The sequence below is a fragment of the Streptomyces sp. NPDC054786 genome (genome assembly GCF_053611685.1).
The window spans coordinates 1-102,857 of the sequence record NZ_JBSHAW010000033.1; the positions used below are offsets into that span (position 1 = coordinate 1).

Consider the following 102,857-nt stretch of genomic DNA (forward strand, 5'->3'; position numbering starts at 1 on the left):
CTGCCGGCTCTGTCACTGGCCTGGGGCCTGTGGGACACCAGCTCCGGCATGGCCGGTGACCTCGCCGACGCCGACCGCCGACGCCTGGACCGCTCGGGTGCACGCGCACTCGCCGAGGACGAGGCACTCGCTCTGTTCGACGCCGCCGCCGCGCTGGACCGGCCCGCGGTGGTCCCCATCGGCCTCGTACCGAAGGCGCTGGAAGCTCTCGGCGTCGGTGAAGTACCTGCTCTCCTCCGCGGAATAGTCCGCACAAGGAGCCGACGGGCAGCGGGTTCCGGACCGGCCGGGGAGGCCGGACTGCGGGCGAAGATCGCCGGCCGCTCCGCAGCGGACCGCGCCGCAACATTGCTGGACACGGTGCGCGCGCAGGCGGCGGTGATCCTGGGCCATTCGTCGGCCGCAGAGATCGACCCCGACCGCTCATTCAAGGAGCTCGGATTCGACTCGCTGGGCGCGGTGGAGTTCCGTAACACCCTCAACGCACTGACCGGCCTGCGTCTTCCGTCCACACTCGTCTTCGAGTTTCCGGATGCGCGCGCACTCGCCGAGTACCTGGCTGCCGAATTGGCTCCCGCTACGGATGCCCGGGACAGGGCCGAGGAGGCGCGGGTGCGGGAGATCCTGCGCTCCGTGCCCTTCGAGCGGCTGCGTGCCGCCGGACTGATGGACACCCTGCTGGCCTTGTCCGCAGACAAACAGGCCCCGGCCGCCCCACCGTTGGAAGCTGCAGCAGGCCCGGCCATCGACGACCTGGACACCGACGCCCTGATCAGCATGGCACTGGGCGACGACGCCTAAGGGCTTGCAGATCATTAACACATCATCTTGATCACGCTGTTGAGGTTGTTGCTCTGGGTTCGAACCCGAGCCTGGAGGGCTGTGAGGGCGGTGGGCGGGGTTGGGCCGGCGCGATGACGATGACGTGTGCCTTGAATAGCCTCCTGATCTTCAGCAGGGTGCGGTGCACGGCGGTTCGACTGCTGTCGAACAGCACGGCGAGGGGTTCTGCGGCCAGGACGACCCGTAGGAGGAGCACGGTGGCCAAGACCTGGTCGGGGAAGGCCAGCCGGGGCGGGCGGCCGCGCTGGGTATCGCCGCCCGCAGTCAAAGTCTCTGCGAGGCGGGCCAGTTGCTGTGGGGACATTCCGGTCAGTGTGCGGTTGGAGAGCAGGGCCTGGTCCCATTCTGGGTTCAGCGTCTGCGGGGCCCTGGCCGCCGGGATAGCCAGGCAGGGCTGCGGGTGCAGGGCGTAGTTCCAGTCGTCGTGGAAGGCGTGCCGGGTCAGTGGCAGGGCGGCCAGGTCCGCGTCGCCGATGTGGACTCCAACCGGGTAGGTGTTGGTGTCGAGCCCTGCCCTCACCCGCAGGCCGGTGCGGGTGGTGGTCGCGGCCATGGACTGGACGATGACTTCGTGGCTGGTCAGCGGGCTGCCGCGCCAGTTCATGGTGATGTGGGAGAAGAGCCGGTGCTCGATCTTGTTTCACTTCGAGTCCCCGGCGGCAGATGACACACGGTGATGGTCAGCCCCGTTTCCGCGGCGAGCGTGGCCAGTTCGAGTTTCCAGGCCCGGATGCGGTAGCCGTTGGAGCCGCCCGCGTCCACGGTGATCAGTAGTCGTGTCGCGTTTGGGTAGGTGCTCCGGCCCTGGTCGTGCCACCAGCGGCGGATCGATTCCACCGTGAACGCGGCAGTGTCGTGGTCGATGCCGATGATGATCCAGCCGGTGTTCGCCGCGAGATCGTAGATCCCGTAGGGGACGGCTTTGCCCAGCTGCAGGTCGGCGAAGTCATGGACGTTCACCCGTACCGGATCGGCCGCAGGCCGCCACTGCCGTCCACTGTTCTTAGAGCTCCTAACGCAACACGGTTCGCAGGCGTCGCCAGCAGATCAGCGAGCAGGCGAGCTTGAGGAACGCCTCGTGGATGTCGTCGCGGGTCTCCCAGCGGATGCGCAAGCGGCCGAACCAGTGCAGTAGCGCGATCGTCTGTTCCACGACCCATCGCTTGGCTCCGAGCCCGAAGCCGTGGGCGGTGCCGCGGCGGGCGATGACGGGCTTGATACCTCTCGCCCAGACCTGGCGGCGGTAGCAATCGTGGTCGTAGCCGCGGTCGGCATGGACCTCCTTCGGCCGCTGCCGGGGGCGGCCGCGTTTGCCGCGGATGGGTGGGACCGCTGCCAGCAGGGGCATCAGCTGGGTGACGTCGTTGCGGTTGCCGCCGGTCAGGGCCACGGCCAGTGGGATGCCGGTAGCGTCGCAGATCACGTGGTGCTTGGAGCCCGGCCGGCCCCCATCGACCGGGCTCCGTCCGGTTTTGGGCCGCCCTTGAGTGCCCTCACGTGGGAGCTGTCGATCACCGCCCGCGACAGATCCAGGCGGTCGGCGGCCCGCAGCTCGTCCAGCAGCACCTCGTGCAGCCGCTGCCAGACTCCCGCGTTGTTCCAGTCCCGCAGCCTGCGCCAACAGGTCATCCCCGAGCCGAACCCGAGCTCCTGGGGCAGCCATTCCCACTGGATGCCGGTGTAGAGAACGAACAGGATGCCGCACAGCACCTTGCGGTCCTCCAGCACCCTCTTCCGGCCCGGCCGCTGGCCGCCACCTGATGGCCTCGGCAGCAATGGCTCGATCCTCGACCACAACTCATCGTCAACCACCCACGGTTGGGGATTTCGCTCGCCCACACCCAAGCAACCGACACACCCCTACGCAGGACACGGCTACCCACGTTGCGTTAGGAGCTCTTTAAACTCGCCGACGAGTTCCTTCTTCTTGGTGTCCACGCTGGTCACTGGCTGACCGGTGTCCCGGTGCTCGCGGGCCTGCTCGTTGAGACCAACGACCGCCGGAACGGGAAGCAACACCTTGATTCCCTGCAAGCCCTAAGGGCTGTCCCGGAGCCCATGTCTCAGTATCGGCAGATGCGGTCGATGATCTGGGCTGCGGTCGTGGTCCATCGGGACCGGACGTTCGCGGCTATCACCGCCCTTACCGGCGGACTGCCTCTGGCCGCCGCCGGCACGGCCGCGGCCGCCGCGGCCGTGGCTGTCACCTGTCCACCGGTCTGACGGTGGCCAGACGAGCTGATCCGGCGAGAAGCGACGGCCCGGCCTGCATACGCGGGCCAGGCCGTTTCGTCGTCCTCGAAGTCGTTACCTCGACGACCGGCCCGAGTCCTCGACCTCCGTCCGCAGCACCTCGGTGACCTCGTCGGTGAGTCGCCGAACGGTCTCGGCCTCGAACACCCGGGTGCGGTAGCCGACGTGCGCGCGCACCTCGGCGCCGTCCTCGATCATGTGCACCTCGACGTCCCAGTGGGTGAACCGCCTGCTGCCATGGAAGACCTCCACGTCGGCGTTGGCGATATCGATCACGCCACCCTGGAACATCTTGATTTCGCCGTGTCCGGTTTCGCTGCCCCGCGGCGGGGTGTTGATCAGCTGGATGGCCACCCGCAGCGGCCAATTGGTGAACAAGTCCTGGCCTGGCTCTAACTGTTCGAACAGGAACGGGACCAGCCTGCCGAACGGCAAGTCCTGATGGGTCTGCGCGCCGAGCGTGGTTTCCTTCACCCTGCCCAGCAGTTCGCGGAAAACCAGTTCGCCGGAGACATCGGTTCGCAGCAATTGAAGATTCGCGAACGGTCCGATCAAATTCTCGATTTCGGTCCTTGTGCGCCCCGCGATCGGCGTGGCGATCGCGACATCCTTGCGCTCCGAGTACTTCGAGAACACGGCGAAGAACGCCGTGAGAAGCGTCTGGTACAGGGTCGCGCCTTCCTCGACAGCGAGCGCACGCACCCCCTGCATCAGCTCGCCAGGCAACCGCCAGACCAGCGCACCGCTTTCGTTCGACGGCGGAACCTCGGGTTCCCGGTCGTACGGTAGCCGCAGGTCCCCGACGAATCCACGTACCTTGTCCTGCCAGTACCGCCACTGCACGTCGAGGCCGGTCAGACGTTCTCGCTGCCACACCGCGTAATCGCCGTACTGCACCGGCAGCCTCGGCCAATCCGGTTCGCGACCCTCTGCGATCGAAGCGTAGGCGGTGGACAATTCGTCCCCAAGCACCCCGAGGGACCACACGTCGGTCGCCATCCGGTGTGTGGTCACCAACACCACATGGTCGTTGGCACCGAGCCTCAGCACGGTGGCACGCAAAAGTGGACCCGCGCCGAGATCGAACGGCTGCCCGGCGTCATCGGACGCCAACTGCCGTGCGGTTTCCATGCTGTCCACTTTAGACACGCTGACCTCGCCCTGCCAGGTCGGCAGGATTTCGTGCACCACGACCGCGCCATCCTGTCGGTATACCGTGCGCAGCGATTCGTGCCGCTGGACAACGGCGCGCACCGCGGCCCGCCAGGTGACCAAGTCGAACCTGCCACGCACCCGAACCGCCAGTTGGGCGTTCATCGCCGGGTTGCCCGGATCCTGCTGTTCGATCTCCCAAACTGCTTGCTGGCCAAGGGAAAGCGGCAACGCCCTATCCCGCGGCACAGGGACGATCGCACTGACGTCGGTCGCTGTTCCGCTGCGCAGCGCCTCGGTGATGGCGGCGCCGAGCCGGCGCGCAGTGCGTTGTTCGAACAAGTCCCGGTATCCAGCCACGGTGGCGCCGAAGGCGGCTTCGATCCGGGAGATCGCCATGGTCGCGCTCAGCGAATGCCCGCCAAGCGCGAAGAAGTCGTCGTCGATCCCGACCAAGTCGACATCGAGCACATCGGCGAACACCCCACACAACAGAGCTTCCTCGGTGGTCCTCGGTGGCTCGTACACCGAGGTGAGCATCGACCGCGCCCCCGGCGCTGGCAACACCTTCCGGTCGACTTTTCCGTTGTGCAGCAACGGAAGTTCCGGTAGCAGGACCACTGCGGTCGGGATCATGTAGTCGGGTAGCCGGTCGAGGGTGAACTCCCGGATGGAGATCGCCAACTCCTCGTTGTCGGCCTGTCGCGCTGTCGCCACTACATAGCCGATCAGCCGTTTCTCCCCCGGTTGGTCCTCGCGAACCACCACGACTGCTTGCGCCACCGCCGGATGTTCCGCGAGCACCACCTCGATCTCGGCCGGTTCGATCCGAAACCCACGCAGTTTGACCTGTTCGTCCGCGCGGCCGAGGAACTCCAGTTGCCGCTCGGCCGACCAGCGGGCGATATCCCCGGTCCGGTACATCCGTTCCCCCGGCACGAACGGGTCGTCCAGGAACCGCTCGCCAACGTGATCCGGCCGGCCGAGGTAGCCAAGGGCCACCCCGGCACCCGCGATACACACCTCACCGGGCTCGCCCGCCGGCACCTCGGTCATATCGTCGTCGAGCAGGTAGACCCTGGTGTTGTCCATCGGCCGACCGATCGGAATCACATCGGGAACCGCCCCCGCGTCCCGCATCTGGTAGCAGGTCGCGAACGTGGTGGTCTCCGTCGGCCCGTACCCGTCGACCACGGCCAGGCCGGGGCACGCGGTGAGGACCCGGCGCACGGCAGCGGCCGGGACCACATCGCCACCGGTCCACACTTCCCGTGCGCCGGCGAAACTCTCCGGCGCCTCGTGCGCGATCAGCCGGAACAACCCTGCGGTCAACCACAGAGCAGTGACCCCGTGTTCGGCGATCGCGGTGCGCACCATCGCTGCGTCCGGCTGGCTCGGCGGGGCGATGACCACCTGGCCGCCGCGCGCCAGCGGCACCCACAGCTCATAGGTGGACGCATCGAACGCGTGCGAAGAGTGGAACAACACCCGGTCGTGGTTTCCGGTGTCCCACCGGTGATCCAGTACCAGTGCGACCACATTGCGGTGGCTGACCGCGACGCCTTTCGGCATGCCGGTCGAGCCTGAGGTGCACATCACGTAGGCCAACCAATCAGGCGACACAGTGATGTCCGGGGCGTGGACCGGTTCATCGGCGCAGTCCGGGTTCGCGTCGAACCCGAGGATTCCCGTGTCGGCAAGCACTTTCGCGCGCAAGTCCGGATCGTCGGCGAGCACCACGCGTGCATCGGCGCTCCGGACCATTTCCCGGTTGCGTGCGACTGGATTGCCCGGATCGAGCGGGAGGTAAGCGGCCCCCGCCTTGAGCGTGGCCAGTATCGCGACGACCAAGCGCACCGAACGTTGCATGACCAGCGCGACCACTCGGCCATCGAGCGGACCGCAGCGCCTGAGCAAGAACCACGCCAGTTGGTTTGCGCGCGCGTCGAGTTCGGCGTAGGTGAGCGGGCCTTCCTCACCGCAGATCGCGATCGCCTCTGGATCGTCGGCGACCCGTTTCGCGAACAGGCCTACGAGGCCGATATCCGGCAGCTCGATCACCGTCTCGTCCGGTACCACGATACTGCGTCCGGCATTAATCCCCTGCATGGATCGTCTCCTTGGAGTCGAGCACATCCGAAATTTCCGGGAATTGCGCGATTGCCTCCGCCGCCGAAAGCGGTGCGCGGAAAGGCCCGCGGAGCACGGAAAGCAGCACACCGGGGCGCAACAGCCGGTGTTCCGGTGCGGTGAGGGTATGCACATCGAACAGCACCCGGGACAGCGCCGGATTCACCGCAGCGGTCCTGGCGAACCGGATTGCGAATCGGCGCGCCAACTTACTACCGGCGCCGACAGTGGTCCGGACCTCAGGAAACCACAGGTCGGTGCCGACCGCGGCATTCCACGAACCGGTCACTTCCTTGGCCGCGTCCGCCTGCACCAGCTTGCCGATTCCGTCGACGATTCCCTTGCGCGCCAACTGATTTCGCAATGACAGCACTTGCCTCGCGGCGACCGACATCCCCGCGCCGTAATTCGGGTTCAACGCAGCGACCGCATCGCCGATGGCGACGAACCCCTCCGGCATACGCGCGCGTTCGAAGTACCGCCGACGGTTCAACGTGCCCCGATAAGGCACGATCGGGCTGGCTGGATGCGCTGCGGCGAGCAGGTCCACGATCACGGAATGCCCTACGCTCGCGGCGAATTCGGCGTACCCGTGCGCATCGGACGGTGGGACGCTGCCACGGGTGCCGATCATGGTGACGATCCACTGCCCGTCCTCGATCGGGAAAATCGCTGCGCCCATTCCCGGTTGACCGGTGCCCGGGCGCGGTTGGATCATCACTGCGGGCAGTTGCGCGCTCGGCGCATGATAGCGCCTAGTGACGTAGACGAGCCCGGGGTCAACTATGGCTTCGCGCACCGGCGGCACACCGAGTTCAGCAAGCCACTTCGGGGCGCGAGAACCGCGGCCGGTCGCATCGACCACAAAATCGGCACTCAGCACCCCGTGCTGGGTCCGCACCCCCGTCACCCGTCCCGCGTCCCCGACCAGCCCGACCACCCTGGCGCCCGCTCGGACTCGGATCGGTTGGCGGGCCAGGAGTTGCTCATGCACCGCGTAGTCGATCAAGGGGCGGCTACAGGCCAGCACATAGGCGGCGCCGGGATGGCGTTGGTACCAGCCCTCGGCCGAGCGGGTCAGCACACCGGCTGGCAGATCGAGCCGGCGAGCGCCGAGCTTGGTGAGCAGGTCCATGGTTCCCGGCAACAGCCGCTCGATCGCCAGTGCCCCACCGCACATCAGCGTGTGGCTGTGCTTGCCCTGCGGGATTCCTCTGCGCGGCAACGGGCTACTGCTCATACGGTCACCTTCGACGAGGGTGACCTCGTCTGCATATGGAGCAATTGCCGCAGCGGCGAGCATGCCGGCGAGCCCGCCACCGAGGATCACAGCATTGGTCATTGTTCGACTCCCCCGAACATGAGTATCGCTATCGGGATTTTCCATTTCTCAGCGATCGAGAAAGTCGGCAGATCCTCGCCGGTCTCCATATCTGTCCCATACCCGAGTTCGGCCATCCTCGGCACCACCGTCGGTCGTTGTCAAATTCGGTGAAACCCAACGTAAATGGCGTCGGAGCGTGCGCCACACCCCTACGAACCCCTGTTCTCCGAGCTGGCGTCCCCTGTAGTGCCCGGATCTGTGCACCAAACCTGTGGGGTTGACAGCATTGCGCTCTTCGGGTGCTCCGCGACCATATAGGGGCCGCACCCGAACGATCACCTTCGAAGGAGAGCCGCCGATCCCTTCAGGTGATTGACGCGACGGGTGGGTGGCCCCCTTGGAACTACCCCCTCCACACGTGATCGACTCGAGCCTTCGCGAGATTGATCGGTTCTTGCACGGGACAAAGCTTGCCGAGACCACCGTGGCGCCCATCGGACATGCCCTGATGCCACTCCTGTATCCCCAGCCCGACCGGGCAGCAGCCTGGCGTATCAGCTTCCTCGAAGAGTCGGACCGCTGTGAGGCTCCCGGCTGGAGCGCGCTGTTCGCCACCCTGCACGCCGATGCACTTCTCCGCGTCGGAGCCCCGTCCACCTTCTATGCGTTCGACACCAGCCCTGCATCGGCCCGTTCGGTGCGTGACGCGGCGCTGACCGGACTGATCAGGGAGGTCCACGCGGAAAACTATGGCGTCTACGGGGTCCGCAATGGCGCGACGTTCCGGTGCCGGAATTCTTCACTGCCTTCGCCGACCGGTTCCCCATCCCCAACCAGCAGGGTGGGATGACATACCCCGGACTCGTCCGTGCCTCTTGGGACCGGGCCATCAAGCGGCTGGGGCTTCGCAAATACACACCTCATGACCTGAGGCATAAACGGGCGACCGTGACCTTGACGAACGGAGTGTCCATTCACGAGGTGTCCCGGTGGCTGGGGCACCGGTCCATCAAAGTCACGGTCGACCGCTACGGGCACCTCACCCAGGACGGGCGTGAGCGCTGCCGTCAGGTGGTGGCGACAACCTTCGAGGGCTACCTGCCGGAGGAGTTGTCGGTCGGGCTGGCGGCGTGAGCCGCTACCGGATTCCCAGCTCCGCGAGTACCCGGTGCTGAGTTGGTGCTGGCTTAGCCGGGAAGTAGAGGTAGCAGACGCCTCCCGTAGCGCTCTTGACCTGGCCATTTGCGTCGTGGCGCTTCGTCCGCAGCCACACGTTCTCGAACTGGCGGCGCTTGTAGACGCGCCGGACCGCGGCGTTGTCGGGCGAGGCCGGGTCATTGGCGATGACGTCGCCGGTCTTGGTGAAGCCGACGATGGTCATCAGGTGGCCGGCGGTGCCGTAGCCCGCGCCGTCGAGTTCGGTCTTCAGGAAGGACTGGGACGTGATGACCGGGATGCCTGCGTGGACGAGGCGTTCGGCGTCCGTGAGGGAGGACAGGCGGGTGACGACGCTCTGCAGGTCCTGGTAGGTGGCGGCATAGGCAGCGTTGAAAGGCCAGTTGCCGCAGCCGTCGTACTGGTAGTCGAAGGTGTAGCGGGCGGCGTGGCAGACCTGGGGGTCGGCGTAGTCGGGGTTGACCCAGGACAGCTGCTGCTGGGAGGGCTTGCGGCCCCAGTATTCGACGATCATCTGGGAGGAGGTGGGGCTGCACCAGGCCTCGCCCCCGTTGTCGTACTCCGGGTACTGACCCTTGTGGATCTCCTGCGAGTAGCGGGGGACGACCAGCTCACGGCCGACCGTTCCGGGCACGGACGCCGGCACCTCGAAGCGGTCGGGGATGTCCGAGCCCATGGCGCCCAGCCGCCGGACGGTGGGGGTGAGGGTGCCACCGGGCTTGCGGTAGAGGGTGACGCGGAGCTCGTAGGAGGTCAGGCGGAGGCCGCTCGCCGGGGTGTCGATGGCGAAGGTGTCGGTCGAGATGCTGCTCTTGCCGTCCTTCTGGTCGTCGACGGAGGTCCGCCGGATGTCGGCGTCGCTGTCGCCGGCGGTCCAGCGGCCCATGACGTACCAGGGGGTGCGGCCGCCGTCGCTGTAGGTGCCGCGCAGTTCGACGGCGATCCACGTGCCGGACGGGGTGTGCGCGTTCCAGGAGGCGACCACTTCGGTGGCCGGGGCCTTGAGGCGGTGGACCGGAGACGTCCAGGTGGCGTACTCCCAGGTGGCGGTCCTGCCGGTGTGCGGATCCCGGTAGTCGAAAGTGCCGGCCGGGTGCGCCAGGCGGATGCCGGGCCGGGCGCCGTGCGCGAGGGCGGTGCCCTTGGCGTGGCCCTTGGTCCAGTCGGCTGTGGTGGTCCAGGCGTGATAGTCCACGAGGCTCTTCGATCGGCGCGCGGGGGCGTCCGGGGTGGTGGCGGTGGCCGGGGCCGCGGTGCCGGCGGGTCTGCGGGTGGCGTCGGCGGCCTGCGCCGAAGGGGTGGCGACACCCGCCGCGGCGGCAAGAGCGGCGGCCAGGACGGTGCGCCGGGGCGCGGAGCTGGTCATGGTGGAGGTCCCCCAGTCGGATGCGTACGAGCGGGTGCGAAAGGTCGGGCCGGGGCCGCGGGCGGGCACGGGCGGATCAGCAGTGGCTCAACTATTCCCGTTCCGGGCCTGCTTCGGAAGGCGCTACGACGCGCGTCGCCGCACGAATATTGGTGTGGACCACTGGCACGAAGAGGGGCATGGTCCCCGCGCGTACGCTGGCGCAATGGACCGTGATCTGGCTTCGCTCGCCGCTCGGCTGCGCGCCGCGCCGCCGTCCTGCGGGCCGGTGCGGCTGATCGCGGTGGACGGGCACGCGGGGTCGGGCAAGAGCACGTTCGCCGGGCGGCTGGCCGATGCGCTGGGTGGTGCGCCGGTGGTGCACACGGACGATCTCGCCACCCATGAGGAGCTGTTCGCCTGGAGCGAGCGGTTCGGTGCCCAGGTCCTGGGGCCGCTGTCCCGGGGGGAGACGGCGCGGTACGGCGTCTATGACTGGGTACGCGGCGGGTTCACCGAGGAGCGTGAGCTGGCGCCCGCGCCGCTGGTGCTGGTCGAAGGCGTGGGGACGGGCCGGCGGGCGCTGCGCCCGTATCTGGCGAGCCTGCTGTGGATGGAACTGGCGAGCGAGGACTCATGGGAAAGGGGACGACTCCGGGACGGACCGGGGCTCTCCGCATTCTGGAGTGGCTGGATACCAGCGGAGCGCGCGCACTTCGCAGCGGATCCTTCGCGTCCGTATGCCGACTTCCTGGTGCACCAGAAGCAGATGGGGTACGAGGTGCTCATGGGACCTTCCACGACGCTCTGAACGGCCCCGCATCTCACGCTCTGTAGCGAACCGCGGCCGGCGGCCCGAGCGGCGCCGACAGGGTCCCGCCGAGTGCCCCAACTCGGCTTGACCTGGGGGGCGTACAGGACTTACGTTCTTAATGTGCGGTTCTATGGACCGCCCGCAGATGCGAAGCCCCCGGTTGTTCCCCCGTGATCGGGGGCTTCGTTCTGTGCAAAACCCTCTCTTATCGCCGCTCGGCGCCGCCCCTCCCTCACCCTGGGTCACCGCATTCTTCGCGCCGCCGCGCCGCGCCCCGTCGTCCGCTCTTGCCCCGTACCGCCCTCTACGACCTGCACCGATCCCGCAGGTACGATGCCAGTCCGTGCCACCGCAGGCCGGGACCGATGTGCGCGCGGAGAAGGTCAACTCCCGCCCGCCGTACGCCGGTTCGGGAGGCCGCGGCCCGGCACTCGCCCGGCGGCACTCGGGGGGACGTTTTGTGGGGGGACGGGATGGATGTCGGCACTCAGGGTTCGCCCGCCCCGGCCGAGCTCGCGTGGCTGCGCGCGGTCGACGCCTACACCGTGGGCGCCTATCCGCAGGCGGAGGAGGAGTTCCGGGCGGCGGTACGCCTCGACCCGTCGATGGCCGACGCCTGGCTCGGCCTGCACGCACTGCGCGCCGACACCTCCATCGCGCTGCTGCGGATGCACCGGCACCGCGACCGCTTCGGTGAGATGCGCGCCCGCCACCGACGCACCCTCAACTCCTGGTACTGGCTGGGCTGGTGGGTGCAGCCGGTGCTGGAGACCGGCCGCGATCTGCTGCTCGCCCACGCCTCCCACTGGCTCGACGGCCGCCATGTCGCCGAGCTGGACCAGGCACTGGCCGGCTGCCCGCCGGTCGACACCGACCCCCAGGTGCGCTTTCTGCACGCCTGCCGCGCCTATCTCGTCAAGGACTGGGACCAGCTCGTACGGCACACCGAACCGCTGCTCGGCGATCCGGTGCTGGGCATCGAGGCGGGGCTGTTCGGCGGGATGGCGCGGGTGCGGCTGGAGATGTTCGGGCAGGCCGAGCCGCTGCTGTCGGCCGCGTTGATGCGCTGCCGCAGCGAGCAGCCGCAGCGTAAGGAGCTGCGCTACTGGCTCGCTCGCGCCCATGAGGGCACCGGCCGCAGCGCCGCGGCACTCCCCCTCTACCGCGCGGTGCACCGCGTCGACCCGGCGTTCATGGACACCGCGGCGCGGCTCGCCGCCATCGCGGAGGGGGACGGCCTGGACGAGGGCGTCGATCTCGCGACGGTCTCCGCATCCGGCCTCGGCCAGGAGGCCGGCGGCGGCGATCTGGCCCCGCTCGATCCGCTCGACGGCCGTGAGCTGCTGGTGACCGGCGAGGCGGACGGGCCGGAGGGGGAGTTGGGCGGCGTGCCGGCCGGGAGCGATGCCGCGGCCCGGGTCAAGGCGACGGCGCCGATGCCGCGCGGCGCCGAGCGGCTGCCCGCCGCGCCCGCCGATCCGGTGCTGTTGGAGAAGGCCCTGGCGGAACTGGAGCGGATGGTCGGCATGGAGCCGGTCAAACGGCAGGTGCGCGCGCTGTCGGCCCAGCTGCGGATGGCTCGGCTGCGCGCGAGCCAGGGGCTGCCGGTGCAGCCGCCGAAACGACACTTCGTCTTCTCCGGTCCCTCCGGCACCGGCAAGACGACCGTGGCCCGGATACTGGGGCGGGTCTTCTACGCCCTGGGACTCCTGGGCGGTGACCATCTCGTGGAGGCCCAACGGTCCGATCTGGTCGGCGAGTTCCTCGGCCAGACCGCCGTCAAGGCCAATGAGCTGATCGACTCGGCGCTGGGCGGCGTGCTGTTCGTCGACGAGGCGTACAGCCTGTCCAACTCCGGCTACAGCAAGGGCGACGCCTACGGCGACGAAGCGCTGCAGGTGCTGCTCAAGCGCGCCGAGGACAACCGCGACCGGCTCGTGGTCATCCTGGCGGGCTACCCGGAGGGCATGGACCGGCTGCTGGCCGCCAACCCCGGCCTGTCCTCCCGCTTCACCAGCCGCGTCGACTTCCCCAGCTACCGGCCGCTGGAGCTCACCGCGATCGGCGAGGTGCTGGCCGCCGAGAACGGCGACCACTGGGACGAGGAGTCCCGCGACGAGCTGTGCAGCATCAGCGGCCATGTCGTCGAACAGGGCTGGATCGACGAACTGGGCAACGGCCGCTTTCTGCGCACCCTCTACGAGAAGAGCTGCGCCTACCGCGATCTGCGGCTCTCCACCTGGCGCGGCACCCCCACCCGCGACGATCTCGCCACCCTCCGGCTGCCCGACCTGATGCAGGCCTACGGCGAGGTCCTCTCGGGCCGCGGCCCGGACATCCAGGGGCCGCCGCCGAAGGGGCTGGATCTCTAGGCACCGGGACCGCACCTCCGGCCCGGCCCATCCGCCGCGGAGGCGGACAGACCGGCTCGGACGCGCTCCGGCCGGCTCAGCGGGCCATGGCACGGTCCTCGGCCGGCAGCGGTGCCTCCTCGCGGGGTTCGCTGACCCGGTCGCCCGCTCTCCGGTGGACGCGGGCGGCGGGGGCCCGGCGGTGGGCCGGGTCGCGGACCTCGCCGACCAGCGTCTCCAGGACGTCCTCCAGCGCGACCAGGCCGAGCACCCGGCCGGTCGCATCGGCGACCGACGCCAGATGGGAGGCGGCCCGGCGCATCGCCGTGAGGGCGTCGTCCAGGGGCAGCTCGGCGCGGAGCGTCGTCATCGGGTGCCAGATGCGCTGAGGCACCGCGCGGTCGCGTTCCTCCAGGTCGAGAACGTCCTTGACGTGCAGATAGCCCATGTACGCGCCGCCGGGCGCACACACCGGGAAGCGGGAGTAGCCGGTCCGTACGGTCAGCTCCTCCACCTGGCGGGGCGTCACGGTCGGTTCGACGGTGACCAGGCCCGCCCGGTCGAGGAGGACGTCCGTGACGGGCCGGCTGCCCAGTTCCAGCACATCGGAGAGCTGTTCCTGCTCGGCGGGTTCGAGCAGGCCCGCCTGGCCCGAGTCCTCGACGAGATGGGTCAGCTGTTCACTGGTGAAGACCGCCTCGACCTCGTCCTTCGGCTCCACCCCGAAGATCCGCAGCACCCCGCGGGCGCAGGCACCGAGCAGCGCGGTGACCGGGCGGCACAGCCGTGCGAAGGCGACGAGGCCCGGGCTGAACCACAGGGCGGTCTTCTCGGGTGCCGCCATGGCCAGGTTCTTGGGGACCATCTCGCCGATGACGAGGTGGAGGAAGACCACCAGCGCCAGGGCGATGACATAGCCGAGCGGGTGGACGAGCGCCTCGGGGAGACGGACGGTCTCGAAGACCGGCTCCAGGAGGTGGGCGACGGTCGGCTCGGCGACGGCGCCGAGCGTCAGGGAGCAGACGGTGATGCCGAACTGGGCGGCCGCCATCATCTGCGGGAGGTTCTCCAGACCGTGCAGCACCTGCCGTGCCCGTGTGGAGCCTTCGGTCGCCAGGGGTTCGATCTGGCTGCGGCGTACGGAGACCAGGGCGAACTCGGCGCCGACGAAGAAGCCGTTGGCGAGTACGAGCAGCACCGCGAAGAGCAGCTGGGCCAGCGTCATCGGGCCACCTCCGCGCCCACCACGACGGGCTCACGGGGTGCCTGGGCGGCGGCGGGCACCGTGACGGTGGCGGTCCGTACGATCCTTATCCGCTCGGCGCGGTGGTGCGACACCAGCCGCACCCGCAGCCGCCAGCCGTCGAGTTCCGCGATATCGCCGGGGGCCGGGATCCGGCCGAGTATGTGTGCCACCAATCCTGCCACCGTCTCGTACGGTCCTTCCGGGGCGTCCAGGCCGATCCGCCGCAGGGTGTCCACCCGGCAGCCGCCGTCGGCGTCCCAAGCGGGGCGGCCCTCCTCGGGCGGGGCCTGGCCCAGTTCGGGCAGATCCACCCCGTCGTGCTCGTCGCGGACCTCGCCGACGAGCTCCTCGATGATGTCCTCCAGGGTGACCACACCGGCCGTGCCGCCGTACTCGTCGACGACCACCGCTATCGGCTGTTCGCTGCGCAGCCGCTCCAGCAGCGCCTGCACCGGCAGGGTCTCGGGCACCAGCAGCGGCGGCACCGCGATCCGTCCCGCCGGGATGCGCAGCCGGTCGTGCGCCGGGACGGCCAGCGCGTCCTTGAGGTGCACCATGCCGACGACCTCGTCGAGACGGGTGTGGTAGACGGGGAAGCGGGAGAGTCCGGTGGCACGGGTCAGGTTCACCACGTCCTCGGCGGTCGCGGACGCCTGCAGGGCGCTCACCCGTACCCGCGGCGTCATGACGTTCTCCGCGGTCAGATCGCCCAGCGAGAGGGTGCGGACGAACAGGTCAGCGGTGTCCTGCTCCAGGGCGCCCGCGAGGGCGGAGTGCCGGGCGAGCGAGACCAGTTCGCCGGGCGTGCGGGCGGAGGCCAGCTCATCGGTCGGCTCCACCCCCAGGCTGCGCACCAGACGGTTGGCGACGGTGTTCAGCAGGGTGATCACCGGGCGGAAGAAGCGGGAGAAGGCCCGCTGGGGGCCCGCCACGACACGGGCGACGGGCAGTGGCTTGGAGACCGCCCAGTTCTTCGGCACCAGCTCACCGACGACCATCTGGACCGCGGAGGCCAGCAGCATGCCCATCACGACGGCGGTGCCGGACACCGCTCCCGTGGGCAGGCCGGTGGCGGCCAGTGGTCCGGACAGCAGCTCGGCCAGCGCGGGTTCGGCGAGCATGCCGACCACCAAGGAGGTGATCGTGATGCCCAGTTGGGTGCCGGACAGCTGGAAGGAGAGTTCCCGCAGGGCGGAGACGACGGTGTGGGCGCGGCGGTCGCCGTCGGCCGCGGCCCGTTCGGCGTCCGCCTTCTCGACGGTGACGAGTCCGAACTCGGCAGCGACGAAGAAACCGTTGGCCAGGATCAGGACGAGAGCTGCGGCGAGCAGCAACAAGGGGCCGGTCATGCCGCCGCCTCCGTGGTATGCGGGGGTTGGGGAGGGGCGGCGCAGGTACTACAGGACGATCCGTCCATTGCCGGAGGGAGTCACTCCTCGGGTCGGTGTTGGCCCACTGAGGGGCAGGGCGCAGGGTGCGCCCCGGAGAACAGAGTAAACAGCGGGACGGTGATTAGGGCAGGCTCAACCGGCCGTGTGGTCGACAGCACCGTGCTTCTCGGTGAGGTCGCGCAGCGCGCGGGCATCCCGGATGGCCTGGACCTTGGCGATGCCGGGCTGGATGCCCATGGCGGGCAGGCTGGTGCCGTCGGCGAGGTCGAGATGGACCCAGGGGTCGCCTTCCCGGAGGTTGACGCGCAGGACCTGGGCCCAGGCCAGCTCGCGCCGGGTGGTGAGGTTGACCACCGTGACGCCCTCCTGCCGCGCCACCACCTTGGGGCGGCCGAGCAGCAGGAGGACGGCGAGCACCAGCAGTCCGGTGACCACGAAGCTGAGCCGTTCGCCGCCGGTCAGCTTCGGCAGCAGCAGCGCGATCGCGGTGAGGGCGGCGAGCTGGGCGATGCCGACGGCGTACAGGACGACCCGGGTACGGGTCGGCCGGAACGTCACCGGGAGGCTGGGCAGGGGCGCGGACACGTCGTCGGTCTTCCGTCGTGAGGTGCAGCGGTGGATACGGGGTCAGTGGGTGCGGGTCACAGCCGGCAGGCGTGGATCCCGGTGGTCAGGATCGCGCGGGCGCCGAGGTCGTAGAGCTCGTCCATGATGCGCTGGGCGTCGTTGGACGGGACCATCGAGCGGACCGCGACCCAGCCCTCGTGGTGCAGCGGGGAGACGGTCGGCGACTCCAGGCCCGGGGTGAGGCCGACGGCCTTCTCCACGTGCTCGACCCGGATGTCGTAATCCATCATCACGTACCGGCGGGCCACCAGGACGCCCTGCATGCGGCGCAGGAACTGGCGCACCTTCGGGTCGTCGTCCGGGGCGCCGGTGCCGCGGATGACCACGGCCTCGGACTTCAGGATCGGCTCGCCGATGATCTCCAGCCCGGCGTTGCGCAGGGTGGTGCCGGTCTCCACGACGTCCGCGATGATCTCGGCGACGCCGAGCTGGATGGCGGTCTCCACGGCGCCGTCGAGGTGGACGACGGAGGCGTCCACGCCGTTGTCGGCGAGGTGCTGCCGGACCAGGCCGGAGAACGAGGTGGCGATCGTCATGCCGCCGAACTCGGTGACGTCCTTGGCGGTACCCGGACGGGTGGCGTAGCGGAACGTCGAGCCGGCGAAGCCGAGCTGGAGGATCTCCTCGGCGGGCGAGCCGGAGTCCAGCAGCAGATCACGGCCCGTGATGCCGATGTCGAGCTTGCCGGAGCCGACGTAGACCGCGATGTCGCGCGGCCGCAGGAAGAAGAACTCGACCTCGTTCTCGGCGTCGACCAGGACCAGTTCCCTGCGGTCCTTGCGCTGGCGGTAGCCGGCCTCATGGAGCATCGCCGACGCAGGCTCGGACAGTGAACCCTTGTTGGGGACAGCGATGCGCAGCATGAGAACGAGTTCCTTTGCACTGAGGGGTGTTGCGGCGGGTGCGGGGGGTGTGGATCAGAGGTGGGCGTAGACGTCGTCGAGGGAGATGCCCTTGGCGACCATCATGACCTGGAGGTGGTAGAGGAGCTGGGAGATCTCCTCGGCGGCGGCCTCGTCGGACTCGTACTCGGCGGCCATCCACACCTCGGCGGCCTCCTCGACGACCTTCTTGCCGATCGTATGGACACCGGCCTGCACCAGCTCGGCGGTACGGGAGGTGGCGGGGTCGCCCGTGGCGGCCTTCTGCTGGAGCTCGGAGAAGAGCTCCTCGAACGTCTTCTTGGACATGATGGTGACTACCCTACGCGGTCGACCCGTGCGATCAGCGCCAGGGCTCGGACACGGTCCGCAGGGTCGCTGCGGTGGCGACCGCGGCGGTGACCGCTTCATGGCCCTTGTCCTCGGTGGATCCTTCGAGGCCGGCACGGTCGAGCGCCTGCTGCTCGGTGTCGCAGGTCAGCACGCCGAAGCCGATGGGTACGCCGGTGTCCACCGACGCCTGGGTCAGACCCTGGGTGACGCCCTGGCAGACGTAGTCGAAGTGCGGGGTGCCGCCCTTGATGACCACGCCGAGGGCGACGACCGCGTCATAGCCGCGGCCGGCCAGCACCTTGGCGACGACCGGCAGCTCGAAGGCGCCGGGTACCCGCAGCAGCGTGGGCTCGTCGATGCCGAGCTCGGTCAGGGCGCGCAGCGCGCCGTCCACGAGTCCGTCCATGACCTGTTCGTGCCATTGCGCCGCGATGACGGCCACCCGCAGGTCGCCACAGTTCTTCACGGTCAGTTCGGGTGCGCCCTTGCCGCTCACGGTTCTCCTCTTACGGGTGATGGTGCTGGTCTTACGGGTGATGGTGAAATCTTGCCGGGTGGCTACTGGTTGTCGCAGGTGGTGGCGCCAACAGGGGGCACGGCGTCGGCCGCTCCGGTGAGGGGGGCCGCCCCCGGCCGCGCGGATTCGGGAGGCAGGGGAACGGTGCCGGCACCGGGGTCCAGCCAGGGCAGGTCGTGCCCCATCCGGTCCCGCTTGGTCCGCAGATACCGCAGATTGTGCTCACCGGCCTTGACGGGCATCGGCTCCCGGCCGGTGACCTGCAGGCCGTAGCGCACCAGGGCGGCGGACTTCTCGGGGTTGTTGGTCATCAGGCGCAGCGAGCGCACCCCGAGGTCCTGGAGCATCTGCGCGCCCGCGGCGTAGTCGCGGGAATCGGCGGGCAGCCCCAGTTCCAGGTTGGCGTCGAGGGTGTCGCGGCCGCGCTCCTGGAGTTCGTAGGCGCGCAGCTTGGACAGCAGCCCGATGCCGCGCCCCTCGTGACCACGGAGGTAGATCACCACGCCGCGGCCGGCCTCGGTGATCCGCTGCAGCGAGGCCTCCAGCTGAGGGCCGCAGTCGCAGCGCAGCGAGTGGAAGATATCCCCGGTCAGGCACTCGGAGTGCACCCTGACCAGGACGTCCTCGCCCTCGCCGAGCTCGCCCGCGACCAGCGCGATGTGCTCGACGCCGTCGACGGTGGAGCGGTAGCCGTACGCGGTGAACTCGCCGTGTGCGGTGGGCAGCCGGGTCTCGGCCTCGCGGCGGACGGTGGGCTCGGACGACTGCCGGTAGGCGATCAGATCCTCGATGGAGATGATCGACAGTCCGTGCTTACGGGCGAACGGCACCAGCTCCGGCAGCCGCAGCATCGTGCCGTCCTCGCCCGCGATCTCCACGATGGCGGCGGCCGGGCGCAGTCCGGCGAGCCGGGCGAGGTCGACACCGGCCTCGGTGTGGCCGTTGCGGACCAGCACCCCGCCGGGCCGGGCGCGCAGCGGGAAGATGTGGCCGGGCCGGACGAAGTCGCCGGCGACGGACTCGCCGGAGGCCAGCAGCCGCAGGGTGGTGGCGCGGTCGGCGGCGGAGATGCCGGTGGAGACGCCGTGTGCGGCGGTGGCGTCGACGGAGACGGTGAAGGCGGTCCGCATCGACTCGGTGTTGTGCTCGACCATCTGCGGGAGTTCCAGCCGGTCCAGCTCCGGGCCCTCCATGGGGGCGCAGATCAGTCCGCGGCACTCGCTCATCATGAAGGCGATGATCTCGGGGGAGGCCTTCTCCGCGGCGATCACGAGGTCACCCTCGTTCTCGCGGTTCTCGTCGTCCACGACGACCACGGGGCGGCCGGCGGCGATATCGGCGATCGCCTGCTCGACGGGGTCGAGGGCGAGCGCCTCGGCGTCCTCGGTGTCGTACCAGCTCTGCAGTGCGGTCATGCCGCTGCTCCTTCCAGGACGGTGCGATCGGCGACGCGGGTGCGCAGCCACCAGTCGCGCATGCCCCACACGACGAGGGCGAGATAGACGACGTAGACGAGGCCGGAGAAGGCGAGCCCGCTGCTGAACGCGAGCGGGACGCCGACGACGTCGACCAGCAGCCAGGCGAACCAGAACTCGACCAGCCCGCGGGCCTGGGCGACCATCGCGGCGAGCGTGCCGACGAAGATGTAGGCGTCCGGCCAGGGGTTCCAGGACAGCTGCGGGATCAGGGTGAACAGGGTGCCGACGGCCGCGGTGCCCACGGCGGTGCCGCCCAGCAGCAGGCCGCGCTCGCGCCAGCCGGCGAAGCGTACGGCGATGGAACCGTCCTGCGCCTGCTGCCGGCCGCGCTGCCACTGCCGCCAGCCCCACAACGCCACGACGATGACGAGGAGTTGCTTGCCGACGCCGCCGCTGAGGTGGGCGGAGGCATAGGCGGCGACGAGGATCACGCCGGAGAGGAACTGCGCGGGCCAGGTCCAGATGGAGCGCCGCCAGCCGAGTGCCAGGGCGGCCAGACCGATGGTGTTGCCGATCATGTCCGACCAGATGACGTGCTGCCCGAAGGCCGTGAAGGCCTGGCCGTTCAGCGTATCGAGGACGCTCATCGGTCCATCTCCTTGATTTCCTCGAGGTCCTCGGTCAGGGCGGAACCCCGCCCGAGCAGCCGCTCGACATACTTGGCGAGGACGTCGACCTCGAGGTTGACGGGGTCGCCGGCCTTCTTGATGCCCAGCGTGGTCAGGGCGAGGGTGGTGGGGATGAGGCTGATGGTGAAGTAGTCGTCGGCGGCGTCGACGACGGTGAGGCTGACGCCGTCGACGGTGATGGAGCCCTTCTCGACGACATAGCGGGACTGCGCGGCCGGCAGCGCGATCTTGACGATCTCCCAGTGCTCACCGGGGGTGCGCTCGACGATGGTGCCGGTGCCGTCGACATGGCCCTGGACGAGGTGTCCGCCCAGCCGCCCGCCGAGCGCCATCGGGCGCTCCAGGTTGACGCGTGAGCCGGCGGCCAGCGCGCCGAGGCTGGAGCGGTGAAGCGTTTCGGCCATCACATCGGCGGTGAACTCACCGTCGGCGGTGTCCACGACGGTCAGACAGACGCCGTTGACGGCGATCGAGTCGCCGTGCTTGGCGTCCTCGGTGACGACGGGGCCGCGCAGTCGGAAGCGGGAGGCGTCACCGAGGTCCTCGACGGCGACGACCTCACCCAGTTCTTCGACGATTCCGGTGAACACTTCAGTTCTCCTCGTGGAGGGCGTGGCGGATGGGGGTGGCGGTGATGCGCAGATCGGGTCCGAGCCGTTCGGTGTCGGTCACGTCGAGCCGCAACGCCTGGGCGATGGTGGTGATTCCGGCGTCGCCGACGGCCGCCGGTCCGGCACCGAGCAGCACCGGGGACAGATAGCCGACGACCTTGTCGACGGCCTGGGCGGCGAGGAAGGCCCCGGCGAGCGTGGGGCCGCCTTCGAGCAGGACGGAGCGCACCTCGCGCTCGTACAGCGCATGGAGCAGTGCGGGGATGGAGAGCCCGCGTCCCTCGGCGGCGCGCGGCAGCCGGACGATCGGGGCGAGGCCTTCGAGGTGGCCGGTGTCAGCGTCCTCGGCGACCGCGATCAGGGTGGGCGCGGACCCGTCCAGCACGCGGGCGCCGGCCTTGACGGCGGTGGCGCCGGAGTCGACGACGACCCGCAGCGGCTGGCTGATCTCGTCGTCGGCGAGTCCGCTGATCCGGGCGCCGAGCTGCGGGTCGTCGGCGCGGGCGGTGCCGGAGCCGACGATGACGGCGTCCGCGGCGGCCCGCAGCCGGTGCACATCGGCGCGCGACCGGGGGGAGGAGATCCAGCGGCTGGTGCCGTCGGCGGCGGCGATCCGGCCGTCGAGGGTGGCGGCGTACTTCCACAGCACGAAGGGGCGGCGGCGCAGGACCGAGGTCAGCCAGGCCTCGTTGCCGGCGGCGGCCTCGTCGGCGAGGAGTCCGCCCTCGACGTCGATCCCGGCGTCGGCCAGGGTGACGGCGCCGCCGGTGGCCGTCGGGTCGGGGTCGGAGACCGCGTAGACGACGCGGGCGATCCCGGCGTCGATCAGCGCCTGGGCGCAGGGGCCGGTGCGGCCGGTGTGGTTGCAGGGTTCGAGGGTGACCAGTGCGGTGCCGCCCCGTGCCCGCTCGCCCGCGGCGCGCAGCGCATGGATCTCGGCGTGCGGTCCGCCGGCCCGCCGGTGCCAGCCCTCGCCCGCCGTGCGGCCCGCGGAGTCCAGGACGACACAGCCGACCACGGGGTTGGGGCTGGTGTGCCCGAGGCCGCGCGTGGCGAGCTCAATGGCTCGGCGCATCGCCGCGGTCTCGACGGGGGCTGCGGTGGCCACCGGGTCCTCCTGCCTCTCAGGGCACGGACTCCGGGGCTGTCTGGACGACAGAAAGCGGAACAACTCCACGGGGACACCGCGCCGGAAAGGAGAACCCGTCCAGAAAAAATCCGGACGCGCCGCCGACGGCGGTGTACCGAAGCTGGCCCGCCGCGCACTGCCTCCCATCCGGACTTTCACCGTCGGTGCAGGAATTTCACCTGCTCAACCGGCCGCTGGCTGCGGACGGGTCGCGGACTGTTACCGCCGGTTCGGAATTACACCGACCCCGGAGTGCGCTGCTGCTGTTATGTCAGTACAGCTTCAGTCTGCCACGCCCGGTAGTCGCCCATGCGGGCGAAGCGCTGTGGGCTGCCTCACAGCGTCCGGCGCGCCGCCTGTCACAGACGGCGCGCGTGACTCGTCATAACGGAGAGGTACGCGTCCCTACTCCCCTCAAGGACTGATCCGCGATGGCGACAATTCTGGTGACCGGCGGCACGGGCACGCTCGGGCGGGTCCTGGTCGACCGGCTGCTCGACGACGGCCATGACGTCCGGTCGCTGAGCCGGCGGCCGCACACCGGCACGGCGCGGCCGCGGCCACGGTCGTACGCGGTCGATCTGCGCGACGGCACGGGCCTGCCCGAGGCGGTGACGGGCGTGGACGCGATCGTGCACTGCGCCTCGACGCCGGCCGGCGGTGACACGGAGGCGGCCGGGCGGCTCGTGGAGGCGGCGAAGGCGGCGGGCGTGGCGCACCTGGTGTACATCTCGATCGTCGGCGTGGACCGGGTCCCGATCGGCTACTACCGCACCAAGCTCGCCGTGGAGCGCCTGATCGAGGACTCCGGAATCGGCTGGACGGTGCTGCGGACGACGCAGTTCCACAATCTGATGCTCGACGTGATCAAGACGGGCGCCCGGTCGCCGGTGCTCCCGGTGCCGACCGGGGTACGGGTGCAGCCGGTCGAGGTGCGCGAAGTCGCCGCCCGGCTGGCCGAGTTGGCGGTCGGCGAGCCGGCCGGACGGGTCACCGACATGGGCGGCCCCGAGGTGCTGGACGCCCGGGATCTCGTACGGGCCACGCTGGAGGCGGGTGGGCGGCGCCGGCTGATGATGCCCCTGTGGCTGCCGGGCAGCGGCGCCGCGGCACTGCGCCGCGGCGGCAACCTCACCCCGGAGCACGCCGAGGGCCGGCGGACCTATGCGGAGTTTCTCGCGGAGCGCGCGGGGGACGGGGCGCGGCGATGACGGACCGCCCGGAGCCGCCCGGAGCCGCCCGCAGTGGCCCGGAGCGGTCGGCAGCGGCGGGGCGCATCCGGCCGGCGCCCCGACCCCGCGGTGCCGGCTCCCCCTGCTCAGGGCACGGCAACTCACGTTGCGGGGCGGGCAGTTGACGCCCACGCAGCCCCCCGTCCGGCTCAACCAGCGGACGTGAACAGCTCGTTCTGAGCGGCGTCGCGCGCGGCGAGGACGGCGCCGCGCAGCACCGCCCGCCCGCCGACCGCCCCCGCGCGTACCTCGGTGCGCAGCGGGGAGAGCCGGGCCAGATGCCCGGTGACCCGGCCGGCGAGCTCCTCGCCGCCGCCACGGCCGATCTCCCCGCCGAGGACGACACACCCGGGGTCGAGCACGGCGCACACCGCCGCCACGCCGAGGGCGATCCGCGCGGCCAGCGCATCGAGGAAGGCCGCACCGGCGTCGCCGGCGGACGCCGCGGCCCGTACGACGGCTTCGGCGGGCGGGGCATCGACGTCGGGCGAGGGCGCGTTCGCCGCCCCGGCCCCGGCGGACAGGCCGTGTTCCGCCGCGAGCGCGCAGATCGCGGCGGAGCCTGCCAGGGAGTGGAAGCCGCCGTCGCAGCCGCTCGCCGAGGGCAGCGCGGCGGTGCCGGGGACCGGCAGAAAGCCGATCTCGCCGGTGCCGCCCGAGGCGCCGCGCCGCAGCGTGCCGTCCAGGACCACCGCGGCACCGGTGCCATGGCCGAGCCAGAGCAGGACGAAGGTCTCGCGGTCGCGGGCCGCGCCGTCGCGCTGCTCGGCGATGGCGGCAAGATTGACCTCGTTCTCCAGCAGGACGGGTACGGCGCGCCGCGCGCGCAGCTCGCCGACCAGCGTGGCATGCCAGGAAGGGATCCAGTCGGTGCCGCCGAGCCGCCCGGTGGCGGGGTCGACCAGGCCGGGGGCGCCGACGGCGATGGTGTGCGGAGGGTGTGCGCCCGCAGCGGCGAGGGCCTTGTCCACGACGGCGAGGGCGGTCGCGACGGCCGCGTCGGGCGCGTCGTCCGGGCCGATGGGGACGGTGCGCTCGTCGCGTACCTCGCCGAGGAGGTCCGCCACCGCGACGGTGACGCTGTGCGTCCGCAGATCGAGGCCGACGAGATGGGCCCGGTCGGCGACGATCCCGTAGAGCCGGGCATTGGGCCCGCGCCGCTGTGCACCGCTCTCGCCGACCACCGCGATCAGCCCGGCCTCCTGGAGGCGTTCGACGAGGTCCGCCACGGTCGGCCGGGACAGGCCGGTCAGCGATTTGAGCTGACCGGCCGTCAAGGAGCCCTCGGACTGCAGGAGTTGCAGTGCGAGGCGATCGTTGATGAGCCGTGCGGTGGCCGGGGAGGCGGTGCGGCCGGCCGCTGCCGCGCGCGGTGCATGCATGGCGGGATTCTTTCATCCTGTCGGGCCGACGCCCTTATTATCAGGCAGGGTTCCTGATAGTTTACGCCTCATGGTCGGCACCGGTGTCCCCCACGACGTCACCCCACTCCCCCGCGACGAGCTGCGCCGCGCGCGCCGGTCCGTCGCCCTGGTGTTCCTCATTCATGGCTCGGTCACCGGCAACTTCGCCACCCGTATCCCGTGGATCCAGGACCACACCGGCATCTCACCGGGCCAACTCGGCCTGGCCCTCGCCTTCCCCGCGATCGGCGCGTCGCTGGCGATGCCGCTGGCCGGCCGGATCAGCCACCGCTTCGGCGCCCGCACCGCACTGCGCGGTCTGCTCGCACTGTGGACCCTGTCGCTGGTCCTGCCCGCCCTCTCCCCCGGGCTGTACGTACTGTGCCCGGCGCTGCTGCTCTACGGCGCGGCCTCCGGGATGTCGGACGTCGCGATGAATGCCCTGGGCGTGGAGACCGAGGACCGGCTCGGCAAGCCGATCATGTCGGGGCTGCACGGCATGTGGAGTACGGGCGCCCTGCTCGGCTCGGCGGCCGGCACCGTCGCCGCGCACGCCGAGTGGGACGCCCGGCTCCATCTGGCCGGTGCGGCGCTCGTGCTGACGCTGCTCGGCGCGCTCGCCTGCCAGGGCGTACTGGATCTGCGCAGCGCCCCCGAGGAGCATCCGCCGCCGCGCTTCGCGCTGCCGCCGAGGTCGGCGCTGGTCATCGGGGCGATAGGTTTCTGCGCGGTCTTCGCGGAGGGCGCCGGTCTGGACTGGTCGGCGGTCTACCTCCGCGACGCACTGGGCACCGATGCGGGCCTGGCCGCCGCGTCGACCACCGCCTTCGCCTGCACGATGGCCGCCGCACGGCTGGCCGGGGACAAGGTGGTGGCCCGCTTCGGCGCGGTGCACACGGTGCGGGCCGGCGGGGTACTGGCCGCGGCCGGCGGCCTGTTGATCATCGCGGCGCGGCATCCGGCCCTGGCGATGGCCGGCTTCGGCCTGATGGGCCTCGGGATCGCGGTCGTGGTCCCGCTGGCCTTCGCGGCCGCCGGGCGCAGCGGTCCGGCGCCCAGCCAGGCGATCGCGGGTGTCGCCACGATCACCTACACCTCCGGGCTGATCGCCCCGTCCGCGATCGGCGGGATCGCCCAGGCGACGTCGCTGACGGTGTCGTTCGCGCTGGTGACGACCCTGGCGTGCGGGCTGGTGGTGGGTGCGCGGGTGCTGCGGGTGCCGAGCCGTACGGCGTCCGGCAGCACCCCCGCGGTGACCGGCGATCTGGAACGGTCCTGAGCCCGGCCGCGCCGGATCGCCGACGGCTCAGGCCGCGTTCGCCTCGGCGCCCGCGTCCGACGCCGCCGGCCGGAGCAGCTGCGCGGCGATGCTCCGGGCGCGGTCGGACCACGGAGTGGGGCGCAGCGTCTGCGCATCGACGCGGACCAGCACCCGGTGGCCGTGGGCGTAGATCTCGGTGGCATCCGCCGAGCAGAGCCGGAAGCCGTAGGTGAGGCCGGTGCGGCCGAGGCGTTCGACCCACACGTGCGCCGCGTAGCGGCCGGGCCGGGTGACCGGACGCGCGTAGGAGACGCGCATCTCCTTGATGACGTTGCACATGTCGCCCGCGGCGGCCCAGTCGCCGTCGAAGCCGAAGCCGTGACCGTGCCAGTACTCCGCCCAGGCGCGCTCGACCAGCAGCGGGTAGCGGGAGTTGTGGAGCATGCCGAGCGCGTCGAGGTCGTCGAAGTGGACGGTGACGGGGACCAGTTCGCCGTACGGGACGGTGGTGGCCGGCAGGGTTTCGACGCTCACGGGTGGTGCTCCTGGGGTCTGGGTGCGCCGGTCGGCGCTGTTGATGCGGATATTGCTGGTGGTGCGGGTGGTGCTCATGTGATGAGCCGGAGCCATCGTAAGCGGCTGCTTAGGATGCTTGGTCCGCCGGGATGCGGGGCGTGGTGGTCATGGGCCGGACCGTGGAGCAGTGGCCACGGATCAGTGACGCAGGACATAGCGACCACGAACCGGGATGCACCGGGACGGAGCGGATTTACCCCGCACTAACATTGCCCGGTCATCACCGTGTGAAGAAGTGGAGCAGTCATGGGCCTCGGCGTGCGCTGGACCGTGCATGGCGACGGGCGCAACCCGGCCCCTGGGGCAGTGGTCAGACCGGATGAGCGGCTGTCGTGGCCGCGCACCGTGGGCCTGGGCGCGCAGCATGTCGTCGCGATGTTCGGCGCGAGTTTCGTCGCTCCGGTGCTGATGGGCCTGGACCCCAACCTCGCGATCATGATGTCCGGCGTGGCGACGGTCATCTTCCTGCTGGCGACCCGCGGCCGGATCCCCTCGTACCTGGGCTGCTCACTCTCGTTCGTCGGAGTGGCCGCCGTGATCCGGGCGCAGGGCGGCACCAGCGCGACCGTCACCGGCGCGGTCCTGGTCGTCGGTATCGCGCTGTTCCTCGTCGGCGTCGCGGTCCAGCGGTTCGGTGCGCGGATCATCCACGCGGCGATGCCGCCGGTGGTCACCGGAGCGGTGGTGATGCTGATCGGCTTCAACCTGGCGCCGGTGACGGCGCGTACGTACTGGCCGCAGGACCAGTGGGCGGCGCTGCTGACCATGCTGTTCACCGGGTTCGCCGTGGTATGTCTGCGCGGCTTCTGGTCACGCATCGCGATCTTCCTCGGGCTGGTCTTCGGCTATGCCGTCTCCTGGGTCTTCGACCGTAGCTTCGGGATGATCCACTCGGTGAACGGCGCGGGGAAGGTCACCGATCACTGGCGGCTGGACTTCTCCGCGGTCGGCAAGGCCGACTGGATCGGTCTGCCGCACTTCCACGGGCCCAGTTTCCAGTGGTCGGCGATCCTGGTCGCGCTGCCCGTCGTGATCGCACTGGTCGCGGAGAACGCCGGACACGTCAAGGCGGTCGGCGAGATGACCGGCGACCCGCTGGACGACAAGCTCGGCACCGCGATCTCCGCCGACGGCGCGGCCTCGGTGCTCTCCACCGCGCTCGGCGGTCCGCCCAACACCACCTACTCCGAGAACATCGGCGTGATGGCGGCCACCCGCGTCTACTCGACCGCCGCGTACTGGGCGGCGGCCGGTTTCGCCCTGCTCTTCGGCCTGTGCCCGAAGTTCGGCGCCGTGGTTGCCGCGATCCCCGGCGGGGTGCTGGGCGGAATCACCGTCATCCTGTACGGCATGATCGGCCTGCTCGGCGCCCAGATCTGGGTGCACAACAAGGTGGATCTGCGTAATCCGCTGAATCTCGTGCCGGTCGCCGCGGGCGTCATCATCGGCGTCGGCGGAGTGAGCCTGCAGGTCAGCGATCACTTCGAACTGAGCGGTATCGCCCTGGGCACGATCGTGGTGCTTACCGGCTACCACGCACTGCGCGCCCTTGCCCCCGCACACCTCAAACCGCAGCCGCCGCTGCTGGACGAGGGCACCTCGTCGTACGACAAGGACTGACCGGGCGGCGTCGGGCAGGTGTCCGGGGCGGAGCGGGGAACGCGCCACAACCAGGCGCGCCGTTCGTTCCCCCGTTCCGGTCAAGGACCGCGAGCACACCTCTCTGTCCGTGACCGAGATGTCACGCTGAGTGGATGACGACGACTCAGCGCTATGACGTCCGTGGCCGCCCGGACCCGTCCGTGGGAACCGGCGCCCGGCCCCCGGCCGGCCCGGGATCCACGGCCGCCCCGCAGGTGACGGAGGTACTGACCCGGATGCGGGCGCTGGCCGCGGCGCTGCCCGCCGAGGACGGGGTGGCCGTCTTCAACGGGGTCTATCTGGCCGTCACCGAAGCCGTGGCGCTGCGGATCGGGGACGGCGCGTTCCAGGACCCGGCGGCAGCGGGCGAGCTGGACATCCGTTTCGCGCGGCGGTACTTCGACGCGGTGGATGCCACGGCCGCCGGGCTGCGGCCTCCGGCCTGCTGGCGGCCGCTCTTCCAGCTCCGCCGCCACCCGGGAGTGCATCCGCTGCAGTTCGCTCTGGCCGGGATCAACGCACACATCGGCCACGATCTGGCACTGGCCGTGCTGGACACCTGCCGGGCGCTGGAGTGCGAACCGGCCGCGCTGGAGACCGACTTCGACCGGGTCGGCGGGGTGCTGACGAGCCTGGAGGAGCGGATCCGCGAGCAGTTGATGCCCGGCCCCGATGTGCTGGACGTCGCCGATCCGCTGACGCATCTGATCGGCTCGTGGAGCCTGGACAAGGCCAGGGACGGCGCCTGGGTGGCGGCCAGGGCGCTGTGGAGCGTACGCCGGCTGCCGGAGGTGACCGAGGAGTTCGCCGAGCGGCTGGATGCCGGGGTGGGCCTGGTCGGGCGGATGCTGCTGACTCCGCTGCCCGGCTGATCCTGCCCACCGCCCGGCCGCCGCGTCGCGGCGATTCCCCGGAACTCCCATACGCCGGCGGTACGTTGACCGAGGGGTCTGATACGAAGGAGTGCGGCTACGGCCATTCGGCTCGGTCTGGGCCTTCCGCAGATGCGGCAGTACGCCATCGGACGCGACGTTCCCGGCGGGGCACGGGCCGCGGAGGAGACCGGTTACGAGAGCCTCTGGGCAGCGGTGCCCTCGTCCGCGCCTTCGCGCACCGCGGCCGGTGCCGTACCCGCCGCCCGTACCAGTGGTTCCATGCGCTCCCCCGCCACCGCTCTCCGGGCCCACAGAGTAGACCTCTGGGGCGCCCATGGCGGTGACGTACCGTCAATTACCCGTCTCGGGCCGTGCCGTGGGGGGTTCGCCGGCCGAGTCCTCGTAATAGGCGACGGTGTCCCCGGGGCTCCCTGTCCTGGCCGCCAGTCTGGCCAGGACCTCCCTGAGCACGGGATGTGCCGTGCCGGCCGCCAGGTCCTGGAGGGCGACGCGAGAGTAGTCACGCAGTGGAACCTGCGTGCCGTGCGGACCCGGGGGTTCGTCGTGCGACATCCGGTCCGCTCCGGGGAACGCCTGCTGATCCATCGGCGCTACATCCTCTCGCGACACCCGCTTGGTCACGCTCGGCCTGTGCACGGCGGAACACGAAGACCTCCGAGTGTGGGCTGTTCCTGGACAGCCCCACCACATCGGAGGTCTTCGCCGTTGAGCAAGACCCACGCATCAACCACGTTGCGGGTCAGGACACGACAGCTCGGCCTAGTCCTCGGGGAGTTCGACCGGCGCGATCTCGTCGTAGACGTCGCCCGGGCCCGGGTTCGTGGCATCCGTCGTCCCGCCGAAGTGGTGCATCACGCCCCACACCGCGTTGAGTGCGGTCTGCACGGCGCCCTCGGCCCAGCCCGCGGTCCAGGAGATGTCGTCGCCCGCGAGGAAGAGTCCCCGCTTGTCCTCGGGGAGCCGGTCCTGCATGAAGTGCGTGAACAGGCGCCGCTGGTAGCGGTAGTGGCCGGGCAGGTTCGCCTTGAAGGCGCCCATGAAGTAGGGCTCGTTCTCCCAGGACACGGTGACCGGGTTGCCGATGATGTGCTTGCGGATGTCGACCTTCGGATAGATCTCCGACAGCGACTTCAGCATGACCTCCATCCGCTCGTTCGCGTCCAGCGGCAGCCACTTGAGGCTGTCGTCGCACCAGGTGTAGGAGAGGCAGATGACGGCGGGCTCGTCCGGTCCGTTGTCGAGCAGATAGGTACCGCGGGTCATCCGGTCCGTCAGCGTCATCGACATGACGTCCCGGCCCGTGTCCTCGTCCTTGTCGAGCCAGAACGGCCGGTCGACGGGCACGAAGAGCTTGCTGGACTCCATGTAGTGGGTGCGCTCCATCGCCGTCCAGTGGTCGATGGGGAACAGCGAATCGTCACACGCGATCTTGCTCAGCAGCATCCAGGACTGCGCGGTGAAGACGGCGGCCTCGTAGGTGCGGATGTCGCCGTCGGCGTCGGTCACCGTGATGCGGTTGCCTGCGGTGCGGTGGAGACGGGTCACCGCGGGCCGGGGCGTGCCCTCGTGCAGCGACGACAGCGAGGTGCCCGGCGCCCAGTGCACGATCTTGGCGGGCTCCCGCTCCCACAGCCGCAGCGGCAGCTGCTGGCTGCCGCCGACGATGCCGCGGTGGTGGTCGTCGGCCTCGGTGTAGACGACCCGCAGGATCTCCAGGATGGAGTTGGGGAAGTCGGTGTCCCAGCCGCCGGTGCCGAAGCCGACCTGGCCGAAGATCTCGCGGTGGCGGAAGGACTTGAAGGCCGTCGAGTCGCAGAGGTAGCCGTAGAAGGTCTGGTTGTCGAGCTTCTCGACGAGCCGGGACCAGATCTCGCGGATGCGCGGGACATCGCGCTCGCGGATCGCCTGGTTCATGTCGGAGAAGTCCGCGCCCTCTTCCAGGCAGGCGTTCCAGGCGTCCATGACCTGGTGGTAGACCTCGGGGAGATCGTCGACCGTCCGGGCGTAGTGCGACTCGCCCTTGAGGTCGACGACGGTCGACGGAGTGTCCGGTGCCAGCGGGTTGGGGAACGGCTCGGTCCGCAGACCCACCAGGTCGATGTAGTGCTGGAGCGCCGTCGAGGACGGCGGGAAGCGCATCGCGCCCATTTCGGCGGTCAGGCCCGCGGCGTCGGACGAGGTGCCCTCGAAGCCGACGGTGCGCAGCCGGCCGCCTATTCGGTCCGCCTCGTAGACGACGGGCTTGAGGCCCATCTTCATCAGCTCATAGGCGGTGATGATGCCGGACAGGCCGCCGCCGATGACAGCGACCTCCTTGCCGTGCTCGATCGCGGGGATCTGGCCGAGGCCCGCCGGGTGGGCGAGGAAGTCGTCGTAGGCGTACGGGAAGTCCGGGCCGAACATGGTGATCGGCGGCTGGGCATCCGCGTGGTGGGCGGCGGTGGGCACCGTGGACGTCATCGGGGGCGGACTCCTTGCAGACAGGGCACAGCAGGCAGGGCAGCGCGGGCCGGGGTGGGCCGGCCTGCGGCGGATCAGAGGGGGTCGGGCGGGGTCGGTTCAGGTCAGCGGGCCGTACAGCTCCGGCCGGCGATCGTGCAGATAGGGGTTGTCGGCCCGGGATTCCTTCAGGAAGGCGGGGTCGACCTCGGCCCGCACCAGCTGCTCGGTGCGGCCGGCGCGGGTACGGACGACACCGTCCGGGCCGGCCACGCAGCTGAGGCCGACGAACTCGAACTCGCCCTCCGCGCCGACCCGGTTGACGTACGCCACGTACATCTGGTTCTCGAAGGCGCGGACCGGGATGACGGACTCGGCGACGAACTGGAAGGGGTGCATCTGCGCGGTGGGCACCAGCAGCAGATCGGTGCCGGCCAGCGCATGGGCCCGGACGTTCTCCGGGAACTCCACGTCGTAGCAGATCAGCAGGCCGATCCGGAGGCCGGCCAGCTCGGCCTGGACGACGGCCTGCTCCCCCGGGGTGAAGAATTCGTGCTCGAAGCAGCCGAAGAGATGCGTCTTGCGGTAGTTCGCGAGGCGCTCGCCCTCCGGGCCGATGAGCTGCGCCGAGTTGTACACCGCGGCGCTGTCGGGCTCGTCCCGCGCGGCGCGCTCCGGGTAGCCGTAGAGCAGCGCGATGCCGTGCTCGGCGGCGATCTTCCCGATGGCCTGTGCGCTGTCGCCGTCGGCGGTCTCGGCGAGGCGGTGGACCGCGTCGCCGATGGCGTAGCCGGTGAGGAACAGCTCGGGGCAGGCGAGCAGTCCGGCGCCGGTCGCCGCGGCCGAACGGGCCGCGTCGTCGAGGACCCGCAGATTGTGCGCGACATCGCCGGGCCGGCCCGAACTCTGGAGCAGGGCGGTGTGCAGCGACGTCATGGAACCCCTCGGCGAGGACGGTGCGGGCGGACGCATTGACGGTACGGTCCGCCGAGGATGCCGGACAAGCCGCCACCGTTGCGCGCCGAGGGACGATTCGTTGCGCGTTCAAGGGATGGTGCGGTGATTCGTTGCGCCCACGCCGGGAGGACCCCGTGCCGATGCGGATCCCGGCTCCTCGTGCACGTTCCGGGAGCCGGGATCGCGCACCCTCGACGAGGTCACCCGCACCCTGGCCGCCCGAGGCCGGCTCGTCACCGACGGCGACACCCTCGCGCTCACCGCGGCCGGCGGGGGCGAGGAGCCGGGCCAGCGCCGGCTGGGCGAGCGGGCCCTGGAGCGCCAGGCTGTTGAGCACCTGCCAGTCGCGCCGGGTCAGCCCGTGTGCGGACAGGACGTGGGCGAAGTCCTCATTGATCAGGGTGTCGAGCGCCTTGAGGTAGTAGCCGATGGGCTTGAGCGGTGTGGTGGTCATGAGGGCCGCCTCTCCGGCAGATGGATGCAGAATGACAAGTACCTGTCCCTGAGTATGCTTCTCCCGGGACGACGGGGGCAACGGGTTATCCGGAGCGGCGAGCGCGAGGAGAGTGCGGATGCACGACGCGGAGCGGGACGGGGCGGCCGGCGATGCCGCTGCGGAGGTTGCGGCGATCGAGCGCGCCATGGTGGCCCTGCGCCGCAGCGCCGCCCGCCGGACGCTGGCACGGCGGGCGGAGCGGCAGGCCGGGGCGCCGGTGCCGGGGGGTGCCGCGTTCGATGTGCTGGATGTCGTCGAGGCCGCCGAGGAGCGCGGGGAGGCGGCCGGGGTGCGCGAGGTGGCGGACGCGCTCCAGGTGGACCAGCCGCGGGCGAGCAAGCTGGTGGCGGCTGCCGTGCAGGCCGGCCACCTCCGCCGGGAGGCCGACCAGACGGACGGCCGGCGCACCCTACTGGCCGTCACCCCGGACGGCCGGGAGCTGCTGGAGTCCGTGCACACCTTCCGGCGCTCCGTGGTGGCGCGGGTGACCCGGGACTGGCCGGGCGCCGAACGGACCGCGTTCGCCCGGCTGTTCACCCGCTTCATGGACGATTTCGGCGCGGCGGGCGGGCCGCCCGGGGACCGCTGACCGGCCGTCAGCACCGCCGCGGCCGCGGCGTTCAGCCCTCGTCGGGCGGCAGGTCCCGCAGGAGCTCTTGCACCGTCTTCCGTACCGTCGAGCGCAGCCAGAGGTGCCCGGTGTCGGCCTCGTGGCGCGGGTGCCACGCCATCTCCATGGTCACCTGCGGCAGCGCGAACGGAATCGGCAGGGTGCGCAGCCCCAGCCCGCGGACCGTCGAGGCCCCGGCCCGTGCGTTGGCCAGGCCGACCGCATCGCTGTCCCGGACCATCATCAGCGAGGCGGCGAAGGTCGGGACGGTGGCGATCACCGTCCGCCGCAGCCCGCGTTCGGCGAGCGCCGCATCGAGGGGGCCGGTCAGCCGGCCGCGCCGGGAGAAGTTGAGATGCGGTGCGCCGGCGAACCGGCGCGCGGTGAGTTTCCCGGTCGTCAGCGGGTGCCCCTCGCGTACCACCGCAACCATGTCGTCGACGAACAGCTCCTCCCTGCGGATCTCCGGCTCGCGGCTGTCGATGACGCCGAGCTCCAGGTCCGCCGCGCCGTCCCGCAGCAGCGGCACATCGAGATGGCTCTCGCCCAGGAAGCGGAGCACGACCTGCGGGGCTTCCCGGGCGACGCGGGCGACCAGCCGCGGTCCGAGGGCGGTGACGAAGAGGTCATTGGCGTAGAGGGTGAACACCCGGGCCAGTTCGGCCGGGTCGGCCGGCGCGGACGGGGCCAGCACACCGTGCGCCGCCTCCACCAGCCGGCGCACCTCGGCCCTGATCTCCAGGGCGCGCGGGGTGGGCACCATATGACGGCCGGCCCGCACCAGGACGGGGTCGCCGATGGTGCGGCGGATGCGGCCGAGCGCGCGGCTCATGGCCGGTCCGGAGAGCCCGAGCCGGTCGGCAGCCGCGGTCACGCTCTCCTCTTCCAGCAGGGCATCCAGCGCCGTCAGCAGGTTGAGGTCGATGCTTGCGTTTCGCGCAATCATGGAGTGCATACCTTGCATTTGAGGTCAACTCACCAGGACTCTAGCGTCCCTGCCATGACCTCGACCGTTTCTCCTCCGGACTCCCCTCCCACGCCCGTTGACGCCCCGGCCCGGCGGCGCTCGGTGACGGCCGCGATGTGTGCCTGTGTACTGGTGGCGCAGTCGCTGGTGGCCGCGATGAACCTCGCGATACCCAAGATCGCCGCGAGCGGGCTGCACCCCTCCCCCGCCCAGTTGCTGTGGATCGTCGACACCTATGTGCTGGTCTTCGCGGGGCTGCTGATCCCGGCCGGTGCGCTCGGCGACCGGGTGGGCCGCAAGGGCGTACTGCTCACCGGGCTCGGCGTGTTCGCCGCGGGCGCGCTGCTGAGCGCGCTGGCGACCGCGCTGCCGGTGCTGCTGGCGGGCCGCGCCCTCTCCGGCGCCGGGGCCGCGCTCCTGGTGCCGGCGACCATGTCCGTACTGCTGCACTCCGCCCCGGCCGACCGCAAGGCCGGGGCGGTGGCCGCCTGGAGCACGGCGGTCGGCATCGGCGGGATGGCGGGCAACGCGGGCGGCGCGCTGATCCTGCAATACCTGCCCTGGCAGGGGCTGTTCTGGGGGTATGTACCCGTCGCCCTGGCCCTGCTGATCTGGGTCGCGACGGGCGCGCCCCGGGTTCCCCGGCAGACCGCGGCGCTCGATCTGCCGGGCTCGGCGCTGCTGGTCCTCGGCGCCGCCGCGCTGCTCTTCGGCATCATCGAAGGACCGGGCCTGGGCTGGGTCTCCGTCCCGGTGACCGGCGCCTTCGCCTTGGCGGTGGTGGTGTTCGCGGTGTTCGTACGGCACGGGCTGCGGGCCGCGCACCCGGTGCTGGACCCCCGGCTGTTCCGGCTGCCGCGGCTGCGCGCCGGCAGCATCGGTATCGCCGTCACCTTCTTCGGGATGTTCGCGCTCTTCTACGTCAATGCGCAGTTCCTGCAGTACGTGAAGGGGTACTCACCGCTGCAGACGGGCTGCGCCATCGTGCCGCTGGCCTTCGGGATGATGGCGGTGACGAAGTACGGCATGCGCGGGGCGCAACGGGCCGGCGAGGCCAGGACGGTCGGCGCCGGTCTGGCGCTGATCGCGGCCGGCCTGCTGCTGCTCTCCACCACGGACGCCCACACTCCGTACGTCCGCTACCTGGTGTTTCTCCTGGTGATGTCGGTCGGTGCGGGGCTGGCGATGCCGACGCTGTCGCATGCGATCGTGGCGTCCGTACCGGCCCGGCGCTCCGGAATGGGCTCCGGACTCCAGGGCGCGGCACGGGAGTTGGGCGCGGCGCTGGGGATCGCCGTGGTGGGCACCGTACTGTCCGTGCGCTTCGCCTCGGGTACCGGACACGGCGCCGCGGTGGCCGCCGCGTTCACCGATGCCATGGCGCTGGGCTACCGGATCGCGGCGGGCGTGGTGCTGGCGGTGGGCCTCGTCGTGGTGCGCGGTCTGCACACCGGCACACGGGCCGAGCGGGATCAGGGGCTTGACCTGAAGCGCGCTTGAGGTAGCAGCGTGGTCGCCATGGACACCGACACGATGCAGCGCCAACTGCGAGAACTGACCGACCGCGCGGAGCTCACCGACCTGCTGGACCGCTATCTCCGCTCACTGGACGAGGGGAGGTTCGACGAGGCCTGGGCCCGCGCCTTCCACACCGAGGACGTCACCGCCGAGCTGCCCATCGGCAGCGTCCACGGCCGCGACGCACTGTCGGCACAGGTCGGCGCCGCGATGGCCCTGTTCGACCGCACTGTGCACCTGGGCACCAACGCCGTCATCGAGATCGACGGCGACCGGGCCACCGCCCGCGGCGCGCAGCTGAGCACGCATGTTCTCGCGGACGGCTCCGAGGGGGTCTTCATCTCCGCGGGCCACGCCGACCACGAGCTGGTCCGGACCGCGGACGGCTGGCGGATCGCCCACTCGACGCTGCGCATCGTCTGGACACAGGGAAAGCCGCCGCGGGTGCCGACGGACGTCGGGGCGGGCGCCTGAGACACCCGCCCCGACGTGGACCGGGAAGAAGCAGGCCTCAGCCCGGCGCCCCCGAGCTGTACCGCCGCAGCAGCGGCGAGAGCACCAGGACGGACTTCGTCCGCTCCACGAACGGTTCGCCCGCGATCCGCTCCAGCACCCGCTCGAAGTGCCGCATGTCGGAGGCGAAGACCTGGACGACGGCGTCCGCCTCACCGGTGACGGTGGAGGCGGACGCCACTTCCGGGTAGCGCGACAGGCCGCGGTGGATCGCCTCGGGCGAGGTGTTGCGGCGGCAGTAGATCTCGACGAACCCCTCGGTCTCCCAGCCGAGCGCGGCCGGATCGACCCGTACGGTGAAGCCGGTGATCGCGCCGTCGGCCCGCAGCCGGTCCACCCGCCGTTTGACGGCCGGTGCGGACAGCCCGACCTCCTGGCCGATATCGGCATAGCTGCGGCGGGCGTCCTCGGCGAGGGCGTGGACGATGCGTTCGTCGAGATCGTTCAGTCGCACTGCGGGTGGATCACTTCTCTGCGGTGGCCAATCGGGAACGGCGCATGCCGTAACCGAAGTAGACCACAAGGCCCACGGCCATCCAGACACCGAAGACCACCCAGGTCACGGCGCCGAGGCTGCCCATCATGTAGAGGCACAGCAGAAAGCCGATCGCCGGGAAGAGCGGCGAGAGCGGGGTACGGAAGCTGCGCGGCATATCGGGCCGGGTGCGGCGCAGCACGATCACCGCGATATTGACCAGCGCGAAGGCGAACAGCGTGCCGATGCTGGTGGCGTCGGCCAGCTGGCCCAGCGGCACCGCGGCGGCGAGCACCCCGCAGAACAGCGAAACGATCACGGTGTTGGCGCGCGGCGCACCGCTCTTCGGGTGCACCTTGGCGAACACCTTCGGCACCAGCCCGTCCCGGGACATCGCGAAGAGGATGCGGGTCTGGCCGTAGAGCACGGTGAGCACGACGCTGGCGATGGCGATGACCGCACCGAAGGCGAGCAGTACGGCCCAGAAGCTCTGGCCGGTGACATCCTTCATGATCCCGGCCAGCGCGGCCTCCGAGCCCTTGAACTTCTGCCAGGGCATCGCGCCCACGGCGATGGCCGCGACCAGGCAGTACAGCGCGGTGACGATCACCAGCGAGAGCATGATCGCGCGCGGCATGTCGCGCTGCGGGTTCTTGGCTTCCTCACCCGCGGTGGAGGCGGCGTCGAAGCCGATGTACGAGAAGAAGAGGGTGGCGCCGGCGGCGCTGACACCCGCCATGCCCATCGGCATGAAGTTCGCGTAGTTGCCGGACCGCACACCCTGCACGGCAACGCCGCAGAACAGCAGCAGCGCAACGATCTTGACGACGACCATGATCGTGTTGGCCCGGGCGCTCTCCTTGGCCCCGCCCAGCAGGAACACCATCGCCAGCAGCACGACCAGCAGGGCCGGCAGGTTGAAGATGCCGCCGTCACCGGGCGGCTGGGACAGCGCGTCCGGGATGGTGAATCCCAGCGTGCCGTCGAGCAGTTCGTTCAGATACTGGCCCCAGCCCACGGCGACGGCCGCGACCGAGACGCCGTACTCCAGGATCAGACACCAGCCGCAGACCCAGGCGACCAGCTCACCGAGGGTGGCGTAGGCGTAGGAGTACGACGAGCCGGAGACCGGGATGGTGCCGGCCAGCTCCGCATAGGACAGCGCGGAGAACAGGGCGGTGATACCGGCGATGACGAACGAGATGATGACCGCGGGTCCGGCGTCCGGGACGGCCTCGCCGAGGACCACGAAGATGCCGGTGCCGAGGGTGGCACCGATGCTGATCATGGTCAGCTGCCACATGCCCATCGAGCGACGGAGCGATCCCCCCTCGCCCTTACCGCCCTCGGCGACCAGCCGCTCGACGGGCTTGCGCCGCATCAACCGGGTGCCGAGGCCTCCGGAGGAGGGGGGCCGGGGGTCGCTGGCCCCTGAGGGTGGGGCTGCGCCGTGCTCCAACACTGGGGTGGCTCCTTTATCGCTGCCGATCGGATGACGATACGGATGACGGCGACCGGCAGCGGTCGGTACAAGGGCATGCCGAAGCACCCCGCAGCAGGAGACCGCCGAGCAGACGGACTCCGTCACTCCACGTATAGCGCTTGACCTTACGGCCCGCCGCTGACCTGCCGTAATGCAGGTTCCTTGCGCAACTGCGAATGATCGTTGCGCACCCGCGCGGCGGGCGGTGGTTCATTGCGCGCTTCGGTCCGATCGTACGGGTTCGGGCACGGTGGCCGAGAACCGGGCCGGGGGCCGCGATCATGCGACCGGCCCCGCACCGAGTCGGTGCGGGGCCGGTGAGCGGCGGTGCCGGGGCGGTGGTACGTCCCGTGGGAGGTCAGTTCCAGCTGTCGTGCAGCGGCTTGCCCTCGGCGTAGCCGGCGGCGCTCTGCACACCGACCACGGCCTTGTCGGCGAACTCCGCCAGGGAGGCGGCACCCGCGTAGGTGCAGGAGCTGCGGACCCCCGCGATGATCGTGTCGATCAGGTCCTCGACACCGGGGCGCGCCTGGTCGACGAACATCCGCGAGGTGGAGATGCCCTCCTCGAAGAGGCCCTTGCGGGCCCGGTCGTAGGCCGACTCATCGCTCGTACGGTTGCGCACCGCACGCGCGGAGGCCATGCCGAAGCTCTCCTTGTACGGCCGGCCGTCGGCGGTGTGCTGGAGGTCGCCGGGCGATTCCAGGGTGCCGGCGAACCAGGAGCCGATCATGACGTTGGAGGCACCCGCGGCCAGCGCCATCGCGACATCGCGGGGGTGGCGCACCCCGCCGTCCGCCCAGACGTGCTTGCCGAACTTCTTTGCCTCGGCGGCGCACTCCAGGACCGCGGAGAACTGCGGCCGGCCGACGCCCGTCATCATGCGAGTGGTGCACATCGCGCCCGGCCCGACGCCGACCTTGATGATGTCCGCACCGGCCTCGATCAGATCGCGGACGCCCTCGGCGGCGACGATATTGCCCGCCACGATCGGGACCTGCGGGTCCAGCCCACGCACGGCCTTGACCGCGGCGATCATCGACTCCTGGTGACCGTGCGCGGTGTCCACGACGAGGGTGTCCACGCCGGCGTCCAGCAGCGCCTTGGCCCGGCCGGCCACATCGCCGTTGATGCCGACGGCCGCCGCGATCCGCAGCTTGCCGTTGGCGTCGGTGGCGGGGGTGTACAGGGTGGCGCGGAGCGCGCCCTTGCGGGTGAGGATGCCGACCAGCATGCCGTCCGCGTCGACCGCGGGCGCGAGCTTGCGGTTGGCGGCGTCGAGGCGGTTGAAGGCCTCCCGCGGGTCGATGTCCGCGTCCAGGACGAGCAGGTCCCTGGACATGACCTCGGCCACCTGGGTGAAGCGGTCCACGCCGGCCAGGTCGTGCTCGGTGACGACGCCGACCGGGCGGCCGCCCTCGACGACGATGCCCGCGCCGTGCGCCCGCTTGGGCAGCAGCGCCAGGGCGTCGGCGACGGTCGCGACCGGGGACAGCACGATCGGGGTGTCCAGGGCCAGATGGCGGCGCTTGACCCAGGTCACGACGTCGGTGACGACATCGAGCGGAATGTCCTGCGGAATGACGACCAGGCCACCACGGCGGGCAACGGTCTCGGCCATCCGGCGGCCGGCGATCGCCGTCATGTTGGCGACCACGAGGGGGATGGTGGTACCGGTCCCGTCGTGGGAGGACAGATCCACTCCCTGGCGGGATCCCACGGCGGAGCGGCCGGGCACCATGAACACATCGTCGTAGGTCAGGTCGTAGGGCACCGAAGAACTCTCTTCGAGCGCGCCGTTCTTCGGATTGAGGAATCGCATACAGCCAGGATACGGGCCCTGACCAGGGCTCATATGATGATCCGAGCCATCCCTCGGCCGTGTGTGCGATCCCCCAAAGGGCGCTGTGCGGGGTGAGATGTCCACGCCAGGACGGGGGTGATCGGACCCCCGGCGGGCCGCCCGGCATCGTCGCCGGTCAGGCCCGGTACGGCACCGCTACACGCCCTGCCGGTCCCGCCCCCTGGCCATGATCACGGCCAGGCCGGTGTCCGTGTCGCGCCAGTAGCCCACCGCATCCGCCAGTACGCCCTCGACGATGCTCCACTCCTCCGGCGCCGCGGCCGCATAGCCCTGCCAGCCCGTCACGACGAGCAGCCTGCCACGGTCGGCGGGGCACCAGGACAGATCGGTGAGGCAGTCGGCGAGCGCGTCCCAGTTGCGGCCGAACCACTCCGGCAGCCGCAGTGCGCGGGCGCACCGGTCCATGAAGTCGGCCTTGTCCACGACCCCCTCCAGATCCAGCGACGTGCCGGTCCAGCCGGCGTCCCGCGCGGCGGCCAGCGCCTCCGCCACGGAGCGCTCCGCGGGCCAGGGCAGCACCCCGGGTGGCGTACTGCCGTCGAGCACCGCCGCGAGCGGCCGGGGCACAGAACCCGTCATCGAAGCACCGCCTTGAAGGTCCGGTAGTGGTCGTCGGTGTAGTACGTCTCATGGGTCTGTCCGGTGACGAGCCGGCGGGCTCCGCGGTCCGGGGAGCCGGGGGTGGGGACCGTGTACTCGTGGTAGTAACCGCGGGGCTGACGGGGCAGCAGCCGCTCACGGTTGCCGAACACGGTGCCGTCCTGCGGGTAGCGGAAGGGCCCGCCGGTGTCGATGAGCCGGAGGGTGTCCCGCGCCTGGGAGGGCAGCGCGCCGACCGGGACGACGGGCCTGCCCTGCGCCCATTGCGGAACGCCGGAGGGGCTCGGGGCATCCGCGACGGCCGTGGCGGTGGACCGCGGCGGTCCGGGCGAACTCCCCTTGGTGCCACCGCCCGTGGCACACCCGGCCAGCACGAGGAGCAGCCCGGCGAGCAGCGCGCCGAGGACCGCGGCGGCTCGGCGCGGAGCGGAGCGGATCACCATGCGCCGATGCTGTCACAGGGCCGCGCAGGCTGCTCGTCGATGACCGCCCCCGGTGTGCACGGGGCGGGGCGGCGGGATGGGCACGCACGGCCGTCCGCGCCGTGTCCCGCTCCGGCGGAGGTCACGCCCCGTCAGGATCCGCCCGGTCGAGTGCGGGGCGCGGGCCGGGGCCGGTCTCCAGGAGCAGATGGTCGGCGGCGGCGGTGTCCGTGACCAGGCTCGTCACCAGCCCGGAGCGCAGCACCGCGCCGATCGCCTCGGCCTTGCGTCGGCCGCCGGCGATGGCGACGACCTCCGGGATACGGCGGAGCCGGTCCGCTTCGACGGTGATGCACCGCTCGCCGAGGTCCCGGCCGATGCGCCGCCCCTCGGCGTCGAAGAGGTGCGCCGACATCTCGGCGGCCGCACCCAGCGAGGCGTAGTGCTCCCGCTCCTGCTCCGACAGCATGTCGTAGACGGTCGAGACGCCCGGCTCCCAGGAACCGATGGAGACACAGGCGACGGTGACCTTGTCGAAGTACTCGAAGGCGCGGGCGATCCCGGTCTGGCGGCGCAGCGCCTCGGCGGTCGCCGAGTCGGGCAGCAGCATCGGCGCATAGATCGGATGCGCCTCGCCTCCGGAGACATCGGCCGCACGGCGCACCGCCTCGACCGAGCCGCGGTCGGCGGTGCCCGCGTCGTACACACCGGTCAACTGCACGACGGTGCACGGCGGGAGGCGGTGCAGCGCGGCCGCCATATGGATGGTCGACCGGCCCCAGGCCAGCCCCAGCACATCGCCCTCGGCGACCAGCTCGCCGAGGAGATCGGCCGCGACCTCGCCGAGGTTCTCCGGGTCGGCGGCATCCTCGGGCGGCGTCTGGCCGCCGAAGGCGGGGGGAGCGTCCGCGGGCGACTCGACGACCACCGCGTGCCGCAGGCCGTAGCGGGCCCGCAGGGCGTCGGAGCGTTCGGCGTCCAGCTCGGAGGGCACCCGGATCTCGATCCGTACAAGATCACGTTCCAGGGCGGTCTCCAGCACCCGGGCGACCTTGAACCGGCTGACGCCGAACTCCTCCGCGATCTGGATCTTCGACTTGTTCTCAAGATAGAAACGGCGGGCCATGGCCGCGGCCTGCACCAGCTCGGCAGGGCCCATTCCGGACTGTGGGCGGCTGGCTACCACGAATTTCTCCCCTTTTGCGCATCTGATCGAGTCTTTGCTCATCCTTTCAGAAACCCGGCGGCAACGGGGACCATCACTCCCCCGACCCTCGTGAACGCTCGGTTGCGCCCCGCACAACCGGCGGCGCGGCCCCGCCCCCACGCGGATTCCCGTGGCGTGAAACAGCCGGGCCGCCGGGCCCGCCCACCGCACTCAGTGCGCGCAGCCCCAGCCCGCCGCGGCGGTCGCCGACTCGGCCTTCTCGCGCAGGTCCCGGACGGCCTTGGCCGGGTCGTCCGCGCCGTACACCGCGGAGCCCGCCACGAACACATCGGCGCCCGCCTCCGCGCACCGCTCGATGGTGGCCGCCGAGACCCCGCCGTCCACCTGGAGCCACAGCTCCAGACCGTGCCGGGAGATCAGCTCACGGGTGCGGCGGATCTTGGGAAGCATGATGTCCAGGAACGGCTGGCCGCCGAAGCCCGGCTCCACGGTCATGATCAGCAGCATGTCGAGCTCGGGGAGCAGATCCTCGTACGGCTCGATCGGCGTGGCCGGCTTCAGCGCCATCGACGCCCGCGCACCCTTGGCCCGGATCTCCCGCGCCAGCCGCACCGGCGCGGCCGCCGCCTCCACGTGGAAGGTCACGGACCCGGCCCCGGCCTCGATGTACTGCGGCGCCCAGCGGTCCGGGTCCTCGATCATCAGATGCAGATCGAGCGGGGTGTCCGTCGCCTTGCTCAGCGACTCGACAACCGGCGCACCGAGGGTGAGATTCGGGACGAAGTGGTTGTCCATGACGTCGACGTGCAACCAGTCGGCGCCCTCGACGGCCCGCGCCTCCTCGGCGAGGCGGGCGAAGTCTGCGGACAGGATGCTGGGGTTGATCAAGGCCATGCCCCCAGTATGGCGTGCGGGCCGGGAATGGTCGGAGGCGGGACGGAACGGGGCCGGACGGGGAGCCGGAGCGGGCCGAGCGGGGCGCCGAAGAGGGCCGAGCGGGTTCGGTCGCCGGCCGTCGCGGCTCCGCTTCCCGAGGAGAGCGCGAGGCGAGCGGGTACGGCCGGAGGCAGCGGACGCCCCCTCCGCTCACCTTGTTCGTGCCCGCGCAGGTGCCCGGAAACGGGCAGACCTCGTGGGCGTCGCGGTCCGCTCGATGCTGTTCCCGTTCGCCCTGGGCACCGGGCCGGGCATCCGGTGGACCCCGCCAAATCCCAGGCGAATCCGCTGAGTTCGGAGCGGTTCACGGGGCTCGCGCCATCCGTGACGGCGTGCCCCGTACTCACGTGGATCATCGAGAGCCGCGGCATCTCCCGGACACCGCTCGGCCGGACAGCCCTGGCGGCCGGAGCACAGCACGCCGATGCCTCTCCCCCGGCGCCCCGGCGACCCGAGCTGACGGCGAGCTGACGCCGGGCCGGCCGACGGGCCGCACCGGCCGGCTTCGGCCCGGTACGGCGGCGGCCGACGGAACCCGTCAGCCCTGCGACGACGCTTCCGGCTCCGCCTGCCGCCCCGTCCCGTACCGCCCTCAGCCGGTCCGTCGCAGCAGCGCCAGGTACATCGCGTCCGTGCCGTGCAGATGCGGCCACAGCTGGACGTCCGGGCCGTCACCGAGTGCCGGTACGCCGGGCATCAGCGGCCGGGCGTCGATCCACTCCACCTGCACCGGCTCGCCGCCCCGCCCCTTGAGGACGTCGTCCACCACGGCCCGGGTCTCGGCGGGATGCGGCGAGCAGGTCGCATAGCCGACGACACCGCCGACCCGCACGGCCGCGAGCGCCTGTCGGAGCAGCTCGCGCTGCAGCGGGGCGAACCCGTCCAGATCCTCGGGGCGACGCCGCCAGCGCGCCTCCGGCCGCCGGCGCAGCGCCCCCAGACCGGTGCACGGCACATCCACCAGCACCCGGTCGAAGACGCCGGGCCGCCAGGCCGGGCGGGTGCCGTCGGCGGCGATGACCGCGTACGGACCGGGGTTGCCGTCGAGCGCCCGCGCCACCAGGCGTGCGCGGTGCGGCTGCTTCTCCGAGGCCAGCAGGGCGGCACCGCGCTGCGCCGCGAGCGCCGCCAGCAGCGCCGCCTTGCCGCCGGGGCCCGCGCAGCCGTCGAGCCAGGCGCGGTCGGGGCCCTCGACGGGCGCGTTCGCCAGCGCGAGGGCGACGAGCTGGCTGCCCTCGTCCTGCACCCCGGCACGCCCTTCGCGGACCGGCTCCAGGGCGCCCGGCTCACCGCCCTCCGCCAGCCGCACCGCATACGGGGACCAGCGCCCGGGGAGCGCGCTCTCCTCGCCCACCGCCGCCACGAGCTCCTCGGCGGTGGACCGGCCGGGCCGGGCCACCAGCGTCACCTCGGGGCGTTCGTTGTCCGCCTCCAACAGGTCCTCGATACCGGCCCGGCCGCCGCCGAGCGCGTCCCACAGCGCCGAGACGACCCAGCGGGGGTGCGCATGCACGATGCCGAGGTGGTCCTCGGGGTCCGCGTCGTACTCCGGGGCGACCCGCTCCAGCCAGCCGTCCAGGTCATGGGCCGCGATCTTGCGCAGCACCGCATTGACGAACTTCGCCCGCCCGTCACCCAGCACCACCCGCGCCAGCTCGACGCTGGCGCTCACCGCGGCATGCGTCGGAATGCGGGTGCCGAGCAACTGGTGCGCCCCGAGGGTCAGCACGTCCAGGACCGGCGGGTCCACCTCCCGCAGCGGCCGGTCGACGCACTGCGCGACGATCGCGTCATACGTCCCCTGCCACCGCAGTGACCCGTAGACCAACTCCGTCGCCAGCGCCGCGTCCCTGGCGTCGAAGTCACCGCCCTCACGCGCCTTGCGCAGCAACGGCGGCAACACGAGATTCGCGTACGCGTCCCGCTCGTCGACGGCCCGCAACGCCTCGAACGCGAGGATCCTGACCGGGTCCTTCTGCGGGCGGCGATAGGGCTTGCTGGGGCGACGACGCGGCTGCTGACTCACAGAAAAGGTGCTCCGGATACGAGATGAGGGTTCCGTCCCAAGCCTACGCGGGCGCGCGGCCCGCACGCGCGGGGAGGCCGGACGGTGAACCGGGGCCGCCATCCGCCGGCCGTCGGCCCCAGGACGGGGACGGGCCCGGACGGCCGGGGCTCAGTCCCCCAGCCGCTCCCCGCTCTCGATTCGCACCCCGCGCGCCCAGTCCGCCGCCTGCATCGGCTTCTTGCCCTGCGGCTGGACCCAGATGAGTTCTACGGGGTGGCTGCCGGTGCCGACGTACACCGCCTTCTTCGTGACGGCGAGTTCGCCGGGCGCCAGGACGGGCTCGGTGTGGCCCGCGGCGGAGGCCGCGGACATCAGCTTGAGGCGCTCGCCACGGAAGACCGTCCAGGCCCCGGGCGCGGGCGCACAGCCGCGGATCACCCGGTCGACCCGCAGCGCGGGCGCCGTCCAGTCCACCTTGGCGTCCTCGACCTCGATCTTCGGCGCGAGCGTGACACCCTCGGCCGGCTGCGGCACCGCCTGCAGCGTGCCGTCCTCGATGCCGTCCATCGTCGCCACGAGCAGCCCGGAACCGGCGAACGCCAGCCGGGTGAGCAGGTCGCCGCTGGTGTCCGTCGGCCGGACCTCCTCGGTCAACACCCCGAAGACCGGGCCGGAGTCCAGGCCGGTCTCGATCTGGAACGTCGAGGCGCCGGTCACCTCGTCCCCCGCCAGCACCGCATGCTGCACGGGCGCCGCGCCCCGCCACGCGGGCAGCAGCGAGAAGTGCAGATTGACCCACCCCATGGCGGGAATGTCGAGCGCGGACTTCGGCAGCAGCGCGCCGTAGGCGACCACCGGGCAGCAGTCCGGCGCGATCTCCCGCAGCCGGGCCAGAAAGTCCTCGTCGCGCGGCTTGAGAGGCTTGAGCACCTCGATGCCCGCCTCCTCCGCCCGCTCCGCGACGGGGCTGGCGACCAGCTTCCGGCCGCGTCCCGCGGGCGCGTCGGGCCGGGTGACGACGGCCACGACCTCGTGCCGGTCCGAGGCGATCAGGGCATCGAGGGCGGGTACGGCGACCTCGGGGGTGCCGGCGAAGACAAGCCTCATGGGTGGCGATCTACCTCTCACACGCAGCGGAACGACTCACCAGTCTATGGGCCCCGTCCCAGGCCATGGGCGGTGGATCCAGGGGGCGTACAAGATTTCCCGCGCCTCGTACGGAAGCTCGTGCGCCCCCATACCGTGACCAGAGCCGCTGCTGTCGCGTTGGTCAAACAGCATTGACCCGGACCGGGCCGCTTTGACGGCCCGCTCGCTTTCATCCTTCCTTTTCCACGCCGGTTCGAGAGGCTTGCTCATGGCCGACCACGCAACCCACGACGCCCAGGCGCGCGCCAGCCTGCATCTCCTGGTGCGGGACATCGAGCGGGTGCGCCGGCAGGTGGACGCACTGCGCACGCTGACCGCTCAGCTCGGCAACGTCTACCGGCCGCGGCGCACGGGCCCCTCCGCGGGCTTCGTCGTCTACGGACGCGCGCCCGCCCCGACGGTGCGCCTCGCCCAGGAGTTGCGGGACAGCGTCGAAACACTCGTCACGGCCGCGGTCGACTTCGACCGTTCGCTGGGATTCTCCTGGGACGCGGTGGGCTCGGCGCTGGGCGTCACCAAACAGGCGGTGCACCGCCGTTACGGTGCCCGCAGAGCCGCCGCCCAGCCCACCGCTGAGAACAACGGCGGTGAGCCGACGGTGCGTTCACCCGATTCCGCCGCGACCCGTGCGGTCACCATGGCCGCGGGCCTTTCCGGCTCCCCGTCCGTCCCTGCCGCCCGTTCCCTGCATGCCCAGCCCTCCGCGGTCTCCCGCGACGAGCCGGCCCGCCCGGGCGCCTTCCCCGGTCCCCGCAACGGCTGAACCACCCCGGCACCGAGCGCCCTCCGCTCCTTCGTCGCTCGCCAACGCCCCGGGACCACCCGCCACTTCGGGGTCCCGGGGCGGCGCCATGTCCGGGAGCGCCGGGACGCAGGGCGTCGGATGACACCGGGTCAGGGCGTCGTGGACCCGCGGCGTCACGGCACTACGGCGTCACGGCATCACGGCTCCATGGCAGGCCGCGTCGGGGGCACAGCCTGGGCAGGCACGCTTCCTCACCACGGTGCGGCGAACTCCGCCCGAACCGGACGAACGTCCCTCCCCTTCCGCGGCTTCGCCCACCCGTCGAGCCTCACCCCAGATCGGGCGGATCGATCCGTACCCGCACCGCCTCCCCCTCCCGCTTGACCAGCCGGGCCGCGCGGGCGGCCTTGAGCGCCGCGGCGAGGGCGGCGCCCTGGCCCGGGCGAACGCGGACCAGCGCGCGTTCCCACTGCTCGCCCGGCGGAGGGTCACCCGGCCGCCGCGGACGCGCGGGGTCCGGTACGGGCAGTGGTACGGGCCCCAACACCTCGGCCCCTTCGGGGAGTTCGGCATCCCTCAGCAGCTCGACGACATCCTCGGCACGGCCGGCCACCGACGCCATCCGCGACACCGGAGGGAATCCCAGCTCGGCCCGCTCGGCCAGCTCGCGGACCGCATGGCCCACCGGATCCCAGCGCACCAGCGCCTGCACCGGCCGCAGCGTCGGCTCCGCGATCACCGCGACAGTGCCGCCCTCGGCCTGGCCGCGGACCAGCGCGGCGGCGCCCAGCCAGCGGCGCAGCGCCTCCTCCCCCGCCCGCAGGTCCGGCCGCCCCAGCAGCGCCCAGCCGTCCAGCAGCAGCGCCGCCGCATATCCGCCGTCCTCGGCAACCGGCTCCGCGCCCGGTGTACTGACCACGAGTGCGGGAGCCCCCGGAACCGCTGCCAGCACATGATCACGCCCCGAGGTGCGCACCGGGACCGACGGGAACACCCGGCCCAGCTCCTCCGCCGTCCGCCGCGCCCCCACGATCTGGGCCCGCAGCCGCGCGCCGCCGCACTCGGCGCAGTGCCAGTCCGGCTCCGGCCGGCCGCACCACGCACAGACCAGCTCGCCGGCGTCCTGCGACTCCAGCGGGCCCGCGCAGGCCCGGCAGCGCGCGGGGGTACGGCACCGTTCACAGGCCAGCCGGGGCGCATAGCCCCGGCGCGGGACCTGGACGAGCACCGGTCCGTGCTTGAGGCCCTCGCGCACCACCTGCCACGCCATCGTCGGCAGCCGGGCGGCGCGCGCGGCGGCGTCCCGCGCCTCGTCACCGTCGCCGACCGTACGCACCAGGGGCGCCGCGGTCCGCACCTGCTCGCGCTCGGCGGTCAGCGGACGCGCCCAGCCCGTCTCGACCAGCTGGGCCGCCTCGACCGTGCAGCTCAGCCCGCCCAGCAGGAATCCGGCGTGCTCATTGACCGACCGCTGGATGAGGACCTCACGGGCATGCGGCTGGGGTGCATGCGGATCGCTGTGGCTGGCGTCCCCGTCGTCCCACAGGGCGACCAGGCCCAGATCGGCGACCGGCGCGAACATCGCCGCGCGGGTCCCCACCACGGCGCGCACCGCGCCACGGCTGACCGCCAGCCAGCGGCGGTAGCGCTCCTCGGGCCCGGCATCGGCGGTCAGCAGCACATGCCGGCCCTCCCCGATCAGCTCGCCGAGGGCCGCGTCCACCCGCGCCGCTGCGCGTCCGTCCGGCACCACCACCAGGGCGCCGCGCCCGCCCGCCAGCGCCGCGGCCGCCGCCCGCGCCAGCTCCTGCGGCCAGGTCGCCCCGGGCAGCGCCGTCCACACCGCCCGCGGCGCATCCCCCCGCGTCAGCGCCGCCAGAAACCCGGGGCCCGCCCCGTAGCGCTCCCAACTGCCCGGCTCCGGCGGTGCGTTGGGTGGCAGCGGCGCGGGCGACGGCTTGGCCTCCGCCCGCGCCCGGCGCGGTGGGACGGCCAGCTGCACCACATCCGCGAGCGTCCCGGCATAACGGTCCGCCACCGCCCGGCACAGCCCCAGCAGCTCGGGCGTCAGCACCCGCTCGGGCGACAGCACCTGCGCGATCGGGGCGAGCACCCCGCGATAGTCGCTCTCCGCGACGCGCTCCACGATGAACCCGCTGACCAGCTTGCCGCCCTCACGGCGGCCGCCCTTCTCCCCCGCCCCGAACCGCACCCGCACCCGCACCCCGGGCTGCGCCTCGGCATCCATCGCCGCGGGCACCGCGTAGTCGAAATACCGGTCGAGGTGCACCAGCCCCTTGTCGACCAGCACCCGCGCCACCGGGAGCTCGGCGGCCAGCTCGGCTCCCCGCCACGTCCGTGGCTTCGCCCGCTCCGCCTTCGTCTCCCGCACGGCCTCCCGGATGAGGGCCAACTGCTCGCCCGCACCCGACGCCCCCGCCTCCGGTCGCCCGTTCTCCCTGCTCACAGCATCAGTCTTAGCAGATGGCACCGACAGCGAGGGGCCCTGTGGACAGCCGACGGCCCCGGACCGCCAAGCGGTCCGGGGCCGTGGGTCACTTCACGGGCCGTGGGGGACTTACAGCCCCGCAGCCTTCTTCAGCGCCTCCACCCGGTCCGTGCGCTCCCAGGTGAAGTCCTCCAGCTCACGGCCGAAGTGGCCGTAGGCGGCGGTCTCCGCGTAGATGGGACGGAGCAGATCGAGGTCGCGGATGATGGCCGCCGGGCGGAGGTCGAAGACCTCGCCGATGGCCTGCTCGATCTTGTCGGTGTCGACGGTCGCGGTGCCGAAGGTCTCGACGAAGAGACCGACCGGCTCGGCCTTGCCGATGGCGTAGGCGACCTGGACCTCGCAGCGGGCCGCGAGGCCGGCGGCGACGACGTTCTTGGCGACCCAGCGCATCGCGTAGGCGGCCGAGCGGTCGACCTTGGACGGGTCCTTGCCGGAGAAGGCGCCGCCACCGTGGCGGGCCATGCCGCCGTAGGTGTCGATGATGATCTTGCGGCCGGTGAGGCCGGCGTCACCCATGGGGCCGCCGATCTCGAAGCGGCCGGTCGGGTTGACCAGCAGCCGGTAGCCGTCGGTGTCCAGCTTGATGCCGTCCTCGACGAGCTGGTTGAGGACGTGCTCGACGACGAACTCGCGGATGTCGGGCGCCAGGAGCGAGTCGAGGTCGATGTCGCTGGCGTGCTGCGAGGAGACCACGACGGTGTCGAGGCGGACGGCCTTGTGGCCGTCGTACTCGATGGTGACCTGGGTCTTGCCGTCGGGGCGGAGGTAGGGGATGGTCCCGTTCTTGCGGACCTCGGAGAGACGGCGGGAGAGCCGGTGCGCGAGGTTGATCGGGAGCGGCATCAGCTCCGGGGTCTCGTCGCAGGCATAGCCGAACATGAGGCCCTGGTCGCCGGCGCCCTGCTTGTCCAGCTCGTCGTCATCGCCCTCGACACGGTTCTCGTACGCGGTGTCGACACCCTGGGCGATGTCCGGGGACTGCGCACCGATGGACACCGAGACGCCACAGGAAGCGCCGTCGAAGCCCTTCTTGGACGAGTCGTAACCGATGTCCAGGATCTTGTTGCGGACGAGGTTGGGGATGTCGGCGTACGCCTTCGTCGTCACCTCGCCGGCCACATGCACCAGGCCGGTGGTGATCAACGTCTCCACGGCGACCCGTGATGTCGGGTCTTCCTTGAGGAGAGCGTCGAGGATGGTGTCGCTGATCTGGTCAGCGATCTTGTCGGGGTGGCCCTCGGTGACGGACTCCGAGGTGAACAGGCGGCGGGACACATCGCTCCCTGGGGTTGCAGCGGCTGCTGGCTGATCATTGGCGGAAGGGCCGAGAGCTGCGCTCGGCCCGATCCACTCGCCAGTTTATCGGTCGTGTGCGGCGTTCGGGCACGCGGTCTCGATTTATGGACCCCCAGTGACCTGGGACACCACGGCCCACGGTAGGACGATCACCTTGAGCATGGGCCGGGTCAAGGGGATCGGCCGGATTTTAGGGGGCCGGAGGGGTGATGCCGCGGTCCGTACGGGCACGTCAGGGGCGGATCTCGGCCAGACGGGGCGCGACCAGGTCCCAGACCGTTTCGGCCAGGGCTTCCTTGGGGCCGTACGGGACCGGGGTCTCGGTTCCGTCGGCCGCCAGGATCACCGCCTCGTTCTCGGCCGAACCGAACGCCTTGTGCTCCCCGACCTCGTTGACGACCAGCAGGTCACAGCCCTTGCGGGTGAGCTTGGCGCGACCGTTGGCGAGCACGTCGTCGGTCTCCGCCGCGAAGCCGACCACGAGCTGGCCGGGGCGGGCCCGCTCGGCGGAGAGCTCGGCAAGGATGTCCGGATTTCGGACCAGAGTGACCGGTTCCGGCTCCTGGCCCTCGACCTTCTTGATCTTGCCGGTGGTGTAGACGGCGGGCCGGAAATCGGCGACCGCGGCGGCCATGACCACGGCATCGGCGTCGGCGGCGGCCTTCAGTACGGCTTCCTGGAGCTGACGGGCCGTGCCGATGCGGATCACCTCCACCCCGGCCGGATCGGGCAGCTCGGTGTTGCCGGCGACCAGCGTGACCCGGGCGCCGCGGGCCGCCGCCGTACGGGCGAGCGCATAGCCCTGCTTGCCGGAGGAGCGGTTGCCCAGGTAGCGGACGGGGTCCAGCGGCTCGCGGGTGCCGCCCGCGCTGACCACGACATGGCGGCCGGCGAGATCCAGCTCCGTCGCCCGTGCGCCGCGGGCCAGCACCCGGCGGCAGAACTCGAAGATCTCGACCGGGTCGGGGAAGCGGCCCTTACCGGTGTCGACGCCGGTCAGCCGGCCGACCGCCGGGTCGATGACGAGGGCGCCGCGGCGGCGCAGCGTGGCGACATTCTCCTGAGTGGCGGGGTTCTCCCACATCTCGGTGTGCATCGCCGGGGCGAAGACCACCGGGCAGCGCGCGGTGAGCAGGGTATTGGTCAGCAGATCGTCGGCGAGGCCGTGGGCGGCCTTGGCGAGCAGATCGGCCGTGGCGGGGGCGACCACGACGAGATCGGCGGCCTGGCCGATCCGGACGTGCGGGACCTCGTGGACGGATTCCCAGACCTCGGTACCGGCCGGGTTGCCGGACAGCGCCGACCAGGTGGCCTCGCCGACGAAGTGCAGCGCCGAGGCGGTCGGCACCACCCGTACGTCGTGTCCGGACTCGGTCAGCCGCCGCAGCAGCTCGCACGCCTTGTACGCGGCGATCCCGCCGCTCACCCCCAGGACGACCCTGGGCCGCTCCCGCTCCCGCTCACGCCTGTCCATCGCTTCGCCGCTCCCCGGGCCTAGGTCCGTACGTATGCCCCTATGACACACCAAGGGCCCGGCGGTCGCGCCGCCGGGCCCTTGGGTGAAATGTTCCGCTGCTTACTGGGCCGGGCCCTCGATGGCCTCGGAGGTCAGCAGACCCGCGTTGATCTCGCGGAGCGCGATCGACAGGGGCTTCTCGTGGACGTGGGTGTCCACGAGCGGGCCGACGTACTCGAGCAGGCCCTCGCCGAGCTGCGAGTAGTACGCGTTGATCTGACGCGCGCGCTTGGCGGCGTAGATCACCAGGCTGTACTTCGAATCGGTGGCCTCGAGAAGCTCATCAATGGGCGGGTTGATGATGCCCTCGGGTGCAGTGATGGAAGAGGACACTCTCTACCTTCCGAAGGGGGATGAAGCGGGGGTGTAACGCAAAGTCTTGGACGGTCCGGGGGAGCTGCGCGGTCAGGCGCTGGTGTTCTCGTCTCCGGATCGATTCAGCATCAAGGCTAGCAGCTCACGGCTGACGTCCTCGACGGAGGTGTTGACAAGCGTCACATCGAACTCTTTCTCCGCTGCCAGTTCGATCCTGGCGGCGGCCAGCCGACGCTCGATGACCTCCGGCGCCTCCGTGCCCCGGCCGGTGAGCCGGCGGACCAGCTCGTCCCAGCTCGGCGGGGCCAGGAAGAGCAGATTCGCCTCCGGCATGGACTCGCGGACCTGGCGGGCGCCCTGCAGATCGATCTCCAGCAGGACCGGCTCCCCGGCCTCCAGGCGGTCCAGCACCGCCTTGCGGGGGGTGCCGTACCGGTTGCCCGCGAATTCGGCCCATTCGAGCAGCTCACCGTTGGCGATGAGCTTGTCGAACTCCTCGCCGTCGACGAAGAAGTAATGGACGCCGTGCCGCTCCCCGGGGCGCGGCTTGCGGGTGGTGGCCGAAACCGAGAGCCACACCTCGGGGTGGACCTTGCGCATATGCGCGACGACCGTGCTCTTGCCGACCCCGGAGGGGCCGGAGAGCACGGTCAGTCGCGGTTGTCTGGCCGGGGGCGCGGGGGTCGTCCCCCCGGAGACTGCAGAACTCATGCAGCGATTATTCCAGCTTCCCGGTGATGCCGGAAAATTCAGGAAGCAGTGCTGCCGAACTCGCGCTCCAGCGACGCGATCTGGTTGGAGCCAAGACCCCGGACACGGCGGCTCTCGGAGATCCCGAGTCGCTCCATGATCTGCTTGGCGCGGACCTTGCCGACGCCCGGCAGGGACTCCAGAAGGGCGGAGACCTTCATCTTGCCGATGACGTCGTTCTCCTGGCCCTGCTTGATGACCTCATGGAGGGAAGCACCGGAGTGCTTGAGCCGATTCTTGACCTCGGCGCGCTCCCGGCGAGCCGCGGCGGCCTTCTCGAGCGCGGCTGCGCGCTGTTCAGGGGTAAGGGGCGGAAGAGCCACGCCTACGTCACCTCGGATGTCGAACTGTCGGATACGGACCGGTGTGGAACCTAGTCGCCCCGCACCTGCGGAGCAACGAGCAACGCGCTTACGTGCAGTGCTCTCGTCGGAGACTAGCGCCAGAGGGCGCCGGAGTCAGCGAGAACAAGCGAAAAGTCCTGGTCAGACTCTGCTGACCAGGACAATTCGGGACCAAAGTCCCCGTCGGAAGGCTCTTAACCGAGCGCGATGCGCACTTCGTCGGCGAATCGGTCCGCCGCGGCGCGCAGCGCCGCGGCGTCCGGGCCGTGCCGCAGCACCCCCCGGCTGACGCTCGGCACGACATTGCGTACGGCGTCCCCGAAGACCTTCGGGAGGTCGGCGGGGGTGGCGCCCTGGGCGCCGATGCCGGGTGCGAGCAACGGGCCGTTGATCGCCAGATCGAACGAGGAGAGATCGCCGAGCGTGGCGCCGACGACCGCGCCGAAGGAGCCCAGCGGCTCGGCACCGGCATTCTCGGCGGCGAGGTGGCCGAGCATGGTCGCGGCGAGCGTGCGGCCGTCCTCGCGCACCGCCCGCTGGACCTCGGCACCCTCCGGGTTGGAGGTGAGGGCGAGGACGAAGAGCCCGGCACCGTTCTCGCGCGCCATGTCGGAGGCCGGCTTCAGCGAGCCGTAGCCGAGGTACGGGGAGACGGTCAGCGCGTCGGAGAACAGCGGCGAGTCCTTGCGCAGGTAGGTCTCCGCGTAGGCGGTCATGGTCGAGCCGATGTCGCCGCGCTTGGCGTCCATCAGGACCAGGGCGCCGCGCTCGCGCGCCTCCTCGACGGCGGTCTCCAGTACGGCGAGGCCGCGCGAGCCGAAGCGCTCGAAGAACGCGGACTGTGGCTTGAAGAGCGCGACCGTCTCGCCGAGGGCCTCCACCACGGTCCGGGTGAACCGCGCCAGACCCGCCACATCGTCGTTCAGGCCCCAGTCGGCCAGCAGCGAGGCGTGCGGGTCGATGCCGACGCAGAGCGGACCGCGCTCGTCCATGGCGCGGCGCAGGCGGGAACCGAAAGGCTCGGTCATGCGGACACCTTCTTGTGCTCGGCGCCGACCGCGTCGGCGAGGGTGGCGTACGGACTGTTGCGCAGACGCGCGGCGAGGCCCTTGTGGATCGCGCGGCACCAGAACGGGCCCTGGTAGATGAAGGCGCTGTAGCCCTGGACGAGGGTGGCGCCGGCGAGGATGCGCTGCCAGGCGTCCTCGGCGTTCTCGATGCCGCCCACCCCGATGAGGGTGATCGTGTCGCCGACGCGGGCGTAGAGGCGGCGCAGCACCTCCAGCGAGCGCTCCTTGACGGGCGCGCCGGACAGCCCGCCGGTCTCCGCGGCCAGCCGGGGGTCGGAGGTCAGGCCGAGGCCCTCGCGGGCGATGGTGGTGTTGGTGGCGATGATCCCGTCCAGGCCCAGCTCCACGGCCAGGTCGGCGACCGCGTCCACATCCGCGTCGGCGAGGTCGGGGGCGATCTTGACCAGCAGCGGGACCCGGCGGGCGGTCACCGTACGGTCGGCGGCCTCGCGTACGGCCGTCAGCAGGGGGCGGAGGTGGTCGACGGCCTGGAGGTTGCGCAGCCCCGGGGTGTTCGGGGAGGAGACATTGACGACCAGGTAGTCGGCGTGCCGGGCGAGCCGCTCGGTGGAGGTGACGTAGTCGGCGTTGGCCTCGGCCTCCGGTACGACCTTGGTCTTGCCGATGTTGACGCCGACGGTGGTGGGGAAGACCGGGTGGCGGGCCGCGAGGCGGGCCGCGACGGACGCGGACCCCTCGTTGTTGAAGCCCATCCGGTTGATCAGCGCGCGGTCCGGTACGAGCCGGAACAGGCGCTTCTTGGGGTTGCCCGGCTGCGGCTGGGCGGTGACCGTACCGATCTCGACATGGTCGAAGCCGAGCATGGTCATCCCGTCGATCGCGACGGCGTTCTTGTCGAAGCCGGCGGCCAGGCCGAAGGGGCCGTGCATCCGCCGGCCCAGGGCCTCGGTGCGCAGCTCCTTGTAGCGGGGCGCGAGGGCGGCCGCCACGAAGGTGCGCAGCACGGGGATGCGCACGGCCAGCTGGATCCAGCGAAAGGCCAGGTGGTGGGCCTGCTCGGGGTCCATGCGCTTGAAGATCAGGTGGAAGAAGAGGCGGTACATCGTCGGGTGTGCCTTCCGCGGTGAGGAGTGAGGGGCTCACGAAGAGGGGGACACCGCGTCGGTGTCCCCCTCCTCGCCGCTACTCCTCGCGGGCCGCGGTGAGATGTTCGGCGTGTTCCTGGAGGGAACGTACGCCGACGTCTCCGCGGGACATGGCCTCGATGCCCTGTACGGCCGCGGCCAGCGCCTGGACCGTGGTCAGGCAGGGGATGCCGCGGGCGACGGAGGCGGTACGGATGTCGTAGCCGTCCAGCCGGCCGCCGGTGCCGTAGGGGGTGTTGACGATCAGGTCGACCTGGCCGTCGTGGATCAGCTGGACGATGGTCTTCTCGCCGTCCGGGCCCTCGCCCTCGGACTGCTTGCGGACCACCGTGGCGTTGATGCCGTTGCGGCGCAGCACCTCGGCGGTGCCGGAGGTGGCGAGCAGCTCGAAGCCGTGCGCGACCAGTTCCCGCGCAGGGAAGATCATCGAGCGCTTGTCCCGGTTGGCGACCGAGACGAAGGCACGGCCCTTGGTGGGCAGTGCGCCGTACGCGCCGGTCTGCGACTTGGCGTAGGCGGTGCCGAAGACCGAGTCGATGCCCATGACCTCGCCGGTGGAGCGCATCTCCGGGCCGAGGATGGTGTCCACCCCGCGGCCGTGGATGTCGCGGAACCGCGACCAGGGCATCACCGCTTCCTTGACGGAGATCGGCGCGTCCAGCGGCAGCGTGCCGCCGTCGCCGGACCTGGGCAGCATGCCCTCGGCGCGCAGTTCGGCGATGGTCGAGCCCAGCGAGATACGGGCGGCGGCCTTGGCCAGCGGCACCGCGGTGGCCTTCGAGGTGAAGGGGACCGTACGGGAGGCGCGCGGATTGGCCTCCAGGACGTACAGGATGTCCCCGGCCATCGCGAACTGGATGTTGATCAGGCCGCGGACGCCGACGCCCTTGGCGATGGCCTCCGTGGAGGCGCGCAGCCGCTTGATGTCGAAGCCGCCCAGCGTGATGGGGGGCAGCGCACAGGCGGAGTCGCCGGAGTGGATGCCGGCCTCCTCGATGTGCTCCATGACGCCGCCGAGGTAGAGCTCGGTGCCGTCGTAGAGCGCGTCGACATCGATCTCGATGGCGTCGTCGAGGAACCGGTCGATGAGGACCGGGTGCCGGTCGATCAGGCCGGCGTGGCGGGTGAGGTACTCGCCCAGCGACGGCTCGTCGTAGACGATCTCCATACCGCGGCCGCCGAGCACGTAGGACGGGCGGACCATGACCGGGTAGCCGATCTCGGTGGCGATCCGCTTGGCCTCGTCGAAGGAGAAGGCGGTGCCGTACTTGGGGGCGGGCAGCCCGGCCTCGGTGAGCACCCGGCCGAAGGCGCCGCGCTCCTCGGCGAGGTCGATCGCCTCGGGCGAGGTGCCGACGATCGGCACACCGTTGTCCTTGAGCGCCTGCGCCAGACCGAGCGGGGTCTGCCCGCCGAGCTGGACGATGACGCCGGCGACCGGACCGGCCTGGGTCTCGGCGTGCACGATCTCCAGGACGTCCTCGAGCGTCAGCGGCTCGAAGTACAGACGGTCGGAGGTGTCGTAGTCCGTCGAGACGGTCTCCGGGTTGCAGTTGACCATCACGGTCTCGTAGCCCGCGTCGCTGAGCGCGAACGAGGCGTGGACGCAGGAGTAGTCGAACTCGATGCCCTGGCCGATGCGGTTGGGGCCGGAGCCGAGGATGATCACGGCCGGCTTCTCGCGGGGCGCGACCTCGCTCTCCTCGTCGTACGAGGAGTAGAAGTACGGGGTCTTCGCGGCGAATTCGGCGGCGCAGGTGTCGACCGTCTTGTAGACCGGGCGGACACCCAGGGCGTGCCGGACCTCGCGGACGACGTCCTCGCGCAGCCCGCGGATCGCGGCGATCTGGGCGTCGGAGAAGCCATAGCGCTTTGCGTCCGCAAGGATCTCCGGGTGGAGCTTCTCGGCGGCCGCGATCTCGTCCGCGATCTCCTTGATGAGGAAGAGCTGGTCGACGAACCAGGGGTCGATCTTCGTGGCGTCGAAGACCTCCTGGGGCGTGGCACCGGCCCGGATCGCCTCCATGACGGTGTTGATCCGGCCGTCGGTGGGGACCTGGGCGACCTTCAGCAGCTCCGCCTTCGCACCCGGGGCGGTCACGAAGTCGAACTGGCTGCCCTTCTTCTCCAGGGAGCGCAGGGCCTTGTTGAGCGCCTCGGGGAAGTTGCGGCCGATGGCCATGGCCTCGCCGACCGACTTCATCGTCGTCGTGAGCGTGGCGTCGGCGGCCGGGAACTTCTCGAAGGCGAACCGCGGCACCTTGACGACGACATAGTCGAGGGTCGGCTCGAAGGAGGCCGGGGTCTTCTCGGTGATGTCGTTGGGGATCTCGTCGAGGGTGTAGCCGACGGCGAGCCGGGCGGCGATCTTCGCGATCGGGAAGCCGGTGGCCTTGGAGGCCAGCGCCGACGAGCGCGAGACGCGCGGGTTCATCTCGATGACGATGACCCGGCCGTCCTCGGGGTTGACCGCGAACTGGATGTTGCAGCCGCCGGTGTCCACCCCGACCTCGCGGATCACCGCGATGCCGATGTCCCGCAGGAGCTGGTACTCGCGGTCGGTGAGCGTCATCGACGGGGCGACGGTGATCGAGTCGCCGGTGTGCACGCCCATCGGGTCGAAGTTCTCGATGGAGCAGACGACCACGACGTTGTCGTTCTTGTCGCGCATCAGCTCCAGCTCGTACTCCTTCCAGCCGAGGATGGACTCCTCCAGGAGCACCTCGGTGGTCGGCGAGAGCGTCAGCCCCTGGCCGGCGATCCGGCGCAGCTCGTCCTCGTCGTGGGCGAAGCCGGAGCCGGCGCCGCCCATGGTGAAGGAGGGGCGGACGACGACGGGGTAGCCGCCGAGCTCGTCGACGCCCGCCAGGACGTCGTCCATGGAGTGGCAGATGACCGAGCGGGCGGACTCGCCGTGGCCGATCTTGGCATGGACGGCCTTGACGACCTCCTTGAACAGGTCGCGGTCCTCGCCCTTGTTGATCGCCTCGACATTGGCGCCGATCAGCTCGACGCCGTACTTGTCGAGGGTGCCGGACTCGTGCAGCGAGATCGCGGTGTTCAGCGCCGTCTGGCCACCCAGGGTGGGCAGCAGCGCGTCGGGGCGCTCCTTGGCGATGATCTTCTCGACGAAGTCCGGGGTGATCGGCTCGACGTAGGTCGCGTCGGCGATCTCGGGGTCGGTCATGATCGTCGCCGGGTTGGAGTTCACCAGGATGACGCGCAGGCCCTCGGACTTGAGGACCCGGCAGGCCTGGGTGCCGGAGTAGTCGAACTCGGCGGCCTGGCCGATGACGATCGGGCCGGAGCCGATGACCAGGACGGACTGGATATCGGTGCGCTTAGGCACGCTGGCCCTCCATCAGGGAAACGAAGCGGTCGAAGAGGTACGCGGCGTCGTGCGGACCCGCGGCGGCTTCGGGGTGGTACTGGACGCTGAAGGCCGGCTGGTCGAGGAGGTGCAGGCCCTCCACCACGTTGTCGTTGAGACAGACGTGGGAGACCTCGGCACGGCCGAAGGGGGTGTCGGAGACCGCGTCGAGCGGGGCGTCGACGGCGAACCCGTGGTTGTGCGCGGTGACCTCGACCTTGCCGGTCGTACGGTCCTGCACCGGCTGGTTGATGCCGCGGTGCCCGTACTTGAGCTTGTAGGTACCGAAGCCCAGCGCGCGGCCCAGGATCTGGTTGCCGAAGCAGATGCCGAACAGCGGTGTCCTGCGCTCCAGGACGCCCTGCATGACGGAGACCGGGTGGTCGGCGGTGGCCGGGTCGCCGGGGCCGTTGGAGAAGAACACGCCGTCCGGCGCCACCGCGTAGATGTCGTCGACGGTGGCGGTGGCCGGCAGGACGTGCACCTCGATGCCGCGCTCGGCCATCCGGTGCGGGGTCATGCCCTTGATGCCCAGGTCGATGGCGGCGACGGTGAACTTCTTGGTGCCGATCGCCGGGACGACGTAGGACTCCTCGGTGGCGACCTGCGTGGACAGGTCCGCGCCCTGCATCTCCGGGGCCTGGCGCACCTTGGCCAGCATCGTGCCCGCGTCGGGCAGCGCCTCGCCGGAGAAGATGCCGACCCGCATGGCACCGCGCTCGCGCAGATGGCGGGTCAGGGCGCGGGTGTCGATGCCGCTGATGCCGACGACGCCCTGGGCGACCAGCTCGTCGTCCAGCGAACGCACCGAGCGCCAGTTGGACGGGGTACGGGCGGGGTCGCGCACGACGTAGCCGGAGACCCAGATCCGCTGCGACTCGGGGTCCTCGTCGTTCACGCCGGTGTTGCCGATGTGCGGGGCGGTCATGACGACGACCTGGCGGTGGTACGAGGGGTCGGTCAGCGTCTCCTGGTAGCCGGTCATGCCGGTGGAGAACACCGCTTCGCCGAAGGTCTCCCCCACGGCCCCGTAGGCGCGGCCGCGGAAGGAGCGGCCGTCCTCCAGGACGAGTACGGCGGGGAGCCCCCTTGTTCCGTGGGCGGTACCCCTGGTGGAGGTCGTCATCGTGCGCCTTCCGTTTCGGTGTGCTCGGTGGTGCTGTTGGTGTGCTCGGTGGTGCTGAGCCGGTTGACGGCCTCGACCCAGGCCGGGTGCTCTTCCGCCCGGTCGGAGCGGAAGCCGGAGTCGATCTGCCGGTCGCCGTGCTCCCAGGTGACGATCAGCAGGCCGCCCTCGGTCAGGACCTTGCCGGCGATGCCCTTGTCGAGGCGGGCGCCGCGCAGTGCGGCGGCCGGCACGAAGAAGTCCGCCGCGCCCGGCCGTACGACGTCCAGCCCCTGGTCGGTGAGGGTCAGCTCGGCGCGGCTACGGGTCCCCAGACCGCGCGCCACGATCCGGTCGAGCCACTGCCCGGCGGTGGTGGAGCCGTGGTAGCGGCCGCTGAGCGTCAGGTGTGGCTCACCGGGGGCGTCGGGAGTGGCGGGTAGCTCGGGCAGATCGCCCTGGAGCGTGCCGCGCCACTTCCAGCCCTGGCGCATCAGCCAGTAGACGAAGGCGATGAAGACCAGCAGGCCGGCGACCCAGCCGATCCGTGCGGCCCAGTCGGTGACCGGCGCGGAATGCTGCGCTGCGGCCAGTTGGATCAGTGGAGGAGTCACGCCAGCTTCCCGTCGACGACCGTTGCCCGGCCCCGCAGGAAGGTGTGCGTGACACGTCCCGGCAGCTCACGGCCCTCGTAGGGGGTGTTGCGGCTGCGGGAGGCGAAGCCCGCGGGGTCCACCTCTCCACGGTAAGCGGAATCGAGCAGCGTGAGGTTGGCGGGCTCACCGGCTGAGATGGGGCGGCCGTGGCCCGTGGCCCCGCCGATCCGCGCGGGCTTGACGGACATCCGGTCCGCCACGCCCTCCCAGGTCAGCAGACCGGTCTCGACCATCGTCCGCTGCACGACCGACAGCGCGGTTTCCAGGCCCACCATGCCCATGGCGGCCGCGGCCCACTCGCAGTCCTTGTCCTCGTGCGGGTGCGGGGCGTGGTCGGTGGCGACGATGTCGATCGTGCCGTCGGCGAGTGCCTCGCGCAGGGCCATCACGTCGCGCTCGGTGCGCAGCGGCGGGTTGACCTTGTAGACGGGGTTGTACGTGCGCACCATCTCGTCCGTCAGGAGCAGGTGGTGCGGGGTGACCTCGGCCGTCACATCGATCCCGCGGGACTTGGCCCAGCGCACGATCTCGACGGATCCGGCGGTCGACAGATGGCAGATGTGCACCCGCGAGCCCACGTGCTCGGCGAGCAGCACGTCACGGGCGATGACCGACTCCTCGGCGACGGCGGGCCAGCCACCGAGTCCCAGCTCCGCCGAGACGATGCCCTCGTTCATCTGGGCGCCCTCGGTCAGGCGCGGTTCCTGGGCGTGCTGCGCGATGACGCCGCCGAAGGCCTTCACGTACTCCAGGGCGCGGCGCATGATCACGGCGTCGTCGACGCACTTGCCGTCGTCGGAGAAGACGGTGACCCCGGCGGCGGACTCGTGCATGGCGCCCAGCTCGGCGAGCTTCTTGCCCTCCAGGCCGACGGTCACGGCACCGATGGGCTGCACATCGCAGTAGCCGGACTCCTTGCCGAGCCGGTAGACCTGCTCGACGACACCGGCGGTGTCGGCGACGGGAAAGGTGTTGGCCATGGCGAACACCGCGGTGAAGCCGCCGCCGGCCGCGGCCCGCGTGCCGGTGAGGACGGTCTCGGAGTCCTCGCGGCCGGGCTCGCGCAGATGGGTGTGCAGGTCGACGAGCCCCGGCAGCAGCACCTTCCCACCGGCCTCGACGACCTCGGCGCCCTCGTCCGGAAGCCCCGTGCCGACCGCCTCGATGAGCTCGCCGTCGATCAGGACGTCCTGCGGCTCCCCGCCGAGCACCTTCGCACCACGGATCAGGATCTTGCTCATGGTTCTTACTTCTCCTCGGTACGGGGGTGGGTGACGGCGGGTTCGTTGCCGCCGAGCAGCAGGTAGAGGACGGCCATACGGACGGACACCCCGTTGGCCACCTGCTCGATGACCGTGCAGCGGTCGGAGTCGGCGACCTCGGCGGTGATCTCCATGCCGCGGACCATCGGGCCGGGGTGCATCACGAGGGCGTGCCCGGGCATCCGTGCCATCCGCTCGCCGTCCAGGCCGTAGCGGCGCGAGTACTCGCGCTCGGTCGGGAAGAAAGCGGCGTTCATCCGCTCGCGCTGCACCCGCAGCATCATCACGGCGTCGGACTTCGGCAGCACGCTGTCGAGGTCGTACGACACCTCGCACGGCCAGGTCTCGACACCGACCGGCACCAGGGTGGGCGGGGCGACGAGGGTGACCTCGGCGCCGAGGGTGTGCAGCAGGTCGACGTTCGAGCGCGCGACCCGGCTGTGGAGCACGTCTCCGACGACGGTGATGTGCCGTCCCCCGAGGTCCTGGCCGAGCCCGGCGTCGGGGCCGATGAGCCGGCGCCGCATGGTGAAGGCGTCGAGCAGGGCCTGGGTGGGGTGCTGGTGGGTGCCGTCGCCGGCGTTGATGACGGGGGCGTCGATCCAGCCGGAGTTGGCGAGGCGGTAGGGGGCGCCGGAGGCGCCGTGCCGGATGACGACGGCGTCGACGCCCATCGCCTCCAGGGTCTGGGCGGTGTCCTTGAGGGACTCGCCCTTGGAGACGCTGGACCCCTTGGCGGCGAAGTTGATGACGTCGGCGGAGAGCCGCTTCTCGGCGGCCTCGAAGGAGATCCGCGTCCGGGTCGAGTCCTCGAAGAAGAGGTTGCAGACCGTGCGTCCGCGCAGGGTGGGGAGCTTCTTGATCGGCCGGTCGGCGACCCGGGCCATCTCCTCGGCGGTGTCGAGGATCAGGACGGCGTCGTCGCGCGTGAGGTCGGCGGCCGAGATGAGGTGACGCTTCATCCGGTTTTCTCCGTGAGTGAAGGAGGTGTACGGGAATGTCCGTTGAGCAGGCATGCCTGCGGGCCCGGGGTCACCGGGTCCGTACGCGGTGCGCTATCGCTCGCCGGCCGGGGCGGTGTGCTTCACGCCGAGCAGCACGGCGTCCCGGCCGTCCTCCTCGGTGAGCTGGACCTTGACCGTCTCCCGCAGCGACGTGGGGAGGTTCTTGCCCACGTAGTCGGCGCGGATCGGCAGTTCGCGGTGGCCGCGGTCGACGAGGACCGCCAGCTGTACGGCGCGCGGCCGGCCGATGTCGCCCAGCGCGTCCAGCGCGGCGCGGATGGTGCGTCCGGAGAAGAGGACGTCGTCGACGAGCAGGACGACCCGGCCCTCGATGCCGTCGGCGGGGATGTCCGTGCGGGCGAGCGTGCGGGCCGGGCCCAGGCGCAGGTCGTCGCGGTACATCGTGATGTCGAGCGAGCCGACCGGGATCGTCCGGCCAGTGATCTCTTCGAGCTTGGCAGCCAGCCGACGGGCGAGGAAGACGCCGCGGGTCGGGATCCCCAGGAGCACCACATCGTCCGCGCCCTTGGCGCGCTCGACGATCTCGTGGGCAATACGGGTGAGCATCCGCGCGATGTCCGGGCCTTCGAGCACCGGCCGCGCGGGGAGCTGAGCTGTCGTGTCGGAACTGCTTGCGTCCATATGAAACGGACCTCCTTCTCCGCCTCACGGGACGGACCTTAAAGGACGTCGGAATTACGCAGCCCAGGCTATCAGGAGCCCTCCCAGGAGCCGTCCGCACCCCTGACGGGTGAGGGTCTGGCCCGTTCCGCTTGACGAAGTCAGATTACGCTGCGTAACCTCACAGTGAGTTACCAGTCTTCGTCCGGGGAGCCTTATGTCCAGCGAATACGCTAAACAGCTCGGGGCCAAGCTCCGCGCCATCCGCACCCAGCAGGGCCTCTCTCTCCACGGCGTCGAGGAGAAGTCCCAGGGCCGTTGGAAGGCCGTCGTGGTGGGTTCGTACGAGCGCGGCGACCGTGCCGTGACCGTGCAGCGCCTTGCCGAGCTGGCGGACTTCTACGGCGTTCCGGTGCAGGAACTGCTGCCGGGCACGACACCGGGCGGAGCGGCCGAGCCGCCGCCGAAGCTGGTGCTCGACCTGGAGCGCCTCGCCCATGTCCCGCAGGAGAAGGCCGGCCCGCTGCAGCGCTACGCCGCCACGATCCAGAGCCAGCGCGGCGACTACAACGGCAAGGTCCTTTCGATCCGCCAGGACGACCTGCGCACCCTCGCGGTCATCTACGACCAGTCGCCCTCGGTGCTGACCGAGCAGCTGATCAGCTGGGGCGTGCTCGACGCCGAAGCACGCCGCGCCGTGCAGCACGACGAGATCTGACCCGCTTCACCACCTGCAGAAACGTGCCGCCGCTCCGGGTTCCGGGGCGGCGGTTTTTCTGTACCGGCGCACTGAGGGCGCACGCCGGCAGCGCACGGTGCGCCAGGAGAGCCCCCATACGGCGTTCTGCGGGCATGCGAAGGGCCCGGAGCATTGCCCCTCGCTCCGGGCCCGTTCACACGCTCTGCCGACCGCCTACTGCGCCTCGCGCCGCAGGCTCGGCTTCAGCTCCTTGAACCGGCCGAGGAGGCCGTTGACGAAGGCCGGGGAGTCGTCCGTGGAGAACTCCCCGGCGAGCTGTACGGCCTCGTCGATCGCCACCGCGTCCGGGGTGTCGTCCACCCAGAGCAGCTCATAGGCGCCGAGCCGCAGGATGCTGCGGTCGGCCGCCGGCATCCGGTCCAGGTCCCAGTCGACCGCGTAGGTGGAGATCAGCTCATCGATCCGGGCGGCATGGTCCGCGTACCCCTCGACCAACTGCAGGGTGTATTCGTTCACCGGCGGCTGACGGGAGTCGGTCCGGGCGTGCCGCATCCAGTCCGCGAGCACGGACTGCACATCGGCACCGCGCTGGTCGGCCTCGAAGAGTATCTGGAAGGCGCGCTTACGGGCCTTGGTGCGGGCAGCCACGGTTAGCTGTTCACCCGGCCGAGGTAGTCGCCCGTGCGGGTGTCGACCTTGATCTTCTCGCCGGTCGTGATGAAGAGCGGCACCTGGATGGAGTGGCCGGTCTCCAGCTCGGCGGGCTTGGAGCCACCGGTGGAGCGGTCGCCCTGCACGCCGGGCTCGGTGTGCTTGATGTTCAGCTCGACCGCGGCAGGCAGCTCGACGTAGAGCACCTCGCCCTCGTGCTGCGCCACGACCGCCTCGAAGCCCTCGATGAGGTAGTTCGCGGCGTCGCCGACGGACTTACGGTCGACGTGCAGCTGGTCGTAGGTGTCCATGTCCATGAAGACGAAGTAGTCGCCGTCCATGTACGAGAACTGCATCCCGCGCTTGTCGACGGTGGCCGTCTCGACCTTCACGCCGGCGTTGAAGGTCTTGTCCACCACCTTGCCGGACAGCACGTTCTTGAGCTTGGTGCGGACGAAGGCCGGGCCCTTGCCGGGCTTGACGTGCTGGAACTCGACGACGGACCAGAGCTGGCCGCCGTCGAGCTTGAGCACCATGCCGTTCTTGAGGTCGTTCGTGGATGCCACGGTTGCGGAATCTCCTGGACTGCAGGTGGTGGGACCCCGGAGCACGCGCACGCCGAACCCCTACGGCTCAGAGTGCGAGCAGCTCCTTGGTCGTGATCGTGAGTAGCTCGGGCCCGCCGTCCGCCTCGGGGCGGACGACGAGTGTGTCGTCGATCCGGACACCCCCACGGCCCGGGATGTGAACCCCCGGCTCGACGGTGACCGGCACGCAAGCGTCCAGTTTACCCATGGCGGCAGGCGACAATTGAGGGTCCTCGTCGATTTCGAGTCCCACGCCGTGCCCGGTCCACGGCCCGAGCCCCTCGCCGTACCCCGCGGCGTCCAGCACATGACGGGTCACCCGGTCCACCTCACGGCACTCCACACCCGGCGCAAGTGCCTCCCGCCCGGCCCGCTGGGCTGCGAAAACGAGATCGTACAGCTCGATCTGCCAGTCCGAGGGCGTGGTGCCGATGACGAAGGTCCGGCCGATCTCGCAGCGGTAGCCGCGGTAATTGGCGCCCAGGCAGACGCTGAGGAAGTCGCCCTCCTCGACCCGCCGATCGGTGGGCAGATGCCCGGGGCGGCCGGCGTTGGGGCCGGTCGCGACGGACGTGGGGAAGGCCGGGCCGTCCGCACCGTGGTCCACCAGCCGGCGCTCCAGTTCCAGGGCGAGATGCCGCTCGGTGCGGCCGACCAGGATCGATTCGAGGAGCTCTCCCAGCGCCTGGTCGGCGATCTCGGCGGCGATCCGCAGACAGGCGATCTCGTCGTCGTCCTTCACCAGCCGCTGCGCCTCGACCGCGCAGGCCAGATCGGTCAGCCGCAGCCGGGGCGCGACCTGGGAGAGCGCACGGTGCCGGGTGACGGTGAGGTGGTGCTCCTCGACGGCCAGGGCGTCCGCGCCGGCCGTCGCGGCCAGATCGGCGCCGGCCACGACCGGGTCGCCGCCACGGGTCGGCAGCACCGACACCTGTACGTCGTCGGCCGGCCGCCCCTCGGCGGGATCACCGCTCAACGGTCTGCCGCACAGCAGCACATCGTCGACCGGGCCCAGCAGCAGCGCGGCGCCGGGCGGCGCGCAACCGGTGAGGTAGCGGACGTTCGCGGGGCGCGAGATCAGTGCGGCGGCACTTCCGGTTGCGGCGCAGCGGTCGCGCAGCCGCGTGCGTCGGGCCGCGTACAACTCGGACATATCACGAGCGTACGGCGGCTCCCCCGAGGCGGCCGGTCGAGCGGGGCCGCCCGGGGTACGGGGCTGCTGCCGGGCGCTACCAGCTCGGCGGGCTGGCGATGCTGCGGGCGACGACGTCGTCCAACATCCGCACCGTCGTGGCGACGTCGTGCTGGGAATTGTCGATGATCGGCAGGCCGGAGCCGTACCAGCCGGCCATCCGCCCGTGGATCCTGGCCACCTCTTCGTCGGACAGCCGGCGGTTGCCGCTGCGCCGGGCGTTGCGCTCCAGGACGATCTCCAGGCCGGGCAGCAGCACGATCGGCAGCAGGCCGGGTCCTACATGGCGCTTCCAGCCGCCGAGGCCGACGACCGGCCGGTCGGGGAAGACCGCGTCGTCGAGGATGCAGGAGATGCCGTTGGCGAGGAAGTTACGGGCCGCGAAGCCGCAGGTGCGGCGGGCGAGGCGGTACTGCGCCTCGGAGTGGTCGTTCCAGCCGGACTGCGGATCGGCGAAGCCGGACCGGACCCATTCGCGGACATCGTCGAGGCTGATGTGCGCGGTCGGCACCCGGCGGGTGTCGGCCCAGTGGCGCGCCACGCTGGTCTTGCCGGCCCCGGCCGGGCCGATGAGCAGCACCGCGACGGCCGCATGCGCGGCGTCCGGCGCCGCGGCGTCGGTGGGCGGGCTGGGCAGCGGCACCGGGGCGCCCGGGGGCAGCGGCACATGGCCGGTGATGTCCGTGCTGTGCGGGGTGGGCGGGGGCGGGGCCTGCTGGGGCGCGGGGCCGTGCCAGCCCTGACCGGGGGTGGGCTGCTGCGCGGGCGGAGGAGGGGCGGAAGGGGCCGGTGGGGACGGCGGGGTGTGCTGTCCCGGGTTGGGCGTCCAGTTCATGGCGGCCCCAAGTGGTACCTGCCCGCGGGGCGGTGGCAGCGGAGCCCCCACTGCGTACTGCATCCGGTGGCTCTCCGTCTCGTGCGGTCGATGTGGTGCTCCCCCGGCTCACGCCGGCGGTAGCTGGGGGGGACTGCCCCCAGGCGCCGGGACTGGCTGCCCGGTGCGTCGTGCGGTAACCCACCGGCCCGGAGGGGCCGTTGTGCCCTACACCCGTCGGCGTGGATGGTACTGCTGGGAACCGTACCCTCCCGCACACGGCAGGAGGGCTCCCTACCCCCGGCGCTCCATGGTTGAACGGCCGAGGGCGGGATCAGGTGCCCGAGAGGGCGTCAGCCGTCCAGTTCCTCGGCCAGCGCGCGGAGCGCGAGACGGTACGAGCCGATGCCGAAGCCGGCGACCGTACCGCTGGCGACGGCCGCAATGACCGAATTGTGGCGGAACTCCTCGCGCGCGTACGGGTTCGAGATGTGCACCTCGATCAGCGGGGCGGTGCGCTGGGCGGCCGCGTCCCGCATGCCGTACGAGTAGTGCGTGAAGGCACCGGGGTTGATGACGACCGGAATCGATCCGTCGGCGGCCTCGTGCAGCCAGCGGATCATCTCCCCCTCGTCGTTGGTCTCCCGGACCTCGGCCTCGAAGCCCAGCTCCTTGCCCAGCCTGGTGCACTCCTCGACCAGTCCGGTGTAGGAGGTGGCGCCGTAGACCTCGGGCTCACGAGAACCCAGCCGGCCCAGGTTGGGGCCGTTGAGGACGAGTACCCGCCGGGTCATGAGGCGATCTCCGCGTGTGCGGCGAGCAGCATGGCCGGGTCCGGGCCCTCCAGGACGGTCGGCTTGGCGAGGCCATCCAGGACGATGAAGCGCAGCCGGTTGCCGCGGGACTTCTTGTCGACCTTCATCGTTTCCAGCAGCTTGGGCCACTGGTCGCCCCGGTAGGTCAGCGGCAGCCCGACGGACTCCAGGACGGAGCGGTGCCGGTCGGCGGTGGCGTCGTCCAGACGGCCGGCGATCCGGCCGAGTTCGGCGGCGAAGACCATGCCGACCGAGACGGCAGCGCCGTGCCGCCAGTTGTAGCGCTCGTTCTTCTCGATGGCGTGCGCGAGGGTGTGGCCGTAGTTGAGGATCTCGCGCAGGCCGGACTCCTTCAGGTCCGCGGAGACCACCTCGGCCTTGACCCGGATCGCCCGCTCGATCAGCTCGGCGGTGTGCGCCCCGTCCGGGCGCTTGGCGGCCTCCGGGTCCGACTCGATCAGTTCGAGGATCGCCGGGTCGGCGATGAAGCCGGCCTTGATCACCTCGGCCAGACCGGACACGTAGTCGTGGACCGGCAGCGAGTCGAGCGCGGCCAGATCGCAGAGCACTCCGGCCGGCGGGTGGAAGGCGCCGACGAGGTTCTTGCCCTCGGCGGTGTTGATGCCGGTCTTGCCGCCGACCGCCGCGTCCACCATGCCCAGGACCGTCGTCGGCACCGCGATCCAGCGCACCCCGCGCAGCCAGGTCGCGGCGACGAAGCCGGCCAGGTCGGTGGTGGCGCCGCCGCCGACCCCGACGATCACATCGCTGCGGGTGAAGCCCGACTGACCGAGGGCCTTCCAGCAGTACGCCGCGACCTCGACGGTCTTGGACTCCTCGGCGTTCGGCAACTGGACGGCGATCGCCTCGTAGCCCTGGGAGGCGAGGTCCTCGCGCAGCGCCTCGCCGGTGGCGGCCAGCGCCTCCGGGTGCAGCACCGCGACCCGCCCGCCCGTCGCCCGTCGCCGCCCCGAGTCGAGGCGCTCCGCGCCGCTGTGACACCCGCCGCCGATCAGGCCCGGGAGTTCGCCGAGCAGCTGCCGCCCGACGAGCACCTCGTACGGGTCGGTGCCCGCCGTACCGCCGACCTGGATACGGGTGGCCTGCTCCGTCATGCCTGTTCCTCCCTGTGGGCGGCCTGCGGGGTCTGCCCCGGGGCCTGCCGTAGCTCCAAAGCGTCCAGGATCGCCTCGGCGACCTGCTCGGGGGTGCGCTGCCCCGTTTCGATCACGGCGCGCGCGACCCCGGTGTACAGCGGGCGGCGGTGTTCCATCAGTTCACGCCACTGCTTGCGCGGGTTGACGGCCAGCAGCGGGCGCGGCGCATCGAGGCCCACCCGCTTGACGGCATCGGCGAGTTGCACGTCCAGGAAGACCACCGGCAGCCCGGTCAGCAGCTTGCGGGTGCCGTCGTCCAGGATCGCGCCGCCGCCGAGCGAGAGCACACCGGGGTGGCTCTCCAGCGCGTCACGTACCGCCGTGCGCTCCAGCTCGCGGAAGTACGGCTCGCCCTCGTCGATGAAGATCTCGGCGATCGGCCGGCCGGCCGTGGCGACGATATCGGCGTCGGTGTCCCGGTAGCCGACGCCCAGCCGCTCGGCCAGCTGCGCGCCCACCGTCGACTTGCCGGCCCCGGGCGGGCCGACCAGCACGACGACCGGCGACGTCATCGGATCGCCAGGTTGTCGAGGAAGGTCTGCACATTGCGGCGGGTCTCCGGCACGCTGTCGCCGCCGAACTTCTCCAGGACCGCGTCCGCCAGGACGAGGGCGACCATCGCCTCGGCGACGATGCCCGCGGCCGGCACGGCGCAGACGTCCGAGCGCTGGTGGTGCGCCTTGGCGGCCTCACCGGTGCTCACGTCGATCGTCGCCAGCGCCCGCGGCACCGTGGCGATCGGCTTCATCGCGGCACGCACCCGCAGCAGCTCGCCGGTCGTCAGCCCGCCCTCGGTGCCGCCGGAGTGGCCCGAGCTGCGCTTGATCCCGTCGTCGGTCGAAAGGATCTCGTCATGGGCCTTCGAGCCGGGTACCCGCGCCAGGTCGAAGCCGTCACCGACCTCGACGCCCTTGATCGCCTGGATGCCCATGAGGGCGGCGGCCAGCCGGGCGTCCAGCCGCCGGTCCCAGTGGACGTGCGAGCCGAGGCCCACCGGCACGCCGTATGCCAGCACCTCGACCACACCGCCGAGGGTGTCGCCGTCCTTGTGGGCCTGGTCGATCTCGGCGATCATCGCCTTGCTCGCGTCCGCGTCCAGGCAGCGCACCGGATCGGCGTCCAGCTTCTCCACGTCGGAGGGCTTCGGGTAGACCCCGTACGGGGCCTTCGCCGCGGCCAGCTCGACGACATGGGAGACGATCTCGATGCCGGCCGTCTCCTTGAGGAAGGAGCGGGCGACCGCGCCCAGGGCGACCCGGGCGGCGGTCTCACGGGCGGAGGCACGTTCCAGGATCGGGCGGGCCTCGTCGAAGCCGTACTTCTGCATACCGGCGAGGTCGGCGTGGCCGGGGCGGGGACGGGTCAGCGGCGCGTTACGGGCCAGCGCGGCCAGCTCCTCCGGGTCCACCGGATCGGCCGCCATCACCTGCTCCCACTTGGGCCACTCGGTGTTGCCGATCATCACGGCCACCGGCGAGCCCAGCGACAGACCGTGCCGCACGCCGCCCAGGAACGTGACCTGGTCCTGCTCGAACTTCATCCGGGCACCGCGGCCATAGCCGAGCCGGCGCCGGGCCAGGGCGTCCGCCACCAGCTCCGTGGTGATCGGAACTCCGGCCGGAAGGCCCTCCAGCGTCGCCACGAGTGCGGGGCCGTGCGACTCCCCCGCCGTCAGCCAGCGCAACCTGCTCAACGGTGCTCCTCATGTACTGCTCATCCGCATACGGTCTCCCCCCGATCCTCCCACGTCGCGCGCGGCGGGCGGCGCCCAGTCCAGGGGCCGGACCGGGCACACGCGGACAGCGGGGGCGGACCGGGACGGACCGGACGGGTCAGCGGGCGGCGAGCGCCGCCTCGCCGGCCTTGCGCATCGCGGCCAGTGGCGCCGGGGAGCGCCCCGTCATCTGCTCCACCTGCAGTACGGCCTGGTGGACCAGCAGGTCCAGGCCGCCCACCACGGCGCCGCCGCGGTCGGCCCAGGCGGTGGCCAGCGCCGTCGGCCAGGGCTCGTAGAGGACGTCGAAGAGCGTGCCGGGCCGCTCGGGGACGGCGGCGGCGAGCGGGTCGGTGGTGCCCGCCGGGGTGGTGGCAACGGTCAGTGGTGCCTCGAAGGCCGCGGCGGCGTCCTCCCAGGCGGCAGTGCGGACCGTGACTCCCAGCCGCTCGCCCCAGCCGCGCATCTCGTCGGCGCGCGCCCGGCTGCGGACATAGGCGGTGACCTCGCCGGTGCAGATACGGGAGAGCGCGGCGAGCGCCGAGGAGGCGGTGGCGCCGGCGCCCAGCACCGACGCCCGCTCGACCTGCCGCACCCCGCGCTCGCGCAGCGCGGCGAGCATGCCGGGGATGTCGGTGTTGTCGCCGAGGCGGCGCCCGTCGGCGGTGCGGACGACGGTGTTCACCGCCTCGACCGAGGCTGCCGTGGGGCTGATCTCGTCGAGCAACGGGATCACCGCCCGCTTGAGCGGCATGGTCAGCGAGAGTCCCGCCCAGGTGGCGTCCAGGCGCTCCATGAAGGCGGGCAGCCCCGCTTCGTCGACCTCGTGGCGGTCATACGTCCAGTCGCTCAGCCCCAGCTCCCGGTAGGCGGCGCGGTGCAGCACCGGAGAGAGGGAATGGGCGATCGGGGAGCCGAGTACCGCGGCTCGACGTGTGGCGCTCATTGCTTGGCTTTCTCGTGTTCCTTCGCGTAGATGCGCCGGTTTCGCTCGTGCTCTTCGTTCGTCTCGGCGAACAGCGTCTTTTCCGGGTTGATCGAGACGAAGTAGTACCAGTTGCCCTTGGCCGGGTCGATGGCCGACTTGAGCGCCACCTCACCCGGGTTGCCGATCGGGCCCGGCGGCAGTCCCTTGAACTTGTAGGTGTTGTAGGGGTCGTTGAAGTTCCGCAGATTGTCGACGGACCCGGTGTCCAGGGTGCTCTGGGACCTGGCGTAGTTCACCGTCGAGTCGAAGTCCAGCAGGCCGTACGTCTCGGTGTTGTTCGGCTTGAGGCGGTTGTAGACGACGCGCGCGACCTTGACGAAGTCATGCTTGTACTTGCCTTCGGCCTGCGTGAGGCTGGCGACGGTCAGCAGCTGCATCGGCGAGTCCAGCTTGAGCTTGCGGGCCTTCGCTTCCAGGTCGTATTTCGCGTAGACCTGGTTCGCCCTCGCCACCATCTGCTTCAGGACCTCGGCCGGCTTCACCTTTCCACCGACGCTGTAGGTCGAGGGATAGAGGAAGCCCTCCAGCGGGTCCTTTATCTTCGAGGAGTCGTTCGCCCACGACGGCAGCCCGAGGTTCTTGGCATCGCTCTTCGCGACACCCTTGGTCGTGCCCGCCTTGAGGTGCAGCTTCTTGTCGATGAGTTTGTAGACCTCGCCCGCCCGCAGCCCTTCACGGATCGTGAGGCCGTTGCGGCTCTTGGGGTCCAGCATCAGCTCGATGGCCGCGGCGCCCGACATCTGCTTGCGCAGCGTGTACGTCCCGGCCTGCAGGCTCTGCGCCTTCTTGTTCTCGCCGGCCGCCTCGGTGAAGGCGCCGGCGCTCTTGATGACGCCCTCGCGCTGGAGGATCTGGCCCATTTCCGAGAGCGGCGAACCGTCCGGAATGTCGACCTGGATCTCCCCGGAGCCCTCCCCGTTGTAGTCGGGGGCCGATCCGAAGTGGGCCATGAAGAAGTCGTAGCCGAAGTAGCCCACCGCACCGACCGCGCCGGCGAAGACCAGCGCGACGACCAGGCAGGCGGTACCGCTGCGCCGTTTGTTCTTCTTGCCACGGCGCTCGCGGCCGGCCCGGCGCGTTTCGCGCGGGTCGTTGTCGTCGTGGTCGTCGCCCCCGCCGTCGCCCGCGAAGAACGCATGCTCCGGCTCCGGCTCGTGCGGCTCCGGCTCGGCCCGCCAGTCGTCGCCGGGGCCGTCGTACTCGTCGTAGTGCGGCTCCGCGTGCTGCGGATACGGGCTCTGCTGCTGCGGGTGCGGCGACTGCTGGTACTGCTGTTGCTGCTGCATCTGCTGCATCTGCTGCTGTTGTGCCTGCTGCTGCAGATGCTGGGGCTGTGGTGGCGGATAGGCGTCGGGCGTGGCGTAGTAGTCGGGGCTCGTCCCGCCGTACGGGTCGACCGGCGGCTGCTGCCCGTAGGGGTCGTACGGGTCATACGACAGCTGCCCGCCCTGCGAACCGTCCCAGCCACCGTTGTAGTGCTGCTGGGCATACGGGTCGGCCTGCTGCTGGGGGTACCGGGGGGCCTGCTGTCCATCCCACTGAGGCTGCTGCGCCTGGCCTCTGGAGGAACCCTGCTCTCCGTAGAGCGGGTCCTCGGGATGCCACGGTTCGGAGCCGTAGCCCCGGCCATACTCGGTCATCGATCCCCTAGAGCCGAGAGGCGGTGCGCTCCGGACCGGCAGCGCGCTTGCTGTACCCGACCCGCCTCTACTTGCACGCGCGGCTGTTCGAACGCCGCACATCGCGCGGAACGTTACCGTACCGCGATCAGATGACCACTTCGACGCTCTCGCCCGGGGGTTCCCCGGAGACGCGTTCGGTCTCCAGCGCGCTCTGCAGGATGACCACAGCGGCCGCCTGGTCGACCACCGAGCGGCCCTTCTTGCTCCGCACGCCCGAGGCCCGCAGGCCCTGGGTCGCGGTGACCGTCGACATCCGCTCATCGACCAGCCGGACCCCTACGGGTGCGATGTTCCGGGCCATCTCCTGGGCGAAGGCCCGGACCTTGACCGCGGCCGGCCCCTCTCCCCCGTTCAGGGAGCGGGGCAGGCCGACCACGACTTCGAGGGGCTCGTACTCCTCGACGATCGCCTTGAGCCGACGGTGCGCTGCCGGGACGTCACGTCCCGGCACCGTCTCGACGGGAGTGGCGAGGACCCCGTCGGGGTCGCACGAGGCGACCCCGATACGGGCGTCCCCGACATCCACGGCGATGCGCCGGCCGCGTCGCATCTCACTCACGTGCGTCAGGCCGCTTCGGCGACGAGGCGCTCGACGGCCTCGATGGCCTCGGGCACCGCGGCGGCGTTCTGGCCCCCGCCCTGGGCGACGTCCGGCTTGCCGCCGCCACCGCCGCCGAGCGTCTTGGCGGCCGTACGGACCAGGTCACCGGCCTTGATGCCGCGCTCGCGGGCGGCCTCGTTGGTGGCGATGACCGTCACCGGGCGGCCGTTGGCCACCGTGAAGAGCGCCACCACGGCGGCACGGTCGCCCGGGATCCGGCCGCGTACGTCGAGCACCAGCTTGCGCAGATCGTCGGCGGAGGTGCCGTCCGGGACCTGGCCGGCGGCCAGCGCCACACCGCGGACGTCCTTGGCGCCCTCGGCCAGCCCGGCGGCGGCCTGCAGCACCTTCTCCGCGCGGAACTTCTCGATCTCCTTCTCGGCGTCCTTCAGCTTGGCCAGGACGCCGGAGATCTTCTCGGGCAGCTCCTCCGGACGTCCCTTGACCAGCTCGGTGAGCTGGGAGACGACGGTGTGCTCGCGGGCCAGGAACTTGTAGGCGTCCACCCCGACCAGCGCCTCGACCCGGCGTACGCCGGAGCCGATGGAGGACTCGCCGAGCAGTTTCACCAGGCCCAGCTGAGCGGTGTTGTGGACGTGCGTGCCGCCGCACAGCTCCTTGGAGAAGTCACCGATGGTGACCACGCGGACGCGGTCGCCGTACTTCTCGCCGAATTCGGCGATGGCGCCCTGCTTCTTGGCGTCCTCCATGCTCATGACCTCGGCGTGCACATCGAGCTCACGGCCCAGCACCTCGTTGATCTTCTGCTCGACGTCCGTGAGGACCCCGCCGGGCACGGCGGCAGGCGAGCCGAAGTCGAAGCGGAAGCGACCCGGGGAGTTCTCCGAGCCGGCCTGCGCGGCCGTCGGGCCGAGGGCGTCGCGCAGCGCCTGGTGCGTGAGGTGGGTGGCGCTGTGGGCGCGGGCGATGGCACGCCGGCGGGTGACGTCGATGGTGGCGTACGCGGTGGAGCCGAGCACGACCTCGCCGACCTGGACGACACCCTTGTGGACCGTGACGCCGGGCACCGGCTGCTGGACGTCGCGGACCTCGACGACGGCGCCGGAGTCCAGCTTGATCCGGCCGGCGTCGGCGAGCTGGCCGCCGCCCTCGGCGTAGAAGGGGGTGCGGTCCAGGACGACCTCGACCTCGTCGCCCTCGTGGGCGGCGGGCGCGGAGACGCCGTTGACCAGCAGGCCGACGACGGTGGACTCGCCCTCGGTGGCGCTGTAGCCGGTGAACTCCGTGGCGCCGGACTTGTCGGCGACCTCGCGGTAGGCGGACAGGTCGGCGTGACCGCTCTTCTTGGCCTGGGCGTCGGCCTTGGCGCGGTCCCGCTGCTCCTTCATCAGGCGGCGGAAGCCGTTCTCGTCCACCGAAAGGCCCTGCTCAGCGGCCATTTCGAGGGTGAGGTCGATCGGGAAGCCCCAGGTGTCGTGGAGCAGGAAGGCCTTGTCGCCGGGCAGGACCGTGCCGCCGGAGGCCTTGGTGTCGGTGACGGCGGTGTCGAGGATGTTGGTGCCGGCCTTCAGCGTCTTGACGAAGGCGGCCTCCTCGGCGAGGGCGACCGTCTCGATGCGGCGGCGGTCCTCCAGCAGCTCCGGGTACTGCTGGCCCATGGTCTTGATGACCACGTCCATCAGCTCGCCGACCACCAGCCCGCCGGCCCCGAGCAGGCGCATGTTCCGGATGGCGCGGCGCATGATGCGGCGCAGGACGTAGCCGCGGCCCTCGTTGCCGGGGGTGACGCCGTCGCCGATGAGCATCGTGGACGTACGGATGTGGTCGGCGACGACGCGCAGCGAGACGTCGGAGTCGTGCGAGGCGCCGTAGTGGACACCGGAGAGCTCGGTGGCCTTGTCGATGACGACACGGAGGGTGTCCGTCTCGTACATGTTCGGGACGTCCTGCAGGATCATCGCCAGGCGCTCGAGGCCGAGGCCGGTGTCGATGTTCTTGCTGGGCAGGTCGCCGAGGATCTCGAAGTCCTCCTTGCCGGTGCCCAGGCCCCGCTCGTACTGCATGAAGACGAGGTTCCAGATCTCCACGTACCGCTCGTCGTTGACGGCCGGGCCGCCCTCGACACCGAATTCCGGACCGCGGTCATAGTTGATCTCGGAGCACGGGCCGCAGGGGCCCGGGACGCCCATGGACCAGTAGTTCTCCTTCTTGCCCAGGCGCTGGATGCGCTCCTTGGGCACGCCGATGACCTCGTGCCAGATGCGCTCGGCCTCGTCGTCCTCCAGGTAGACGGTGATCCAGAGGCGCTCCGGGTCGAGGCCGTAGCCACCGTCGGCCTGGGAGCCGGTCAGCAGCTCCCAGGCGTACTTGATGGCGCCTTCCTTGAAGTAGTCGCCGAAGGAGAAATTGCCGCACATCTGGAAGAACGTGCCGTGCCGGGTGGTCTTGCCGACCTCTTCGATGTCCGGCGTACGGACGCACTTCTGGACGCTGGTGGCGCGCGGAGCGGGCGGCTTGACCTCACCGAGGAAGTACGGCTTGAAGGGGACCATGCCCGCGTTGACGAGCAGCAGCGTCGGGTCGTCCGCGATGAGCGACGCCGACGGCACGACGGTGTGCCCGCGCTCCTCGAAGAAGCGCAGCCAGCGGCGGCGGATTTCAGCCGACTCCATCAGTGGTCCTCTTTTCCATTCGGCCCGGTCAGACCGGTAGGTCCGGTTGTTCTCGTGGTTCGGTACTGCGGTTCGAGCTCCGCACGGCGCGGTGCGGGCAGCTCACGCACCTCGCTCGGCTCCCCGAGCCCCAGGGCTTCGTGCAACTGCTCTTCACGGTCCGCCATTCCCGTCCGTACGTCCAATGCAAATTGGCGCAGCCGGTGTCCGGTCTCGACGGCCTTGTCCGCGGCCTGTGCGGCGAGGCTGTCGGGCTGCAGTTTGCGCAGCTTGCGGTGGACCTTGTTGGTGGCCCACACCCCGGCGGCGGCGCCGGTGGTGAACCAGAATGCGCGGCGGAACATCGCTGTGATCAGTCCTTGGAGCGACGGTTACGGCGCCCACCACGGCGGGCGCCGGGCAGGGTACGGCCGAGGACGACGGTGCGCTCTGCGCGCCCGGCAGCAGGGGCTTCCTCGCCCTTCTTGCCGATCGCGCGGCGCACGCCGTAGCCGAACGCCGCCACCTTGACCAGCGGACCGCCGAAGGCGGAGGAGACGGTCGAGGAGAGCGCGGAGGCGTTGGCGGTGACCTCTTGGACGTCGGCGGCAATGGCATCGACGCGGGCCAGCTGGGTGTGCGCGGAGCGGACGGTCGCGGAGGCGTCGGCAAGGAGCGGGACGGCCTGTTCGGACACCTCGGCCACCATCTTGGTCGTCGCCTTGAGGGTCTGTGCGAGCCTCACCAGCACGAGGGCGAGGAACGACACAAGGATGGCCCAGAAGACGGCCACGAGGATCCCGGCCACCTCTCCACCGGACACGTTGGCACCACACTCCGACTGATTTGGTCTGGGCTCATTCCCGCTCAGCTGTCCCGCTCGAACGGCAACCTTGACCTTATCGCGCCGTGACTGTCCGTCCGTACCCCGTTCCCCATGGCGCTGAGCGGACGCCCGGGGAAACCGGAGGCATGATTGTACGGTCCGCATCCTGCCGAGTACGCTCCGTGTGCCATGCGACGCCTCACGCGCCCCGGCCCCGCCTTCCGCTCCTCCCCAGCGCGTCTGCGGGCGCCGGGAAGGCCCGGGAATCTTCCCGCGGAGCTCAACGGCTTCATCGGCCGTCACGAGGAACTGGCCGCGCTGGCACGACAGCTGGAGTGCGCCCGGCTGGTGACGCTCACCGGCCTCGGCGGCGTCGGCACCTCGCGGCTTGCCCGCCACGGCGCAGCAATCTTGCAGGATCGCTTCTGCGATGGGGTGTGGCTGGTCGAACTGGCCGCCCTGCGCGAGCCGCACCTCCTGGACCACGTCGTCGCCGAGGCGCTGGGAGTGAACGACCACACCGGCCGCCCGGTGCGCGCCACGCTGTGCGACCACCTCGCCGACCGTGAACTGCTGCTGGTCCTGGACGGCTATGAGCACCTGGTCGACTCCTGTGCCGAGCTGACCGGGCAGCTGCTGCGCCGCGCTCCCGGGCTGCGGGTGCTGGCCGCGGGCCGGCGGCCGCTCGGACTCGACGGCGAGCGGAATGTGCCGCTGTCGCCGATGAACACCGCAGATGCCACCGCCCTGTTCACCGACCGCGCCGCTTCCGTCGTCGCCGGGTTCACCGTCGGGCCGTCCGACGAGGCAGCGGTCACCGCGCTCTGCGACCGTCTCGACGGCATCCCGCTCGCGCTGGAGCTGGCCGCCGGACGGCTGCGCGCGCTGTCCGTGGACCAGGTGCTGCACCGGCTCGACGACCGATTCCGGCTGCTGACCGGCAACGCCCGCGGCGCACTGCCCCGCCACCGGACGTTGCGCACCGCGATCGGCTGGAGCCATGAGCAGTGCACGTCCGAGGAACGGCTGCTGTGGGCGCGGCTGTCGGTCTTCGCCGGGCAGTTCGATCTGGACGCGGCCGAATACGTCTGCTCGGGCCCGGAGCTGCCGTCCGGTGAACTCCTCGACGTCATCACGGAGTTGGTCGCCCAGTCGGTGCTCGCACGCGAGGAGACCGCGACCGGGGTGCGCTACCGGATGCTGGACACCGTACGGGCCTACGGTGCGGGCTGGCTGGCGGCGACCCCCGACGGCGAGCGGCTGCGGCGCCGGCACCGCGACTGGTATCTGGGGCTGGCCACCTGGTGCGAACTGGACTGGTTCGGTCCCCGGCAGGCCGAGATCGCGGCCCGGATCGAGGCCGAGCTGCCCAATCTGCGGGTGGCGCTGGAACAGAGCCTGGAGAGCCCCGCCGATACGCACCTGGGCCAGTATCTGGCGGGCACCCTGTGGTTCTACTGGGTGGGCTGCGGGCGGCTCGCGGAGGGCCGGCACTGGCTGGACCGGGCTCTGGAACTGGAGAGCAACCACGACGAGGCGCGGCTGAAGGCGCTGTGGGTGGCCGGCTATGTCGCGGTGGTCCAGGGGGACACCGTCGGCGCGCTGGGGGCCCTGCAGGAGTGCCGCGACGAGGCCGAGCGGACCGGCAACGCCACCGCGGCCGCATATGCGCTGCACCGCACCGGCTGTCTGGCGCTGGTCTGTGACGACATGCCGCGCGCCGAGAAGCTGCTGCGCGCGGCGCTGCTGCGCTACCGGGAGATCGGCGAGCTCAACAGCAATGTGCTGTTGGGGCAGGTCGAGCTGGCGATGGCGGTGGCCTTCCAGGGCGAGCTGGCGGACGCGGAGCGGCTGTGCGAGGAGGTCCTGGAGGTCTGCGAGGAGCACGGCGAGCGCTGGACGCTGGCGTACGCCCAGTACGTACTGGCCTTCGCGGCATGGACCCGTGGCGACGGCGAGCGGGCCCGCGGGCTGCTGGAGGAGTGTCTGGCCATCGATCACACCTTCCACGACCTGCTGGGTGCGGTGCTGGCGATCGAGCTGCTGGCCCTGGTGACGCTCGGCGAGGGCGATGCGGAGGAGGCGGCGGTGCTGCAGGGCGCCGCGGGACGGATCTGGCCGTCGGTGGGGCTGCCGCTGTTCGGCTCGCGCCACTTCCACCAGCCGCATGCGCGGTGCGAGGAGGAGGCGCGTGAGCGGCTGGGAGCCGAGCGCTACGAGCACTGCCGGCGCGCGGGCGAGCGGCTCGACCTGGATGCGACGGTGACCCGGGTCCTCAGGCCCGCCGGCCTGTTGTCCGCACAGCTGCGCACGGTGCGGATCACGGCGCCGGGCACGAACGAGCCCGCCGCCTCCCCCTCCGCGAGCGGCGGGGAGACGGCGGGCTGAGCGTGGCGCTGCGCCTGCTGTGGTGCTTAGCGGGCGTAGTACTCGACGACGAGCTGCTCGTCGCAGATCACCGGGATCTCCTTGCGGTTCGGGTCCCGGTCGAGACGGAACGCCAGAGCCGGCAGGTTGACCTCGAGGTAGCGCGGGGTCTCACCATCGGTGTCGTAGCCACCCTCGCGGGCGACCTGGAAGGGGTGCTTCTCGCGGCTGCGCTCGCGGACCATCACGACGTCGCCGGGGCGGACGCGGAAGGACGGCTTGTCGACCTTGCGGTCGTTCACCGAGATGTGACCGTGCACGACCATCTGGCGAGCCTGGTAGATGGTGCGGGCGATGCCCGACCGCAGGACGAGCGCGTCCAGACGGCGCTCAAGCTCGATGATCAGCGCTTCGCCGGTCTTGCCTTCGACCTTCCGAGCGCGGTCGTAGGCACGCGCCATCTGGCGCTCGCTGATGTCGTACTGCGCACGCAGACGCTGCTTCTCGAGCAGCCGGACCTTGTAGTCACTGCTCTGCTTGCGGCCACGGCCGTGCTCGCCGGGCGGGTAGGGACGGGCCTCGAAGTACTTGACGGCCTTCGGCGTCAGCGCGATGCCGAGCGCGCGGGACTTCTTGACCTTGGGACGCGACTGGTTCACGTGGAACGGACCTCCGTGTAAGTTAGGTGAGGCTTACCTTAGCGCGAGGAGAACGCATGTTTCGACCTGGGATCCCCCTGCCCAGTGCACACCGCACCGAGGCGGGTCAGCCGCGTCCCGTGGAAGACACCCAGCAGCCCACTGCCGCCGAGCGCGTACGAACCCTCGTCGAGTCCAATGGTATGGCGTCTTTGAGTATCCCCGGCGTCGAGGACCCCGACGAGTCCGGTCTCTCTGCTCCCGTCTGCCGCACCGTGACACCCGCCGGAGACCTGCTGTTGCTGGTTCCAGGGGACTCTGCGGCGGCTCGGGCGGCCGCATACGCACAGGACGACGACCTGACAGCCGTGATGGAGATCACGGACGTCGCACCGGTTTCGGTGCCTCATCGCATCCGCGGACGGGCCTGGGTGGCCGGCTGGCTGACCCCCGTACGCAATGATCAGCGTGCCGAGGCCGCGATGCTGCTCGCGGAGCGGCACCCGGTCGGCGAGCTGCTCGGCATCGGTGAGGCGCTGCAGCCGGAACCGGCACCGGGCCTGTACGGGCGGACCGCCTGGATGATGCTGCACCTGGAGGTCGGCGAGGGTGCGGTGGACGATCTGTGGGGCGCCGAGCCCGTGGAGCCCGACGCATTCGCCGCCGCGGCCCCCGATCCGCTGGCCGCCCACGAGGCGGAGCTGCTGCAGCATCTGCACACGGCGCACAGCGAGCAGGTGCGCGGGCTGTGCGCCCTGCTGGGCGACCGCGGCGAGGTCTGCGGACTGCGCGACCGCGCCGTGCCGGTGGGCCTGGACCGCTTCGGGCTGCGGGTCCGCTTCACGGACGCCGAGCAGCGGTCCTTCGACGCACGTTTCGACTTCCCCGAGCCCGTGCGGGACGTGACGGAGCTGCGGCGGGCGATGCACCGGCTCTTCGAGGCGGCGGCCGAGTAGTCCGGACCGCCGGTCAGCCGGCACTCCGCGGGCGACGCCCGGTCCGGGGCCACCCGGCCGGTCGGCGGCCCCCGGGGCCCGGTGCGGCCGCGCCCCGCCTGACCGGCAGGGGCTCATCGGCGGCAGCCGCCTCGCCGGAGGCCGAGGGGAGCGTCGCGGGGCTCCCGCTGAGCCGAATGACACGGCCTAATCGGCGGCAGCCTCGCCCGAGGCCGAGCGCAGGCGGACACGGACGCGCTCGACCACATCGGCGTAGCGCGCCTCCGCGCCGTGGCGGGTGGGCTCGTAGTACCGCTTGCCGTGCACCTCGTCCGGCGCGTACTGCTGGGCCGCGATACCGCCCGGGAGGTCGTGCGGGTACTGGTAGCCCTGACCGTGGCCGAGCTTCTGGGCGCCCTGGTAATGGCTGTCGCGCAGATGGGGCGGCACCGCACCCGCCTGACCGGCCCGGACGTCCGCCAGGGCGGCGTCGATCGCCGTGTACGCGGCGTTCGACTTCGGGGCCAGGGCGAGCGCGATGGTGGCCTGGCTCAGCGTGATCCGCGCCTCCGGGAAGCCGATCATCGCCACGGCCTGGGCGGCGGCCACCGCGGTCTGCAGGGCCGTCGGATCGGCCAGGCCGATGTCCTCGCTCGCCGAGATCATCAGTCGGCGGGCGATGAAGCGCGGGTCCTCCCCCGCCTCGATCATGCGCGCGAGGTAGTGCAGCGCGGCATCCACGTCCGAGCCCCGGATGGACTTGATCAGCGCGCTGGCGACGTCGTAATGCTGGTCGCCGTCCCGGTCGTACTTCACCGCCGCCCGGTTGACGGACTCCTCCAGCGTCTGGAGGGTGATCTCCTTCTCCCCCTTGGCCAGCGCGGAGCCGGCACCGGCCTCCAGGGCCGTCAGCGCCCGCCGGGCATCGCCGCCCGCGATGCGCAGCAGATGGGCCTCGGTGTCCTCGGGGAGGGTGACCGAGCCCTCCAGCCCGCGCGCATCGGTCAGCGCACGCCCCAGCAGCCCGCGCAGATCGTCGTCCGTGAGGGGTTCGAGGGTCAGCAGCAGCGAGCGGGACAGCAGCGGCGAGATCACCGAGAAGTACGGATTCTCGGTCGTCGCGGCGATCAGGGTCACCCAGCGGTTCTCCACGGCCGGCAGCAGGGAATCCTGCTGGGCCTTGCTGAAGCGGTGGATCTCGTCCAGGAAGAGAACGGTCTCCTTGCCGAAGCCGCCCGAGGCACGCCGGGCGCCGTCGATGACCGCGCGGACCTCCTTGACACCGGCCGTGATGGCGGAGAGCTCCACGAAGCGCTTGTTCGTCGCCTGACTGACGACATACGCGAGGGTCGTCTTGCCGATGCCCGGCGGCCCCCACAGGAACACCGAGGACGGCCCGGCGGGACCGCCGCTGCCCTCGCCGACCAGCCGGCGCAGCGGCGAGCCCGGTTTGAGCAGATGCTGCTGGCCCACGACTTCGTCGAGGGTGCGCGGACGCATCCGCACGGCGAGCGGGGACCCCGCGGGGTCCTTCTCCTGACGGTCTTCGGCGGCGGCGGTGAACAGGTCGGGCTCCACGTCCACGAGCCTATGTCACCCCACTGACAACGCCCCGGGCGCCGTCATGGACGGGCCGGGGCGCCAGGGCCGTACGAGCGGGCTCAGGGGCGTCTCAGAGCAGGGTGCTCCAGTACGACGACCACCACTTGGTGAGGATCAGCAGCGCGATCACGCCGTACCAGAGGACGGGCACGACCCAGTGGAACTCCACCACCGTCCGGCGCAGCCCCGCGGGGGCCGGGATGATGCCGTGCTTGAGGTTGTGCGCGGTGGTGTACCAGAACATCAAGATCGTCACGCACCAGGTCAGCGTGCACCACAGGCACAGCGAATTGATGCTGTACAGCGACTGGGCCATCAGCCACATACAGAAGACCGCGCCGAGCAGGGTGCCGATGTTCAGCCCGATCCAGTACCAGCGGCGGAAGCGGGCGCCCGCCAGCAGGGCCATGCCGATCGCGATGACCACACCGAAGCCGACCAGCCCGGCCATCGGGTTCGGGAAGCCGAAGACTTCCGCCTGCTTGCTCTGCATGATGTTGGTGCAGGAGATGATCGGGTTGAGACTGCAGGCCGGCTTGAACGTCGGGTCCTTCAGCAGCTCGAACTTGTCCAGCGTGATGATCCAGGCCGCCAGGGTTCCGAGCGCGCCGGTGATCACCAGGAGCAGCGCGAAACCGCGGCCGGAACCGATGGTGCCCGCGCCGCTCGCGTGTTCGTCGTCGGTGGACACGTCGTCAAGCGCTGTCGTCGTCATATCGCCGTTCCGTCGATCCCTTGGGACATGGGCTGAGCAAGCGGGCCCACGAGCGCGGCACCGCCGTTCATTCTGCCCCAACTCCACCATGACCCACTGTGCGATGAACATAAAGACGAAGCGTCCGCACACAGCGTTCTCTCAGCTACCGCTCCGCCCCGGCCCGCCCTGCCGCCCCCACCGGAACGCGCCGCCTCCCGGGCGCCGGCACCGGAATCCCCCCTCCGGGATGAATGCGCGGCCGGCGTTGACACCGGGCGCCCGGCAGCACGAGGGGCCCGGACGGCCGCTCGCCGGCCGGGCCCCACGGGGGGTGGCGGCCCCGGGGGCGCAGCCCCCCCAGCGCCCGACCCCCACGGCCCCCCCCGCCACCCCGACCGCGGTCTGCTCGCCGCTCTCCAGGTCCTTGAGCTGGACGACGCCCTCGGCCAGGTCCCGCTCCCCCGCGACGAGCGCCAGCCGCGCGCCGGAGCGGTTGGCGGACTTCATGGCGTTCTTCAGGCCCTTGCCGCCGAACGCGAAGTCGGTGGCGACCCCGGCCCGGCGCAGCTCGGTGACCAAGCCGAACAGCACCCGGCGGGCCTCCTCGCCGAGCGGTACCGCGTACACGGCGGTCGTGGCGGGGATGTCGAGCGTGATGCCCTCCGCCTCCAGCGCCAGCACCGTACGGTCGACGCCCAGCGCCCAGCCGACGGACGGCAGTGCGGGGCCGCCGATCATCTCGGAGAGGCCGTCGTAACGGCCGCCGCCGCCCACCGCGGACTGCGAGCCGAGGCCGTCGTGGACGAACTCGAAGGTGGTGCGGGTGTAGTAGTCCAGGCCGCGCACCAGCTTCTCGTCGTCCTCGAAGGCCACGCCCGCCGCGGTCAGCAGCTCGCGCACCTGCTCGTGGTACGCCTTGCAGGCTTCGCAGAGGTAGTCGCGGAGCTTGGGCGCCCCGTCGAGCTGCTTCTGCACGGACTCGCGCTTGTCGTCCAGGACCCGCAGCGGGTTGATGTCGACCCGGCGCCGGGTGTCCTCGTCCAGGTCGAGCCCGCCCAGGAAGTCCTGCAGCGCGGCGCGGTAGACGGGACGGCACTCCTTGTCGCCCAGGGAGTTGAGCAGGATGCGGAAGTTCCGCAGGCCCAGCGCGCGGTAGGCCTGGTCGGCCAGGATGATCAACTCGGCGTCCAGCGCCGGGTCTTCGGCACCGATGGCCTCGGCGCCGACCTGGGAGAAGTGGCGGTAACGGCCCTTCTGCGGACGCTCGTAGCGGTAGTACGAACCGGAGTACCAGAGCTTGACGGGGAGGTTTCCCGCCTTGTGGAGGCTGGCCTCCAGCGCGGCGCGCAGCACGGACGCGGTGCCCTCGGGGCGCAGCGCCAACTGGTCGCCGCCCTTGGTCTCGAAGGCGTACATCTCCTTGGTCACGATGTCGGTGGACTCACCGACCCCGCGCGCGAACAGCTCGACGTTCTCGAAGCCGGGCGTCTCGATGTAGCCGTACCCGGAGTTCTTCAGCGGCGCGGCGATCGCCTCGCGCACCGCGAGATAGGTGGCGGACTGCGGCGGAATCAGGTCGTACGTGCCCTTGGGGGCCTTGAAGGTGCTCACGGAAGCTCTCGTCACATTCCTCGTCGTGGAGCGGCGCTGAAGCCGTCTCCGAGGCCGGCGGCCACTTCCCGCAGGAAGGGGTTGGCGGCGCGCTCGCGGCCGATGGTGGTCTGGGGGCCGTGGCCGGACAGGACGACGGTCGAGTCCTCCAGCGGCAGGCACACACGCGCCAGCGACTGCAGGATCTCGGCGTGGTCGCCGCCCGGCAGGTCGGTGCGTCCGATGGAGCCGGCGAACAGCAGGTCGCCCGAGAAGAAGACCGGCGGTACGTCGGCCTGCTCGGGCATCCTGAACGTCACCGACCCCTTGGTATGGCCCGGGGCGTGCGCGACGGAGAATTCCATCCCGGCGAGTTCCAGGGCGGCACCGTCGCTCAGCTCCTTGACGTCGTCCGGCTCCCCCACGGTGAGTTCGCCCATGAGCTGCTGACCGATGGAGCGGCCGAGGGCTCGCTCGGGGTCGCTCATCATGTAGCGGTCCTCGGGGTGGATCCAGGCCGGGACGTCGTGCGCGCCGCACACCGGGACGACCGAGGCGACGTGGTCGATGTGGCCATGGGTGAGGACGACCGCGACGGGCTTGAGCCGATGCTTTCTGACCGCGTCCTCGACTCCTTGGGCAGCCTGGTGGCCCGGGTCGATGATGACGCACTCCTCGCCTGCGGCGGGGGCGACCAAGTAGCAGTTGGTGCCCCAGGCCCCGGCGGGGAACCCGGCAATCAGCACGTTCGTCCTTACGGTCGGTGTGGAGGTCGGTCCGCGGGCCGCTCCTCCGGACATCTCGGCAGCTCCAGAGCCTACCGGCGGGACTCCCGGCAGGGCGAACCCGTATACCGTACGGCCACGGCGCACGACAGCGACCGACGATCGGACAAGGAGACGACCGGTGGTCAGCAAAGATCAGCGGCGGCGGCAGCTCGCCCGGGAGAAGTACGAGCGTCAGCAGCAACGGCGGTCCACGGCCCAGCAGAAGACCAAACGCCGCAACGTGATCATCGCGTCCGTCGTGGCCGTCACGGTGGCCGCCGGCGCCGCGGTCTACGCCTCCGCCGGGCTCGCGGGCGGCAACGACCAGGAAGCCGGCCGGACCGCAGCGACCCCGACGCCGTCCAGGGCACCGGACCCCTGCAACCGGCCCGCGAAGGGCACACCGTCGAAGAGGACCTGGTCGAAGGAGCCCGCGATGTCGGTCGACACCTCGGCCTCCTACACCGCGAAGCTGACCACGACCTGCGGCACGATCGATCTGAAGCTGGACGCCGGCAAGGCGCAGCACACGGTCAACTCCTTCGCCTTCCTGGCCGGCCAGGGCTACTTCGACCACAACAAGTGCCACCGCCTGGTCGACCAGGGGATCCATGTCCTGCAGTGCGGCGACCCGAAGGGCACCGGCCGGGGCACCCCGGGCTACACCATCCCGGACGAGAACCTCAAGGACCCCCGGCTCAAGGGCGGCGTCTATCCGGCGGGCACGGTCGCGATGGCGAACCGCTACGACGGGGCGAGCGAGAAGACCCGCAACTCCGGTGGCAGCCAGTTCTTCCTCGTCTACCAGGACAGCAAGCTGCCGCCGAACTACACACCGTTCGGCACCATCACGGGCGGTATGGACGTTCTGCAAAAGATCGCCAAGGCCGGTTCGACGACCGACCCGCAGACCCGCAACACCGCGCCCAACGCCACCGTCGTGATCGACAAGGCGTCCGTGAAGAAGTCCTGACCGGCCGGACGACCTGGGGCGGCGCTGTGGCGTCGCCCGGTGCGAACCGCGGAAATTCGTCGCGCTGGATGCGGACAGCTGACCGCCGGTCGCCTAGATTGGCGTTGGGTAGGGTGCCTGCTCCGACGGCTGCCACCCTCACCCGCAATACAGCCCGTCGGACCGGCCAGGGCGCGGCTCTGCCGGACAGAAACTGTGGACGATGCCGGGGGGCCGCACGCCCCCGTCGGCATCATGTGGAGGAGGCGCTGTGAGCAGCGACCCATGGGGCCGCGTCGACGAGACGGGGACCGTGTACGTGCGTACCGCCGAGGGCGAGCAGGTCGTCGGATCGTGGCAGGCGGGAACTCCCGAGGAGGCCCTCGCCTACTTCGAGCGCAAGTATGAGGGCCTGGTCGTCGAGATCGGCCTCCTCGAGCGCCGGGTCAAGACCACCGACCTGTCGGCGAAGGACGCCACGACCGCGATCGAGCATCTGCGCACCCAGGTCGACGAACACCATGCGGTGGGCGATCTGGAGGCGCTGCGCAAGCGGCTGGACAAGCTCGTCGAGGCCGTCGAGTCGCGCCGCGAGGAGCGCAAGGCGCAGAAGGCCCGGCAGAGCGACGAGGCCCGGCACGCCAAGGAGAAGCTGGTCGCCGAGGCGGAGGAGCTGGCGGCCAGCGAGCAGTGGCGGGCGGCCGGCGAGCGGCTGCGCGCGCTGGTCGACACCTGGAAGGGCCTGCCGCGGCTCGACCGCAAGGCGGACGACGAGCTGTGGCACCGCTTCTCGCACGCCCGCTCGGCGTTCTCCAAGCGGCGCAAGGCGCACTTCGCGTCGCTGGACGCGCAGCGCGAGGAGTCCCGTAAGGCGAAGGAGAAGCTGGTCGCCGAGGCCGAGTCGCTGTCGAAGTCGACGGACTGGGGGGCCACCGCGGCCCGCTACCGCGAGCTGATGGCGGACTGGAAGGCCGCGGGCCGCGCCCAGCGCGAGCACGAGGACGACCTGTGGAACCGCTTCCGCGGCGCCCAGGACGTCTTCTTCCAGGCGCGCGGTGAGATCTTCGCCGAGCGTGACGCCGAGCAGCGGGAGAACCTGACCCGCAAGGAGGAGCTGGTCGTCGAGGCCGAGAAGCTGCTCCCCGTCTCGGACCTGAAGGCCGCCCGGTCGGCGTTCCGCGCGATCAACGAGCGGTGGGAGGCCATCGGCCATGTCCCGCGGGACGCCCGCCCCAAGATCGAGGGCCGGATGCACGCCGTGGAGCGCGCCATCCAGGAGGTCGAGGAGACCGAGTGGCGCCGTACGAACCCTGAGGCGCGGGCCCGCGCCGCGGGGCTGACCGGCCAGCTCCAGGACGCGGTCGACAAGCTGCAGAAGCAGATCGACACGGCCCGGGCGGCGGGCAACGACGCCAAGGCCGACAAGCTCGGCCGGGAGCTGGAGGGCCGCAAGGCGCTGCTGGACCAGGCGCTCAAGGGCCTGGAGGAGTTCGGCGGCTGAGAGCGGACCGACGAGAAGGGCCCCGGTACGGAATCCGTACCGGGGCCCTTGTCGTGCGCCGCTTACGGCCGGCGGGCCGAGGTCACGCGGTAGACGTCGTACACGCCCTCCACGCCCCGCACCGCCTTCAGCACATGCCCCAGATGCTTCGGGTCGCCCATCTCGAAGGTGAAGCGCGAGGTGGCCACGCGGTCACGGGAGGTCTGGACGGCCGCCGAGAGGATGTTGACGTGCTGGTCGGACAGGATCCGGGTGACGTCCGAGAGGAGCCGTGAGCGGTCCAGGGCCTCGACCTGGATGGCGACCAGGAAGACCGAGGACTGGGTGGGCGCCCACTCGACCTCCAGGATCCGTTCCGGCTGCCGGGACAGCGAGTCGACGTTGACGCAGTCGGCGCGGTGGACCGAGACGCCGTTGCCGCGGGTGACGAAGCCGATGATGGGGTCGCCGGGAACCGGCGTACAACAGCGGGCGAGCTTGACCCACACATCGTCGACGCCCTTGACGACCACACCGGGGTCGGCGCTGGAGCGGCGCTTGGAGCGCGGCCGGATCGGGGTCGACTCGGCGATGTCCTCGGTGGCCTCGTCCTGGCCGCCGAGCGCCTGCACCAGCTTCTGGACGACGCTCTGTGCGGCAACATGGCCCTCCCCGATGGCGGCGTAGAGCGAGGAGATGTCCGGGTAGCGCATCTCGTGCGCGAGCGTGACCAGGGAGTCGCCGGTCAGGATCCGCTGGATCGGCAGGTTCTGCTTGCGCATGGCGCGCGCGATGGCGTCCTTGCCCTGCTCGATGGCCTCGTCGCGGCGCTCCTTGGAGAACCAGCCGCGGATCTTGTTGCGGGCGCGCGGGGACTTGACGAAGCCGAGCCAGTCGCGGGAGGGCCCGGCGCCCGTTGCCTTGGAGGTGAAGACCTCCACCAAGTCGCCGTTGTCCAGGGTCGATTCGAGCGGCACGAGGCGCCCGTTGACCCGCGCTCCTATCGTGCGGTGGCCGACCTCGGTGTGCACCGCGTACGCGAAGTCGACGGGGGTGGCGCCGGCCGGCAGCGCTATCACGTCGCCCTTGGGCGTGAAGACGAAGACCTCGTTGCGGGACAGGTCGAAGCGCAGCGACTCCAGGAACTCGCCCGGGTCCTCGGTCTCCTTCTGCCAGTCCAGCAACTGCCGCAGCCAGGCCATGTCGTTGACGGTGTCCTGGCCGGAGCCCTTGCCGACGCCCTTGGGCACGTCCGTGCGCACCTTGGACGTGCCGGCGACCGCCTCCTGCTTGTACTTCCAGTGGGCGGCGATGCCGTACTCGGCCCGGCGGTGCATGTCGAAGGTACGGATCTGGAGCTCAACGGGCTTGCCGCTGGGGCCGATCACCGTCGTGTGCAGCGACTGGTACATGTTGAACTTGGGCATCGCGATGTAGTCCTTGAACCGGCCGGGGACCGGGTTCCATCGCGCGTGGATGGTGCCGAGGGCGGCGTAGCAGTCGCGGACGGTGTCGACGAGGACGCGGATGCCCACCAGGTCGTAGATCTCGGCGAAGTCGCGGCCGCGCACGATCATCTTCTGGTAGACGCTGTAGTAGTGCTTCGGGCGGCCGGTGACGGTGGCCTTGATGCGGGCGGCGCGCAGATCGGCCTGGACCTCGTCGGTCACTATGGCCAGATACTCATCGCGCTTGGGCGCCCGCTCGGCGACCAGCCGGACGATCTCGTCGTACATCTTGGGGTAGAGGATCGCGAAGGCGAGGTCCTCCAGCTCCCACTTGATGGTGTTCATGCCCAGGCGGTGGGCGAGCGGAGCGTAGATCTCCAGCGTCTCGCGGGCCTTCTTCTCCTGCTTCTCCCGCTTGAGGTAGCGCATGGTGCGCATGTTGTGCAGCCGGTCGGCGAGCTTGATGACCAGGACGCGCGGGTCCTTGGCCATCGCGACGACCATCTTGCGCACCGTCTCGGCCTGCGCGGCCTCGCCGAACTTGACGCGGTCGAGCTTGGTGACGCCGTCGACCAGCAGCGCGACCTGGTCGCCGAAGTCGCCCCGCAGGGTGTCCAGGCCGTATTCGGTGTCCTCGACGGTGTCGTGCAGCAGGCCGGCCATCAGCGTCGCCGGGTCCATGCCCAGCTCGGCGAGGATCGTCGTCACCGCGAGCGGATGGGTGATGTAAGGGTCGCCACTCTTGCGCTTCTGGCCGCGGTGCCAGCGCTCGGCGACCTGATAGGCCCGCTCGATCTGGCGCAGCGTCGCGGTCTCGATCTTGGGGTCATTGCCGCGGACGGCCCGCAGCAGCGGCTCCAGGACCGGGTTGTACGGGCTGGAGCGCTGGACGCCCAGCCGGGCGAGCCGGGCCCGTACCCGGTTGGGTGAGCCGGAGCGGCCGGCGGGGGTGGGCGCCAGCGGCTTGGGCGCGGCGGGCTGGTCGGCCTTGGCCGGCGGCTTGGCCGCGCGGGACGGCGAGGCCGGCTGGGGCGAGGAGGAGGCGGGCCCCGGCTTGGGCGCCGTAGGGGGCCCCTCGGCGGGGGTCCGGGACACGGCGGACCCGCCGGCCGGCGACCGGGGCGTGGCGGTGCCGTCGGACGCATCCTGCCGCTCGGGCTGGGGCGCGTCCGAGGAAGCCGCGTCCGCCGGCTTCGGCTCGTCCGGGCGCGCGGCGTCGGATCCCGCCGGACGCAGTCCGGGGGAGAGCGGCTGGGCCTCGTCTGGCAAGAGCACTCCTCAAGCGGTTCCGGACCCCAGGACCTCGAACGGGTCGGGGTGCCATGGTATCGACCCCGGGGCCGCGCCTCCCCCGCGGCCGGGGTTCCGTACATGACACAGCAGCAGGGGCACCCGAATTCTTCCGGATGCCCCTGATTGTGCGAAGGTGCTGTGCGCGCGTGGCTCAGACCGTGATCAGGGCCTCCAGCGGAGCGCCCTTCAGGCCCGGCTCCAGCCGCCGCCGGCCGGCCAGGAAGCCCAGCTCCAGCAGGACCGCCACGCCCGCGACCTCGGCGCCCGCCCGGCGGATGAGCTGCAGCGAGGCGTCGGCGGTGCCGCCGGTGGCGAGGACGTCGTCTATCACCAGCACCCGTTCTCCCGGGGCCAGCGCATCGGCGTGGATCTCGATCTCGGCGCTGCCGTACTCCAGCTCGTACGCCTGCCGCAGCGTCTTACGGGGCAGCTTGCCCGCCTTGCGTACGGGGACGAAGCCGACGCCGGCGCGCACCGCGACCGGGGCGGCGAGGATGAAGCCGCGCGCCTCCAGGCCCACGACCTTGTCCACCCGATGCCGCCCGCACAGTTCGACGAACGCCTCGGTCAGCGCGCCGAAGGCGGCCGGGTCGTCCAGCAGCGGGGTGATGTCCTTGAACACCACGCCCGGCTGCGGGTGGTCCGGTACGTCCGCGATCCGGCTGAGCAGCAGCTCGCGCAGGCCTGCGGGGGCGCTCATCGGCGCTTGCCCGACGGGCGGCCGCGTCCGCGGTTGCGGGAGGCGGGCTGCTGCCGGGGGCCGACGACCGCGGCGCCGTCACCGTTCTCGTCGTCCACCGCGGCGGGACCCGCATCCTGCGGGTCCTCCTGGCTCCCGCCCTTGGCCGCGGCCGCGGCACGCTTCGCCTTCACCCGCTTGGCCAGCGCCTTCATCTGCGGCTCACGGCCCTTCAGGTCGGCGACCAGCGGGGTCGCGATGAAGATCGAGGAGTACGCACCGGCGGCGAGACCGACGAACAAGGCCAGCGAGATGTCGTTGAGCATGCCCGCGCCCAGGACACCGCCGCCGACGAACAGCAGACCGGCGACCGGGAGCAGCGCCACGACGGTGGTGTTGATGGAGCGCACCAGGGTGCCGTTGATGCTGCGGTTGGCGATCTCGCCATAGGTGAAGCGGGTCTGCTTGGTGATGTCCTTGGAGGCTTCCTTGAGGCTGTCGAAGACGACGACCGTGTCGTAGAGGGAGTAACCGAGGATCGTCAGCAGACCGATGACCGTGCCGGGGGTGACCTCGAAGCCGACCAGGGCGTAGACCCCGACCGTGATCGTCAGGTCGTGGATCAGGGCGACCAGGGCGGCCAGGGCCATCCGCCACTCGAAGGCGATGGCCAGGTAGAACACCACGAGGACCATGAAGATCCCCAGGCCCAGCCACGCCTTGTCGGCGATCTGCTCACCCCAACTCGGTCCGACCAGCTGGGTGTTGACGTCCTTGACCGGGACGTTCAGGTCCTTGGCGAGCTCTTCCTGGACCGGCACCGCCTGCTTGGTGTCCAGACCGCTGATCTGGATGCGCAGGGCGTCGCCGCCGAGCTTCTGCACCACGGCCTGGTGGCCGCCGGCCACCGACTCCGCCTTGTGCTGTGCCTCCGAGGCGGAGACGGAGGTCTTCGGGGTGGTGAAGACCGCGCCGCCGGAGAACTCGATGCCCATGTTCAGGCCGCGCACCGCCAGGCCGACGATGGCCACGACGGTGATGAGGATCGAGACGCCGTACCAGATCTTCCGCTTGCCGATGAAGTCGTAGCCGACCTCGCCGCGGTAGAGCCGGGCGCCGATGCTTCCGAGCTTGGACATCTCACGCCTCCTTCGTCTGGGTGGGGGCGGCGCCGCGACGACGACGCAGCGGCGGCTTGGCGCCCAGGCGCTTGGGATCGAGGCCGGACCAGTGATGGCCTTCGGAGAAGAACTTCCGCCGGGCCAGCAGCGTCATCAGGGGCTTGGTGAAGAAGAAGACCACGACGACGTCGAGGACCGTGGTGAGGCCGAGCGTGAAGGCAAAGCCCTGCACCTTGCCGACGGTGACGGTGAACAGCACCGCGGCGGCCAGGAACGATACGAAGTCGGAGACCAGGATCGTACGGCGGGCCCGCGGCCAGCCCCGCTCGACTGCCGGGCGCAGGGTGCGTCCCTCGCGGATCTCGTCCCGGATGCGTTCGAAGTAGACGATGAACGAGTCGGCGGTGATACCGATGGCGACGATGGCGCCACAGACCGCCGGGAGGTTCAGCGCGAACCCGATGGCCGGGCCCAGCAACGTCATGATCGTGTACGTCAGGACCGCCGAGACGCCCAGGCTCGCCAGCGCGACCAGCGCCAGCCCCCGGTAGTAGGCAACGAGGTAGACGACGACCAGTGCGAGGCCGATGGCGCCGGCGATCAGACCGGCGTGCAGCTGCTCGCCGCCGAGCGCCGCGGTGACCGTGGTCTCGTCGTCGATCTTGAAGGAGAGCGGCAGGGCACCGTAGGAGAGCATGTTGCCGAGGTCCTCGGCGGTCTGCTGGGTGAAGCCACCGGAGATGGTGGCGTTGCCGCCCATGATGGCCTTGTCCACCGAGGGGGAGGAAACGACCGCGCCGTCCAGGACGATGCCGAACTGGTTCTGCGGCGGCGTCTTGGTGGCGAGCTTGCCGGTGATGTCTCCGAACTTCTTGCCGCCGTCGGAGGTGAAGTCCATCTGGACGATCCAGCCCTGGCCCTGCTGGGCGTCGAAGACGGCCTTGGCGTCGCTGACGTCCGTGCCCTCGACGCCGACGGGTCCGAGCACGTACTTCTGCGTGCCGTTGTCCTTGCACGCCACGATCGGGTCGGACGGCTTGGCGTTGGCGGCCTTCTCACCGGCGGTGGCGCGGCTCTTCTTCGTGGAACAGTCCAGCGCGTTGAGCTGCTTCTGGAGGGCCGGCGGGATGGCCGCGCCGCCCGGCGGCGTCGGCGGCGCCTGGGGCGCGGAAGGCTTGGCCGGGCCGGGAGGGGTGGGCTTGGCGGACGGTGCCTTCTTCAGCGAGTCCGTCACCGCGCGGCCCTGCGGCGTCGGCTTGGCGCCCGGCGACTGCGGCGAAGTGGCGTGCTGCTGACCCTTGGCCTTGTCGCCCTTGCCGTTCGCTCCGCTCTGGGAGGGGCCGGGCTTGGGCTGCTCGGGGGTCTTGGCACCCGCGGTGGTGGTCAGCACCGGCCGGAACCCGAGCTGGGCTGTGGTGCCGACCTGCTGGCGGGCCTGCTTCGCGTCCGTCCCCTTGGGGATGTTCACGATGATGTGGTTGCTGCCCTGCGTCTGGACCTCGGACTCGGTCACACCGAGACCGTTGACCCGTCGCTCCATGATGCCGGCGGCGGTTTTCATGTTGGTCTCGTTGATCGCGTTGGGCTTGCCCGGCTGGTTCTGGGCCGCCAGCGTGAAGCTGGTGCCGCCGGCCAGGTCGATGCCCAGCCGCGGCGTCAGCGTGCCGGAGTAGAACATGCCTCCGACCAGCCCCGCCATGGCGATGAGGACCAGGAGCAGGGTGCGGCCCGGATGCCCCTGGCTCGCGGGCCCCCTGCGGCCCTTCTTCGGTGCTGCCACCTTCTCGTATCTCCCTGTCCAACCCCTCGGCCCGGGTTGCCGGCCGAGGAGCCACGAAGTCTTGTGGGGACGTGCCCCCGCCGGAGCCTAGACCGTCACGGAACCGCGGTGCACGACATGCCACGCGTGCTCCGCGGTTCCGTGGGGGTACTACTTGGCTTCGTCGTCGCCGGACTTCTTGTCGTCCTTGGCGGTGTCCGCGTCGGCCTTGACGGTGTCCTTGGCGTCGTCGGCGGCCTTGGTGTCCTTGGCCTCGGCGGCGGGCTTGTCCTCAGCGGGCTCGGCGGCCGGGGTCTCGGCCTTGCCCAGGTCGATCTTGTCGCCCTTGTCGGCCGCTTCGGTGGCCTCGCCGGCGGTGCCGCCGGTCAGCGAGGAGGCGTCGTCCGGGACGACCGGCTCGTCGCCGTGGACCGGGTCGGCACCGTCCAGGATGCGGTTGTACTCCTCGTCCGCGAGCACCGCGCCGATGGCGTTCTTGGCGTAGATCGCGTGCACGCCGGGGGCGACCTCCAGGAGGACGGTTTCCTCATGGATTTCCTTGACGGTGGCGAACATGCCGCCGATCGTCCGGACGCCGGTGCCGGCCTGCATTTCGTTGCGCATCTGCGCGGCCGCCTGCTGCTTCTTCTTGGCAGACCGGGTCATCAGGAACATGGCCCCGATGAGGACGATGAAGGGGAGGAGAGTATAGATACTCACGGGACGGAATTCCTTCGCACGACCGCGGATGCGCGGTCTCATATACGGGGGTGGGTAGCCGTCCATACGAACGGCATCGGCGGAGTCTAGGCGAGTCCCTACCAGTGGAACAACGCCCAGCATCCCACCGCAGTTCCTGACCGTGCGAGTATCCGCGCCGTCACGCCCCGAACAAGCCCTGCTGCCCGCTTCCGCCTGATTGCTGCTGCGGCGGTACGAGGCCCAGGTGTGCCCACGCGGCCGGGGTCGCGATCCGGCCCCTGGGGGTCCTGGCCAACAGTCCTTCCCGTACGAGGAAGGGTTCGGCGACCTCCTCGACGGTCTCCCGCTCCTCCCCCACCGCGACCGCGAGGGTGGACAGGCCCACCGGGCCGCCGCCGAACAGCTTGAGCAGGGCCGTGAGCACGCCGCGGTCGAGGCGGTCCAGGCCGCGGGCGTCGACCTCGTAGACCTTGAGGGCCTGGGAGGCGATCTCGCGGGTGATCAAGCCGTCGGCCTTCACCTGGGCATAGTCGCGGACGCGGCGCAGCAGGCGGTTGGCGATACGGGGCGTGCCGCGGGAGCGGCCGGCGATCTCGGCGGCGCCCTCGGGTTCTATGTCGACGTCCAGCAGCCCGGCCGAGCGGTGGATGACCCGCTCCAGCTCGGCGGGGGCGTAGAACTCCATATGGGCGGTGAAGCCGAAGCGGTCACGCAGCGGGGGCGGCAGCAGACCGGCCCTGGTCGTGGCCCCGACCAGGGTGAACGGAGGGAGTTCAAGGGGGATGGCGGTGGCTCCCGGGCCCTTGCCGACGATCACGTCGACGCGGAAGTCCTCCATCGCCATGTAGAGCATTTCCTCGGCGGGCCGGGACATCCGGTGGATCTCGTCGAGGAAGAGGACCTCGCCCTCCTGGAGGGAGGAGAGGATCGCGGCGAGGTCACCGGCGTGCTGGATGGCGGGTCCGGAGGTGATCCGGATCGGGGCGCCCATCTCGGCCGCGATGATCATCGAGAGGGTCGTCTTGCCCAGGCCGGGCGCCCCGGACAGCAGGACATGGTCGGCGGTGGCGCCGCGGGCGCGGGCGGCGCGCAGCACCAGGTCGAGCTGTTCACGCACCCGCTCCTGGCCGACGAATTCCTCGAGGTCCTTGGGCCGCAGCGCGGCCTCGACGGCGGTGTCCTCGCCGTCCGCGTCGGCCCCGACCAGCCGGTCGGGCGCGCCCGTGGCGGCGTCCTCGGCGGTGTGCGGTGCGGTGTCGTCCCAGTTCACTGCGGAATGCCTCGCGGGGTCGGGGCGGCCGGGCCGCCTGCGTGGTCGTACGGTCGGGGGCGTGGAGCCCGGCCGGCTGCGGTCATCGCGCCCGGTTCAGAGTCTGCAGGGCCGCCTTGAGCAACTGCGGCACCTGGGGCGCACCGCCCTCGGCGACCGCCGCCTCGGCCTGCGGGGCGACCGCGGCGACCGCTTCGTCGGCCTCGCGGGTGGCATAGCCGAGCCCGATCAGGGCGGCGTGCAGCTGATCGCGCCAGCCGGCCGTGACGGCGCTGCCGACGCCCGCGCGGGCGGTGCCCATCGGTGCGCCGAGCCGGTCCTTGAGCTCCAGGAGCAGCTTCTGTGCGCCCTTCTTGCCGATGCCGGGCACGGCGGTGAGGGTCTTCTCGTCGTCGGTCGAGACGGCGAGGCGCAGGGTGTCCGGGGAGTGCACGGCCAGCATCGCCTGGGCGAGCCGGGGGCCGACGCCGCTGGCGGTCTGCAGCAGCTCGAAGGTCTGGCGCTCGTCGTCGTCGGCGAAGCCGTAGAGGGTGAGCGAGTCCTCGCGCACGACGAGGGACGTGGCGAGCTTGGCCTGCTGGCCGATGCGCAGGGCCGACAGGGTGTTCGGCGTGCACTGCACGGCCATGCCGACACCGCCGACCTCGACGACGGCGGTGTCCGGGGCGAGGGCCGCGACCGGGCCGGAGACGAAGGCGATCATCGGGTGCCCTTCTCGGGGGTCGGCCGGCGCGGGCCGGACGACGGGATGGTGGCGGGAGCGGCGCGGCGGGCCGCGGCATGCGCCTGCTGGAGGCGGTTGAGCGCGGGGGCGCGCCAGATGTGACAGATGGCGAGGGCCAGAGCATCGGCGGCGTCGGCCGGCTTCGGTGGTGCGTCGAGCCGCAGCAGACGCGTGACCATCGCGCCGACCTGGGCCTTGTCGGCCCGGCCCGATCCGGTGACGGCGGCCTTGACCTCGCTGGGGGTGTGCAGCGCGACCGGCAGTCCGCGGCGCGCCGCGCACAGCATGGCGACCGCGCTGGCCTGGGCGGTGCCCATGACCGTACGGACGTTGTGCTGGCTGAAGACCCGCTCCACGGCGACGTACTCCGGGCGGTGTTCGTCCAGCCAGGCGTCTATCCCGCGCTCGATCTCGACGAGACGGTGGGCGATATCGGCGTCCGCGGGAGTACGGACGACGCCGACGCCGACCATCGTCAGCGGGCGCCCCGCGACCCCGTCGACCACGCCGACCCCGCAGCGCGTCAGCCCCGGGTCCACCCCCAGCACCCTCATCGGTCCCCGCCCCTCGCGCTGTCGCTCACCAGTTCTCGGTCAGGGAGCGGATGCCCCCTGATCAGCACAGTAGTGGCTGCCACTGACAAACCGACGGGCCGACGGGGTGTGTCCCCGTCGGCCCGTCAGTCGACCGAGCGTGCCACGTCCGTCAGGCGTCGACCTTGGCCATCACGTCGTCCGAGACGTCGAAGTTGGCGAAGACGTTCTGCACGTCGTCGCTGTCCTCCAGCGCGTCGATCAGCTTGAAGATCTTGCGCGCGCCGTCTTCCTCCAGCTCGACCTGCATGGTCGGGACGAAGTTGGCGTCCGCCGAGTCGTAGTCGATGCCGGACTCCTGGAGGGCACTGCGGACCGCGACCAGGTCGGTGGCCTCGCTGAGCACCTCGAAGGACTCGCCGAGGTCGTTGACCTCTTCGGCACCCGCATCCAGGACCGCGCCCAGGACGTCGTCCTCGGACAGTTCGCCCTTGGGGACGATCACCACGCCCTTGCGGTTGAACAGGTACGACACCGAACCCGGGTCGGCCATCGAACCGCCGTTGCGGGTCATGGCGACGCGGACGTCCGAGGCGGCACGGTTGCGGTTGTCGGTGAGGCACTCGATGAGCACCGCGACACCGTTGGGGCCGTACCCCTCGTACATGATGGTTTCGTACTCGGCGCCACCGGCCTCAAGACCCGCACCGCGCTTGACCGCGGAGTCGATGTTCTTGTTGGGCACCGAGCTCTTCTTGGCCTTCTGGATGGCGTCGAAGAGGGTCGGATTGCCGTCCGGATCGGCGCCGCCGGTACGGGCGGCGACCTCGATGTTCTTGATCAGCTTCGCGAAGAGCTTGCCGCGCTTGGCATCGATCACGGCCTTCTTGTGCTTCGTCGTAGCCCATTTAGAGTGGCCGGACATCCGCCTGTCTCCTTCGCGTAACCAACGTCTGAAACGAACGCCACAGATCCTACCGGGGACAGGTCACACGGTGTAACTCCCGCCCATCGCCCGGCCACCACCGGCGAAGCCCTGAGCGCGCCGCACCATGTCCACGAACAGGGCGTGGACCCGGTGGTCGCCGGTGAGCTCCGGGTGGAAGGACGTGGCGAGGACGTTACCCTGCCGCACGGCCACGGTGTGCCCGTCGTACGTCGCCAGGACCTCGACCGCGCCGCCGACCGACTCGACCCAGGGCGCCCGGATGAAGACACCCTCGACCGGCCCGCCGGGGACCCCGGCGACGTCGATGGCCGCCTCGAACGACTCGTTCTGCCGCCCGAAGGCGTTACGGCGCACGATCATGTCGATGCCGCCGAACGTCTCCTGGTCCTCCCGGGCGTCCAGCAGCTTGTCCGCGACCATGATCATGCCGGCGCAGGTGCCGTAGACCGGCTTGCCCGCGCGGACGAAGGCACGGAGCGGCTCCAGCATGCCGAAGACGACGGCCAGCTTGGACATGGTGGTGGACTCGCCGCCCGGTATGACCAGGCCGTCGATCTCGTCCAGTTCCTCGGGACGGCGTACCGGCCGGGCCAGGGCGTCCGACTCGGCGAGCGCGGCGAGGTGCTCGCGGACGTCGCCCTGGAGGGCCAGCACACCGATCGTGGGGGTGCTCATCTATGGTCCTACCAGCCGCGGTTGGCGTAGCGCTCGGCCTCGGGGAGGGTGTCGCAGTTGATGCCGACCATGGCCTCGCCCAGGTTGCGGGAGACGTCCGCGATGACCTTCGGGTCGTCGTAGAAGGTCGTGGCCTTCACGATCGCGGCGGCGCGCTTGGCGGGGTCGCCGGACTTGAAGATGCCGGAGCCGACGAAGACGCCCTCGGCGCCGAGTTGACGCATCAGCGCGGCGTCGGCCGGGGTGGCGACGCCACCGGCGGAGAACAGCACGACCGGCAGCTTGCCGAGCTCGGCGACCTCCTTGACCAGCTCGTACGGGGCGCGCAGCTCCTTGGCGGCGGCGAACAGCTCGTTGTTGTCGTAGCCGCGCAGCCGGGCGATCTCGCCCTTGATCTGACGCATGTGGCGCACCGCCTCGACGACGTTGCCGGTGCCGGCCTCGCCCTTCGAGCGGATCATGGCCGCGCCCTCGGTGATCCGGCGCAGCGCCTCGCCCAGGTTGGTGGCACCACACACGAAGGGGGTGGTGAACGCCCACTTGTCGGAGTGGTTGACCTCGTCGGCCGGGGTGAGGACCTCGGACTCGTCGATGTAGTCGACGCCGAGCGACTGCAGGACCTGGGCCTCGACGAAGTGGCCGATGCGGGACTTGGCCATGACCGGGATGGAGACGGCGCTGATGATTCCGTCGATCATGTCGGGGTCCGACATCCGGGCCACGCCGCCGTCCTTACGGATGTCGGCGGGGACCCGCTCCAGGGCCATGACGGCGACGGCGCCCGCGTCCTCGGCGATCTTCGCCTCTTCCGGCGTGACGACGTCCATGATCACGCCGCCCTTGAGCTGCTCGGCCATCCCGCGCTTGACGCGCGCGGTTCCGGTCTCGGGGTGCTGGGACGTGGTGGGCGTGCTGGACACGGTGTGACCTCACTCAGTGCGGGTGGCTGTACTGCTGCGCCCACACAACCGTTAGTGAGTGGCCTGGGAAAAGGGCCAATTAGAGGTCAGTGGCTCGTCACCGCTGGGACTCGCACTCTCCGGCGCCCGTCCGCCGGGTGCCGGCTCCCGTTCAGTTCCCGGCCGAGCGGTCGTCCAGGACGGCCGGCGGCTCGTCGTCCATCTCGAAGGCCAGCGGAAACGGCGCATGGCCGGCGAGCCGCAGATAGCGCACCACCCGGTGGCGGCGGACGGCGCGGGCGGCCCGTACGGCATCGTTGTGGAAACGGCGGGCCATCGGGACCCGGCGCACCGCGGCGGTGAGTTCGGTGACCGTGCGTTCACCGCCCGGAGCCTCCCGTACGGCCTCCAGCTGGGCCTCCTCGGCGAAGATGGCCCGCAGCGCCTGGCTCAGTTCGCTCTCCGCGACCTCACGGTGGTCCTCCGCGGCCTGCCGGGCCTCGTGCGCGGCCTGGTAGAGGACGATCGAGGCGGCGGGATCGAGGACCCCCGAGGTGCCCACCTCCTGCGCGACGGACGCACGCCGGAGCAGTTGGGCGTCGAGGGCCGCCCTGGCCGCGTCGATGCGGGCGTGCAGGCGGTCGAGCCGCCCGGCCGTCCAGCTCAGATAGATGCCGATGAGGACGATCGCGGCGGCGATCCAGATGAACGTGGTCACGGGCGGTCACGATACGCGTCTGTGCGCTTTGCTTTGCGGCCCACGTTGTCGGCCGGCCCGCCGTGGGGGTTTGTCGCCGTTTGCCGCCCGCTGCGCGGTGCGCTCGCCGTTGCGCCTGCGGCGGGCGTTGCCGCTGCGCGGGGCTGCCGGGGTGCGGTGACGGGCCTCCGCGGGTGGGGTGCCGGACTGCTTCGCTTTACGTCC

The 102,857-nt window shown here is 70.9% G+C and carries 92 protein-coding genes, 3 pseudogenes and 1 riboswitch; of the genes and pseudogenes, 19 read left to right on the forward strand and 76 right to left on the reverse strand.

Annotation, left to right across the window (positions count from 1 at the left end):
* Positions 1-801 (forward strand): beta-ketoacyl reductase (locus tag ACWGI6_RS26080; protein WP_453269762.1); only part of this gene is annotated, 801 nt, incomplete at its 5' end.
* Positions 802-815: 14 nt separating this feature from the next.
* Here ACWGI6_RS26080 and ACWGI6_RS26085 read toward each other — a convergent pair.
* From ACWGI6_RS26085 to ACWGI6_RS26095, 3 genes and pseudogenes are all read right to left on the reverse strand, one after another.
* Positions 816-1,848, reverse strand: a pseudogene (locus ACWGI6_RS26085) (ISAzo13 family transposase); the annotation flags it as partial.
* 7 nt (positions 1,849-1,855) lie between these two features.
* A protein-coding gene (locus tag ACWGI6_RS26090; RefSeq protein WP_453269763.1) for an IS5 family transposase occupies positions 1,856-2,655 on the reverse strand; the annotation gives its coding sequence in 2 pieces (ribosomal slippage) (positions 1,856-2,316 and positions 2,316-2,655; 801 coding nt in all).
* Between the two features lie 87 nt (positions 2,656-2,742).
* Positions 2,743-2,832, reverse strand: a pseudogene (locus tag ACWGI6_RS26095) (ISAzo13-like element transposase-related protein); the annotation flags it as partial.
* Here ACWGI6_RS26095 and ACWGI6_RS26100 point away from each other — a divergent pair.
* Positions 2,809-3,066, forward strand: coding sequence for a hypothetical protein (locus tag ACWGI6_RS26100; protein WP_453269831.1), 258 nt, complete (start codon positions 2,809-2,811; stop codon positions 3,064-3,066). The pseudogene ACWGI6_RS26095 and the gene ACWGI6_RS26100 overlap by 24 nt on opposite strands.
* Before the next feature lie 84 nt (positions 3,067-3,150).
* On the opposite strand, the gene ACWGI6_RS26105 is transcribed toward ACWGI6_RS26100, so the two are convergent.
* Together ACWGI6_RS26105 and ACWGI6_RS26110 are read right to left on the reverse strand one after the other, a co-directional pair.
* Entirely contained in the window at positions 3,151-6,357 is a 3,207-nt protein-coding gene (locus tag ACWGI6_RS26105) for an amino acid adenylation domain-containing protein (RefSeq protein WP_453269764.1), read from the reverse strand.
* Positions 6,344-7,720 carry an NAD(P)/FAD-dependent oxidoreductase gene (locus ACWGI6_RS26110; protein WP_453269765.1) on the reverse strand — a complete coding sequence of 459 codons (1,377 nt, stop codon included), beginning with the start codon at positions 7,718-7,720 and terminating at the stop codon, positions 6,344-6,346. Before ACWGI6_RS26110 ends, ACWGI6_RS26105 begins: the two co-directional genes overlap by 14 nt.
* A gap of 400 nt (positions 7,721-8,120) precedes the next feature.
* Between ACWGI6_RS26110 and ACWGI6_RS26115 the strand changes: the two genes are divergently transcribed.
* Both ACWGI6_RS26115 and ACWGI6_RS26120 read left to right on the forward strand, forming a co-directional pair.
* Positions 8,121-8,552: a hypothetical protein gene (locus ACWGI6_RS26115; RefSeq protein WP_453269766.1), complete on the forward strand. Its 432-nt coding sequence runs from the start codon at positions 8,121-8,123 to the stop codon at positions 8,550-8,552.
* Complete coding sequence (locus ACWGI6_RS26120; protein WP_453269767.1) at positions 8,549-8,836, forward strand: tyrosine-type recombinase/integrase; 288 nt, start codon at positions 8,549-8,551, stop codon at positions 8,834-8,836. Before ACWGI6_RS26115 ends, ACWGI6_RS26120 begins: the two co-directional genes overlap by 4 nt.
* A gap of 4 nt (positions 8,837-8,840) precedes the next feature.
* Here ACWGI6_RS26120 and ACWGI6_RS26125 read toward each other — a convergent pair whose 3' ends face one another.
* A complete protein-coding gene (locus tag ACWGI6_RS26125; protein ID WP_453269768.1) occupies positions 8,841-10,244 on the reverse strand; it encodes a peptidase C39 family protein in 1,404 nt (467 codons plus the stop codon).
* Positions 10,245-10,449: 205 nt separating this feature from the next.
* Here ACWGI6_RS26125 and ACWGI6_RS26130 point away from each other — a divergent pair, with 205 nt between their 5' ends.
* Positions 10,450-11,034 (forward strand): uridine kinase family protein, encoded by a 585-nt coding sequence (locus ACWGI6_RS26130; RefSeq protein WP_453269769.1) that lies wholly within the window; start codon positions 10,450-10,452, stop codon positions 11,032-11,034.
* A 476-nt stretch (positions 11,035-11,510) separates the two neighbouring features.
* Complete coding sequence (locus ACWGI6_RS26135) at positions 11,511-13,409, forward strand: AAA family ATPase (protein ID WP_453269770.1); 1,899 nt, start codon at positions 11,511-11,513, stop codon at positions 13,407-13,409.
* Positions 13,410-13,485: 76 nt separating this feature from the next.
* Here ACWGI6_RS26135 and ACWGI6_RS26140 read toward each other — a convergent pair whose 3' ends face one another.
* The 10 genes from ACWGI6_RS26140 to ribD all read right to left on the reverse strand — a co-directional run bounded on the left by ACWGI6_RS26140 (position 13,486) and on the right by ribD (position 22,176).
* The gene (locus ACWGI6_RS26140) at positions 13,486-14,613 is read right to left on the reverse strand and encodes a hemolysin family protein (RefSeq protein WP_453269771.1); all 1,128 of its coding nucleotides are present in this window, start codon (positions 14,611-14,613) and stop codon (positions 13,486-13,488) included.
* Positions 14,610-15,983 carry a hemolysin family protein gene (locus ACWGI6_RS26145; RefSeq protein ID WP_453269772.1) on the reverse strand — a complete coding sequence of 458 codons (1,374 nt, stop codon included), beginning with the start codon at positions 15,981-15,983 and terminating at the stop codon, positions 14,610-14,612. The genes ACWGI6_RS26140 and ACWGI6_RS26145 overlap by 4 nt, the downstream gene beginning before the upstream one ends.
* A gap of 174 nt (positions 15,984-16,157) precedes the next feature.
* The gene (locus tag ACWGI6_RS26150; protein WP_453269773.1) at positions 16,158-16,610 is read right to left on the reverse strand and encodes a PH domain-containing protein; all 453 of its coding nucleotides are present in this window, start codon (positions 16,608-16,610) and stop codon (positions 16,158-16,160) included.
* Positions 16,611-16,666: 56 nt separating this feature from the next.
* Positions 16,667-17,515 carry an ATP phosphoribosyltransferase gene (gene hisG / locus ACWGI6_RS26155; protein WP_453269774.1) on the reverse strand — a complete coding sequence of 283 codons (849 nt, stop codon included), beginning with the start codon at positions 17,513-17,515 and terminating at the stop codon, positions 16,667-16,669.
* Between the two features lie 54 nt (positions 17,516-17,569).
* On the reverse strand, positions 17,570-17,842 hold the full coding sequence (locus ACWGI6_RS26160) for a phosphoribosyl-ATP diphosphatase (RefSeq protein ID WP_086720687.1): 273 nt from the start codon (positions 17,840-17,842) through the stop codon (positions 17,570-17,572).
* Positions 17,843-17,876: 34 nt separating this feature from the next.
* On the reverse strand, positions 17,877-18,362 hold the full coding sequence (gene ribH, locus ACWGI6_RS26165; RefSeq protein WP_453269775.1) for a 6,7-dimethyl-8-ribityllumazine synthase: 486 nt from the start codon (positions 18,360-18,362) through the stop codon (positions 17,877-17,879).
* Positions 18,363-18,424: 62 nt separating this feature from the next.
* On the reverse strand, positions 18,425-19,798 hold the full coding sequence (locus ACWGI6_RS26170) for a bifunctional 3,4-dihydroxy-2-butanone-4-phosphate synthase/GTP cyclohydrolase II (RefSeq protein WP_453269776.1): 1,374 nt from the start codon (positions 19,796-19,798) through the stop codon (positions 18,425-18,427).
* Positions 19,795-20,448 carry a nicotinamide mononucleotide transporter family protein gene (locus tag ACWGI6_RS26175; protein WP_453269777.1) on the reverse strand — a complete coding sequence of 218 codons (654 nt, stop codon included), beginning with the start codon at positions 20,446-20,448 and terminating at the stop codon, positions 19,795-19,797. The genes ACWGI6_RS26170 and ACWGI6_RS26175 overlap by 4 nt, the downstream gene beginning before the upstream one ends.
* The gene (locus ACWGI6_RS26180) at positions 20,445-21,080 is read right to left on the reverse strand and encodes a riboflavin synthase (RefSeq protein WP_453269778.1); all 636 of its coding nucleotides are present in this window, start codon (positions 21,078-21,080) and stop codon (positions 20,445-20,447) included. Before ACWGI6_RS26180 ends, ACWGI6_RS26175 begins: the two co-directional genes overlap by 4 nt.
* Position 21,081: 1 nt before the next feature.
* Entirely contained in the window at positions 21,082-22,176 is a 1,095-nt protein-coding gene (ribD, locus tag ACWGI6_RS26185) for a bifunctional diaminohydroxyphosphoribosylaminopyrimidine deaminase/5-amino-6-(5-phosphoribosylamino)uracil reductase RibD (RefSeq protein ID WP_453269826.1), read from the reverse strand.
* 183 nt (positions 22,177-22,359) lie between these two features.
* Positions 22,360-22,490: riboswitch (FMN riboswitch) on the reverse strand.
* 171 nt (positions 22,491-22,661) lie between these two features.
* Between ribD and ACWGI6_RS26190 the strand changes: the two genes are divergently transcribed.
* Positions 22,662-23,441, forward strand: coding sequence for an SDR family oxidoreductase (locus tag ACWGI6_RS26190; protein WP_453269779.1), 780 nt, complete (start codon positions 22,662-22,664; stop codon positions 23,439-23,441).
* Positions 23,442-23,611: 170 nt separating this feature from the next.
* Here the strand turns inward: ACWGI6_RS26190 and ACWGI6_RS26195 are convergent, their stop codons facing one another.
* On the reverse strand, positions 23,612-24,844 hold the full coding sequence (locus tag ACWGI6_RS26195) for an ROK family transcriptional regulator (protein ID WP_453269780.1): 1,233 nt from the start codon (positions 24,842-24,844) through the stop codon (positions 23,612-23,614).
* Positions 24,845-24,914: 70 nt separating this feature from the next.
* On the opposite strand from ACWGI6_RS26195, the gene ACWGI6_RS26200 reads away from it, so the two are divergent.
* On the forward strand, positions 24,915-26,144 hold the full coding sequence (locus tag ACWGI6_RS26200; protein ID WP_453269781.1) for an MFS transporter: 1,230 nt from the start codon (positions 24,915-24,917) through the stop codon (positions 26,142-26,144).
* A gap of 27 nt (positions 26,145-26,171) precedes the next feature.
* Here the strand turns inward: ACWGI6_RS26200 and ACWGI6_RS26205 are convergent, their stop codons facing one another.
* Positions 26,172-26,660, reverse strand: a complete 489-nt coding sequence (locus ACWGI6_RS26205; protein WP_453269827.1) for an acyl-CoA thioesterase — start codon at positions 26,658-26,660, stop codon at positions 26,172-26,174.
* A 288-nt stretch (positions 26,661-26,948) separates the two neighbouring features.
* On the opposite strand from ACWGI6_RS26205, the gene ACWGI6_RS26210 reads away from it, so the two are divergent.
* Positions 26,949-28,322 (forward strand): uracil-xanthine permease family protein, encoded by a 1,374-nt coding sequence (locus ACWGI6_RS26210; protein ID WP_453269782.1) that lies wholly within the window; start codon positions 26,949-26,951, stop codon positions 28,320-28,322.
* 257 nt (positions 28,323-28,579) lie between these two features.
* The gene (locus ACWGI6_RS26215; RefSeq protein ID WP_453269828.1) at positions 28,580-29,215 is read left to right on the forward strand and encodes a DUF5995 family protein; all 636 of its coding nucleotides are present in this window, start codon (positions 28,580-28,582) and stop codon (positions 29,213-29,215) included.
* 354 nt (positions 29,216-29,569) lie between these two features.
* On the opposite strand, the gene ACWGI6_RS26220 is transcribed toward ACWGI6_RS26215, so the two are convergent.
* From ACWGI6_RS26220 to ACWGI6_RS26230, 3 genes are all read right to left on the reverse strand, one after another.
* Entirely contained in the window at positions 29,570-29,824 is a 255-nt protein-coding gene (locus ACWGI6_RS26220) for a YxD-tail cyclophane-containing RiPP peptide (protein WP_453269783.1), read from the reverse strand.
* Positions 29,825-29,998: 174 nt separating this feature from the next.
* Entirely contained in the window at positions 29,999-31,699 is a 1,701-nt protein-coding gene (locus ACWGI6_RS26225; protein WP_453269784.1) for a flavin monoamine oxidase family protein, read from the reverse strand.
* Positions 31,700-31,798: 99 nt separating this feature from the next.
* Positions 31,799-32,614: a carbon-nitrogen hydrolase family protein gene (locus ACWGI6_RS26230; RefSeq protein WP_453269785.1), complete on the reverse strand. Its 816-nt coding sequence runs from the start codon at positions 32,612-32,614 to the stop codon at positions 31,799-31,801.
* A gap of 593 nt (positions 32,615-33,207) precedes the next feature.
* Here ACWGI6_RS26230 and ACWGI6_RS26235 point away from each other — a divergent pair.
* Positions 33,208-33,720 carry a MarR family winged helix-turn-helix transcriptional regulator gene (locus ACWGI6_RS26235; RefSeq protein WP_453269786.1) on the forward strand — a complete coding sequence of 171 codons (513 nt, stop codon included), beginning with the start codon at positions 33,208-33,210 and terminating at the stop codon, positions 33,718-33,720.
* Between the two features lie 31 nt (positions 33,721-33,751).
* Here the strand turns inward: ACWGI6_RS26235 and ACWGI6_RS26240 are convergent, their stop codons facing one another.
* Positions 33,752-34,687, reverse strand: coding sequence for a LysR family transcriptional regulator (locus ACWGI6_RS26240; RefSeq protein ID WP_453269787.1), 936 nt, complete (start codon positions 34,685-34,687; stop codon positions 33,752-33,754).
* Positions 34,688-34,741: 54 nt separating this feature from the next.
* Between ACWGI6_RS26240 and ACWGI6_RS26245 the strand changes: the two genes are divergently transcribed.
* Entirely contained in the window at positions 34,742-36,208 is a 1,467-nt protein-coding gene (locus tag ACWGI6_RS26245; protein ID WP_453269788.1) for an MFS transporter, read from the forward strand.
* Between the two features lie 18 nt (positions 36,209-36,226).
* Positions 36,227-36,700 carry a nuclear transport factor 2 family protein gene (locus tag ACWGI6_RS26250; RefSeq protein ID WP_453269789.1) on the forward strand — a complete coding sequence of 158 codons (474 nt, stop codon included), beginning with the start codon at positions 36,227-36,229 and terminating at the stop codon, positions 36,698-36,700.
* Between the two features lie 37 nt (positions 36,701-36,737).
* Here ACWGI6_RS26250 and ACWGI6_RS26255 read toward each other — a convergent pair whose 3' ends face one another.
* The 9 genes from ACWGI6_RS26255 to fmt all read right to left on the reverse strand — a co-directional run bounded on the left by ACWGI6_RS26255 (position 36,738) and on the right by fmt (position 46,802).
* Positions 36,738-37,193 (reverse strand): Lrp/AsnC family transcriptional regulator, encoded by a 456-nt coding sequence (locus ACWGI6_RS26255; protein ID WP_393906049.1) that lies wholly within the window; start codon positions 37,191-37,193, stop codon positions 36,738-36,740.
* A 10-nt stretch (positions 37,194-37,203) separates the two neighbouring features.
* Positions 37,204-38,676, reverse strand: a complete 1,473-nt coding sequence (locus ACWGI6_RS26260; protein WP_453269790.1) for an amino acid permease — start codon at positions 38,674-38,676, stop codon at positions 37,204-37,206.
* Between the two features lie 379 nt (positions 38,677-39,055).
* Positions 39,056-40,519: a GuaB1 family IMP dehydrogenase-related protein gene (locus ACWGI6_RS26265; protein WP_453269791.1), complete on the reverse strand. Its 1,464-nt coding sequence runs from the start codon at positions 40,517-40,519 to the stop codon at positions 39,056-39,058.
* Positions 40,520-40,696: 177 nt separating this feature from the next.
* Positions 40,697-41,140, reverse strand: a complete 444-nt coding sequence (locus tag ACWGI6_RS26270; RefSeq protein WP_393906052.1) for a barstar family protein — start codon at positions 41,138-41,140, stop codon at positions 40,697-40,699.
* A complete protein-coding gene (locus tag ACWGI6_RS26275) occupies positions 41,137-41,604 on the reverse strand; it encodes a ribonuclease domain-containing protein (RefSeq protein ID WP_453269792.1) in 468 nt (155 codons plus the stop codon). The genes ACWGI6_RS26270 and ACWGI6_RS26275 overlap by 4 nt, the downstream gene beginning before the upstream one ends.
* A 121-nt stretch (positions 41,605-41,725) precedes the next feature.
* The gene (locus ACWGI6_RS26280) at positions 41,726-42,742 is read right to left on the reverse strand and encodes a sugar-binding transcriptional regulator (protein ID WP_393906054.1); all 1,017 of its coding nucleotides are present in this window, start codon (positions 42,740-42,742) and stop codon (positions 41,726-41,728) included.
* 219 nt (positions 42,743-42,961) lie between these two features.
* The gene (gene rpe / locus ACWGI6_RS26285; protein WP_453269793.1) at positions 42,962-43,645 is read right to left on the reverse strand and encodes a ribulose-phosphate 3-epimerase; all 684 of its coding nucleotides are present in this window, start codon (positions 43,643-43,645) and stop codon (positions 42,962-42,964) included.
* A 634-nt stretch (positions 43,646-44,279) separates the two neighbouring features.
* The gene (locus tag ACWGI6_RS26290; RefSeq protein ID WP_453269794.1) at positions 44,280-45,713 is read right to left on the reverse strand and encodes an RsmB/NOP family class I SAM-dependent RNA methyltransferase; all 1,434 of its coding nucleotides are present in this window, start codon (positions 45,711-45,713) and stop codon (positions 44,280-44,282) included.
* A gap of 150 nt (positions 45,714-45,863) precedes the next feature.
* Positions 45,864-46,802 (reverse strand): methionyl-tRNA formyltransferase, encoded by a 939-nt coding sequence (fmt, locus tag ACWGI6_RS26295; RefSeq protein ID WP_393906057.1) that lies wholly within the window; start codon positions 46,800-46,802, stop codon positions 45,864-45,866.
* Between the two features lie 250 nt (positions 46,803-47,052).
* Between fmt and ACWGI6_RS26300 the strand changes: the two genes are divergently transcribed.
* Positions 47,053-47,607 (forward strand): hypothetical protein, encoded by a 555-nt coding sequence (locus ACWGI6_RS26300; RefSeq protein ID WP_453269795.1) that lies wholly within the window; start codon positions 47,053-47,055, stop codon positions 47,605-47,607.
* Between the two features lie 310 nt (positions 47,608-47,917).
* Here the strand turns inward: ACWGI6_RS26300 and ACWGI6_RS26305 are convergent, their stop codons facing one another.
* The 14 genes from ACWGI6_RS26305 to pyrR all read right to left on the reverse strand — a co-directional run bounded on the left by ACWGI6_RS26305 (position 47,918) and on the right by pyrR (position 64,537).
* Complete coding sequence (locus ACWGI6_RS26305) at positions 47,918-50,056, reverse strand: primosomal protein N' (protein WP_453269796.1); 2,139 nt, start codon at positions 50,054-50,056, stop codon at positions 47,918-47,920.
* 111 nt (positions 50,057-50,167) lie between these two features.
* Positions 50,168-51,376, reverse strand: coding sequence for a methionine adenosyltransferase (gene metK, locus ACWGI6_RS26310; RefSeq protein WP_093644722.1), 1,209 nt, complete (start codon positions 51,374-51,376; stop codon positions 50,168-50,170).
* Positions 51,377-51,629: 253 nt separating this feature from the next.
* Positions 51,630-52,871, reverse strand: a complete 1,242-nt coding sequence (gene coaBC / locus ACWGI6_RS26315; protein WP_453269797.1) for a bifunctional phosphopantothenoylcysteine decarboxylase/phosphopantothenate--cysteine ligase CoaBC — start codon at positions 52,869-52,871, stop codon at positions 51,630-51,632.
* Positions 52,872-52,973: 102 nt separating this feature from the next.
* A complete protein-coding gene (rpoZ, locus tag ACWGI6_RS26320) occupies positions 52,974-53,246 on the reverse strand; it encodes a DNA-directed RNA polymerase subunit omega (RefSeq protein ID WP_005319902.1) in 273 nt (90 codons plus the stop codon).
* 72 nt (positions 53,247-53,318) lie between these two features.
* A complete protein-coding gene (gene gmk / locus ACWGI6_RS26325; protein ID WP_453269798.1) occupies positions 53,319-53,939 on the reverse strand; it encodes a guanylate kinase in 621 nt (206 codons plus the stop codon).
* A gap of 38 nt (positions 53,940-53,977) precedes the next feature.
* A complete protein-coding gene (locus ACWGI6_RS26330; protein WP_006607450.1) occupies positions 53,978-54,301 on the reverse strand; it encodes an integration host factor in 324 nt (107 codons plus the stop codon).
* Between the two features lie 215 nt (positions 54,302-54,516).
* Positions 54,517-55,350 (reverse strand): orotidine-5'-phosphate decarboxylase, encoded by an 834-nt coding sequence (gene pyrF / locus ACWGI6_RS26335; RefSeq protein ID WP_453269799.1) that lies wholly within the window; start codon positions 55,348-55,350, stop codon positions 54,517-54,519.
* On the reverse strand, positions 55,347-56,456 hold the full coding sequence (locus ACWGI6_RS26340; protein ID WP_453269800.1) for a quinone-dependent dihydroorotate dehydrogenase: 1,110 nt from the start codon (positions 56,454-56,456) through the stop codon (positions 55,347-55,349). The genes pyrF and ACWGI6_RS26340 overlap by 4 nt, the downstream gene beginning before the upstream one ends.
* A 79-nt stretch (positions 56,457-56,535) precedes the next feature.
* Positions 56,536-59,847 (reverse strand): carbamoyl-phosphate synthase large subunit, encoded by a 3,312-nt coding sequence (carB, locus tag ACWGI6_RS26345; protein ID WP_453269801.1) that lies wholly within the window; start codon positions 59,845-59,847, stop codon positions 56,536-56,538.
* Positions 59,840-60,994 (reverse strand): glutamine-hydrolyzing carbamoyl-phosphate synthase small subunit, encoded by a 1,155-nt coding sequence (carA, locus tag ACWGI6_RS26350; RefSeq protein WP_453269802.1) that lies wholly within the window; start codon positions 60,992-60,994, stop codon positions 59,840-59,842. The genes carB and carA overlap by 8 nt, the downstream gene beginning before the upstream one ends.
* Positions 60,991-61,587: a PH-like domain-containing protein gene (locus ACWGI6_RS26355; RefSeq protein ID WP_453269803.1), complete on the reverse strand. Its 597-nt coding sequence runs from the start codon at positions 61,585-61,587 to the stop codon at positions 60,991-60,993. The genes carA and ACWGI6_RS26355 overlap by 4 nt, the downstream gene beginning before the upstream one ends.
* Positions 61,584-62,870 carry a dihydroorotase gene (locus ACWGI6_RS26360; protein ID WP_393906067.1) on the reverse strand — a complete coding sequence of 429 codons (1,287 nt, stop codon included), beginning with the start codon at positions 62,868-62,870 and terminating at the stop codon, positions 61,584-61,586. The genes ACWGI6_RS26355 and ACWGI6_RS26360 overlap by 4 nt, the downstream gene beginning before the upstream one ends.
* 5 nt (positions 62,871-62,875) lie before the next feature.
* Positions 62,876-63,853, reverse strand: a complete 978-nt coding sequence (locus ACWGI6_RS26365; RefSeq protein ID WP_393906068.1) for an aspartate carbamoyltransferase catalytic subunit — start codon at positions 63,851-63,853, stop codon at positions 62,876-62,878.
* Positions 63,854-63,946: 93 nt separating this feature from the next.
* Positions 63,947-64,537 carry a bifunctional pyr operon transcriptional regulator/uracil phosphoribosyltransferase PyrR gene (pyrR, locus tag ACWGI6_RS26370; RefSeq protein ID WP_453269804.1) on the reverse strand — a complete coding sequence of 197 codons (591 nt, stop codon included), beginning with the start codon at positions 64,535-64,537 and terminating at the stop codon, positions 63,947-63,949.
* Positions 64,538-64,733: 196 nt separating this feature from the next.
* On the opposite strand from pyrR, the gene bldD reads away from it, so the two are divergent.
* Entirely contained in the window at positions 64,734-65,234 is a 501-nt protein-coding gene (gene bldD, locus ACWGI6_RS26375; RefSeq protein ID WP_030987313.1) for a transcriptional regulator BldD, read from the forward strand.
* 195 nt (positions 65,235-65,429) lie between these two features.
* On the opposite strand, the gene nusB is transcribed toward bldD, so the two are convergent.
* From nusB to ACWGI6_RS26445, 14 genes are all read right to left on the reverse strand, one after another.
* The gene (gene nusB / locus ACWGI6_RS26380) at positions 65,430-65,864 is read right to left on the reverse strand and encodes a transcription antitermination factor NusB (protein WP_453269805.1); all 435 of its coding nucleotides are present in this window, start codon (positions 65,862-65,864) and stop codon (positions 65,430-65,432) included.
* 2 nt (positions 65,865-65,866) lie between these two features.
* Positions 65,867-66,433, reverse strand: coding sequence for an elongation factor P (gene efp / locus ACWGI6_RS26385; RefSeq protein WP_393906070.1), 567 nt, complete (start codon positions 66,431-66,433; stop codon positions 65,867-65,869).
* A 67-nt stretch (positions 66,434-66,500) separates the two neighbouring features.
* On the reverse strand, positions 66,501-67,607 hold the full coding sequence (locus ACWGI6_RS26390) for an aminopeptidase P family protein (protein WP_453269806.1): 1,107 nt from the start codon (positions 67,605-67,607) through the stop codon (positions 66,501-66,503).
* A 76-nt stretch (positions 67,608-67,683) separates the two neighbouring features.
* A complete protein-coding gene (locus ACWGI6_RS26395; protein WP_453269807.1) occupies positions 67,684-68,544 on the reverse strand; it encodes a Pro-rich N-terminal domain-containing protein in 861 nt (286 codons plus the stop codon).
* Between the two features lie 269 nt (positions 68,545-68,813).
* Positions 68,814-69,254 carry a type II 3-dehydroquinate dehydratase gene (aroQ, locus tag ACWGI6_RS26400; protein ID WP_393906073.1) on the reverse strand — a complete coding sequence of 147 codons (441 nt, stop codon included), beginning with the start codon at positions 69,252-69,254 and terminating at the stop codon, positions 68,814-68,816.
* Entirely contained in the window at positions 69,251-70,390 is a 1,140-nt protein-coding gene (aroB, locus tag ACWGI6_RS26405) for a 3-dehydroquinate synthase (protein WP_453269808.1), read from the reverse strand. The genes aroQ and aroB overlap by 4 nt, the downstream gene beginning before the upstream one ends.
* Positions 70,387-70,944: a shikimate kinase gene (locus ACWGI6_RS26410; RefSeq protein ID WP_393906075.1), complete on the reverse strand. Its 558-nt coding sequence runs from the start codon at positions 70,942-70,944 to the stop codon at positions 70,387-70,389. Before ACWGI6_RS26410 ends, aroB begins: the two co-directional genes overlap by 4 nt.
* Positions 70,941-72,125 carry a chorismate synthase gene (gene aroC, locus ACWGI6_RS26415; RefSeq protein ID WP_393906076.1) on the reverse strand — a complete coding sequence of 395 codons (1,185 nt, stop codon included), beginning with the start codon at positions 72,123-72,125 and terminating at the stop codon, positions 70,941-70,943. The genes ACWGI6_RS26410 and aroC overlap by 4 nt, the downstream gene beginning before the upstream one ends.
* A gap of 139 nt (positions 72,126-72,264) precedes the next feature.
* On the reverse strand, positions 72,265-73,092 hold the full coding sequence (locus ACWGI6_RS26420; protein WP_453269809.1) for a shikimate dehydrogenase: 828 nt from the start codon (positions 73,090-73,092) through the stop codon (positions 72,265-72,267).
* A complete protein-coding gene (gene mltG / locus ACWGI6_RS26425; RefSeq protein WP_453269810.1) occupies positions 73,089-74,774 on the reverse strand; it encodes an endolytic transglycosylase MltG in 1,686 nt (561 codons plus the stop codon). The genes ACWGI6_RS26420 and mltG overlap by 4 nt, the downstream gene beginning before the upstream one ends.
* Positions 74,775-74,901: 127 nt before the next feature.
* Complete coding sequence (gene ruvX, locus ACWGI6_RS26430; protein WP_453269829.1) at positions 74,902-75,366, reverse strand: Holliday junction resolvase RuvX; 465 nt, start codon at positions 75,364-75,366, stop codon at positions 74,902-74,904.
* Between the two features lie 14 nt (positions 75,367-75,380).
* Positions 75,381-78,050, reverse strand: coding sequence for an alanine--tRNA ligase (gene alaS / locus ACWGI6_RS26435; protein ID WP_453269811.1), 2,670 nt, complete (start codon positions 78,048-78,050; stop codon positions 75,381-75,383).
* A complete protein-coding gene (locus ACWGI6_RS26440; protein ID WP_393906080.1) occupies positions 78,050-78,394 on the reverse strand; it encodes a DUF6167 family protein in 345 nt (114 codons plus the stop codon). The genes alaS and ACWGI6_RS26440 overlap by 1 nt, the downstream gene beginning before the upstream one ends.
* A gap of 8 nt (positions 78,395-78,402) precedes the next feature.
* Positions 78,403-78,852 carry a DUF948 domain-containing protein gene (locus ACWGI6_RS26445; protein WP_453269812.1) on the reverse strand — a complete coding sequence of 150 codons (450 nt, stop codon included), beginning with the start codon at positions 78,850-78,852 and terminating at the stop codon, positions 78,403-78,405.
* Positions 78,853-79,044: 192 nt separating this feature from the next.
* On the opposite strand from ACWGI6_RS26445, the gene ACWGI6_RS26450 reads away from it, so the two are divergent.
* Positions 79,045-81,243 carry an ATP-binding protein gene (locus tag ACWGI6_RS26450; RefSeq protein WP_453269813.1) on the forward strand — a complete coding sequence of 733 codons (2,199 nt, stop codon included), beginning with the start codon at positions 79,045-79,047 and terminating at the stop codon, positions 81,241-81,243.
* Between the two features lie 26 nt (positions 81,244-81,269).
* Here the strand turns inward: ACWGI6_RS26450 and rpsD are convergent, their stop codons facing one another.
* Positions 81,270-81,881, reverse strand: a complete 612-nt coding sequence (gene rpsD, locus ACWGI6_RS26455; protein WP_030987289.1) for a 30S ribosomal protein S4 — start codon at positions 81,879-81,881, stop codon at positions 81,270-81,272.
* A gap of 182 nt (positions 81,882-82,063) precedes the next feature.
* Here rpsD and ACWGI6_RS26460 point away from each other — a divergent pair, with 182 nt between their 5' ends.
* Positions 82,064-82,816 (forward strand): DUF2470 domain-containing protein, encoded by a 753-nt coding sequence (locus ACWGI6_RS26460; protein WP_453269830.1) that lies wholly within the window; start codon positions 82,064-82,066, stop codon positions 82,814-82,816.
* Positions 82,817-83,002: 186 nt separating this feature from the next.
* Here ACWGI6_RS26460 and ACWGI6_RS26465 read toward each other — a convergent pair whose 3' ends face one another.
* The 4 genes and pseudogenes from ACWGI6_RS26465 to ACWGI6_RS26480 form a co-directional block, all read right to left on the reverse strand.
* Complete coding sequence (locus ACWGI6_RS26465) at positions 83,003-84,373, reverse strand: replication-associated recombination protein A (protein ID WP_453269814.1); 1,371 nt, start codon at positions 84,371-84,373, stop codon at positions 83,003-83,005.
* 94 nt (positions 84,374-84,467) lie between these two features.
* Entirely contained in the window at positions 84,468-85,112 is a 645-nt protein-coding gene (locus ACWGI6_RS26470) for a vitamin K epoxide reductase family protein (protein WP_453269815.1), read from the reverse strand.
* 369 nt (positions 85,113-85,481) lie between these two features.
* Positions 85,482-86,705, reverse strand: a pseudogene (hisS, locus tag ACWGI6_RS26475) (histidine--tRNA ligase); the annotation flags it as partial.
* An 11-nt stretch (positions 86,706-86,716) separates the two neighbouring features.
* Positions 86,717-87,430 (reverse strand): MBL fold metallo-hydrolase, encoded by a 714-nt coding sequence (locus tag ACWGI6_RS26480; RefSeq protein ID WP_393906087.1) that lies wholly within the window; start codon positions 87,428-87,430, stop codon positions 86,717-86,719.
* 160 nt (positions 87,431-87,590) lie between these two features.
* Here ACWGI6_RS26480 and ACWGI6_RS26485 point away from each other — a divergent pair, with 160 nt between their 5' ends.
* Positions 87,591-88,424 carry a peptidylprolyl isomerase gene (locus ACWGI6_RS26485; protein WP_453269816.1) on the forward strand — a complete coding sequence of 278 codons (834 nt, stop codon included), beginning with the start codon at positions 87,591-87,593 and terminating at the stop codon, positions 88,422-88,424.
* Positions 88,425-88,674: 250 nt separating this feature from the next.
* Positions 88,675-89,904 (forward strand): DUF349 domain-containing protein, encoded by a 1,230-nt coding sequence (locus ACWGI6_RS26490; RefSeq protein WP_453269817.1) that lies wholly within the window; start codon positions 88,675-88,677, stop codon positions 89,902-89,904.
* A 62-nt stretch (positions 89,905-89,966) separates the two neighbouring features.
* On the opposite strand, the gene ACWGI6_RS26495 is transcribed toward ACWGI6_RS26490, so the two are convergent.
* The 12 genes from ACWGI6_RS26495 to ACWGI6_RS26550 form a co-directional block, all read right to left on the reverse strand.
* Positions 89,967-92,600, reverse strand: a complete 2,634-nt coding sequence (locus ACWGI6_RS26495) for a RelA/SpoT family protein (RefSeq protein WP_453269818.1) — start codon at positions 92,598-92,600, stop codon at positions 89,967-89,969.
* A gap of 175 nt (positions 92,601-92,775) precedes the next feature.
* Entirely contained in the window at positions 92,776-93,324 is a 549-nt protein-coding gene (locus tag ACWGI6_RS26500) for an adenine phosphoribosyltransferase (RefSeq protein ID WP_453269819.1), read from the reverse strand.
* Positions 93,321-94,442 carry a protein translocase subunit SecF gene (gene secF, locus ACWGI6_RS26505; RefSeq protein ID WP_453269820.1) on the reverse strand — a complete coding sequence of 374 codons (1,122 nt, stop codon included), beginning with the start codon at positions 94,440-94,442 and terminating at the stop codon, positions 93,321-93,323. Before secF ends, ACWGI6_RS26500 begins: the two co-directional genes overlap by 4 nt.
* Position 94,443: 1 nt before the next feature.
* Positions 94,444-96,204, reverse strand: coding sequence for a protein translocase subunit SecD (gene secD, locus ACWGI6_RS26510; protein ID WP_453269821.1), 1,761 nt, complete (start codon positions 96,202-96,204; stop codon positions 94,444-94,446).
* A gap of 150 nt (positions 96,205-96,354) precedes the next feature.
* Positions 96,355-96,903 (reverse strand): preprotein translocase subunit YajC, encoded by a 549-nt coding sequence (yajC, locus tag ACWGI6_RS26515; protein ID WP_453269822.1) that lies wholly within the window; start codon positions 96,901-96,903, stop codon positions 96,355-96,357.
* Between the two features lie 160 nt (positions 96,904-97,063).
* A complete protein-coding gene (gene ruvB, locus ACWGI6_RS26520; RefSeq protein ID WP_393906095.1) occupies positions 97,064-98,155 on the reverse strand; it encodes a Holliday junction branch migration DNA helicase RuvB in 1,092 nt (363 codons plus the stop codon).
* A gap of 82 nt (positions 98,156-98,237) precedes the next feature.
* Entirely contained in the window at positions 98,238-98,858 is a 621-nt protein-coding gene (ruvA, locus tag ACWGI6_RS26525; protein WP_453269823.1) for a Holliday junction branch migration protein RuvA, read from the reverse strand.
* The gene (gene ruvC, locus ACWGI6_RS26530; RefSeq protein ID WP_393906097.1) at positions 98,855-99,433 is read right to left on the reverse strand and encodes a crossover junction endodeoxyribonuclease RuvC; all 579 of its coding nucleotides are present in this window, start codon (positions 99,431-99,433) and stop codon (positions 98,855-98,857) included. Before ruvC ends, ruvA begins: the two co-directional genes overlap by 4 nt.
* A 151-nt stretch (positions 99,434-99,584) precedes the next feature.
* Entirely contained in the window at positions 99,585-100,337 is a 753-nt protein-coding gene (locus ACWGI6_RS26535) for a YebC/PmpR family DNA-binding transcriptional regulator (protein ID WP_453269824.1), read from the reverse strand.
* Positions 100,338-100,400: 63 nt separating this feature from the next.
* Positions 100,401-101,036: a pyridoxal 5'-phosphate synthase glutaminase subunit PdxT gene (gene pdxT, locus ACWGI6_RS26540; protein ID WP_453269825.1), complete on the reverse strand. Its 636-nt coding sequence runs from the start codon at positions 101,034-101,036 to the stop codon at positions 100,401-100,403.
* An 8-nt stretch (positions 101,037-101,044) separates the two neighbouring features.
* Positions 101,045-101,956 carry a pyridoxal 5'-phosphate synthase lyase subunit PdxS gene (gene pdxS / locus ACWGI6_RS26545; RefSeq protein WP_393906100.1) on the reverse strand — a complete coding sequence of 304 codons (912 nt, stop codon included), beginning with the start codon at positions 101,954-101,956 and terminating at the stop codon, positions 101,045-101,047.
* A 151-nt stretch (positions 101,957-102,107) separates the two neighbouring features.
* Positions 102,108-102,653: a LemA family protein gene (locus ACWGI6_RS26550; protein ID WP_393906101.1), complete on the reverse strand. Its 546-nt coding sequence runs from the start codon at positions 102,651-102,653 to the stop codon at positions 102,108-102,110.
* Positions 102,654-102,857 lie beyond the last annotated feature (204 nt).

Excerpts from the sequence above, each read along its gene's own strand:
- pyrF (WP_453269799.1), bottom strand. The coding sequence starts at position 55,350 with ATGACCGAGCCTTTCGGTTCCCGCCTGCGCCGCGCCATGGACGAGCGC.
- ACWGI6_RS26270 (WP_393906052.1), bottom strand. The coding sequence starts at position 41,140 with ATGACGGGTTCTGTGCCCCGGCCGCTCGCGGCGGTGCTCGACGGCAGT.
- ACWGI6_RS26275 (WP_453269792.1), bottom strand. The coding sequence starts at position 41,604 with ATGGTGATCCGCTCCGCTCCGCGCCGAGCCGCCGCGGTCCTCGGCGCG.
- ACWGI6_RS26390 (WP_453269806.1), bottom strand. The coding sequence starts at position 67,607 with ATGTCCGAGTTGTACGCGGCCCGACGCACGCGGCTGCGCGACCGCTGC.
- ACWGI6_RS26440 (WP_393906080.1), bottom strand. The coding sequence starts at position 78,394 with ATGTTCCGCCGCGCATTCTGGTTCACCACCGGCGCCGCCGCCGGGGTG.
- ACWGI6_RS26220 (WP_453269783.1), bottom strand. The coding sequence starts at position 29,824 with ATGGATCAGCAGGCGTTCCCCGGAGCGGACCGGATGTCGCACGACGAA.
- ACWGI6_RS26265 (WP_453269791.1), bottom strand. The coding sequence starts at position 40,519 with ATGCGATTCCTCAATCCGAAGAACGGCGCGCTCGAAGAGAGTTCTTCG.
- ACWGI6_RS26130 (WP_453269769.1), top strand. The coding sequence starts at position 10,450 with ATGGACCGTGATCTGGCTTCGCTCGCCGCTCGGCTGCGCGCCGCGCCG.
- ruvC (WP_393906097.1), bottom strand. The coding sequence starts at position 99,433 with ATGAGGGTGCTGGGGGTGGACCCGGGGCTGACGCGCTGCGGGGTCGGC.
- ACWGI6_RS26200 (WP_453269781.1), top strand. The coding sequence starts at position 24,915 with ATGGTCGGCACCGGTGTCCCCCACGACGTCACCCCACTCCCCCGCGAC.
- ribD (WP_453269826.1), bottom strand. The coding sequence starts at position 22,176 with ATGCGCCGAGCCATTGAGCTCGCCACGCGCGGCCTCGGGCACACCAGC.
- gmk (WP_453269798.1), bottom strand. The coding sequence starts at position 53,939 with ATGAGTTCTGCAGTCTCCGGGGGGACGACCCCCGCGCCCCCGGCCAGA.
- ACWGI6_RS26450 (WP_453269813.1), top strand. The coding sequence starts at position 79,045 with ATGCGACGCCTCACGCGCCCCGGCCCCGCCTTCCGCTCCTCCCCAGCG.
- aroQ (WP_393906073.1), bottom strand. The coding sequence starts at position 69,254 with ATGACCCGGCGGGTACTCGTCCTCAACGGCCCCAACCTGGGCCGGCTG.
- ACWGI6_RS26300 (WP_453269795.1), top strand. The coding sequence starts at position 47,053 with ATGGCCGACCACGCAACCCACGACGCCCAGGCGCGCGCCAGCCTGCAT.
- ACWGI6_RS26160 (WP_086720687.1), bottom strand. The coding sequence starts at position 17,842 with ATGTCCAAGAAGACGTTCGAGGAGCTCTTCTCCGAGCTCCAGCAGAAG.
- ACWGI6_RS26365 (WP_393906068.1), bottom strand. The coding sequence starts at position 63,853 with ATGAAGCGTCACCTCATCTCGGCCGCCGACCTCACGCGCGACGACGCC.
- ACWGI6_RS26360 (WP_393906067.1), bottom strand. The coding sequence starts at position 62,870 with ATGAGCAAGATCCTGATCCGTGGTGCGAAGGTGCTCGGCGGGGAGCCG.
- ACWGI6_RS26410 (WP_393906075.1), bottom strand. The coding sequence starts at position 70,944 with ATGACGTCGCCGGTCGTCGTGCTGGTCGGCCCGCCCGGGGCCGGCAAG.
- pyrR (WP_453269804.1), bottom strand. The coding sequence starts at position 64,537 with ATGGACGCAAGCAGTTCCGACACGACAGCTCAGCTCCCCGCGCGGCCG.
- ruvX (WP_453269829.1), bottom strand. The coding sequence starts at position 75,366 with ATGCGACGCGGCCGGCGCATCGCCGTGGATGTCGGGGACGCCCGTATC.
- ACWGI6_RS26120 (WP_453269767.1), top strand. The coding sequence starts at position 8,549 with ATGACATACCCCGGACTCGTCCGTGCCTCTTGGGACCGGGCCATCAAG.
- ACWGI6_RS26210 (WP_453269782.1), top strand. The coding sequence starts at position 26,949 with ATGGGCCTCGGCGTGCGCTGGACCGTGCATGGCGACGGGCGCAACCCG.
- aroB (WP_453269808.1), bottom strand. The coding sequence starts at position 70,390 with ATGACGGAGCAGGCCACCCGTATCCAGGTCGGCGGTACGGCGGGCACC.
- rpe (WP_453269793.1), bottom strand. The coding sequence starts at position 43,645 with ATGGCCTTGATCAACCCCAGCATCCTGTCCGCAGACTTCGCCCGCCTC.
- ACWGI6_RS26470 (WP_453269815.1), bottom strand. The coding sequence starts at position 85,112 with ATGACGACGACAGCGCTTGACGACGTGTCCACCGACGACGAACACGCG.
- ACWGI6_RS26230 (WP_453269785.1), bottom strand. The coding sequence starts at position 32,614 with ATGACGTCGCTGCACACCGCCCTGCTCCAGAGTTCGGGCCGGCCCGGC.
- fmt (WP_393906057.1), bottom strand. The coding sequence starts at position 46,802 with ATGAGGCTTGTCTTCGCCGGCACCCCCGAGGTCGCCGTACCCGCCCTC.
- ACWGI6_RS26420 (WP_453269809.1), bottom strand. The coding sequence starts at position 73,092 with ATGAGCGCCACACGTCGAGCCGCGGTACTCGGCTCCCCGATCGCCCAT.
- ruvA (WP_453269823.1), bottom strand. The coding sequence starts at position 98,858 with ATGATCGCCTTCGTCTCCGGCCCGGTCGCGGCCCTCGCCCCGGACACC.
- ACWGI6_RS26500 (WP_453269819.1), bottom strand. The coding sequence starts at position 93,324 with ATGAGCGCCCCCGCAGGCCTGCGCGAGCTGCTGCTCAGCCGGATCGCG.
- ACWGI6_RS26535 (WP_453269824.1), bottom strand. The coding sequence starts at position 100,337 with ATGTCCGGCCACTCTAAATGGGCTACGACGAAGCACAAGAAGGCCGTG.
- ACWGI6_RS26145 (WP_453269772.1), bottom strand. The coding sequence starts at position 15,983 with ATGACCGGCCCCTTGTTGCTGCTCGCCGCAGCTCTCGTCCTGATCCTG.
- secF (WP_453269820.1), bottom strand. The coding sequence starts at position 94,442 with ATGTCCAAGCTCGGAAGCATCGGCGCCCGGCTCTACCGCGGCGAGGTC.
- ACWGI6_RS26250 (WP_453269789.1), top strand. The coding sequence starts at position 36,227 with ATGGACACCGACACGATGCAGCGCCAACTGCGAGAACTGACCGACCGC.
- ACWGI6_RS26105 (WP_453269764.1), bottom strand. The coding sequence starts at position 6,357 with ATGCAGGGGATTAATGCCGGACGCAGTATCGTGGTACCGGACGAGACG.
- coaBC (WP_453269797.1), bottom strand. The coding sequence starts at position 52,871 with ATGGACAGGCGTGAGCGGGAGCGGGAGCGGCCCAGGGTCGTCCTGGGG.
- bldD (WP_030987313.1), top strand. The coding sequence starts at position 64,734 with ATGTCCAGCGAATACGCTAAACAGCTCGGGGCCAAGCTCCGCGCCATC.
- alaS (WP_453269811.1), bottom strand. The coding sequence starts at position 78,050 with ATGGAGTCGGCTGAAATCCGCCGCCGCTGGCTGCGCTTCTTCGAGGAG.
- ACWGI6_RS26395 (WP_453269807.1), bottom strand. The coding sequence starts at position 68,544 with ATGCAGTACGCAGTGGGGGCTCCGCTGCCACCGCCCCGCGGGCAGGTA.
- ACWGI6_RS26245 (WP_453269788.1), top strand. The coding sequence starts at position 34,742 with ATGACCTCGACCGTTTCTCCTCCGGACTCCCCTCCCACGCCCGTTGAC.
- mltG (WP_453269810.1), bottom strand. The coding sequence starts at position 74,774 with ATGACCGAGTATGGCCGGGGCTACGGCTCCGAACCGTGGCATCCCGAG.
- hisG (WP_453269774.1), bottom strand. The coding sequence starts at position 17,515 with ATGCTGCGCATCGCTGTCCCCAACAAGGGTTCACTGTCCGAGCCTGCG.
- ACWGI6_RS26190 (WP_453269779.1), top strand. The coding sequence starts at position 22,662 with ATGGCGACAATTCTGGTGACCGGCGGCACGGGCACGCTCGGGCGGGTC.
- ACWGI6_RS26140 (WP_453269771.1), bottom strand. The coding sequence starts at position 14,613 with ATGACGCTGGCCCAGCTGCTCTTCGCGGTGCTGCTCGTACTCGCCAAC.
- ACWGI6_RS26340 (WP_453269800.1), bottom strand. The coding sequence starts at position 56,456 with ATGTACCGCCTCTTCTTCCACCTGATCTTCAAGCGCATGGACCCCGAG.
- ACWGI6_RS26215 (WP_453269828.1), top strand. The coding sequence starts at position 28,580 with ATGCGGGCGCTGGCCGCGGCGCTGCCCGCCGAGGACGGGGTGGCCGTC.
- ACWGI6_RS26170 (WP_453269776.1), bottom strand. The coding sequence starts at position 19,798 with ATGACCGCACTGCAGAGCTGGTACGACACCGAGGACGCCGAGGCGCTC.
- ACWGI6_RS26135 (WP_453269770.1), top strand. The coding sequence starts at position 11,511 with ATGGATGTCGGCACTCAGGGTTCGCCCGCCCCGGCCGAGCTCGCGTGG.
- ACWGI6_RS26225 (WP_453269784.1), bottom strand. The coding sequence starts at position 31,699 with ATGACGTCCACGGTGCCCACCGCCGCCCACCACGCGGATGCCCAGCCG.
- ACWGI6_RS26460 (WP_453269830.1), top strand. The coding sequence starts at position 82,064 with ATGGCGTCTTTGAGTATCCCCGGCGTCGAGGACCCCGACGAGTCCGGT.
- ACWGI6_RS26280 (WP_393906054.1), bottom strand. The coding sequence starts at position 42,742 with ATGGGCCCTGCCGAGCTGGTGCAGGCCGCGGCCATGGCCCGCCGTTTC.
- ACWGI6_RS26240 (WP_453269787.1), bottom strand. The coding sequence starts at position 34,687 with ATGATTGCGCGAAACGCAAGCATCGACCTCAACCTGCTGACGGCGCTG.
- ACWGI6_RS26110 (WP_453269765.1), bottom strand. The coding sequence starts at position 7,720 with ATGACCAATGCTGTGATCCTCGGTGGCGGGCTCGCCGGCATGCTCGCC.
- pdxT (WP_453269825.1), bottom strand. The coding sequence starts at position 101,036 with ATGAGCACCCCCACGATCGGTGTGCTGGCCCTCCAGGGCGACGTCCGC.
- ACWGI6_RS26125 (WP_453269768.1), bottom strand. The coding sequence starts at position 10,244 with ATGACCAGCTCCGCGCCCCGGCGCACCGTCCTGGCCGCCGCTCTTGCC.
- carA (WP_453269802.1), bottom strand. The coding sequence starts at position 60,994 with ATGACGACCTCCACCAGGGGTACCGCCCACGGAACAAGGGGGCTCCCC.
- ACWGI6_RS26195 (WP_453269780.1), bottom strand. The coding sequence starts at position 24,844 with ATGCATGCACCGCGCGCGGCAGCGGCCGGCCGCACCGCCTCCCCGGCC.
- ACWGI6_RS26235 (WP_453269786.1), top strand. The coding sequence starts at position 33,208 with ATGCACGACGCGGAGCGGGACGGGGCGGCCGGCGATGCCGCTGCGGAG.
- ACWGI6_RS26175 (WP_453269777.1), bottom strand. The coding sequence starts at position 20,448 with ATGAGCGTCCTCGATACGCTGAACGGCCAGGCCTTCACGGCCTTCGGG.